At 44.3% G+C, this 115,343-nt stretch carries 102 protein-coding genes and 1 riboswitch (2 of these 103 running past the window's edge); of the genes, 71 read left to right on the top strand and 31 right to left on the bottom strand.

Going from position 1 to position 115,343, the window contains the following annotated elements; genetic code table 11:
- The 12 genes from ABD960_RS00485 to ABD960_RS00540 all read left to right on the top strand — a co-directional run.
- A protein-coding gene (locus ABD960_RS00485; protein ID WP_345328839.1) for an ABC transporter permease crosses the window boundary here: on the top strand, nucleotides 1-232 show its 3' end. 2,126 nt of this gene lie to the left of the window's left edge; only the last 232 of its 2,358 coding nucleotides appear in the window; its start codon lies beyond the left edge, outside the window; the stop codon is at nucleotides 230-232.
- 25 nt (nucleotides 233-257) lie between these two features.
- Complete coding sequence (locus ABD960_RS00490) at nucleotides 258-2,630, top strand: ABC transporter permease (RefSeq protein WP_345328841.1); 2,373 nt, start codon at nucleotides 258-260, stop codon at nucleotides 2,628-2,630.
- 36 nt (nucleotides 2,631-2,666) lie between these two features.
- Nucleotides 2,667-5,057 (top strand): ABC transporter permease, encoded by a 2,391-nt coding sequence (locus tag ABD960_RS00495; RefSeq protein WP_345328843.1) that lies wholly within the window; start codon nucleotides 2,667-2,669, stop codon nucleotides 5,055-5,057.
- A gap of 30 nt (nucleotides 5,058-5,087) precedes the next feature.
- The gene (locus ABD960_RS00500; protein WP_345328845.1) at nucleotides 5,088-7,517 is read left to right on the top strand and encodes an FtsX-like permease family protein; all 2,430 of its coding nucleotides are present in this window, start codon (nucleotides 5,088-5,090) and stop codon (nucleotides 7,515-7,517) included.
- Nucleotides 7,518-7,687: 170 nt separating this feature from the next.
- Nucleotides 7,688-10,105: an ABC transporter permease gene (locus ABD960_RS00505; protein ID WP_345328847.1), complete on the top strand. Its 2,418-nt coding sequence runs from the start codon at nucleotides 7,688-7,690 to the stop codon at nucleotides 10,103-10,105.
- 25 nt (nucleotides 10,106-10,130) lie between these two features.
- The gene (locus ABD960_RS00510) at nucleotides 10,131-12,521 is read left to right on the top strand and encodes an ABC transporter permease (RefSeq protein WP_345328849.1); all 2,391 of its coding nucleotides are present in this window, start codon (nucleotides 10,131-10,133) and stop codon (nucleotides 12,519-12,521) included.
- 214 nt (nucleotides 12,522-12,735) lie between these two features.
- Nucleotides 12,736-13,413 carry an ABC transporter ATP-binding protein gene (locus ABD960_RS00515; RefSeq protein WP_345328851.1) on the top strand — a complete coding sequence of 226 codons (678 nt, stop codon included), beginning with the start codon at nucleotides 12,736-12,738 and terminating at the stop codon, nucleotides 13,411-13,413.
- A 12-nt stretch (nucleotides 13,414-13,425) separates the two neighbouring features.
- Entirely contained in the window at nucleotides 13,426-14,748 is a 1,323-nt protein-coding gene (locus ABD960_RS00520; RefSeq protein WP_345328853.1) for a TolC family protein, read from the top strand.
- A 91-nt stretch (nucleotides 14,749-14,839) separates the two neighbouring features.
- Entirely contained in the window at nucleotides 14,840-15,364 is a 525-nt protein-coding gene (locus ABD960_RS00525; RefSeq protein WP_345328855.1) for a hypothetical protein, read from the top strand.
- 149 nt (nucleotides 15,365-15,513) lie between these two features.
- Nucleotides 15,514-16,197: a hypothetical protein gene (locus ABD960_RS00530; RefSeq protein WP_345328857.1), complete on the top strand. Its 684-nt coding sequence runs from the start codon at nucleotides 15,514-15,516 to the stop codon at nucleotides 16,195-16,197.
- Nucleotides 16,198-16,259: 62 nt separating this feature from the next.
- Nucleotides 16,260-17,915, top strand: coding sequence for a DNA repair protein RecN (gene recN / locus ABD960_RS00535; protein WP_345328859.1), 1,656 nt, complete (start codon nucleotides 16,260-16,262; stop codon nucleotides 17,913-17,915).
- Between the two features lie 145 nt (nucleotides 17,916-18,060).
- On the top strand, nucleotides 18,061-18,873 hold the full coding sequence (locus tag ABD960_RS00540) for an enoyl-ACP reductase FabI (protein WP_345328861.1): 813 nt from the start codon (nucleotides 18,061-18,063) through the stop codon (nucleotides 18,871-18,873).
- A gap of 57 nt (nucleotides 18,874-18,930) precedes the next feature.
- Here the strand turns inward: ABD960_RS00540 and ABD960_RS00545 are convergent, their stop codons facing one another.
- A complete protein-coding gene (locus ABD960_RS00545) occupies nucleotides 18,931-20,244 on the bottom strand; it encodes a Gfo/Idh/MocA family protein (protein WP_345328863.1) in 1,314 nt (437 codons plus the stop codon).
- Between the two features lie 163 nt (nucleotides 20,245-20,407).
- Between ABD960_RS00545 and cdaA the strand changes: the two genes are divergently transcribed.
- Nucleotides 20,408-21,199, top strand: coding sequence for a diadenylate cyclase CdaA (cdaA, locus tag ABD960_RS00550; protein ID WP_345328865.1), 792 nt, complete (start codon nucleotides 20,408-20,410; stop codon nucleotides 21,197-21,199).
- A 3-nt stretch (nucleotides 21,200-21,202) separates the two neighbouring features.
- Here the strand turns inward: cdaA and ABD960_RS00555 are convergent, their stop codons facing one another.
- Nucleotides 21,203-21,556: a hypothetical protein gene (locus ABD960_RS00555; RefSeq protein WP_345328867.1), complete on the bottom strand. Its 354-nt coding sequence runs from the start codon at nucleotides 21,554-21,556 to the stop codon at nucleotides 21,203-21,205.
- 87 nt (nucleotides 21,557-21,643) lie between these two features.
- The gene (locus tag ABD960_RS00560; protein WP_345328869.1) at nucleotides 21,644-24,124 is read right to left on the bottom strand and encodes a M1 family aminopeptidase; all 2,481 of its coding nucleotides are present in this window, start codon (nucleotides 24,122-24,124) and stop codon (nucleotides 21,644-21,646) included.
- Between the two features lie 219 nt (nucleotides 24,125-24,343).
- On the opposite strand from ABD960_RS00560, the gene ABD960_RS00565 reads away from it, so the two are divergent.
- Together ABD960_RS00565 and ABD960_RS00570 are read left to right on the top strand one after the other, a co-directional pair.
- Nucleotides 24,344-25,720: a 3-keto-disaccharide hydrolase gene (locus tag ABD960_RS00565; RefSeq protein ID WP_345328871.1), complete on the top strand. Its 1,377-nt coding sequence runs from the start codon at nucleotides 24,344-24,346 to the stop codon at nucleotides 25,718-25,720.
- A 75-nt stretch (nucleotides 25,721-25,795) separates the two neighbouring features.
- Nucleotides 25,796-27,667, top strand: a complete 1,872-nt coding sequence (locus tag ABD960_RS00570) for an alkaline phosphatase (protein ID WP_345328873.1) — start codon at nucleotides 25,796-25,798, stop codon at nucleotides 27,665-27,667.
- 64 nt (nucleotides 27,668-27,731) lie between these two features.
- On the opposite strand, the gene ABD960_RS00575 is transcribed toward ABD960_RS00570, so the two are convergent.
- From ABD960_RS00575 to ABD960_RS00585, 3 genes are all read right to left on the bottom strand, one after another.
- The gene (locus tag ABD960_RS00575; RefSeq protein WP_345328875.1) at nucleotides 27,732-28,442 is read right to left on the bottom strand and encodes a PKD domain-containing protein; all 711 of its coding nucleotides are present in this window, start codon (nucleotides 28,440-28,442) and stop codon (nucleotides 27,732-27,734) included.
- A 204-nt stretch (nucleotides 28,443-28,646) separates the two neighbouring features.
- Nucleotides 28,647-29,312 (bottom strand): hypothetical protein, encoded by a 666-nt coding sequence (locus tag ABD960_RS00580; protein WP_345328877.1) that lies wholly within the window; start codon nucleotides 29,310-29,312, stop codon nucleotides 28,647-28,649.
- Between the two features lie 349 nt (nucleotides 29,313-29,661).
- On the bottom strand, nucleotides 29,662-30,351 hold the full coding sequence (locus ABD960_RS00585) for a hypothetical protein (protein ID WP_345328879.1): 690 nt from the start codon (nucleotides 30,349-30,351) through the stop codon (nucleotides 29,662-29,664).
- 337 nt (nucleotides 30,352-30,688) lie between these two features.
- Here ABD960_RS00585 and rplM point away from each other — a divergent pair, with 337 nt between their 5' ends.
- The 9 genes from rplM to ABD960_RS00630 all read left to right on the top strand — a co-directional run bounded on the left by rplM (nucleotide 30,689) and on the right by ABD960_RS00630 (nucleotide 38,119).
- Entirely contained in the window at nucleotides 30,689-31,126 is a 438-nt protein-coding gene (gene rplM / locus ABD960_RS00590; RefSeq protein WP_194100815.1) for a 50S ribosomal protein L13, read from the top strand.
- Between the two features lie 27 nt (nucleotides 31,127-31,153).
- Nucleotides 31,154-31,540, top strand: a complete 387-nt coding sequence (gene rpsI / locus ABD960_RS00595; protein WP_345328885.1) for a 30S ribosomal protein S9 — start codon at nucleotides 31,154-31,156, stop codon at nucleotides 31,538-31,540.
- 21 nt (nucleotides 31,541-31,561) lie between these two features.
- Nucleotides 31,562-32,413, top strand: a complete 852-nt coding sequence (rpsB, locus tag ABD960_RS00600) for a 30S ribosomal protein S2 (protein WP_345328886.1) — start codon at nucleotides 31,562-31,564, stop codon at nucleotides 32,411-32,413.
- Nucleotides 32,414-32,504: 91 nt separating this feature from the next.
- Complete coding sequence (gene tsf, locus ABD960_RS00605; RefSeq protein ID WP_232177153.1) at nucleotides 32,505-33,356, top strand: translation elongation factor Ts; 852 nt, start codon at nucleotides 32,505-32,507, stop codon at nucleotides 33,354-33,356.
- Between the two features lie 94 nt (nucleotides 33,357-33,450).
- Nucleotides 33,451-34,575: an N-acetylglucosamine-6-phosphate deacetylase gene (gene nagA, locus ABD960_RS00610; protein ID WP_345328889.1), complete on the top strand. Its 1,125-nt coding sequence runs from the start codon at nucleotides 33,451-33,453 to the stop codon at nucleotides 34,573-34,575.
- A 37-nt stretch (nucleotides 34,576-34,612) separates the two neighbouring features.
- Nucleotides 34,613-35,317: a UMP kinase gene (gene pyrH / locus ABD960_RS00615; protein WP_232177151.1), complete on the top strand. Its 705-nt coding sequence runs from the start codon at nucleotides 34,613-34,615 to the stop codon at nucleotides 35,315-35,317.
- A gap of 14 nt (nucleotides 35,318-35,331) precedes the next feature.
- Nucleotides 35,332-35,664 (top strand): hypothetical protein, encoded by a 333-nt coding sequence (locus tag ABD960_RS00620; protein ID WP_345328891.1) that lies wholly within the window; start codon nucleotides 35,332-35,334, stop codon nucleotides 35,662-35,664.
- Nucleotides 35,665-35,728: 64 nt separating this feature from the next.
- Nucleotides 35,729-36,292, top strand: a complete 564-nt coding sequence (frr, locus tag ABD960_RS00625) for a ribosome recycling factor (protein WP_345328892.1) — start codon at nucleotides 35,729-35,731, stop codon at nucleotides 36,290-36,292.
- 72 nt (nucleotides 36,293-36,364) lie between these two features.
- Complete coding sequence (locus tag ABD960_RS00630; RefSeq protein ID WP_345328893.1) at nucleotides 36,365-38,119, top strand: ABC transporter ATP-binding protein; 1,755 nt, start codon at nucleotides 36,365-36,367, stop codon at nucleotides 38,117-38,119.
- 582 nt (nucleotides 38,120-38,701) lie between these two features.
- Here the strand turns inward: ABD960_RS00630 and ABD960_RS00635 are convergent.
- The gene (locus tag ABD960_RS00635; RefSeq protein WP_345328894.1) at nucleotides 38,702-39,121 is read right to left on the bottom strand and encodes a nucleoside-diphosphate kinase; all 420 of its coding nucleotides are present in this window, start codon (nucleotides 39,119-39,121) and stop codon (nucleotides 38,702-38,704) included.
- Nucleotides 39,122-39,309: 188 nt separating this feature from the next.
- Here ABD960_RS00635 and ABD960_RS00640 point away from each other — a divergent pair, with 188 nt between their 5' ends.
- The 5 genes from ABD960_RS00640 to ABD960_RS00660 are packed head-to-tail and all read left to right on the top strand — an operon-like array spanning nucleotide 39,310 to nucleotide 44,198.
- On the top strand, nucleotides 39,310-40,320 hold the full coding sequence (locus ABD960_RS00640; RefSeq protein ID WP_345328895.1) for a DHH family phosphoesterase: 1,011 nt from the start codon (nucleotides 39,310-39,312) through the stop codon (nucleotides 40,318-40,320).
- 2 nt (nucleotides 40,321-40,322) lie between these two features.
- Nucleotides 40,323-41,279 carry an FKBP-type peptidyl-prolyl cis-trans isomerase gene (locus ABD960_RS00645; protein ID WP_345328896.1) on the top strand — a complete coding sequence of 319 codons (957 nt, stop codon included), beginning with the start codon at nucleotides 40,323-40,325 and terminating at the stop codon, nucleotides 41,277-41,279.
- 60 nt (nucleotides 41,280-41,339) lie between these two features.
- A complete protein-coding gene (locus tag ABD960_RS00650; protein ID WP_345328897.1) occupies nucleotides 41,340-42,329 on the top strand; it encodes an FKBP-type peptidyl-prolyl cis-trans isomerase in 990 nt (329 codons plus the stop codon).
- Nucleotides 42,330-42,376: 47 nt separating this feature from the next.
- Nucleotides 42,377-43,147 carry a TatD family hydrolase gene (locus ABD960_RS00655; RefSeq protein WP_345328898.1) on the top strand — a complete coding sequence of 257 codons (771 nt, stop codon included), beginning with the start codon at nucleotides 42,377-42,379 and terminating at the stop codon, nucleotides 43,145-43,147.
- A gap of 31 nt (nucleotides 43,148-43,178) precedes the next feature.
- The gene (locus tag ABD960_RS00660) at nucleotides 43,179-44,198 is read left to right on the top strand and encodes an asparaginase (RefSeq protein WP_345328900.1); all 1,020 of its coding nucleotides are present in this window, start codon (nucleotides 43,179-43,181) and stop codon (nucleotides 44,196-44,198) included.
- A gap of 4 nt (nucleotides 44,199-44,202) precedes the next feature.
- Here ABD960_RS00660 and ABD960_RS00665 read toward each other — a convergent pair whose 3' ends face one another.
- Nucleotides 44,203-44,928, bottom strand: a complete 726-nt coding sequence (locus ABD960_RS00665) for a glycosyltransferase family 2 protein (RefSeq protein ID WP_345328901.1) — start codon at nucleotides 44,926-44,928, stop codon at nucleotides 44,203-44,205.
- 337 nt (nucleotides 44,929-45,265) lie between these two features.
- Here ABD960_RS00665 and ABD960_RS00670 point away from each other — a divergent pair, with 337 nt between their 5' ends.
- The 3 genes from ABD960_RS00670 (at nucleotide 45,266) to ABD960_RS00680 (ending at nucleotide 49,774) form a co-directional block, all read left to right on the top strand.
- On the top strand, nucleotides 45,266-45,988 hold the full coding sequence (locus ABD960_RS00670; protein WP_345328902.1) for a pyridoxine 5'-phosphate synthase: 723 nt from the start codon (nucleotides 45,266-45,268) through the stop codon (nucleotides 45,986-45,988).
- A 143-nt stretch (nucleotides 45,989-46,131) separates the two neighbouring features.
- The gene (gene gcvP, locus ABD960_RS00675) at nucleotides 46,132-49,023 is read left to right on the top strand and encodes an aminomethyl-transferring glycine dehydrogenase (RefSeq protein ID WP_345328903.1); all 2,892 of its coding nucleotides are present in this window, start codon (nucleotides 46,132-46,134) and stop codon (nucleotides 49,021-49,023) included.
- 334 nt (nucleotides 49,024-49,357) lie between these two features.
- Nucleotides 49,358-49,774: a response regulator gene (locus ABD960_RS00680; protein WP_345328904.1), complete on the top strand. Its 417-nt coding sequence runs from the start codon at nucleotides 49,358-49,360 to the stop codon at nucleotides 49,772-49,774.
- On the opposite strand, the gene ABD960_RS00685 is transcribed toward ABD960_RS00680, so the two are convergent.
- The gene (locus ABD960_RS00685) at nucleotides 49,771-50,538 is read right to left on the bottom strand and encodes an MBL fold metallo-hydrolase (RefSeq protein WP_345328905.1); all 768 of its coding nucleotides are present in this window, start codon (nucleotides 50,536-50,538) and stop codon (nucleotides 49,771-49,773) included. The genes ABD960_RS00680 and ABD960_RS00685 overlap by 4 nt on opposite strands.
- 131 nt (nucleotides 50,539-50,669) lie before the next feature.
- Between ABD960_RS00685 and recJ the strand changes: the two genes are divergently transcribed.
- From recJ to ABD960_RS00705, 4 genes are all read left to right on the top strand, one after another.
- Nucleotides 50,670-52,370 (top strand): single-stranded-DNA-specific exonuclease RecJ, encoded by a 1,701-nt coding sequence (gene recJ, locus ABD960_RS00690; protein WP_345328906.1) that lies wholly within the window; start codon nucleotides 50,670-50,672, stop codon nucleotides 52,368-52,370.
- A gap of 173 nt (nucleotides 52,371-52,543) precedes the next feature.
- Nucleotides 52,544-53,392, top strand: a complete 849-nt coding sequence (gene ypfJ / locus ABD960_RS00695; protein WP_345328907.1) for a KPN_02809 family neutral zinc metallopeptidase — start codon at nucleotides 52,544-52,546, stop codon at nucleotides 53,390-53,392.
- Nucleotides 53,393-53,432: 40 nt separating this feature from the next.
- Nucleotides 53,433-54,206, top strand: a complete 774-nt coding sequence (locus tag ABD960_RS00700) for an HNH endonuclease (protein ID WP_345328908.1) — start codon at nucleotides 53,433-53,435, stop codon at nucleotides 54,204-54,206.
- A 400-nt stretch (nucleotides 54,207-54,606) separates the two neighbouring features.
- Nucleotides 54,607-55,434 carry an N-acetylmuramoyl-L-alanine amidase gene (locus ABD960_RS00705; RefSeq protein ID WP_345328909.1) on the top strand — a complete coding sequence of 276 codons (828 nt, stop codon included), beginning with the start codon at nucleotides 54,607-54,609 and terminating at the stop codon, nucleotides 55,432-55,434.
- A gap of 1 nt (nucleotide 55,435) precedes the next feature.
- On the opposite strand, the gene ABD960_RS00710 is transcribed toward ABD960_RS00705, so the two are convergent.
- Together ABD960_RS00710 and ABD960_RS00715 are read right to left on the bottom strand one after the other, a co-directional pair.
- The gene (locus tag ABD960_RS00710; protein ID WP_345328910.1) at nucleotides 55,436-55,717 is read right to left on the bottom strand and encodes a hypothetical protein; all 282 of its coding nucleotides are present in this window, start codon (nucleotides 55,715-55,717) and stop codon (nucleotides 55,436-55,438) included.
- Between the two features lie 150 nt (nucleotides 55,718-55,867).
- Nucleotides 55,868-57,523 (bottom strand): glutamine--tRNA ligase/YqeY domain fusion protein, encoded by a 1,656-nt coding sequence (locus ABD960_RS00715; protein ID WP_345328911.1) that lies wholly within the window; start codon nucleotides 57,521-57,523, stop codon nucleotides 55,868-55,870.
- A gap of 146 nt (nucleotides 57,524-57,669) precedes the next feature.
- Between ABD960_RS00715 and ABD960_RS00720 the strand changes: the two genes are divergently transcribed.
- The 12 genes from ABD960_RS00720 (at nucleotide 57,670) to ABD960_RS00775 (ending at nucleotide 64,931) form a co-directional block, all read left to right on the top strand.
- The gene (locus ABD960_RS00720) at nucleotides 57,670-58,446 is read left to right on the top strand and encodes an enoyl-CoA hydratase/isomerase family protein (RefSeq protein ID WP_345328912.1); all 777 of its coding nucleotides are present in this window, start codon (nucleotides 57,670-57,672) and stop codon (nucleotides 58,444-58,446) included.
- 123 nt (nucleotides 58,447-58,569) lie between these two features.
- Nucleotides 58,570-60,015, top strand: a complete 1,446-nt coding sequence (locus ABD960_RS00725) for a sigma-54-dependent transcriptional regulator (protein WP_345328913.1) — start codon at nucleotides 58,570-58,572, stop codon at nucleotides 60,013-60,015.
- A 2-nt stretch (nucleotides 60,016-60,017) separates the two neighbouring features.
- Nucleotides 60,018-60,218, top strand: a complete 201-nt coding sequence (locus ABD960_RS00730; RefSeq protein ID WP_345328914.1) for a histidine kinase — start codon at nucleotides 60,018-60,020, stop codon at nucleotides 60,216-60,218.
- Between the two features lie 79 nt (nucleotides 60,219-60,297).
- On the top strand, nucleotides 60,298-61,341 hold the full coding sequence (locus tag ABD960_RS00735) for an AI-2E family transporter (RefSeq protein ID WP_345328915.1): 1,044 nt from the start codon (nucleotides 60,298-60,300) through the stop codon (nucleotides 61,339-61,341).
- 145 nt (nucleotides 61,342-61,486) lie between these two features.
- Entirely contained in the window at nucleotides 61,487-61,753 is a 267-nt protein-coding gene (locus tag ABD960_RS00740; protein ID WP_232177125.1) for a YtxH domain-containing protein, read from the top strand.
- A 60-nt stretch (nucleotides 61,754-61,813) separates the two neighbouring features.
- Complete coding sequence (locus ABD960_RS00745; RefSeq protein WP_345328916.1) at nucleotides 61,814-62,158, top strand: phage holin family protein; 345 nt, start codon at nucleotides 61,814-61,816, stop codon at nucleotides 62,156-62,158.
- A gap of 4 nt (nucleotides 62,159-62,162) precedes the next feature.
- Nucleotides 62,163-62,627: a hypothetical protein gene (locus ABD960_RS00750; protein ID WP_345328917.1), complete on the top strand. Its 465-nt coding sequence runs from the start codon at nucleotides 62,163-62,165 to the stop codon at nucleotides 62,625-62,627.
- Nucleotides 62,628-62,699: 72 nt separating this feature from the next.
- Nucleotides 62,700-63,347: a tRNA (guanosine(46)-N7)-methyltransferase TrmB gene (gene trmB, locus ABD960_RS00755; RefSeq protein WP_345328918.1), complete on the top strand. Its 648-nt coding sequence runs from the start codon at nucleotides 62,700-62,702 to the stop codon at nucleotides 63,345-63,347.
- Between the two features lie 6 nt (nucleotides 63,348-63,353).
- Nucleotides 63,354-63,692: an MGMT family protein gene (locus ABD960_RS00760; protein WP_345328919.1), complete on the top strand. Its 339-nt coding sequence runs from the start codon at nucleotides 63,354-63,356 to the stop codon at nucleotides 63,690-63,692.
- A gap of 65 nt (nucleotides 63,693-63,757) precedes the next feature.
- On the top strand, nucleotides 63,758-63,991 hold the full coding sequence (locus ABD960_RS00765; RefSeq protein WP_345328920.1) for a hypothetical protein: 234 nt from the start codon (nucleotides 63,758-63,760) through the stop codon (nucleotides 63,989-63,991).
- Nucleotides 63,992-63,995: 4 nt separating this feature from the next.
- Nucleotides 63,996-64,271, top strand: a complete 276-nt coding sequence (locus ABD960_RS00770) for a hypothetical protein (RefSeq protein WP_345328921.1) — start codon at nucleotides 63,996-63,998, stop codon at nucleotides 64,269-64,271.
- Nucleotides 64,272-64,457: 186 nt separating this feature from the next.
- Nucleotides 64,458-64,931, top strand: coding sequence for a ribonuclease H-like YkuK family protein (locus ABD960_RS00775; protein WP_345328922.1), 474 nt, complete (start codon nucleotides 64,458-64,460; stop codon nucleotides 64,929-64,931).
- A gap of 9 nt (nucleotides 64,932-64,940) precedes the next feature.
- Here the strand turns inward: ABD960_RS00775 and ABD960_RS00780 are convergent, their stop codons facing one another.
- A complete protein-coding gene (locus ABD960_RS00780; protein ID WP_345328923.1) occupies nucleotides 64,941-67,325 on the bottom strand; it encodes an ABC transporter permease in 2,385 nt (794 codons plus the stop codon).
- A gap of 185 nt (nucleotides 67,326-67,510) precedes the next feature.
- Between ABD960_RS00780 and ABD960_RS00785 the strand changes: the two genes are divergently transcribed.
- Complete coding sequence (locus ABD960_RS00785) at nucleotides 67,511-67,981, top strand: SRPBCC family protein (RefSeq protein ID WP_345328924.1); 471 nt, start codon at nucleotides 67,511-67,513, stop codon at nucleotides 67,979-67,981.
- Between the two features lies 1 nt (nucleotide 67,982).
- Here ABD960_RS00785 and ABD960_RS00790 read toward each other — a convergent pair whose 3' ends face one another.
- Together ABD960_RS00790 and mnmL are read right to left on the bottom strand one after the other, a co-directional pair.
- The gene (locus tag ABD960_RS00790; RefSeq protein WP_345328925.1) at nucleotides 67,983-69,212 is read right to left on the bottom strand and encodes an acyltransferase family protein; all 1,230 of its coding nucleotides are present in this window, start codon (nucleotides 69,210-69,212) and stop codon (nucleotides 67,983-67,985) included.
- Nucleotides 69,213-69,477: 265 nt separating this feature from the next.
- Entirely contained in the window at nucleotides 69,478-70,422 is a 945-nt protein-coding gene (gene mnmL / locus ABD960_RS00795; protein WP_345328926.1) for a tRNA modification radical SAM protein MnmL/YtqA, read from the bottom strand.
- A 119-nt stretch (nucleotides 70,423-70,541) separates the two neighbouring features.
- Here mnmL and ABD960_RS00800 point away from each other — a divergent pair, with 119 nt between their 5' ends.
- The 4 genes from ABD960_RS00800 (at nucleotide 70,542) to ABD960_RS00815 (ending at nucleotide 74,752) form a co-directional block, all read left to right on the top strand.
- The gene (locus tag ABD960_RS00800; RefSeq protein WP_345328927.1) at nucleotides 70,542-71,111 is read left to right on the top strand and encodes a pentapeptide repeat-containing protein; all 570 of its coding nucleotides are present in this window, start codon (nucleotides 70,542-70,544) and stop codon (nucleotides 71,109-71,111) included.
- A gap of 66 nt (nucleotides 71,112-71,177) precedes the next feature.
- The gene (locus ABD960_RS00805; RefSeq protein ID WP_345328928.1) at nucleotides 71,178-71,882 is read left to right on the top strand and encodes a M23 family metallopeptidase; all 705 of its coding nucleotides are present in this window, start codon (nucleotides 71,178-71,180) and stop codon (nucleotides 71,880-71,882) included.
- Nucleotides 71,879-72,637 carry a DUF4846 domain-containing protein gene (locus ABD960_RS00810; protein WP_345328929.1) on the top strand — a complete coding sequence of 253 codons (759 nt, stop codon included), beginning with the start codon at nucleotides 71,879-71,881 and terminating at the stop codon, nucleotides 72,635-72,637. Before ABD960_RS00805 ends, ABD960_RS00810 begins: the two co-directional genes overlap by 4 nt.
- Nucleotides 72,638-72,709: 72 nt before the next feature.
- The gene (locus tag ABD960_RS00815) at nucleotides 72,710-74,752 is read left to right on the top strand and encodes a M13 family metallopeptidase (protein ID WP_345328930.1); all 2,043 of its coding nucleotides are present in this window, start codon (nucleotides 72,710-72,712) and stop codon (nucleotides 74,750-74,752) included.
- Between the two features lie 702 nt (nucleotides 74,753-75,454).
- Here ABD960_RS00815 and ABD960_RS00820 read toward each other — a convergent pair.
- Complete coding sequence (locus ABD960_RS00820; RefSeq protein ID WP_345328931.1) at nucleotides 75,455-77,182, bottom strand: glycoside hydrolase family 3 protein; 1,728 nt, start codon at nucleotides 77,180-77,182, stop codon at nucleotides 75,455-75,457.
- 121 nt (nucleotides 77,183-77,303) lie between these two features.
- On the opposite strand from ABD960_RS00820, the gene ABD960_RS00825 reads away from it, so the two are divergent.
- The 4 genes from ABD960_RS00825 to ABD960_RS00840 all read left to right on the top strand — a co-directional run bounded on the left by ABD960_RS00825 (nucleotide 77,304) and on the right by ABD960_RS00840 (nucleotide 81,116).
- Nucleotides 77,304-77,984, top strand: coding sequence for a porin family protein (locus tag ABD960_RS00825; RefSeq protein ID WP_345328932.1), 681 nt, complete (start codon nucleotides 77,304-77,306; stop codon nucleotides 77,982-77,984).
- 61 nt (nucleotides 77,985-78,045) lie between these two features.
- Complete coding sequence (locus ABD960_RS00830) at nucleotides 78,046-79,218, top strand: glycosyltransferase family 2 protein (RefSeq protein ID WP_345328933.1); 1,173 nt, start codon at nucleotides 78,046-78,048, stop codon at nucleotides 79,216-79,218.
- On the top strand, nucleotides 79,218-79,874 hold the full coding sequence (locus ABD960_RS00835; RefSeq protein WP_345328934.1) for a glycosyltransferase: 657 nt from the start codon (nucleotides 79,218-79,220) through the stop codon (nucleotides 79,872-79,874). Before ABD960_RS00830 ends, ABD960_RS00835 begins: the two co-directional genes overlap by 1 nt.
- A gap of 3 nt (nucleotides 79,875-79,877) precedes the next feature.
- Nucleotides 79,878-81,116 (top strand): glycosyltransferase family 4 protein, encoded by a 1,239-nt coding sequence (locus tag ABD960_RS00840; protein ID WP_345328935.1) that lies wholly within the window; start codon nucleotides 79,878-79,880, stop codon nucleotides 81,114-81,116.
- Here the strand turns inward: ABD960_RS00840 and ABD960_RS00845 are convergent.
- From ABD960_RS00845 to ABD960_RS00865, 5 genes are all read right to left on the bottom strand, one after another.
- Complete coding sequence (locus ABD960_RS00845; protein ID WP_345328936.1) at nucleotides 81,103-82,938, bottom strand: ABC transporter ATP-binding protein; 1,836 nt, start codon at nucleotides 82,936-82,938, stop codon at nucleotides 81,103-81,105. The two genes, ABD960_RS00840 and ABD960_RS00845, sit on opposite strands and share 14 nt — an antisense overlap.
- 70 nt (nucleotides 82,939-83,008) lie before the next feature.
- Complete coding sequence (locus tag ABD960_RS00850) at nucleotides 83,009-84,076, bottom strand: glycosyltransferase family 4 protein (RefSeq protein WP_345328937.1); 1,068 nt, start codon at nucleotides 84,074-84,076, stop codon at nucleotides 83,009-83,011.
- Nucleotides 84,073-85,056: a glycosyltransferase family 9 protein gene (locus ABD960_RS00855; RefSeq protein WP_345328938.1), complete on the bottom strand. Its 984-nt coding sequence runs from the start codon at nucleotides 85,054-85,056 to the stop codon at nucleotides 84,073-84,075. The genes ABD960_RS00850 and ABD960_RS00855 overlap by 4 nt, the downstream gene beginning before the upstream one ends.
- Nucleotides 85,057-85,058: 2 nt before the next feature.
- Nucleotides 85,059-86,030, bottom strand: a complete 972-nt coding sequence (locus ABD960_RS00860; RefSeq protein ID WP_345328939.1) for a glycosyl transferase family 90 — start codon at nucleotides 86,028-86,030, stop codon at nucleotides 85,059-85,061.
- Between the two features lie 31 nt (nucleotides 86,031-86,061).
- Nucleotides 86,062-87,354: an aminopeptidase P N-terminal domain-containing protein gene (locus ABD960_RS00865; protein WP_345328940.1), complete on the bottom strand. Its 1,293-nt coding sequence runs from the start codon at nucleotides 87,352-87,354 to the stop codon at nucleotides 86,062-86,064.
- Nucleotides 87,355-87,504: 150 nt separating this feature from the next.
- Between ABD960_RS00865 and ABD960_RS00870 the strand changes: the two genes are divergently transcribed.
- The 7 genes from ABD960_RS00870 (at nucleotide 87,505) to ABD960_RS00900 (ending at nucleotide 94,487) form a co-directional block, all read left to right on the top strand.
- A complete protein-coding gene (locus tag ABD960_RS00870) occupies nucleotides 87,505-88,848 on the top strand; it encodes an OmpA family protein (protein ID WP_345328941.1) in 1,344 nt (447 codons plus the stop codon).
- Nucleotides 88,849-88,927: 79 nt separating this feature from the next.
- A complete protein-coding gene (locus ABD960_RS00875; RefSeq protein WP_232177098.1) occupies nucleotides 88,928-89,071 on the top strand; it encodes a DUF6728 family protein in 144 nt (47 codons plus the stop codon).
- Nucleotides 89,068-89,448 carry a RidA family protein gene (locus ABD960_RS00880; protein ID WP_345328942.1) on the top strand — a complete coding sequence of 127 codons (381 nt, stop codon included), beginning with the start codon at nucleotides 89,068-89,070 and terminating at the stop codon, nucleotides 89,446-89,448. The genes ABD960_RS00875 and ABD960_RS00880 overlap by 4 nt, the downstream gene beginning before the upstream one ends.
- A gap of 13 nt (nucleotides 89,449-89,461) precedes the next feature.
- A complete protein-coding gene (locus ABD960_RS00885) occupies nucleotides 89,462-90,064 on the top strand; it encodes a hypothetical protein (protein ID WP_345328943.1) in 603 nt (200 codons plus the stop codon).
- Between the two features lie 15 nt (nucleotides 90,065-90,079).
- Complete coding sequence (recG, locus tag ABD960_RS00890; RefSeq protein ID WP_345328944.1) at nucleotides 90,080-92,188, top strand: ATP-dependent DNA helicase RecG; 2,109 nt, start codon at nucleotides 90,080-90,082, stop codon at nucleotides 92,186-92,188.
- 414 nt (nucleotides 92,189-92,602) lie between these two features.
- Nucleotides 92,603-93,457, top strand: a complete 855-nt coding sequence (locus tag ABD960_RS00895; protein WP_345328945.1) for a UDP-2,3-diacylglucosamine diphosphatase — start codon at nucleotides 92,603-92,605, stop codon at nucleotides 93,455-93,457.
- A gap of 43 nt (nucleotides 93,458-93,500) precedes the next feature.
- Nucleotides 93,501-94,487 (top strand): glycosyltransferase family protein, encoded by a 987-nt coding sequence (locus tag ABD960_RS00900; protein ID WP_345328946.1) that lies wholly within the window; start codon nucleotides 93,501-93,503, stop codon nucleotides 94,485-94,487.
- Nucleotides 94,488-94,489: 2 nt separating this feature from the next.
- On the opposite strand, the gene ABD960_RS00905 is transcribed toward ABD960_RS00900, so the two are convergent.
- From ABD960_RS00905 to ABD960_RS00920, 4 genes are all read right to left on the bottom strand, one after another.
- Nucleotides 94,490-94,867, bottom strand: coding sequence for a response regulator (locus ABD960_RS00905; protein WP_345328947.1), 378 nt, complete (start codon nucleotides 94,865-94,867; stop codon nucleotides 94,490-94,492).
- A gap of 77 nt (nucleotides 94,868-94,944) precedes the next feature.
- Nucleotides 94,945-95,661 carry an SGNH/GDSL hydrolase family protein gene (locus ABD960_RS00910; RefSeq protein WP_345328949.1) on the bottom strand — a complete coding sequence of 239 codons (717 nt, stop codon included), beginning with the start codon at nucleotides 95,659-95,661 and terminating at the stop codon, nucleotides 94,945-94,947.
- Nucleotides 95,658-96,380, bottom strand: coding sequence for a lipoyl(octanoyl) transferase LipB (gene lipB, locus ABD960_RS00915; protein WP_345328950.1), 723 nt, complete (start codon nucleotides 96,378-96,380; stop codon nucleotides 95,658-95,660). The genes ABD960_RS00910 and lipB overlap by 4 nt, the downstream gene beginning before the upstream one ends.
- The gene (locus ABD960_RS00920) at nucleotides 96,377-97,024 is read right to left on the bottom strand and encodes a 4'-phosphopantetheinyl transferase family protein (protein ID WP_345328951.1); all 648 of its coding nucleotides are present in this window, start codon (nucleotides 97,022-97,024) and stop codon (nucleotides 96,377-96,379) included. Before ABD960_RS00920 ends, lipB begins: the two co-directional genes overlap by 4 nt.
- A 146-nt stretch (nucleotides 97,025-97,170) precedes the next feature.
- On the opposite strand from ABD960_RS00920, the gene ABD960_RS00925 reads away from it, so the two are divergent.
- The 4 genes from ABD960_RS00925 to ABD960_RS00940 all read left to right on the top strand — a co-directional run bounded on the left by ABD960_RS00925 (nucleotide 97,171) and on the right by ABD960_RS00940 (nucleotide 101,036).
- Entirely contained in the window at nucleotides 97,171-97,323 is a 153-nt protein-coding gene (locus ABD960_RS00925; protein WP_345328952.1) for a hypothetical protein, read from the top strand.
- Nucleotides 97,324-97,384: 61 nt separating this feature from the next.
- On the top strand, nucleotides 97,385-97,921 hold the full coding sequence (gene dcd, locus ABD960_RS00930) for a dCTP deaminase (protein ID WP_345328953.1): 537 nt from the start codon (nucleotides 97,385-97,387) through the stop codon (nucleotides 97,919-97,921).
- Nucleotides 97,922-98,013: 92 nt separating this feature from the next.
- The gene (locus ABD960_RS00935) at nucleotides 98,014-100,713 is read left to right on the top strand and encodes a carboxypeptidase-like regulatory domain-containing protein (RefSeq protein WP_345328954.1); all 2,700 of its coding nucleotides are present in this window, start codon (nucleotides 98,014-98,016) and stop codon (nucleotides 100,711-100,713) included.
- Nucleotides 100,714-100,754: 41 nt separating this feature from the next.
- On the top strand, nucleotides 100,755-101,036 hold the full coding sequence (locus tag ABD960_RS00940) for an ATP-dependent Clp protease adaptor ClpS (RefSeq protein WP_345328955.1): 282 nt from the start codon (nucleotides 100,755-100,757) through the stop codon (nucleotides 101,034-101,036).
- Between the two features lie 69 nt (nucleotides 101,037-101,105).
- Here the strand turns inward: ABD960_RS00940 and ABD960_RS00945 are convergent, their stop codons facing one another.
- Nucleotides 101,106-102,170: a branched-chain amino acid aminotransferase gene (locus tag ABD960_RS00945; RefSeq protein ID WP_345328956.1), complete on the bottom strand. Its 1,065-nt coding sequence runs from the start codon at nucleotides 102,168-102,170 to the stop codon at nucleotides 101,106-101,108.
- 89 nt (nucleotides 102,171-102,259) lie between these two features.
- Nucleotides 102,260-103,213 (bottom strand): tryptophan 2,3-dioxygenase family protein, encoded by a 954-nt coding sequence (locus ABD960_RS00950; protein WP_345328957.1) that lies wholly within the window; start codon nucleotides 103,211-103,213, stop codon nucleotides 102,260-102,262.
- Between the two features lie 72 nt (nucleotides 103,214-103,285).
- A riboswitch (Fluoride riboswitch) is annotated at nucleotides 103,286-103,352 on the top strand.
- 32 nt (nucleotides 103,353-103,384) lie between these two features.
- Between ABD960_RS00950 and ABD960_RS00955 the strand changes: the two genes are divergently transcribed.
- Both ABD960_RS00955 and ABD960_RS00960 read left to right on the top strand, forming a co-directional pair.
- Nucleotides 103,385-104,671, top strand: coding sequence for a voltage-gated chloride channel family protein (locus ABD960_RS00955; protein ID WP_345328958.1), 1,287 nt, complete (start codon nucleotides 103,385-103,387; stop codon nucleotides 104,669-104,671).
- 64 nt (nucleotides 104,672-104,735) lie between these two features.
- Nucleotides 104,736-105,212 (top strand): universal stress protein, encoded by a 477-nt coding sequence (locus ABD960_RS00960; RefSeq protein ID WP_345328959.1) that lies wholly within the window; start codon nucleotides 104,736-104,738, stop codon nucleotides 105,210-105,212.
- Between the two features lie 135 nt (nucleotides 105,213-105,347).
- Here ABD960_RS00960 and ABD960_RS00965 read toward each other — a convergent pair whose 3' ends face one another.
- Nucleotides 105,348-106,637: an HAD-IB family phosphatase gene (locus tag ABD960_RS00965; protein WP_345328960.1), complete on the bottom strand. Its 1,290-nt coding sequence runs from the start codon at nucleotides 106,635-106,637 to the stop codon at nucleotides 105,348-105,350.
- A 161-nt stretch (nucleotides 106,638-106,798) separates the two neighbouring features.
- Entirely contained in the window at nucleotides 106,799-107,485 is a 687-nt protein-coding gene (locus tag ABD960_RS00970) for a peptidase associated/transthyretin-like domain-containing protein (RefSeq protein ID WP_345328961.1), read from the bottom strand.
- Between the two features lie 192 nt (nucleotides 107,486-107,677).
- On the opposite strand from ABD960_RS00970, the gene pruA reads away from it, so the two are divergent.
- A complete protein-coding gene (gene pruA / locus ABD960_RS00975; RefSeq protein ID WP_345328962.1) occupies nucleotides 107,678-109,306 on the top strand; it encodes an L-glutamate gamma-semialdehyde dehydrogenase in 1,629 nt (542 codons plus the stop codon).
- 74 nt (nucleotides 109,307-109,380) lie between these two features.
- Here pruA and ABD960_RS00980 read toward each other — a convergent pair whose 3' ends face one another.
- The 3 genes from ABD960_RS00980 to ABD960_RS00990 form a co-directional block, all read right to left on the bottom strand.
- On the bottom strand, nucleotides 109,381-110,709 hold the full coding sequence (locus ABD960_RS00980; RefSeq protein ID WP_345328963.1) for a vanadium-dependent haloperoxidase: 1,329 nt from the start codon (nucleotides 110,707-110,709) through the stop codon (nucleotides 109,381-109,383).
- Nucleotides 110,710-110,717: 8 nt separating this feature from the next.
- Nucleotides 110,718-114,296 (bottom strand): VCBS repeat-containing protein, encoded by a 3,579-nt coding sequence (locus ABD960_RS00985; RefSeq protein WP_345328964.1) that lies wholly within the window; start codon nucleotides 114,294-114,296, stop codon nucleotides 110,718-110,720.
- Between the two features lie 142 nt (nucleotides 114,297-114,438).
- Nucleotides 114,439-115,343, bottom strand: partial view of a RagB/SusD family nutrient uptake outer membrane protein gene (locus ABD960_RS00990; protein ID WP_345328965.1) — the 3' portion only. Its footprint extends 718 nt past the window's final position; 905 of the gene's 1,623 nt are visible here — the last part of the coding sequence; its start codon lies beyond the right edge, outside the window; the stop codon is at nucleotides 114,439-114,441.

The raw sequence follows: 115,343 nt of genomic DNA on the forward strand, positions 1-115,343 counted from the left end.
ACTGTCTGTAGATTTTTTGAAGTTGGTTCTGATATCATTCCTGGTGGCGGCGCCGTTGGCGTGGTGGGGCATGACAGAATGGTTGAAGAGCTATACCTACCGTATCAATATCAGCATCTGGGTTTTTGTTGGCGCTGGTGTAATGTCAATGTTGATAGCCATCGCCACCATTAGTTATCAGGCCATAAAAGCGGCCATTGCCAATCCGGTTAAAAGTTTACGTAGCGAATAAATACATATATATAAGGGAGATTATCATGCTAAAGAATTTTTTGAAAGTTGCCTGGCGCAACCTGTATAAAAACAAATCGTTTTCATTTATACACATACTGGGGCTAACCATTGGCATTACCGTATGCATGATGATCTTCCTTTACATCACTAACGAGTTTAGTGTTGACAGCTTCCATCAAAAAGGGAAAAATATTTACCGGGTAATGCGCGGGTACGATGCTACTAAAGCACGTGTGCCATACCTATCCGGTCCGTACGCGCCGGCTTTGCTGAACGATTATCCGAATGATATTAAAAAGGCGGTGCGCGTTATGCCAACACAGGGATTGGTTACGCTGGGTAAAAATTCGTTTAGTGAAAAGCATGTTTATGCTGTTGACCCCGACTTTTTCGAGCTGTTTAGTTTCGGGCTGATAAAAGGTAATATTAATGCTGTTTTAAGGGATCCGCATAGCGTTGTACTTACTGAAACAACGGCAAAAAAATATTTCGGCAACGCCGATGCCATAGGTAAGGTGATTCAAATGGACAAGAGCCTGCCGCTTAAGGTTACCGGCATTGTGCGCGATGTGCCCTCAAACTCACACCTGAATTTTGACATGGTGATACCTATCACCAATTATGTTAACGACGAATGGTTTACCAGGTGGCGTAACAACAACGGATTTGTTTATGTAGAACTTAATAACAACGTTAACCCGGCACAACTTGAAAAGCAGTTTCCGGCTTTTATGGATAAGTATATGGGGAAGGAGCTGGCGCAGATGCATGCGCATTTCGACCTTGCGCTAACCCCGTTAAAGGACATTTACTTTGAAGAGTCGTCAAGCTTTGATCAAGTTAAACATGGCGATAAAAAGGTGGTTTATATCTTCCTGTCCATCGCCGTACTTATATTGGTTATCGCCTGCATCAACTTCATGAACCTGGCTACGCTGCGTGCGGTTGAACGGTCGAAAGAAGTAGGTTTGCGCAAAGTGTTAGGCGCCATGCGTAATAGCCTTATCTGGCAGTTTATTGGCGAATCGGTATTACTTACATTGATTGCCTGTGTATTTGCCACGGCTTTGTTGCTGCTGGTAATGCCGTGGTACAATAGTTTGCTGGGTTATTCACTATCAATATCATGGAGTTCGCCTGCCATATACCTTTTCTTATTAAGCGTAATCTTATTTGTAGGGTTTTTGGCCGGGAGCTATCCGGCGTTCTTCCTGTCATCGTTCACACCTATACAGGCGCTTAAAGGCAAGCTGCAACTGGGCAAGGGCGGCGCGTTTTTCAGGCAGGCGCTGGTGGTTGTACAGTTTAGTATTTCGGTGTTCCTGATTATCAGCACCATCGTGATTAAAAAGCAAATGAGCTTTGTGAAGAACAAGGACCTGGGCTATAGTAAGGCGCAAACCATAATAATTCCGATTGATAATGGCGACATTTATAATAACCGCAACAGCTTTAAAAACGAGCTGATGGCGCATAGCAATGTAGAATCAGTATCTATGATGTCGGGCGAGCCGGGCGGTTATTATGACAGGCATAGCTTTGAGGTGGAAGGCCAGCATGAAACATATAATGCCCGTACGGAGTTTGCCGATTTTGAATATGTTAAAACGCTCGGACTTAAAATAATAGCCGGACGCGATTTCTCTTCAAAGTTCGCTACGGACACCATCGGTTCGGCTTTAATTAACGAAACGGCCGCCCGGCAGTTAGGCTTTACCCCGGCGCAGGCTGTAGGTAAATGGATAATCGATAACATGCGCGATAGCAGCCGCAGGCATATCATTGGTGTTGTTAAGGATTTCAATTTCCTGTCGCTTAAAGAGAATATGGATGCGCTGGTTATCACTCCAGCCGAAGATCGCCGCGTAGCAGTAATCAAACTAAAACCGGGTAACCTAACCGCCGGTCTAAACCTGATCAAACAGGCTTACACCAAGGCGGCCCCAGCTTACCCGATGGAATACACCTTCCTCGATCAAAAATTTGATACTACTTACAAAGCCGATCTGCGGCAGCAAACCATACTGAGCGTGTTTTCGGGCCTGGCCATTTTTATTGCCTGCCTGGGCCTGTTCGGCCTGGCATCATTTACCGCCGCTAAGCGTACCAAGGAGATAGGCGTGCGTAAAGTGCTTGGTTCGTCGGTACAAAATATACTGATGCTCCTGTCGGGCGATATGCTGAAACCGGTACTCATCGCCACCGTTATCGCCATCCCGTTAGGTTATTACAGTGCCGATAAATGGCTGCAAAACTTTGCCTACCGCACGCCTATGCACTGGTGGGTTTTTGGGCTGGCGGCTATCATTACTTTCAGTATAGCCATATTCACGGTTAGCTTTCAGTCGTTAAAAGCCGCGCTGGCCAACCCGGTTAAAAGCCTGCGCAGCGAGTAAATAATAAAATATCTGTCGGCCTTAAAAACCATAAAAATGATACGCAACTATTTTAAAACCGCCTGGCGAAATATTAAAGGAAGCAAGTTTTACACGGCAATAAATGTTATCGGGCTGGCTTTGGGTTTAGTGATCAGCCTGTTTATATTATTGTGGGTTCAGGATGAATTGAGCTTTAACCGCTTTAACAGTCAGGCAAAAAATATTTACAAGGTGGGTATTATTGGTGGTACAGGCCCCACAAAGCAAGTGTTCTCGGTAGTGATAGCGCCTGTAGCCACATATGCCAAGGCCGAAGTGCCCGAGGTGGAAGATGCGGTACGCATTATGTCTATCGGCGGCAACACCCCCTTTAAATACAAGGATAAAGTTTTCACGGAAGATAGGGTAGCTTTTACCGACCCTTCATACTTCAACCTGTTCGGGTTTAACCTGATAAGTGGCGACAGGCGTAATCCCTTTAGTGACGATCAGTCGGTAGTAATAAGCAAGGCCATCGCCGAAAAATATTTCGGTAATGAAGATCCCTTGGGTAAGGTTGTGGTTTTAGGCCATGATGAGCAGATGAAGGTTAGCGGCGTTATTGATAACGCTCCGGCCAACTCAACAATAAAATATGATTTGCTGCTGCCTATATCGCGCTTTAACAATTTGGCATATACACAGGGTAACGTAAATTATGATGGCAAAACACGCCTGGCCTCAATGGATGCCGACTGGCATAACTTTGGCTTTGAAACATATCTGCACTTAAAACAAGGTGCAAATATTAACCGGGTAACCAAGAAGCTACAGGCCATACACGAGCGTAACAAACCCGACGACAAACCGGCACCCTACGTGGCGCAATCGCTGTTACTTACACATCTTTATAAAATAGGCGAAAGCGGCGGCGCTATTGAAACGGTGAGGACGTTTAGCATAGTTGCGGTAATGATATTGATAATTGCCTGCATCAATTACGTAAACCTTTCAACAGCCCGCTCCATGCTGCGTGCCCGTGAGGTAAGTATGCGCAAAATAATAGGCGCTGGTAAACTGCAATTGTTTACGCAATTTGTGGTAGAAACTGCATTTATATTTGCCGTAGCTACCGTTGTGGCCATCGGCGCCATGTATCTGCTGTTACCAGCTTATAATGAATTTGCTGGCAAAACGCTCACGCTTAGCTTAACCAATTATCAAATATGGTTTTGTATTGCAGTTACACTGCTGTTTACTTTAGCCGCTACCAGTATTTATCCGGCATTGCTGCTATCATCCTTTGAGCCATTAAAGGCGCTTAAGGGTAAAATTGCGGGCGGCATGGGTAAGGCAACTTTTCGCCGGGTGCTCGTGGTTATACAGTTCTCGGTATCGGTGGTGCTGATTGTAGGTACCTTGATCATAGGCAGACAAATGAATTTTATCCGGAACAAAAATCTGGGTTACGATAAGGAGAACGTGTTTTCATTTGCTATGCGGACGGATATGCAAAAACACTATGAGGCGGTAAAAGCCGAATTATTAAAGCAACCCGGTGTATTATCTGTTACCCGGCTGGGTGCAAATATTATAAACAGCGAGGGGTGGACAGGCGATAATGACTGGGAGGGTAAAGAAGCTACATCTAACCTATTGTTCCGCCCGGTACAGGTTGATGAAACCTCCATGCCTTTCTTCAAGTTTCCGATTGTAACAGGTAAGGGATTTACCGGTGCAGTTGCCGATTCAACGCACTTTATTGTGAATGAAACAGCGTTAAAAGCCATGGGCTTAAAAGATCCGATAGGCAAACGTATGCGACTATGGAAAACAACCGGCACCATTATAGGCGTTGTCAAGGATTTTCATATCACCTCAATGCACAATAAAATAGAGCCGGTGATATTTACTTATAACCCTAATGCTTGCTGGCGATTATATGTTAAAACAACCGGCATACAGGCTAACAAGGCTGTTGAGGCAGCTACGCGGCAGTGGAAACAATATAACGGGCAAATCCCATTCAATTACGCCTTTTTAGATGATGCCTTTAATAGTCTTTATCAAAAGGAGCAGCGAACTTCGGCATTGTTTAGCCTTTTTTCGGCGGTGGCAATTGTACTGTCATGCCTGGGGCTGCTAGGCTTGGCAACTTACACCGCAAAAGTTAAAACCCGCGAAATAGGGATACGCAAGGTGTTGGGCGCTAGTGTAGCCGGCGTAGTGCAATTGCTTACCAAAGAATTTATGTTGCTGGTGGGTATATCATTAGCTATTGCGGTACCCATTGCCTGGTTTGTTATGAACCAATGGCTTGCCGACTTTGCTTACCGCACTACCATAAGCTGGCATATTTTTGCAATGGCTGGTGCGTTTGCCATGATAATTGCTTTTATAACGGTCAGCTTTCAATCAATACGTGCCGCGCTGGCCAACCCGGTTAAAAGCCTGCGTAGCGAGTAGTTTAGTATTCACTGTTTAAATACGGATGTTATGTTCACCCAAAATTTACTGATAACCTGGCGCGGCCTGTGGCGTAACAAAACTTACGCGATTATTAACCTGGTTGGTTTAAGCGTTGGTATTACGGCATGCCTGCTGGTGGCCGCTATTGTGTTGGATGAACTATCATATGATAAGCAGTGGACGAAAGCCGACCGCATATACCGCGCCATATCAGTAAATACGCGTGTAAATGGCAGCGACCGTTTTCCGCAGGTGTTTACAGGTTTAGGCCCATCTTTAAAAAAGGACTTTCCGGAAGTAGAGGATTACTGCCGCATGTCGGTATATGGAGACCGGCTGAAAATCGGCAGCAACAGCGATGGCGTAGCGGTTCAAAATCTTTCAGCCGAAGCCTCTGTATGGAATTTTTTGGATTTACAGATTACTGAAGGTAATCCTCAAAAATTCGTACCGGGATATGCTAACCTAGTGATAACCGAAAAATTCAGGCAACAATATTTTAAAGGTCAAAATCCGGTAGGTAAAATATATTACACCATGCCCCAGTATGGCGATCCACAACCCTGCTTCGTAACCGGAGTAATTAAGGCTTTACCGGTTAATACACATCTAAGGGCCGATGTAATTTCAATTGTAGCCTTTCGCCCTAAAGACGACCTGTTGGCCAAAGAAGAATACGGCACATTCAGCACACAATATTTATTGTTAAAGGCAGGTACCGATGCGGATAAATTCAGTAAAAAAATCAATGCTTGGTACACTAAAGTAACCGCACCTAACAAGCCGGGCTATAGTTTTCAGTTACAACCCTTTCAGGATGTATACCTGCGTTCTGATTTTGCCGACCCGCAACCGGTGCAGGGCAGCATGCGCAACCTGTATATTTTTATTGCAGTGGCTGCTTTGTTGCTGGTAATAGCCTGTTTCAACTTCATGACGCTGACCACCTCACGCGTATTTAGCCGCATGCACGAAACCGGTGCGCGCAAAGTACTGGGCGCAAACAAATGGCAACTCATTTCAAGATATTTAACCGAGTCGCTGGTGTTTTTCAGCATGGCATTTGTGCTGGCCGGGGTGCTTTCGCAGTTGGTTATGCCATATCTGGAAACTTATGTGGGGCATCAGCTGGTATTCAACTCGTATAGCATTGGCTTTATATGGCTGGCTGTTGTTGCCGTGTTAACAATGAGTTTGCTCACCGGCATATACCCGGCCTGGTACCTCTCGCGGCCAGAGCCGATGGTTATATTGCGCAGCCAGGCCACAACCGGTTTTAAACTGAACTGGTTAAAAAAGTCGCTGGTGGTGGGGCAGTTCGTAATATCAATAGGTATAATTATAGCCACGCTGGTGGTACATTACCAGCTGAGCTACGTTGATAAGGTTGATATAGGTTTTGATAAAAATAATCTGATCAAACTGAACTATAATAATTGGGGTAGCAACGCTGAGTCATTCAAGCAACGGCTGAAGCAGTTGCCCGGCGTCGAGAATGTGAGTATCGCTTCGTGGACACCCGGTACCGGTGCCGGCAATATGTCTACAGAGATAAGCGTGCCTGGGCAAAGCGGTAAAATAAGGGCCAATTATATTTTCGGCGACGCCGACTTGCCTGCCGTTTTAAAAGTAAAACTGCGGAGCGGCAGGATATTCGATCCGAACCTGAAAACCGATGTGGTTAACGGCGACTCAATAATGCAGGTGCGCCAGGAACAAATGCAGGGCAAAAGCAACGAAAAAGTTGCTGACATCCGTCCGGTAATCGTTACAGAATACACCGCTAAATTATTGGGTGTAAAATTAAACACAAGTATCCCTACGGTTGAAGGTATGCCGGTTGGTATCATCAGTGATTTTCATAATGAATCCCTGCATTTTGGTATGAAGCCGTGTATCATCCGCGCCGAAAAAGTGAGTGAAGGTTATATACTCATCAGGTTCGCAAAAAATCACCCGGCAAATGCACTTGCAGCCATTAATACGCTGTTTAAGGCCGCCTATCCCGAAAAACCATTTTTATACGAGTGGGTGAGTGATCTGGTAAACGCCCAATACCGTAATGAGGCCAGGCTTAAGCAATTGTTCTTCAGTTTCAGTATGCTCATTGTATTTCTGGCCTGTCTCGGTTTGTTCGGGCTGATCACCTTTACCACGCAGCAGCGTGTTAAGGAGATCGGCATACGCAAGGTACTTGGCGCTTCGGTAGCCAATGTGGCTGCCCTGCTTTCTGCCGATTTTGTTAAGCTGGTGTTGCTGGCTATGCTGATCGCCACACCGCTGGCGGGCTATATTATGTCGCGATGGCTGCAGGATTTTGCCTTCCGCATCAGCTTAAGCTGGTGGATGTTTGGCCTGGCGGGCGCTATAACCATGTTTATCGCGGTAATTACGGTGAGTACCAAGGCCATTAAAGCGGCAACGGTAAACCCGGTAAAAAGCCTGCGCAGCGAATAATGCACTGTATCGTAAGCGAACAGTGTATGTTACGCCTGCGTACAGCAAGCAATTGATGGTCTGTATTAAGTGTCTGAATATTAAATAATTGCTGTTTTGGTACGGGCTTTAATTATAAAGTGTGCGGGCCTAAGTGTTCGTCAACCTTTAAAACTAATCATACTATTGCTATGCTAAAAAATTACATAAAAACCGCCTGGCGTAACCTTTGGAAGGGCAGGGTATTTAACATCATGAACATCATCGGCCTTTCGGTGGCGGTGGCTTGTTGTATCATGATATTCCTGACCGTGTATTATGAATTTTCGTATGATAAATTCCATACCAATCTTGATAAGATTCACCAGTTCTACTTTACAAAAAATGAAGCCGAAAAAGTAGAGAAAGCAACCTCAATGCCAGCGCCGCTTACCCCCGCGGTTAAGGCCGAGTACCAGGATATTAAATACATTACCCGCATGAGCAACGGTGGTACTGTTGTGCGTTATGGTGATAAACAACTTGAAGAAAGCATCCACTTTGTTGATCCTGATTTTTTGAAGATGTTCACCTTCCCGGTTGTTAAGGGTAACACCGATGCCCCGCTGAAGGATCTGAACGATGTGGTGCTTACCGAATTTGCGGCTAAGGCCATATTTGGCAAGGCTGATCCTATCGGTAAAAGTGTTGAGCTGAATTACTCGGGCGAGCCTGAAACTTTTGTGGTGAGTGCCGTGGTTAAAGATTTTCCACCCAACTCAAGTATAGGCTTTGACGTGTTGCTGCGGTTTGAAAATACGCCAACCTACCAGGCGAACATGAAGAGCTGGGATCATCATGATCACAGTGTGTTTATACAACTTAATGATAACATAGAGCCGGCCGCGTTTGAAGCCCGGCTGCAAAATTTTGTTAAAAAAACGTTTAAAACCACCATTGCCGATATGAAGCGCGACGGTGCCCGCCCGGATGCGCAGGGCAATGTGTATACCCTAAATCTTTTACCATTTGCTGATAACCATTTTGATACTGAACTGGTAGGGCTTGAGGGTAACTCGGTAAGTAAAATTTACGTAATGGCCTTACTGGCTATAGGGATATTTATTTTGGTTATCGCCTGTATTAACTTCGTAAACCTGTCAGTAGCCCGTGCATTTACCCGTGCGCGCGAGGTTGGCGTTCGTAAAACCCTGGGTGCCGGTAAGTGGCAACTGCTTACACAGTTTTGGATTGAAACCTTGTTGGTTTGTTTGTTCGCGCTCGTGCTGGGTATCATCATGGCCAATTTTGCCTTGCCCGGCTTTAAAGCAACTTTCCGCAGTCAGGTGTCAATGAATATGTTGCTTCAGCCCGTTCAGTTGGTGGTTATCATTGGCTTATTTATATTGATTACCATAATAGCGGGTTTGTACCCGGCTTTGCTGATGATGCGTTACAAAACGGTGATGGTTTTAAAAGGCACTGTAAATACCGTAAAGCCGGGCAAGGTGCGTAATATATTGCTGGTAACGCAGTTCTCGTTATCAACCCTGCTGATTGTTTGTACGCTGATTACCTGGCAGCAAATAAACTATTTTAAGAACAAGCCTTTGGGTTACAGTAAGGATGAGGTGGTAAGCATCCCGGTAGGTAACTCCGTTAACGGCGCACGCGCGCTCGAGTTGTTCCGCAACCAACTGAATGGCCAGCCGGGCGTGGTAGCTGTATCAGGTGCGTATGATAATATGGGTAACGGTAAAGATGGCTCAACCCGTACGTCAATTGTGGGCTTTACTTATAAAGGCCATGATATACGTACCAATATACAAGGTGTATCGTACGATTATGCCAAAACCATGGGCATACAAATTATTGATGGCCGCGACTTTTCGCGCGAGTATGCTACTGACAGTAATGCCGTTGTAATTAACGAAAAGATGGCCGCGCAGCTTGGCGGTAAAAATGTAGTAGGTACTTATTTGCCAATGGATGATAAGAAACCATCGTTGATTGTGGGTGTGATGAAAAACTTTCACTTCCGGTCGTTACGTAGCGAAATTGAGCCGCTAACCCTGGTGCTGAGCGGGTATGAGATGAATTATATATTTGTAAAGGTAAGGCCGCAAAACCTGTCGCAAACCTTTAATATGATTGAGCGGAAGTGGAAACAAACATTCCCGAATGCGGATTTTCAGGGTTCATGGGTAAATGAAAATACCGAGCGGCAGTATAAGGCCGAGCAGCGCCTGTCAACCATATTTATCAGCGGAGCGGTTATCGCCATCATTATATCCTGTATTGGTTTGCTCGCTATATCATTCATGATCATGGTGCAGCGTACTAAGGAGATCGGCATCCGCAAAGTATTGGGCGCTAACATAGCTGGGTTGGTATTGTTACTGTCGCGCGATTTTCTGAAACTGGTATTGCTGGCGGCCGTAATAGCTTTCCCGGTTGCGTGGTGGCTGATGAACCAGTGGCTGCAAAGCTTTGTTTACCGTATTGATATTCAATGGTGGATATTTGCTTTAGCCGCTTTTATTGCCGTGTTTATAGCTTTTGTAACGGTAAGCTTTCAGTCTATCAAGGCGGCGCTGGCTAACCCGGTACGCAGCCTGCGCAGCGAATAAGTAAACCCTAAAGATTCACATCGTCATGCTGAAAAATTATTTTAAAACCGCCTGGCGCAATATCACGCGCAACAAGCTATTCTCGGCCATCAACATTACCGGCTTAAGCATAGGTTTAGGGTGTGTTATGCTTATCATCCTGTACGTGCAGGATGAGGTAAGCTTTGATCGCTTTAACGAGAATGGCCAGCGCATTTACCAGATAGTGCACCATGGCCGTGGCCCCGAAGGAGATGAGCAGAAGGGCAGCATAACGGGTGCGGTACATGCGCCCATGTTTAAGCAGGAGATACCCGAAATACAGGATATATGCCGTGTTAACAGTTCATCCGGCCTTATAAAAAAAGGCACCGGGGTAATTAGTGAAAGGGGCATGTATGTTGATGACAGCTTTTTTAAAGTGTTTACTTTTCCGCTGGTGGCGGGTAACACGAATACGGCATTAGCTGAACCCAACAATATCGTACTAACCGAATCACTGGCAAAAAAATACTTTGGCAGTAACAATGCAGTAGGCAAAACGCTGCAAATAAATGTCGACGGTAAGTTTGAGCCATTTGTAGTAACCGGCGTAGCCAAACAACCGCCGCTGAACTCCACCATCCGGTTTGATTACGTGATGAACATCACCCGTACCTTCCAAAAACAGGAATGGAAAGCTAACGACTGGTTCAATACCTGGCTAAACTCGTTTATATTGCTACGCCCCGGCGCTGACAGGGCGTTGGTAGAAAAGAAGATGGACCGCGTGTTTAACAGCTATGCCGGTAAGCTGATGGTCGAATTCAGGAAGCAGTACGGTAATAAAATGTATATTAAATATGTGTTACAACCCTATCTTAATATCCACCTTGACAAAGGCAATTACTATGCGGGTAATGGTTTAACACCTAACAGCAAATCAGACTACTCGTATATATTAGGCGGCATCGCGTTGTTTATCCTGATAATTGCCTGCATCAACTTTGTTAATCTTACGCTTTCCCGCTCGTTACGCCGCAGTAAGGAGATCGGCATCCGTAAGGTAAGCGGCAGCTCGCGCGGTATGCTCATTGGTCAGTTTATGGGCGAATCGTTCCTGCTCACCATGCTGGCCTTTATGCTGGCCCTGGTATTGGTAAGTGTTTGTTTGCCGTTTTTTAATGAAGTGGCCGAAAAACAGTTGCAGCTAAGTTATCTGCTCAATTCGCAAACCATATTGTTAGGGCTGATCGTTTTGAATGCAGTCTTATCCGGCTTTTACCCGGCATTGGTTTTATCAGGCTTTAACCCGGTAGAAACACTTTATGGTAAGTTTAAAATTGCAGGCAACAACTACCTGGGCAAGGTATTGGTGGTGGTGCAGCTCAGCATCGCGGTGTTCCTCGCCATAGGTACCATCATTATGCAAAAGCAGTTTAACTTTATGCTGAACAAAGATCTGGGATATAAGCCCGATAATATCGTAAATGTTTATATGCCGTTCAACAATAATCCGGGTACTGATATTTTTAAGTCTGAATTAGGGAAATATCCGTTTATAAAAGGCGTCGCCGCGCAAAACACAGCGTTTAATAATTTTACAGGCAGGCAGTTCAAGGTCAATAACAAGGACTTGTTCAGCACCCAGTTTTTTGATGTCGATAACAATTTTATAAACCTGATGCGGATGAAGCTGGTATCGGGCCGTAACTTCAGCAGCACCTCTGACACGGTGTCTTGCATTGTCAACGAGTCATTTGTAAAAGCTGCCGGATGGAAGGGGAGCCCTATAGGCGAAACCGTTACCTGGAACGATAAACCGCGTGAAGTGATTGGCGTAATTAAAGATTTTCATTCCGCATCGCTGCAAAGCTCCATTGCGCCGCTGTTGCTTGATCAGGGTGTTAAAGATAATTACTACTATGTGTTGGTAGTAAAAATTGACCCCGCAAAAAAAGCCGAGGCCATACAAACCATACAGGCCACCTACAAAAAAATTGTGCCCGATCAGCCCTGTAATTATACTTTCCTGACTGATATGCTTGCCGACCAGTATAAGAGCGAAAAGCGATGGAAGTCGATCATCGGTACCGCGTCGTTTATCTCTATCGTGATATCGTGCATGGGATTATTTGGTTTGGCAACGTTATCCATTGAGCAACGGGTTAAGGAGATTGGTGTACGCAAGGTATTAGGTGCGAGTTCGGCGGCTATTGTAAGGCTGCTATCATTAAGTTACCTTAAGCTGGTTTTGGTCTCGCTTGTTATCGCTTCGCCCGCGGCCTGGTACCTGATGCACCGCTGGCTGCAGGATTTTCCATACAGGATAAACATGAACGGCTGGATAATAGCCCTGGCGGCTGCCGGTTCAATAGTAATTGTGCTGTTTACAGTAGGGTCGCAATCCATACGCGCATCCATGGCCAACCCGGTAAAAAGTTTACGTAACGAATAGTTTTAGTTTAATATCAAGCAAATGCCTCGCCTTTAAAGCGGGGCATTTTGCTTTTACAGACACATAGATAAACTGTATCATAACCGTACGCTCCATGTTACATAAGCGGACAGGATTCGGGGATGTATTTGATTTAAGTTTCTGATATTGAGTTGTTTATTGTTTTGGTATGTTATTCATATATTAATGGCATAATCACAATTAAAAAAATACGATGCTATCACTACAACATATTTCAAAGTATTACCAAACAGGAGGCAACAAAACCTTTGTACTGAATGATCTGAGCCTGAATATTGATCAGGGCGAATTTGTGTCTATCATGGGGCCGTCAGGTTCGGGCAAATCAACCTTGCTGAATATCATCGGGATGCTTGATGAACCAACCAGCGGCTATCATTACTTTATGGAGCAGCCCGTGCATCAATTAAAAGAAAAGCAACGCTCGGCATTATATAAGCAATACATTGGCTTTGTGTTCCAGGCATACCACCTGATTGATGAGCTTACAGTTTTAGAGAATATTGAAACCCCGCTTATTTACCAAAACATTAAAGGCGCCGAGCGTAAAGCCCTGGTAGCCGATATGCTCGACAGGTTTAACATTGTAGGTAAAAAGGACCTGTTCCCGGCACAGCTATCAGGCGGACAGCAGCAACTGGTGGGCATTGCCCGCGCGCTTATTGGCAAACCCAAATTGCTTTTGGCCGATGAGCCTACGGGTAACCTTAACTCAAAACAGGGTGAGGAGATCATGGAGCTGTTTAAGAAGATCAATAAGGAAGACGGCGTAACCATTATCCAGGTAACCCACTCGGAAAAAAATGCCGAATACGGCTCGCGCATCATCAACCTGCTGGATGGGCGCATTGAATCAACAACCACCCTTTGATAGGATTTTTACATGCGATACTTTTTATTTTATATAGTTACTGCACTGCTTTTAATTGCCGGCACAGCACAGGCACAGCAGGCTGATTCTGTTTACAGTTTGCAGCAGTGTCTGGATATAGCTATCCGCAATAACCTCGATGTTAAAAAGAGCGAGCTGGAAATGGAGCGCCAGCGTATTTACTGGAAACAGGCAAGGCTTAATCTGCTGCCAACCATTAATGGCAATGTTGATCATTCTATTAACAATGGCCGTAGCCAAAATGCCGACCTTACCTATGTTAACGCGCAGATTACTAACGCAAATTACAACCTGAACAGTAACCTGGTGCTTTTTGATGGTTTGGCCATGTTCAGCAGTATTAAACAAACAGCGCTTGCTTATCAGGCCGGTCAGATGGATTTTCAGGCAGCAAAAAATAGCATCAGCCTGAATGTTATCACTACCTACCTGGCCATGCTTAATAACGAGGACCAGGTAACACAGGCTGAAACCCAGGTGCAGGTATCACAACAACAGGTTGACAGGCTCACTGTGCTCAATCGGGATGGTAACGTTACGCCGGCGGAATTTTTTAATTTAAAGGGACAATTAGCAAACGATCAGTTATCGCTCATTACCGCTAAAAACAACCTGATCGCCTCCAGGCTTAATTTGCTTGAGCTGATGAACATACCTTATAACAAGAACATAAAATTTGAACGCCTGAGTGCTGGCGAACTGCCCGCGGCTTATAAAACCGCCCAAGAAGATGTGTATAATACCGCGCTTAAGGATTTGGCGCAGGTTAGAGCGACAGAGTTACGCGTGCAAAGTTCAGAAAAAGCAGTTAAAGTAGCTAAGGGGCGTATTTTCCCGACACTAAGTTTGTATTCAGGCGTGTTTACACAGTATTCAAGCGGGTCGGCAGGTAGTTACACAACTCAGTTCCGTAATAACTATAATACATCGTTCGGCTTAAATTTGTCTATCCCTTTTTTAAATGGATTTAAGCGTAGAAACGATATAGCGATGGCCAAAATAAACCTGCAGGAATCACAGTATGTTGATTACACCACTAAGGTAAAGCTCAAACAAAATGTTGAGCAGGCCTATGCTAACATGACCCTGGCTTTGGAGCGCTATAAAATTCAATCAGATCAGGTGGCGGCATATTCCGAGGCTTTTCGAACTACCGAGATCAGGTTCAATGCCGGCGCGGTTACCTCAGTAGAATTTGTTATAGCCAAAGGCAATCTTGACCGCTCGCGCACCAACCTGATAATTGCCCGCTACGATTATTTTATCCGTACTAAAATATTGGATTATTACCAAAACCGGCTTTCATTTAATTGATAGCTTTCGTCGTCACAATAGTTTAACGGGCCAACTTACCAAGATGGCCCGTTTTGTTTTAAAGGTTGTATTTTATCTTTATCATTGAGGTATGAAATATTTAATGTGCTTTCTGAGCTTTGTTTTATTTGCAGCGCCAATTGAATTGGAGAAACGTGAGCTGTTTGATAAAAAAGTTGAAATATTAATACCGAAAGAGTTTAAGATAATGAGCGCGGAAATGTTGAATTTCAAATATCCAAACAGGGTAAACCGCCCTAAACTGGTATTTACTAATGAAGATGGAACAGTCAATGTTGCATTAAATATGTTAGCTAATTCTGCTACGCAGGCAAACGTTACGGCTTATAAAGATGCAATAAAAAATAGCTATAGAAAGGCGTTCCCTACAGCTGCCTGGCAGGGAGATGGTGTAGTGAACATCAATGACAGAAAAGTCGGTTATCTGAAATTGATTACGCAAGCTGTCGATCAAAAGGTTTATAACTATTTGTTTTTAACAGATGTTGACGGCAAAATAATGGTCGGTACGTTTAATTGTACTGAAAAGCTGATGCCGGAGTGGGAGCCTATTGCTCAAAAGATAGTGTCATCCTTAATCGTAAAAGCAAAATAACTACGGTTTCGAAGTCCAGTTACTTCTTTTTTTTGCAAGGGGGCGGTTAACAGCAAATTTAATGGAACTTTTTTCATCCGAAATCAGTTTAAAGGGTTGGTGTAACTTAGTGGGTGTACGCTATTAATAAATTTAACTGACGGCGTTATATGAAAAAACTGATACTCTTCTTTTCGGCATTACTATTATTGGTAACAGCCTGTAAAAAAGATCCGGCAAATTTTACCGGGTACGAAAATGTTATAGCGTCTGTTGATAGCTACCAGCCGCTATTGAAAGGTAGCTATTGGGTTTACGCCGCAACTTCCGGTTCATCAACCGATACCATTGTAAAAACCATTAACGGCAATACGCTCAATATAAATGGTAATACTTATTACGAAGCAAGCGTAGTATCAGCCGCCAATGGTACCTCAAAAGAGTATTATTATTCTGACGGGCATAATTATTACGCCCGCACTATTGATGCCCTGCTGAGCGACGAGCCGGTTAATTTTTATTACCTCGTCGATACCGCTAAAGATAACACAGGCTGGAGCGGCAGGCTAACAAACAACGGCATGGTTGAAGGCAGGGAAGTGATACAGGTTGGCCTCATGAAAAATAACGACACCACCCGCAATGTACTCGGTAAGGATTACAGTAAGGTAGTAAGTACCGCTGTTATCGTATCGGCCAGGGATGACGATGGCAGTTATGCAACGTTATACACTTACAATCATTACATGGTTAAGGGTATAGGTACCATACAAACCGATATACAGCAAGGTAATCAGTTAATTGGCAGCATTAGCCTGGTGCGGTACTTTATTCCTGAATTACCGGCAAACTAAAACAAAAAACCTTACGCCCGAATTTGTAATTTAGTGTCCGCAAAAAACGGATACGCTTAACTATGCTCCAAAAGCTAACCATAAACAATTACGCACTGATTGACAACCTGGAGATCAGTTTTGATAAGGGCCTCAACATACTTACCGGCGAAACGGGCGCGGGTAAATCCATTATTTTGGGTGGCTTGTCGCTTATTTTAGGCCAGCGTGCCGAGAGCCGTTACTTTTTCAATCAACAGAAAAAATGTATCATCGAGGGCTTGTTCCGGGTAGATAACCTCGGTATAAAAGAGTTTTTGGCAGAGAACGATCTGGATTATGATGCTGAAACGGTGCTGCGCCGTGAAATATCAGCCGACGGCAAATCTCGCGCTTTTGTTAACGATACGCCTGTGAACCTGGCTACTCTGAAACAATTGGGCGAAAAGCTTATTGATATACACTCGCAGCACGCCACGCTTGAAATTAACGACCCGGAATTTCAGTTAATGGTGGTTGATGCCGTAGCAGGTAACGCTTCGCAACTGGAAGCTTATCAGGCTAAATTTAAACAATACCGTACCGAAAACACTCGCCTTAAGCAACTGATTGAAGACAGCGAAAAGGCCAAGGCCGATCTGGATTATTACCAATTTCAGTTTGATGAACTGGAAAAGGCCGGTTTGGCAGCTGATGAGCAGGAGCAGCTGGAGCAGGAGCTTTATACCCTCAATAACGCCGAAGAAATTAAACGTAACCTGCTTGGCGCAAACTATTTGTTGCAGGATGGCGAAGCAGCAGTGCTGGCGCAGCTGAAAGAGGCCGGACAGCAATTATTGGCTCTCGAAAAATTTAACCCGGAGATTGAAGACTTGCATACCCGACTTAACAGTACGGTTATCGAGCTGAAAGATATTGCCGCCGAAATTGAAAACCTGGAGCAACGCACGTTTACTAACGAGGCGCGTGCTGGCGAGGTAAACGAAAGGCTGAGCATACTCTATAACCTGCAAAAAAAGCACCGGGTAAACACCAATGCCGAACTGCTGCAACTGCAGGACGAACTATCGGTTAAAATAGAACAAGCCATATCAAGCGATGATGCCATCGAAAAATTGCAAAAAGACATTGCATCTATAAAAAAGGATCTGGAAAAGCAGTCGGCCGAGTTATCTGCCAAACGCGCCAGCGCTATTCCATCAATAGAACAGCAGGTGATATATACCCTGGCTGAAATGGGCATGGGTAATTCCGTCTTAAAAATAGAGCTCAACAAGGCGCCTGATTTTACTAAAACAGGTACCGACGTTGTACGTTTCCTGTTCTCGGCCAATAAAGGCCACGCGCCGGGTGAAATGAGCAAGGTAGCATCAGGCGGTGAGCTTTCGCGGTTGATGCTGAGCATTAAATCGTTAGTAGCACAATACACCGCTTTGCCAAGTATTATTTTTGATGAGATAGATACCGGCGTATCCGGCGAGGTGGCCAACAAGGTAGGGCAGATCATGGAGCGCCTGGCGGCTAACCTGCAGGTAATTACCATTACGCACCTGCCGCAAATAGCCAGCAAGGGGCAACGCCACTTTTTTGTATATAAAGATCAGCAGGGCGATGTTACCTACAGTCGTATAAAAGCACTTGCCGAGCAGGAGCGCGTACTTGAAATTGCCAAAATGCTAAGCGGCGATAAGCCCGGCGAAAGCGCCCTGCAAAACGCGAGGGAACTGCTTTCTTTATAGGTTGGCAGTTGCCGGTTTGCGGTTAGCAGTTGTGTAATTAATAAGATACCTGCCTGCCGCAAACTGATAGCGGCAAACTGCCAACCGAACACCGTCAACTGAAAAAATAATTATAACTTTACCCCGATTATAAAAAACTCATATAATGGCTTTTAATTTATTACAAGGTAAAAAAGGGATAATATTTGGTGCCCTTAACGAGCAATCAATAGCCTGGAAGGTAGCACAGCGCGCCGTACAGGAAGGTGCCGAAATAGTATTAAGCAATGCACCTATTGCCTTGCGCATGGGCGAATTGAACAAATTGGCCGAGGAATGCAACGCGCCGGTTATTGCTGCCGACGTTACCAGCAACCAGGATATTGAAAACCTGCTTACCAAAACACAGGAGCATTTTAACGGCGGTGTCGATTTTATCCTGCACTCTATAGGTATGAGCGTTAACGTGCGTAAAAACATCCCTTATCCTGAAAATAACTACGATTATACCTTTAAAGGTTTTGATATATCGGCGCTGAGCCTGCACCGAATTTTACAGCTTGCCATGAAGCAGGATGTAATAAACGAGTGGGGATCGGTAGTGGCATTGAGCTATATAGCTGCCCAGCGTTACTTCCCGGGCTATAATGATATGGCTGATAATAAAGCCGTATTAGAAAGCATTGCCCGTAACTTTGGTTACGAGTATGGCTTGAAAAAGAAGGTACGTGTAAACACCATCTCACAATCGCCAACACGTACTACTGCCGGTTCGGGCGTTAAAGGCTTTGACGGCTTTATTGAATTTGCCGAGAAAATGAGTCCGCTGGGTAATGCCGATGCCGACCAGTGCGCTGATTACGTAGTAACCCTGTTTTCAGACCTTACCCGCATGGTAACTATGCAAAACCTGTATCACGATGGTGGTTTTTCATACACCGGCGTAACCCAGGCCGTTATTGATCAAATGGGTAAATAACATCTTAAAATATATTTAAATAACAAAGGAGGCATCAACGGCCTCCTTTGTTATTTACTAACTTTCTGTTGGTGGACTGCCCCTGAAAGCATCAAGCTTTTCTATCCGTTCCAGCTTAACCGGCTTGCCTGTTTTGGCCGACTCATAAATAGCTTCCAATACTTTGTGGTCTTGCAAACCCTCTTCGCCGGGCGTATAAGGTGTTTTATTATCCATAACACATTCCGAGAAATGGTCGATTTCCAATGCAAATTGATTTTTTTCTCCTTTTGACGGATTTTGTTTCATTTCGATATCACCCTGCGTTTGCGATACTTCCATTTTTAAACCATGATAGGCGAACGCCGGGTCGAGCCCAAACCAGCCGCCGTTATCGGCGTAACAGCGATAATGTTTGGAGTCGTGCACGCCATAGCTGCACAGATTATTGGCCACCGCCCCGCTCGGGAAAAACATCTGGAACATTACTGTTTCTTCCACCTCTTTAAAACGCGGGTCGTTTGGGGTACTGTACATACTGGCCAATACGGTATGCGGTTCCTCGCCTAATAAAAAGCGGTTGGTATTGCTGCAGTATAAACCAATATCGGGCAATGAGCCACCACCGGCTAACTCTTTATCCAGGCGCCATTGTGGCGGCGCCCCGGAGTTTTGTACGTTAATTGAGTTAATTACCTTAACCTGTCCGAATTTTTTTTCGCGTGTCCATTGCATAGCCAGACGGTTGTGCGGTTCATATTGTATGCGGTAGGCAATCATCAGCTTTTTACCGGCTTTTTTGCAGGCGTCTATCATTTCCTGCGCTTCGGCGGATGAGTTGGCCATGGGTTTTTCGCATAATACATGTTTACCGGCTTTTGCCGCGCGTATGGTATATTCCTTGTGCATGGAGTTGGGTAATACAATATACACCGCGTCAATCTCCGGGTTCTTGCTTATGCTGTCGTAATTTTGATAATTGTAGATATTCTTTTCGGCAATGCCATATTGCTCGGCCACCTTTTTGGCTTTATCCGGACTGCCGCTTACCAGCGCTACTACCTTAGAGTATTTGCATTCGGCAAAGGCGGGCAGCAATTCAGCCAGTGTTAAATTACCTAAACCAACCAGCGCGTAGCCAACCCGTTTTGCAGGGGGTGAAATAGCCGGCCATTTATCTTGCTTTTCGCTTGGCGCGTGGATGGGCGGCAACTCAACCTTTATCGCATCGCTTGTTTTCTTGCTGCCGGTGCCTGCGGGTGTTTGTGCTTCGGCATCATTATTTAATGATGCACCGATAATGCCCGATGCTATGATGGTTTTGCCGGCATTCTCAATAAAACGCCTGCGGTTATAACCCGGTCCATCTTCCGGTATATTTTTATTACTCATAAAGTATCTATATTAATGGTTAATATTTTTTACTAAAAACCAATATCGCACCTATAAGTTTCAGCGGATTTATGATTATATAACTACGCTGAAGTAATTATTGCTTAACTTCTACATAAAACCCATCATATTTGTAATCATAATATTTCCACTACCTTAGTATATGCACTCATTTGATTTCAGCTTTGTAAAGGTTACCGTGTTTGATGTATTGGATGTGCTGCTGGTAGCCTTTATTATTTACCAGCTTTACAACCTGATACGCGGCACCATTGCGGCCAACATATTTATAGGTTTAGCCCTCGTGTGCGCGCTTTATTTTGTAGTGCGGGCATTGGATATGAAGCTGCTTACCGGTATACTGGGCAATTTCATGAATGTGGGTATCATCGCCATAGTGGTGGTATTTCAGCAGGAGATACGGCGGTTTTTGTTGTTAGTGGGTAAAAATGCCTCGCTGCAGCGCAACCGGGCATGGTGGCAGTATTTTTTTGGTAAAAATACGGTTGAAAAGAATAATTATATCCGCATTAAGCCCATTATAGATGCTTGTAAAAGCATGAAGCAATCGCGCACGGGCGCGCTTATCGTGATCGTAAAAATATATGATGAGCAGTTTTACCAAAATAGCTGCGAAATGATGGATGCCCGCATATCCAAGCGTTTGCTGGAGAGCATCTTCCAAAAGCATAGTCCGCTGCATGATGGGGCGGTGATTATCTCCGAAAATAAAATAAAATCAGCCAGTTGCATTTTACCGCTGACAGAAAAAAGCGATCTGCCCGCCCAGTTCGGTCTGCGCCACCGTGCTGGTATTGGTGTAACCGAGGCTAATGAGGCCACGGCCATCATCGTATCTGAAGAAACCGGCGAAATATCATACGCCAAGCAAGGCCGCGTAAAAATGAACATCAGCTTTGCCGAGCTGGAGAAGTTATTGAATAAGGATTTTTAAATTTTAAGGAGTAACCTTCACCTTCCCCGCCGTATCAGTGTTGATAATTTGCACCCTTTTTACCGGCATGTTATAACCGGTAATTTTATTGCCTTTACCGCTAATTGGTGTTTTGCTATTAAAGCCCTGTATCTTTTTTACGGGCATTCGGCTATATACAATAATATCATTATTAGTCACCCCGAATTGCATGGCAACTATTTGATTTGGTTGTGGCTTTACTTTATTCGTATCGATCGGGGTAATTTTTATTTTATCCGGATTATTTGATGTGTTTGGCTGCGGTAATACGATGTGTTGAGCACGTGCAAAGCTAAATGCCGCTGAAAATAAAGCTATAAAAACAAGTTTCTTCATGATGACAATCCGGTTTTGTAATGAAAAAGGGTTGCCTGTATTACTACAAGACAACCCTTTAGACTGAATGTTGCAAGTAAGGTTTAATTACTTGGCATCATTTATTGCTTTAATGGCATCATCAGCGGCTTTTACCGAAGCTTCATCCTTCAATTCGGCACGTTTTGTTTTAACGTTAGTGATGGCGGTGATAACATAAGGCGCAATACCGTATTGTTTATATTTAACGCCAAGGCCTTTTAAAACCTCGATGCCCTGCTGTGCATACTCCGGATTTTTTACGCGGCCAGCCATATCAGCGAATTTAGGTGCGGCGTTAAATTGCGACTGCGGACCTGATTCCTTGAATTTTTCGTACACATAAGGCCACTCTGCATCGCCACCGGCGGTTGAGTAAGCTGTGATAATAGCGGTTGATAACGCGCCTTTGCTGTCTTTCTCTAATGATTTTGCAGCTTTTAAGGCTTCAGCCGGTTCAAGTTGAGCCAGCGCATTAAGTGATGCGCCTTGCACCGCGTATGATTGGCTTTGCAAGCCATCGCGGAAAATTTTGATCATGCCGGAGGCTTTCAGCTTGCCTAATACGGTAATGGCGGCAGCTTTAACATTATTGTTGTTATCGTTACGGGCAATGTCCATCAAAACTGGCTGGGCGGCATTGCGCACCTCGTCATTAGCCATATTAGCCGCATTGATAGCTTTTATACGCAGGCCATAATACTTGTCTTTAAGTGCAGCAATGATGATCTTTTGCGCGTTTTTATCGCCCTGTGCAGGTGCAGCAGCTTCGATAGCTTCAAAGCGGTCGAGGTATAACGGCGCGTTAGCATATTGGAAAGCAAATTCTTCCAGCGTTTTTTTATCGGTTTTTTTAGCAGGTAGCACCTTGTCGCCATCAACATTCACCAGGCTTGGTTTTGAAGCTACCTTAAAGGTTAATGTATCGGCTTTATTGCGTAACCATACTTTGTGGCGTTCTTTTTTACCGCCGGCATAAATATCAACTGCAATAGGCAAAGTAAAGGCATCGCCTGTTTGAGTTTGATTTACGTACACGGTTTGTGTTTTAGTGCCTTCGTCCCATTTGTAAGTAATATCAAGCACCGGGTGGCCGGCGTTGAAATACCACTCGTTAAAAAACCAGTTCAGATCGCGGCCGCTGGCTTCTTCCAGGGCCAGGCGCAGTTGGTGCGCTTCGCCGTTTTTAAGCGCATTTGTTTTCAGGTAGATGCCCAGGCCTTTGTAAAAAGCGTCCTCACCTAAATAATTACGCAGGTAGTTAAGTATGGTGCCACCTTTTTGGTAGGTAACCACGTCAAACATATCCTCTTTATAATGGTAATGAAAGCGCACCAGATTTTTGTTTTTTGCGTCGGCGCTGCGCAGGTAGCTTTGCAGGTCGTCATAAATATGTGCGCCTCCCTCGTCCTTGCCGTACTTGTACTCTGCCCACATGGTCTCGCTAAAATCAGCGAATGACTCATTCACGGTCAGGTTGCTCCAGCTTTCGGCAGTAACATAATCACCAAACCATTGGTGAAACAACTCGTGCACTATGGTGCTGCGGCCGCCATCGTAACCGGCATCCATCAGTTCACGCGGAGTACCTTGAACATATTCGCCATGCAAAGTAGCGGTGGTGTTCTCCATCGCGCCGCTTACATAATCGCGCACTACAATCTGCGCGTATTTGTTCCACGGATAATCAACGCCCAGTTTTTTAGAGTAGAATTCTATGGCTTCAGGCGTAAACCCGAAAATCTCCTTAGCATACGGCGCATACTTTGGTTCCAGATAGTAATTAACCTCTTTATTGCGCCATTTATCTTTATAAATCTTGAAATCGCCTACGGCCATCATAAACAGGTATGGCGAGTGTGGCAGTTCCATTTTCCAGGTGTCGGTACGGGTGCCGTCGGTATTGGTTTTCTGAGCGGCTAAGCGGCCGTTTGACAGCGTTACATACTTGGCAGGTACGGTCATGCTGATCTCCTGGGTGGTTTTTTGGTTAGGCTTATCAATGGTAGGGAACCATGCTGATGAAGCTTCGGTTTCGCCCTGCGTCCATATCTGCGTCGGTTTATCCTTTTCCGTACCGTCAGGATTGATAAAGTACAAACCTTTGGCATCGGTAATAGCCGCGCTGCCTTCTGATTTTAGTTCGTTGGGCTTTGCGGTATAGTCTATGTAAACTATATAATTCTCATTGTTTTGGTAAACCTTATCCAGTTTAATGGCCAGCGACAGGCTATCGTAAGTAAATTTAAGCGGCACATTTTTGCCGTTTTTAACAACCGAAATGTTTTTAATGTCCATCCCCTTAGCGTCCAGCCGCAGGCTGTCGGTAGGGTAAAAGTGCGGTTTCAGGGTAATCCACTCTTTACCATACAGGTAGCGTTTTTTGTAATCAAACCGGACATCGAGCTTGGTGTGCACCAGGTCGTTGATTTTAGGGACGGTTTCACGGTAGATCTTTAATTTAGGATCGTCGGCCGGTTTTTGCTGAGCCACAGCCGGTACAATGCAGGCGGCCATCAGGAGAGCCTCTGCAATCAGCATTTTTTTCATGTTAATGAGGTTGTTAAAACGCAAATTTAAAATATTAATAAAGCCCTGCAATCTTTACACAAATAAAGGCAGACTATAATTACTCCGCTTAAGATGCTGCAAATAGCCAAAATGTTACATGTAAAATTGTCGGTTTGGCTATATTTACGGCTAAGTTTAGCTAACCAGTTAATACACAATGCCGGGTGCATTATATATTCAATTTCTATCAACCAATATATGAAAACAAACCGCAAAATACTATCACTCATTATTGCCGCGACCATGCTGGCCGGAGCTTCATCGGCACAAACAAAAAAAGGCTATACCAGCCTGTTTGATGGCAAAACCCTTAAGGGCTGGAAACGCCTTGCCGGTACTGCCGATTATAAGGTTGTTGATGGCGCTATACAAGGCACAACTGTAACCGGCAGCGGCAACACATTTTTAGTTACCGAAAAGGAATATGGCGATTTTGTACTGGAGCTGGATGCCAAGCTTGAAAATGCCATCAGCAACTCGGGTGTGCAAACCCGCAGCCACTTTGATGCTGCGGCAAACAACGGTAAAGGTAAGGTATACGGCCGCCAGTGCGAATTTGATCCGTCGCCGCGGGCATGGGCCGGCGGTATTTACGATGAAGGCAGGCGCGACTGGCTTTATCCAATGGACCTAAATGCCAAAGCAAAAGGAGCCTTTAAAGTTGGTGAGTACAACCACATCAAAATAGAATGCATAGGCAACCAGATGAAAACATGGATAAACGGCGTGCCTATGGCTTATGTTATCGATACGGTTGATGCCAAAGGTTTTATTGGCCTGCAGGTACATGCGGTTAGTAAGCCCGAAGAGGCCGACAAAAAAATATGGTTCAAAAACATCCAGATAAAAACTACAGGTTTAAAGCCTGAGCCTTTTAATAAAGATATTTATGTGGTTAACCTGACACCGAATAGCTTGTCGGCGTTTGAAAAGCAAAGCGGCTGGCAACTGTTATTTGATGGTAGAACCAGCACCGGTTGGCACAGCGCACGTAGTGATAAATTCCCGGCAAAAGGATGGAATATCAGTAACGGGCTCATCAGCGTTGAGCCGTCTAACGGGGCTGAATCAACCAACGGCGGCGATATTGTAAGCGATGGTCAATACAAAGCTTTTGATCTGTCTTTTGAGTTCAGGTTAACAGAGGGCGCCAACAGCGGGGTGAAGTACTTTGTTACCCTTGGCGAAAAAACGCAAGGCTCGGCTATCGGGCTGGAGTACCAGGTACTTGACGATGTGCGCCATCCGGATGCTAAACTGGGCCGTGACGGCAACCGTACGCTGGCATCACTATATGATCTTATCACTGCTAAAAAGCAGCCACGGTTTACACATGCTATCGGTCAGTGGAACATCGGCAGGGTAGTGGTTTACCCTAACAACCATGTGGAGCATTACCTTAACGGTGTAAAAGTGCTGGAGTACGATCGCGGTTCAAAGGAGTTTAAGGATCTGGTTGCCATAAGTAAATATAAAGTATGGCCAAACTTTGGCGAAGCGCCGGAGGGGCACATCCTGCTGCAAGATCATGGTAATTCGGTAAGTTTCCGCAACATCAAATTGCGCAACCTTTAATAGGCATTAAGTGATTGTTAGTTTATCAAAAGCTAACAATCACTTTACTTTCATAATATAGCTTAGCAAATTGTTATGAAATATTCTACCCTCAAACGTTCGTTGCTTATCTCAGTGGTTGCTTTACTGATGGCCGCAACCGCTTTTGCTCAAAACACGGCTATAAATAAAGCGCACAGCCATAATGATTATAAGCAGAATATCCCTTTTTTGCAGGCTTATTACGCGCAGTCCGGTTCTATCGAAGCCGATGTTTTTTATTTGAACAACAAATTATATGTTGCACACGAGCGTAAGGAAATTGAAGAAGGCCGCACACTTACCGAACTTTATTTAAAGCCGCTTGCCGCGCTGTTCCGCAAAAACGGCCGCCACCCTTATGCCGATTCAACCCTGCACCTGCAACTGGTGGTGGATATAAAGGAAGATAAAGCACATGTTATCCCGCAGCTTATTAAGGAGTTGGAGCCTTATAAAGATATATTTCAACCAGGCAGTAAGCATTCCGTAAAAGTGGTATTGAGTGGCGATATGCCTGCGCCGGCCGAATTCAAGAAATATCCATCCTATATATACTTTGACGGTCGGCCAAACACTATTTATACCGATACGCAGCTAAAGCGTGTGGCCATGATCAGCGATGACTTAGGCAAGTATACCGAATGGAACGGCAAAGGCGTACTCACCAAACCGGATTCGATTAAGCTAACCACACTAATTAATAACGCACACAGCAAAGGCAAACCGTTTCGCTTTTGGGCAACGCAGGATAGCCCAAACACCTGGATCCAGTTACAAAAACTTGGTGCCAACTGGATCAACACCGATCATCCGCAGCAACTGCACGATTTTTTGGCCAATCGCCACAAAGTGGAATTTATTAACCCAAAACCTCACCCGGTTTACACACCAACCTATAAAACAGATGGCCTGAAAAAGCCCGTTAAAAACATCATCCTGCTTATTGGCGATGGCATGGGCCTTGCGCAAATTCAGGCCGGGCTAACGGCAAACCACGGGCAGTTAAACCTGCTGCAATGCCGTTATAACGGTTTCTCGCAAACCCGGGCCGCTAATTCCGACAATACCGACTCGGCAGCCGGGGCTACCGCCATGGCTACCGGCCAAAAAACCAATAACCGTTATATCAGTATCGATGTGGCAGGACGGCAATTAACCCGCATTCCGGATACTTTGGCTGCAAACAAAATAAAGAGCGGCATCATCAGCTGTGCTGATATTACCGATGCCACACCCGCCGCTTTTTACGCGCATAACAACGAGCGCAGTAACTCAACTGCCATAGCGGCCGATTTGCTGACCAGTAATGTGGATATATTGATAGGTTCAAACCAGAAAAGCTTTTTCAATAATCCGGATGCCGGGCTGATGCAGAAAATCAAAGCAAAAGGTTATACAGTCGATACTACGCTTACGGCATTGCAGCAGCAAAAGCAAGGCAAACAACTGGTGCTGTTAAGTGACGCGGCAACCCGCCCTGTAATAAAGGGTCGCGGCGATATGCTGAGCCAATCGTTAAAAGAAACCATCCGCTTATTATCCACCAATGAAAAAGGCTTTTTTATTATGGCCGAGGGCGCGCAGATTGACCATGGCGGGCATGCCAACGATCTGCCTTTCCTGGTTACCGAAATGCTCGACTTTGACCGTGCCGTGGGCGAGGCGCTCAGGTTTGCCGACCAGGATGGTGAAACATTAGTAATTATTACTGCCGACCATGAAACCGGAGGCCTGAGCTTACTTGATGCTTCAACCGCCGAAGGGCGTGTACTGGGCAATTTTAGCACAAACGATCATACCAGTATTAACGTTCCTGTTTTCGCTTACGGACCAAATGCGGGCGAATTTATCGGCACTTATCAAAATACGGAGATATTTAATAAGATAGTAAAGCTGCTTATAGGCTCAGGTAAATTAGATAATTAAATAAAACAACAAAGGGTTTATCAATTATTGATAAACCCTTTGTTGTTTACTTAAGACTAGATTTTTAATTTATCTTAATATTAATTGATCGTGGGGCCGATTTTAAAGAGCCTTTTTTGGCAATCAACGTAATCGTATAAACTCCCGGTGCGCCAAACTTTACTTCGGGATGTTCTGCCGTAGATGACGCGGGTGCTCCGTTACTAAATGTCCACTCCCAGGCATCAGCGTTAGTTGATTGATTTACTAATTGTATGGGTTCATTTACAGTATATGGGTATGGATGATAAGGCAGAGCAAAACGTGCTATTGGGTTATTGTTAGGTGCTACAGTTATAGTATCAGTGAAAGTATTTTCATCCTGTCCTTTTATAGCAGTAAGCTTTACAATATAGTCACCGGCTTGGTTAAAGGTATGCTGCAAGTCGGTTGAGTTGTAGGTATTGCCATTAATCTGCCATTTATAGAAATCAGCGTTTACTGATTCGTTTTTAAAAAGTACAGTAGCCGGAGCATAGTTGCGTTGATCTTTAAACGTGTATGAAAAATATGCAGCTGGCATTTCGTTACCAGCAATAGCTATAGTTTGCTGGTACACCGCTTTATTATCGCCTTTGCCAGCAACCAAAGTTATAGTATAAGCACCTGCCGCAGTAAATTTTACATCATCAGGCGTATGTTTAGCTGATGTTTGTCCGTTGCCAAAATCCCATTTATAAGTATCTGCATTTTTTGAGGCGTTGGTGAATTTAATATTGCTGTTAACACGTTGCACGCCCGACCAATTAAAATAAGCAATTATTGCACTACCATTATTGTCAGGTTGTTCATTAATTCTTTGTTTACTTTTTTTGCAAGAACTTATCAGCGTTAGCACAGCTAAAACTAAACTTAGCCTGATTAATAGTTTCATAGAATATAGGGAGAGGTAGGGTTGAGAGATGTATAAAGGGGAGATAATCACTCCCCTTATAAAAGTTTATTTTATATTGTAGCTCATTAGCTCCGTTTTAGCTACTTGTTTGTTTTGTACAGTGCCATAAGTAGCGATCATGCCTACACCTTTGGCGATGTAAAAATCCATTTGCGATACTGTTACCCAGTTATTGTTAACCTTAAAGCCGGTTTCAACCACGGTATGTATTACGTTGCTATAACTTTTACCAAGGATAGTTTTTGAAATGCCTTTTTCCTTGATAGTGGTTTTCAGGCGTGCCTGTATGTCACCGTCTTCATCTTCAATAGTAAACAGGGTTTCCCAGCTATCGTTAACCGCCTTTGAAGCATTTAGGTATGCAAACTCAAGGTCCTCGTCGGCAACTTCATCATGAATAATAGTGCTGTAAATGTTATTGTTTAAGCCCAGATAAGTTTCCTCGTTTTCTTCGCCCCCTACTGTTTTGGCCACGTAAAACTTTTTGTTGTTGATGGTTTTGGTTTGTGTAGTCATGGTATTAACGCTGGTATCAACCAACGGGCCTCCTTCGCCCAGGTCAATTTCGGTGCGGTATTTCCACTCTGACCCGGCGGTAAATGGCTGGTAGGTGTTTGAGCCGCCACCCGGATTGTTGTCGTTATCGTCTTTTTTGCATGATGCTAAAAATAAAGCGCTTATTGCTAAAAGGGTATAGATTGTTTTTTTCATTGTGATTGAATTTAAATTGTGCCCGTATAGAGCCGTTCTTATTTTGATAAATGTTTGGTTTGCCACACTCGCTACAGGGTACCGCTGTTGCATTGTGGCCGTTTTGAAAGACATTGACGGACATTTATTTCGGAACGTTACAGCTGTGTAACAAAAAAATTATACAATAATTTGCTTAGTGTAAAGTGTTACGCCAACGTGTGTTATGCGTACGGTACATTAATGTGATATGTAAAATCACCGCAAAAAACTGCAGACTTAGTGTGTTGACTTTCGTTTAAAAAAAAAATCCCAAAAAAAAGCGGAACGATGTGGGTGTCGTTCCGCTTTTTTAATGGGGCGTTTTAAATTACTTGCCCGGCGTATAGCTTACCAGTTCCATTTTATCAATTTCCATATCAAAGGCAGATGTTGTGGTGTAAATAATGCCTATGCCTTTGGCGAGGTAAACATCGTTTGCACTGTATGATACCCAATTATTATCAAACCCTACTTCAGTCTTTATGCGGGTATGCACAACATCGTTATAAACTTTGCCACGCACGGTTTTACTGATGCCTTTTTCGAGTAACTCAACATTAAAGCGCGCGTTAACGGTTTGGCCTTCGCTTACATAGCTGAATGTTTGCAGATAGCTTTCACCAATGTTTTTACTATCGTTATAAAGAGGTTGTAATGTGTTCAGCCCCATTTCAGCATTGTCAATCGTGCGGGTGTAAATACCGTTGTTGTAGCCTACATACCCGCTAACAATGCCGGCGGCACTGGTGGTTGTACCCTCGTAAAAAACCTGTCCGTCTATTTTCTTTGATTTGCCGTTTAATACGGTGGTACGGGTATCTTCCGTAACAAAATCGCCAACGCCGGCGGTAGCGTGATACACCCATTTGGCGCCTGCACTAAAAGGCTGATACGGCGCGTTTGCAGTTCCGCCGGGTATGATTCCGGTATTTGGCGTATCCGGAAAATCATCAACGCCCTTTTTACAGGCAGTAAAGGTTATTGCTAAAGCGATAAGGCACAGGTAAGCTTTTTTCATCTTTTTTGAAAGTTTGCGCTAACTTACAAAAAACAACGCGAAGTGCCCGCCGCTGTAGTTTCATCTTTGGTGTTACACGATAATCGCTTCTTATTCATAGGACCTTTTTTCTCCCCAAAAAAAAAAGACATGCGTTTGCAAATGATGCCGGTACAAACAATAATATAATCTATTAGCTATATTGATTTTACGGCCGGCAAAGGCAGGCCGCCAATGTATGCTAACAGCCTGAAACAAAATAGTTAAAAAGCATTTGACAGAGTTCAAATAAAACGTATCTTTGCAGTCCCGAATTTTACGGGTAGAATAAACGTTTAATTAATTTAATTTTAAGCAAGTGAATACGTTAAGTTACAAAACTGTCTCAGCCAACAAAAAAACCGTTAACAAGGAGTGGGTTGTTGTTGACGCGGAAGGCGAGATTTTGGGGCGCTTGTCTTCTAAGATCGCCATGATCATCAGAGGAAAAAACAAGCCAAGCTTTACCCCAAACGTAGACTGCGGTGATAACGTTATTGTTATTAATGCAGACAAGGTAAAACTGACCGGAAACAAGTTTGCCGATAAGCAATATGTTTCTTACACTGGTTACCCAGGTGGTCAGCGTTTCATTTCTCCTAAGGAGTTAATGGCAAAGCATCCTGAACGCGTAATTGAAAAAGCCGTTCGTGGTATGTTACCTAAGAATCGTTTGGGCAAGGCCTTATTTGGTAACCTGCATGTTTATGCTGGTGCCGAACATCCGCACGCCGCTCAAAACCCTAAAACCATTTAACTTTTTAATTTCTAAAGGAGAAAAGAAATGCCAACAACTAACACTTCAGGCAGAAGAAAAACCGCCGTTGCCCGCATTTATTTAAGCGAAGGTAGTGGCAACATTACCGTTAACGGTAAAGATTACAAAGAGTACTTCCCAACATTGCCGCTACAATACATCGTTAACCAATCAGCAGAGGTTGCGGGTGTAGCTGGCCAGTACGATGTTAAGGTAAACGTAGCAGGTGGTGGTGTTAAAGGACAGGCCGAGGCCGTTCGTTTAGCTATCGCTAAAGCTATTGTTGAGCTTGACGCTGAAAAGAAACCAGCATTACGCGCTAAAGGTTTAATGACACGTGATGACCGTATGGTTGAGCGTAAAAAACCAGGACGCCGTAAAGCGAGAAGAAGATTTCAATTCAGTAAACGTTAATATTTTAAGGAGGACTCAACAATGGCAAGAACAACATATCAGGATTTACTGGATGCAGGTGTACACTTTGGTCACCTTACCCGTAAATGGGATCCGAAAATGGCTCAGTACATTTTCATGGAGCGCAACGGTATCCACATTATCGATTTAAATAAAACTTTGGCAAAAGTTGAAGAAGCAGCTTCAGCCATCAAACAAATAGTAAAATCAGGACGTAAAGTTTTATTTGTTGCTACCAAGAAACAAGCTAAAGACATCGTTGCTGAACAAGCTAAAACTGTAAACATGCCTTACGTAACCGAGCGTTGGTTAGGTGGTATGTTAACTAACTTCGCTACCGTACGCAAGTCAATCAAAAAAATGTCGAACATCGACAAACTGACTAAAGATGGTACTTACAGCATCCTTTCTAAAAAAGAGCGTTTGATGATTCAGCGTGAGCGTATCAAACTTGAAACTTTATTAGGTGGTATTGCTGACCTTAACCGCTTACCGGCTGCGTTGTTCCTGATCGACGTTAAGAAAGAGCACATCGCTGTTTCTGAAGCGTTGAAACTGAACATCCCAACCTTCGCGATGGTTGATACTAACTCTGATCCTTCAAACATCGATTTCCCGATCCCGGCGAATGATGATGCTACAAAATCAATCTCTTTGATCACTTCAATCATCATCAAAGCTATTGAAGAAGGTTTAGACGAGCGCAAACGCGAGAAAGAAGACGAAGCTGAAAAAGAAGCAGCTGCTGCTAAAGCAAAAGCTGATAGCCCTGAGGCTGCTGCCGAAGGTGGCAAAAGAGCACGTAAAGTAACAGCTGAGGCTGAAACTGAAACCGAAGCTCCATCTGCCGAAGCTTCTTCAACTGAAGAATAATATTGAGTAAACAAAATGGTAATGAACAACAGGCATAGTCCCGTTGTTCATTATTCGTTACTCACCAAGCAAACAAAAAACTTAAAAAAATATGTCTACAGTACAAATATCTGCCGCCGACGTAAACAGACTGCGCCAGCAAACCGGTGCCGGTATGATGGATTGCAAAAAAGCTTTAACTGAAACCAATGGTGACTTTGAAGCAGCAATTGACTATTTAAGAAAAAAAGGTGCTAAAGTAGCAGCAAGCCGTCAGGACCGCGAGTCAAACGAAGGTGTTGTTATTGCACGTGCCTCTGCCGATGGCAAAAAAGGTGTTGTAATTGAGCTTAACTGCGAAACTGATTTCGTAGCTAAAAACGCTGAGTTCATCGCTTTTGCTAACGCTATCGCTAACGCCGCTGTTGAAAAAACTCCGGCTTCAATTGATGAGTTGTACAAACTTGAAATTGATACCGAAACTTCACGTATCTCTATCGGCGAAGCCATTACCGACAAAACCGGTAAAATTGGCGAGAAGATAGGTGTATCAAAATACGAGATTGTTGAAGGTGAGAAAGTAATTGGTTACATCCACGGTAACTTCCGTTTAGGTGTATTGGTTGCTTTAAGCGCTAACGCCGAAGGTGCTGAAGAAGCAGGTAAAGACGTAGCGATGCAAATTGCTGCCATGAACCCGGTTGCTATTGATAAAGATGGTGTTGACGCTACAACTATTGAGCGTGAACTGGCTATCGCTAAAGAGCAAATTCGTGCCGAAGGTAAACCGGAAGAAATGGTTGAAAAAATTGCAGCCGGTAAACTTAACAAGTTTTATAAGGACTCAACCCTGTTAAACCAGGAGTTTGTTAAGGACCCATCAAAAAATATTTCACAGTTCCTGGCAACTGTTGAAAAAGGCCTTACCGTAACCGCCTTTAAGCGAGTTGCTTTAGGAGCTTAATTTTATTATCCCCCTCGTTTTAACGAGGGGGATTTTTTTTGCTTTTACTTTTTTAACTACCTTGTGCCGAACGCGTTTCGGCAATTAATGTTTAATGATTACTGCCTTACATAACACGCACTTAATAACCGGCGGAACTATTGTTTCCGGCAAGGCTATTTTAATTGAGGGTAAGTACATCAAAGCGATTATCGATGCCGGGCAAATTCCGGATGATGTAAATCGCATCGACCTGAACGGCGCTTATACGGCGCCCGGCCTTATCGACCTGCAAATCTACGGTGCCGGTACCAAGCTGTTCGGCGGACTGCCATCCGTTGAGGCCCTCGCCGAAATGGAAGCGGTTTTGCTCAAACAAGGTACAACTGGCTTTTTCGCTACCATTGCTACTAATAGCGATGAGGTGGTATTGCAGGGCATTGATGCCGCAAAACAATATTTACCACAAGCTAAAGGCAATTTTTTAGGCCTGCATCTGGAAGGGCCGTATCTTAATCCCAAACGCAAAGGAGCCCACCCCGAAAACTTTATAAAAAAAGCTGTACTAAGCGAACTTAAAAGTTGGGTGGAAAGGGGTGAAGGCGTAATCAAGATGATGACCATAGCGCCTGAATTGCAGGATGATGCGGTTATGGATTATCTTTCATCGCAAAATATAATCATTTCTGCAGGACATACGGATGCTACTTACGAGCAGGCCTCGAAATTTTTTAACGACTCTGTTGCAGCGGCAACGCACTTATTCAACGCCATGCCGCAAATGCACCATCGCGAACCGGGCATTATTCCTGCTATTTTTGAGAAAAAGCCATTTACCAGCATTGTAGCTGATGGTATTCATGTGAGTTTTCCGATGATCGCTTTAGCTAAACGTGAACTGGGTGATAAACTGTTTTTTATTACGGATGCAGTTACGGTAGCCACCGAGGGCGCTTATCAGCATCAGCTAAAAGGCGACCGTTATGTAATGCCTGATGGTACACTTTCGGGCTCGGCATTAACCATGCTTAAAGCAGTCGAAAATGGAGTAACCAAAGCCGGTATTGGTCTTGCTGAAGCTATAAATATGGCATCGCTTTACCCGGCGCAATTGGCATCGCTCACAAAAAAAGGTAAAATTGAAGCGGGCTGTTTTGCCGATTTGCTAATTTTTAATGATAGTTTTACCGTTGCAACTACCGTATTGCAGGGCGAGATCGTGTACAACACAAACCAATAATATTGAAACTAACTGACAACACTATAACACATATCTGATGAAATACAAAAGGATCTTACTTAAACTCAGCGGTGAATCGCTGATGGGCGAAAGGCAATATGGTATTGATAATAACCGCGTGCAGCAATACGCGCAGGATATTAAAACTGTATTTGATGCCGGTATTGAGGTTGCCATTGTTATTGGCGGCGGCAATATTTTCAGGGGATTAAGCGCCGAAAAATCAGGTATGGAACGTGCCCAGGCCGATTACATGGGTATGCTGGCCACGGTAATTAACTGTATGGCGATGCAAAGCGCGCTTGAAGATCTGGGTATTGAAACCCGCCTGCAATCGGCCATAAAAATGGAACAAATATGCGAGCCTTACATCCGTCGCCGTGCCATGACGCATTTACATACCGGTAAGATCGTGATTTTTGGTGCCGGTACAGGTAACCCTTATTTTACTACCGATACAGCTGCCTCATTACGTGCTATCGAGATCAAGGCTGACGTAGTGATGAAAGGTACCCGTGTAGATGGCATTTATACTGCCGACCCGGAGAAAGATCCATCAGCCACCCGTTACGACGAGATCAGCTTTCAGGAAGTGTATGACAAGGGGCTTAACGTAATGGACATGACTGCAATTACGCTATGTAAAGAGAACAAGTTGCCCATTGTAGTGTTTGATATGAACAAAGAAGGTAACTTTATGAAGCTGGCCCAGGGCGAACACGTGGGTACTATAGTAAAGTAATATCAGTATAGAATATGGGGTACAAAAAAGTATGCTTAAATTGTAGAGTTGCTTTTAATTTAAGTCAAGTAACTAATAAGGTTATTACTTTATGCCCAAGCTGTGGTGTTCAGTACAAGATTTACAATCATAAGTTTCGCCCGCCCAAAAAGACAGATGCAAAGCAATGGAGGGTCGTTCAGTATCTTTATTTACAAGGATTTAATTACCAGCATGTTTCTGACGATCTTCCATCAAAAGAGTGGTATGCATCGAATGGTTATTACATGAGGTATCCCAAAACAATGAAAGATGCTGTAAAATTTGTTGCGTTATTTAAAGGGCAAAGTATTAAGCAATTGCCATAACATTTGAGTTTTATAGAAGACTCAATGTAATTGATTTTATTATTTTTGTTGAAAATTTATAAAAATGAGCGAACTCATTAAAAAGCAGGTTAACGATGCAAAGGCTTTAATGGAAAAAGCCGTTGACCATACAGATAGCGAACTTTTAAAGATCCGTGCTGGCAAGGCAAACCCGGCCATGCTGGATGATATTACCGTTGATTACTATGGCACGCCAACACCGCTGAGCCAGGTAGGTAACGTAAACACGCCTGACGCGCGAACCATTGTGGTACAACCATGGGAGAAATCATTACTAAACGCTATTGAAAAAGCGATTAAGGATGCCAACCTGGGTGTAAACCCGACTAATGATGGTGTAATTATCCGTATCAACGTACCGCCGCTTACTGAAGAGCGCCGTCGTGACCTGGTGAAGAAAGCTAAAGGCGAAGTGGAAAGCGGCAAGATCGCTATCCGTAACATCCGTAAAGATGCTAATGAGAAGATCAAAAAGCTTAAATCTGAAGGTGTATCAGAAGATGAGATCAAAACCGGTGAAGCTGAGATCCAAAAGCTGACCGACAGCTACATAGCTAAATGCGATGTGTTATCAGAAGCTAAAGAAAAAGATATAATGACGGTTTAATAACCAACCTAATGTCAAATTAAAGGGAGTGAGCGTTTTACGCCATTCCCTTTTTTTATTTTTGCGCCTTGTATGAAATTGCTTTTATCTTATTTAACAAAACATAAATGGGTGGTAGCGCTTGCCCTGGCAATGGCTGCTATCAATATCGGCTTCTCCCTGCTCGACCCTTATATTACCGGTCGTATTGTTGACGAGGTGATTGAAAAACGTGATCATCTGGAGTACAGCCAGTACCTCAATAACGTGATACGCTTAATTTGCTATGCCATTGGCGTAGCCATGGTATCGCGTATAGCTAAAAACTTTCAGGATTATTTTACCAGCATTATTGTGCAAAAAACCGGCGCGCAAATGTATGCCGATGGCTTAAAACATTCGCTGCAGTTGCCTTACCAGGTGTTTGAGGACCAGCGCAGCGGCGAAACACTTGGCATATTGCAAAAAGTACGTACCGATAGCGAGAAATTCATCACCTCGTTCATCAGTATTTTGTTTGTAAGCATAGTTGGTATGGTGTTCGTTATTGTATATTCGGCGGCGGTAAACTACCGGGTAACGCTGGTGTATTTTGCCGCAATACCGGTTATCGCGTTGGTTAGTACGCTGATGAGCCGCCGTATAAAAAAGGTGCAAAAGGATATTGTTACGGAAACCACCGCGCTGGCCGGCTCAACAACTGAATCATTACGTAACATCGAACTGGTAAAAAGTCTTGGCCTGGCTAATCAGGAGATTGAGCGCTTAAATAAAACCACTTACAAAATACTCGACCTGGAACTGAAAAAAGTAAAGTTTGTGCGCAGCATGAGCTTTGTGCAGGGCACTACCGTTAACCTGGTGCGCAGCGCTATGGTGGTGGTTTTACTGATGCTGATATTCAGGCATACCATATCGCCGGGGCAGTATTTCAGCTTTTTGTTCTACTCATTCTTCCTGTTCAACCCTTTGCAGGAATTGGGTAATGTTATCCTGTCATGGCGCGAGGCACAGGTATCCCTGGGTAATTTTAGCCGGATACTGTCAACTCCCATTGATGTTAAGCCCGATAAACCGGTACTGCTTGAAAAGGTTAAGACGCTCTCGTTTGAAGATGTTAGCTTTAAGCATCTAACGGCTAATCGCAATGCGCTGAACCATATAAGTTTTGAAACAAATACCGGCGAAACCATTGCTTTTGTTGGTCCGTCCGGATCAGGTAAAACCACACTGGTTAAATTGCTGGTAGGTTTATATCCGCCTATTGAAGGAGATATTTTATATAATGGCGTACCAAGCAAGGCCATTGATCTGGATCAGCTGCGCGAACGTATAGGTTTTGTTACGCAGGACACGCAATTGTTTTCCGGCACTATTCGTGAGAATTTGCAATTCGTTCGTCCGGGCGCTACTGATGCCGAGTGTATGAATGTACTGCATCGTGCAGCCTGCCAGGGCTTACTGGCCCGTGCCGACAAAGGTTTGGATACGGTAATAGGTGAGGGTGGGGTAAAGGTATCTGGTGGTGAAAAACAACGCCTTTCTATAGCCCGTGCCTTATTGCGTAACCCCGATATCCTGGTATTTGACGAGGCAACCTCGGCTTTAGATTCGCTGACCGAGGAAGAGATCACCGAAACCATTCGCGACGTGTCTGTCAAGAATGATCACATCACCATACTGATCGCCCACCGCCTGTCAACCATTATGCATGCCGATAGGATTTATGTATTGGAGAAAGGTAATATCGTGGAATCAGGCAAGCACCTCGATCTGTTGCTACAAAAAGGCTTGTACTATGCTATGTGGAGGCAGCAGATAGGTGAGAAGGATGTAATTGACGCTTAATGTATTTTTTGTCTTACCGAAACCAGAAAAAAAGCGCGTCGGCCTGCCGGAAAACCGGGCCGGGGAGTATGGCCTGCGGGTGGAAGGTTTTTTCCGGCTTGACGTTATTCACATTATTATTTGTTTTTTAAGGTGTTCATGAGATCGCTACGCTAAGTTTGGTTACTTTGTGTCTAAGATAAAGTAACTGGGCCCTGCGCCCAAGAGCAGGCTGACGACATTTAATGCACAATCGCTTAATAAAAGCATTGATACCGCTAATGAGCATAAGGATGTACTTTATTAACTTTAGTGGATGTCACTTTCTTTTGTGCAGACAAAAGAAAGTAACCAAAGAAAAACTGCCGGCTGCGTCCTGCCCGGTGAAAGTTTGTGCTTTGGCAGGGCTTGTGCTACTCCGGGCATTCCTGATGCCGGAAGGATAGGGTATTTATAGGTTGTGCTTTTGATTTTATTGGTTATTATAAATCCTGTCATTTCGAGCGATAGCGAGAAATGAAAAGTAATATTATTAAAACCTCAAAAAAACAAAGGGCTTGCGGATTACCGTAAGCCCTTTGTTTTTTTGCTTTAAGCCGATGCTTAAAATTTCTCGAAAGCAGAGAAAAAGAAGCTGCCTTCAATCTGTGCGTTCTCGTCAGAGTCTGAACCGTGAACCGCGTTGGCCTCAATTGATTTGGCGAATAACTGGCGGATAGTACCTTCTTCAGCTTTTGACGGATCAGTAGCGCCAATCAGTTTACGAAAGTCTTCAACCGCATTATCTTTTTCCAGTATAGCCGCTACTATCGGACCTGATGACATGAATTCAACCAGGGCGCTGTAAAAAGGACGCTCTTTGTGAATCGCGTAAAATTCACCAGCTTTAGCAGCAGATAGAGCGGTATATTTAAGCGCTACAATTTTAAATCCGCTTTTAGTGATCTTATCCAATATTGCACCAATATGCCCGTTTGCAACAGCGTCAGGCTTAATCATGGTAAATGTTTTGTTAGTTTCCATCTTAAGTGTTTAAAGTTGCCGCAAAAATAGACTTTTGCCGCGTCATTTTTAAAAGTTTTTGGCATAAGGGCAAAGGCAGCAGCGTTTTATCTTTCATCAGCATAAAAATTGTGTAATTAAAAATGTTACAGCTAAATATCAATGCGTTGGAAATTTATCTTAGCTTTGCAATCCTTTAAAAAAGTTTGATGTTAGATATAGCCTCGGTTGCCCGGCTGTTAGAGCAGCCACGAAAAATAGTAATTACCACGCATCATAAGCCCGATGGCGATGCGCTGGGCTCATCATTAGGCTTGTATAACTATCTGATACAGCAGGGGCATCATGCCAAAGTTGTAGTACCGTCAGACTATCCCGACTTTTTAAGCTGGATGCCGGGCAACGAAGAAGTGATCATTTACACAGAAAATGTTGCTATATCCGATACGCTGATAGCCGAGGCTGAAATGATCTTTTGCCTTGACTTTAATGCACTGTCACGTATCAATGCGATGACAGACAGCGTACGTGCCAGCCAGGCCGTTAAGCTGATGATCGACCATCACCTGGAGCCTGAGGATTTTGATGATTTCCGTTACTGGGATATCAACGCCTGTGCTACCGCGCAACTGGTATACACCTTTATTGCTGACGCACTTAATAATAAGGCTTTGATCAATAAAGATGTGGCTACCTGTTTGTATACGGGTATCATGACGGACTCAGCATCTTTCCGCTTGCCAAAAACTACCGCCGAGGTACACCTGATAGCGGCAGAACTTATTAATGCAGGGGCGGTTAACTGGCGTATTCATGAGTTGGTTTACAATAGCTCTACCGAAAACCGCCTGCGCTTTTTAGGCCATTGCCTGAGCAGCAAACTGGAAGTGCTTTATGAATATAATACGGCCATCGTATCAGTAACCAAAGCAGAGCTGGAGCAATACGATGTGCAAACCGGCGATACCGAAGGAATAGTAAATTTTGCGCTTTCAATTGTCAATATTAAACTTGCAGCATTTATTGTTGAGCGTACTGACGGTATTAAACTGTCGCTGCGCTCAAAAGGCGAGTTTCCGGCTAACGAGATATGTAAAAAGTATTTTAGCGGCGGGGGGCACCGCAACGCGGCCGGCGGAAGATCGGACAAAGCGCTTGACGAGGTTGTACAAGAATTAAAAGATATATTACCCAACTACAAAAAGTTATTAATACAATAAAAATGAAAAAAGGCTTCATGTTTTTTACGCTTGCCGCATTAGCCTTGGCAAGCTGTAACGGTGGATTTAAGCAAGGTCCGGGTGGTTTGCTTTATAATATACATACCGATAAAGAAGGTACTACCATTAAAGAAGGCGACTTTTTAGCCGTTAACGTTATCGCTAAAAACGATGCGGATTCGGTATTGTCATCAACTTACGATGCTGGTAACTCTACACCGGTTTTGATGCAAAAACCACAATCAAAAGGCGACATCTACGCGGCAATGCAATTGTTAAGCGAGGGTGACAGCGCTACAATTAAAATGAATATCGATTCGGTATTCCCAAAAGGTCAGCGTCCGCCGCAGTTAAAAGGTAAATACCTGGTTTACGAAATGAAGGTTGAAAAAGTAATACCAAAAGGTAAACTGAGCGACCAGGTTTTCCAGGGCCGTATTTCTGAGTACTTCAAAAAACAAGGAGAAGAATTTAAAAAACGTGAGCCTGCATTAATCTCTAAATACATTGCCGAGAAAGATCTGAAAGTAACTAAAACCCCTTCAGGCCTTAGCTATGTAATTACTAAACAAGGTAGCGGCCCGCAAATTGTTGAAGGTGATACCGCGGTAGTTAACTACACAGGTCGTTTACTTTCAGGTAAAGTGTTTGATACCAGCGTTAAGGACATCGCCGAGAAAGAAAAAATCGCTAACCCGATGCGTAAATATGAGCCTATCCGTGTTCCGGTTGGTTCGGCAGGCATTATTAAAGGTTGGGCTGATGCATTGGTATTGCTTAACAAAGGCGCCAAAGGTACATTCATCATCCCTTCAAGTTCAGCTTACGGCGAGCAGGGTTCACCAAACGTTATCCCGCCGTACTCACCATTGGCGTTTGATATTGAGGTGGTTGATATTGTGAAACCAAAAGCAGGTGTTGCACCGCAAGCTCCGGCTGCTGCCCCGGCAAAAAAATAATTTGAAATTTTAAAAATACCGGCCTTTCTGATACCCATCAGGAAGGCCTTTTTATTACTTATGAAAAAAGCTTGTTTATCATTTGTGCTGGCCGCCCTGGCGTTGCCGGTATTGGCACAAACGCAGCGTACGGCTAAAGGCGCCGAGTATACCATCGTTACAAAAAACAATGCACCCCGCATTAAAGAGGGCGATATCATCACTTTCCAGGTTGAGCAGTTAACTGATAAGGATTCAGTATTGTTCAGCACTTACAAAGCCGGTCGTCCGGTACAAACGCAGGTGCGCGCTTCGCAAAGCATGATGGATTTGATGGATGTATTTACCCTGTTAGGTGCTAAGGACAGCGCGATTGTAAAACTTCCGGTCGACTCGATATTTAAAGGCCATGAGGATGCTATGCCGCCGTTCCTGAAAAAGGGTACAAACATTATTACACGGTTAAAGATCGAAAAAGTACAATCAATGGCTGAAGCGATGGCCGAAAAAGAAGCCGAAATGGCCAAGCTTAAGGATGCGGAAACTTCCGCGGCAAATAAGTATATCGCCGATAATAAACTGGCAGTTACTACTACACCGTCGGGCTTAAAATATATTATTAAAACACCCTCAGCCAAGTTAAAACCTAAAGCGGGCGATACCATGCTGGTAAACTATGTTGGCCGCACGCTTGATGGCCAAGTATTTGACTCAAGCATTGAAGCCGAGGCAAAGAAAGCTAACCTGCAGCAACCCGGCCGTACTTACGAGCCGATAGAGGTAGTACAAGGCGAAGGCCGTGTAATCAAAGGCTGGGAGGAAGGCCTGGCGCTATTGGGCGAAGGCTCAAAAGCTACGCTGATCATCCCATCGGCCTTAGGTTATGGCGAGCGTGGTTCGCCGCCGGTAATTATGCCGTACAGCACCCTGCTGTTTGATGTGGAATTGGTAAAGGTGAAGCCCGGCAAAAAAGTAATACCACCGCCGGTTAAAAAAGCGCCTGCTAAAAAAGCGCCGGTACGTAAAAAGACCACCGCTAAAAAGGCAGCCACAAGTAAAAAAGCTAATTAATTTGAAGCCTTCTGATATTAATCAGAGGGCTTTTTTATTTTTGCCGCATGGTATTAACTGACACGCATACCCATCTATACTACGAAACCGACCTGGAGAAGCGCCGCGGATTGATAGACCGCTGCATTCAAAACGATGTAAAGCGGTTGTTTTTGCCCAATGTTGATGCTGATTCGGTAGCTAAAGTTTATGCCCTTACTGATGCTTACCCCGAAATGTGTTTCCCGATGCTTGGCCTGCACCCATGCGATGTAAAACCAGGTTGGGAAGAACATCTGGAAAGGATCAAAGCCTGCCATCAGCCCGAACATAAGATATATGCTATCGGCGAAATCGGTATCGACCTGTATTGGGATAAAACTTATCTTGAAGGGCAGATAGCCGCCTTTAAGGCCCAGATTAATTGGGCTAAACAACTCCATCTGCCAATCGTGATTCATTGCCGCGATGCTTTTGACGAAGTTTACGAGGTGCTGGCCAGCGAAGCTGATGATAAACTTCGCGGCATATTCCATTGCTTTACAGGTACGGCCGAGTATGGTAAAAAGGTGATCGACCTGGGGTTTTACCTGGGTATTGGCGGTGTGGTTACGTATAAAAACAGCGGGCTGGATAAAGTGGTTGAGCAAATCGACTTAGAGCATATCGTTTTAGAAACGGATTCTCCGTATCTTACCCCCACTCCGTACCGTGGTAAACCTAACGAAAGTTCGTACCTGATATACATCGCGCAAAAGCTTGCCGATATATACAATACAGATGTTGAAACGGTGGCAGATGTAACTACCCTTAATTCAAAAAAGATATTCGGGGTATAATAATTTATTAAACAACACACGACAAATATTAATGAACCAGATACTGATCATCTATACCGGGGGGACAATAGGTATGATGAGCGACCCTGTTACCAAAGCGCTTGTACCCATTAACTTTGAACAGATAATGGACAATGTGCCCGAACTGGAGCGCCTTAATTGCAAAATAAAAGTACACTCGTTTGATACCGTTATTGATTCATCCAACATGAATCCGGAAATATGGAACGAGCTGGCGCGGCTTATTAAAAAGAATTATGATTCGGTTGATGGGTTTGTGGTGCTGCATGGTTCAGACACCATGGCGTTCAGTGCATCGGCACTGAGCTTTATGCTCGAGAACCTGGATAAACCGGTAATATTTACCGGCTCGCAGCTACCCATAAGCGCGGTACGTACCGATGCCAAGGAAAACTTAATGACGGCCATTGAGCTGGCAAAAGCCAAAAAGAATGATCGTGCGCGTGTGCCCGAAGTTTGTATCTATTTTGATTACAAGCTCTTTCGTGGTAACCGCGCGTTTAAATACAATTCATCCAAGTTTGAGGCCTTCCGTTCGCCCAATTATCCGATACTGGCTGAGTCAGGGGTGCATCTTCGCTTTAGCGTGAATGATATCCGTCAGCCCGGAACAGAGCCTATTATTGTACACAACATGGCTGCTAATGATGTTGCGGTGCTGAAGCTATACCCGGGTATTAGTCCGAAGGTGGTTGAAAGCATATTGGCCTCAGAGGTTCGGGGGGTTATAATGGAAACCTACGGTTCGGGAAATACAACTACTGATGATTGGTTTATTGATCTGCTTAAAAAGGCTATTGACAGCGGTAAGGTGATACTGGATATATCGCAATGTAAAGTGGGTACCGTTGAACTTGGCCGGTACGAAACCAGCAAGCAGCTGAAGGATATTGGTGTAACCAATGGTTACGACATGACCTTTGAGGCTGCCGTAACCAAAATGATGTATCTGCTGGGCCAGTCGAACGATCCGCTGCAGGTAAAAGCGTGGCTTGAAACCGATCTGCGCGGCGAGCTGACTATCTCCTGACCGGTTACTTAACGCCGAGCATACCGTATTTCAGAATGCAATAGATAGCGCGGAAGCCATCTTTCCAACCTATCTTTTTGCCTTCTTCGTAAGTGCGGCCATAGTAGGATATTCCTACTTCATAAATGCGGATTTTTGGTACGCGTGATATTTTAGCGGTCACCTCCGGCTCAAAACCGAAGCGCTTTTCGCGCAGGGTAAGCGCCTGTATCATTTTGGTATCAAACAGCTTATAACACGTCTCCATATCCGTAAGGTTAAGGTTGGTAAACATGTTTGATAAGGTGGTTAAAAACTTATTACCTATAGTGTGCCAAAAGAACAAAATACGGTGTGCGTTACCGCCCATAAACCTTGAACCGAAAACCACATCGGCAAAGCCCTCAACAACAGGTTTAAGTAAGTCGTTAAACTCTTCTGGGTCATATTCCAAGTCGGCATCCTGAATTACCAGGTACTCGCCGGTGGCTTTGCTGATACCAGTATGCAACGCGGCGCCTTTGCCTTTATTAAGCTCATGCGCGTAATACTTAATATCCATATCGGTATTGGCATCCATGTAGCTTTTTATGGCTTCTTCTGTATTATCAGTCGAGCGGTCGTTAACTATAATTATCTCCTTAGAAATGTTATTGCGCAGGCTTACGCTTTTTACTTTGTTAAGGATGAAGTGAATGGTACGGCCTTCATTATAAGCAGGTATAACAATAGAAAGTTTAGTAATCGGCATGATCGATAGTTTGCGGTTAAATTAAGTAACAACCTCTGAGTGCTATAATTATGCCTACAACACCGCGTTGTAGGGGTATATCACGGAAAAGGCGAATATCCACTTTAAAAGTGTATGAAATACACCTTTATGGAATGCTTTTTAATTCCTTTATGATTAAAAAGTTGAAAAGCCAAAAAATATAAGTGAAGCTAATGCAACAATGTGGGGAATTAAATGCGCAATGCGGGATGGGTGCGTTTCGTTGATTTAGTTTAATGGAAGCAATCTAAAAATACATTTTATTGTTTAAGCCTTAATTAATGATATTTGCCCACGCATAAATAGAAATAAGCTTATGGTACGTTTGTCAGTAAACATCAATAAAATAGCAACGCTGCGCAACTCACGCGGGGGCAACAACCCAGATGTGATAAAGGCGGCTATGAATTGCGAACGTTTTGGCGCGGAGGGGATCACCGTACACCCGCGGCCCGATGAACGACATATACGCTATGATGATGTGCGTGCGTTAAAGAATGTTATAACCAGCGAGTTCAACATTGAAGGCAACAGTCGCGAACAAAAGTTTGTTGACCTTGTGCTGGAAACCAAACCGGCGCAGGTTACCCTGGTACCTGATGAACTGGGACAGATAACCTCAAACCACGGCTGGGATACTATTGCCAACCAAGAGTATTTGAAGGATACCATTGCTATGTTTCAACAGGCGGGCATCCGGGTATCTATTTTTGTTGACCCGGTACCCCAGATGGTTGAGGCTGCCGCTACTACGGGTACTGATAGAATAGAACTTTATACTGAAGGTTATGCAAACCACTTTTCGCATGGGCGGGAGCTGGCCATCGCACCTTATATTGCCGCGGCAAAGGTAGCCAATGAGGCAGGTTTAGGCATCAATGCCGGGCATGATCTTGACCTGCAAAATCTTAAATTTTTTACGGATAATATTCCGGGTTTACTGGAAGTAAGTATTGGCCACGCGCTTATTTGTGATGCTTTATATATGGGATTGGAAAGTACCATAAAGCAATATTTGCAGCAATTAAAGGCTGATTGATATAACGTTTTATCAATTTTGTCTTAGTATGTGTTCGTAGCCGTTCAATATGGTGTAAACACAATGTCAATAAGATGTTAGGTGGTTGATAATCGGCGTAATAATTGTACCTTTGCGGCATATATTAACAGGGCCACATTTTCATGCAATTGAACACTGATTACCAGGAGAAATTCCAGTCGCGCCACATCGCACCCAACGAAGCCGACACCGCCGAAATGTTAAAAACAGTAGGCGCAAATTCATTAGATGAGCTTATTGAACAAACCGTTCCGACGCAGATACGCCTGAAGAACCCGTTAAATTTGCCGCCTGCCAAAAGCGAATTTGATTACCTGAACACGCTTAAGCAAACCGCGTCAAAAAACAAGGTATTTAAAAGCTACATCGGCCAGGGCTATTATGATGTTATCGTTCCGGGCGTAATACAGCGTAACATCCTCGAAAATCCGGGATGGTATACACAGTACACCCCTTACCAGGCTGAGATAGCGCAGGGCCGTTTACAAGCATTGCTTAACTTTCAAACCATGGTGATTGATTTGACCGGGATGGAAATAGCCAATGCATCACTGCTTGACGAAGGCACCGCCGCTGCCGAGGCGATGTTTATGCAGTACAGCCTGCGTAAAAATCAAAAGGCCAATAAATTTTTTGTTTCTGAGGAGCTTTTCGCTCAAACCATTGATATTTTAAAAACCCGCTCTGAGCCTTATGGCATCGAGTTGGTAATGGGCAGCCATGAGTCGGTTGAGTTGACTGACGATATGTTTGGCGCCATTGTACAGTACCCTGCCAAAAATGGTGAGGTGTATAACTACAGCGATTTTGCTGCTAAAGCACACGAAAAAGGCATTAAACTAACCGTTGTTGCCGACCTGATGAGCCTGGTACTGCTAACGCCTCCGGGCGAGTGGGGCGCCGATATTGTAGTAGGCAGCAGCCAGCGCTTCGGTATCCCGATGGGCTTTGGCGGGCCGCACGCGGCGTTCTTCGCAACCAAAGAAGAATACAAGCGTTCCATGCCGGGCCGTATCATTGGTGTAACTATTGATAGCGCCAACAACTACGCCCTGCGTATGGCATTGCAAACCCGCGAGCAGCATATCCGCAGAGATAAAGCAACATCAAATATTTGTACCGCACAGGCGTTGCTGGCTATTATGGCAGGTATGTATGCCGCGTATCATGGTCCGCAAGGCTTAAAGCTGATTGCCGAGCGTATACATGGTTTAAGCGTATTGCTTTCAAACTCGTTAGAGGAGTTGGGCTACAAACAATTGAACAAAGCTTACTTTGATACCCTGCAGTTTAATCTGGGTGACCTCGTTGGCCCGCTGCACGGCGAGGCTTTGAATAACGAAATAAACCTGAACTACAACGGTTCAATAGTTACCATCACGCTCGACGAAACTACTTCTGTAGAAGATGTAAAAACCATTGTTCGCTTTTTTACCAAGGTAAAAGGCAAAACCCTTAATGATGTAAATATTGAGGAGCTGAAAGGCAATCTGCAAACTACAATACCGGCTGAGTTGCAGCGTACATCAGCTTACCTTACCCACCCGGTATTTAATTCGCACCACTCAGAGCATGAGATGCTGCGTTACATTAAATCACTGGAAAATAAGGATCTTTCGCTTTGCCACTCCATGATCGCTTTGGGCTCATGTACCATGAAGCTGAATGCTACTACGGAGATGGTGCCTGTTACCTGGGCAGAGTTTAGCAAGATGCACCCGTTCGCCCCGGTTGACCAAACCGGCGGTTACATGCAGCTGTTTGATGAGCTGGATAAATGGCTGAGCGAGATCACCGGCTTTGCGGCCATGAGCTTGCAGCCCAACGCCGGCGCTCAGGGCGAGTATGCGGGCCTGATGGTTATCCGCGCTTATCACCTGGATAGGGGCGATACGCAGCGTAACATCGCGCTGATCCCGTCATCCGCGCACGGCACCAACCCGGCATCAGCAGCGATGGCCGGCATGAAGATCATCGTAGTAAAATGCGATGAGAACGGTAACATTGACGTTGCCGACCTGAAAGCCAAAGCTGAGCAATATAAAAATGAACTTTCGTGCCTGATGGTAACTTACCCATCAACACACGGTGTGTTTGAGGAAAGCATTATCGAGGTATGTAATATCATTCATGAAAACGGCGGCCAGGTGTATATGGATGGCGCCAATATGAACGCGCAGGTTGGTTTAACCAGCCCGGCCAACATAGGTGCCGACGTTTGCCACCTTAACCTGCACAAAACTTTTTGTATTCCGCACGGCGGTGGTGGTCCCGGTATGGGTCCGATAGGCGTAGCTAAACACCTGGTACCGTACCTGCCGGGCCATGCGGTAGTTGATATTGATAAGGGTAAATCTATCCCGGCTGTTTCGGCAGCGCCATGGGGTTCTGCTTCTATCCTGATCATTTCACACGCTTACATAGCCATGATGGGCGGCGAGGGTTTAACCAACGCTACTAAATACGCCATACTGAATGCCAACTACATCAAAACAAGGTTAAAAGAACATTACCCTGTATTGTATACCGGCAGCAAAGGCCGTTGCGCGCATGAGATGATATTGGATTGCCGCTCGTTTAAAGCGCAAGGAATTGAGGTTACCGATATCGCCAAACGTTTAATGGACTATGGTTTCCATGCGCCGACGGTATCGTTCCCGGTTGCGGGTACGGTAATGATCGAGCCGACGGAATCAGAGCCTAAACATGAGCTTGACCGTTTCTGCGATGCGATGATCGCTATCCGTAATGAAATTAAGGATGTGGAGAACGGTATTTTGGATAAAATTGATAATCCATTAAAGAACGCGCCGCATACTGCTGCCGTAGTTACCGGTAACCAATGGGAGCATCCGTATACCCGTCAAAAAGCAGCATTTCCGCTGCCTTATGTTGCGGCCTACAAATTCTGGCCATCAGTAGGCAGGGTGAACGATACGTATGGCGACCGTACGCTGATTTGCTCTTGTCCTCCGCTCGAAGATTATGCTTTTGAGGAAAGTATAATTGAATAATTAAGCACAAAATTTAACGCATAAACAATATGGCTCATAGTCATGTTGTTTATGCGTTTTTTTATTAAAAAAAACGTCATTTTATTGCCTATTTAAGTAACAACTGAATAACAATTTGCGTATTTGCCTGTATAATATTTTTGATAACACAAAACCGATAATATTATATATAATTTTGAGCAGTGTTTTGTAAAGGCGCATTTCGCAACGGCTAACGCGATAAAAAATTACATGGAGATTTTTAAGAGAAGATAATTGTGAGACGTATTTTTTATAGCTTTACAACCTTTGCGAATAGAACCTTTTATTTGAACACACGTATAATACCCCTGATATGAGCATTCTTAGCAAAACAATAAATGTTTTACTTGTTGACGATGATGAGATAAACAATTTTATATCCATCAAGCTGATTAAAAAAGCGCTGCTGAACACAAGTATAACTGCATGCCTTAACGGAAAGTTTGCTATAGATCAGCTTGTAGAGTTGCAGCAAAAAGACCCTGAAAGTTTACCCGATTACATACTGCTTGATATCAACATGCCGATAATGAACGGCTGGGATTTTTTAGACGAATATAACAGGCTGGGTATTGATCCGCTTAAAAAGACCAAGATCTACATCATCTCTTCATCAGTTTTCAGCAACGATATCAGCAAAGCCAAATCGTACCCGCTGGTGAACGATTTTATTTCGAAACCGCTGAACGTTGATCGTATCAAAGAAATTTTTGGCGTAAACGAAAATTAAATCGATTGTATAGCGAAGTGCTCGCCATCAAAAGTAACCGTGCCAACCGTTGTGCCTTTTGAGTGATAGAACAAACAACGCCATCCATCAGCGGCGGCTTGTTTACCATATTCCTCACGCAGTTCCATCGCTTTTCGGCCATCGTAGTCATACTTAGCAATAAAGCGGCGCAGCAACTGCTCGGGTTCCGGTAGTTCATCACCACCGAAAAACACCTTTTGGCCATCCTCCTCAATTAAAAACACCTGATGGTATTGGCAATGCCCGCCCGATAGCTGATAGGTGATGCCTGGTTTTAATGTGCCGTCGCCCTCGGTAAGGGTAAGCTTTACGCTATGCTGCAAGGTTTCAAATATCTCGATGTGGTATGATGATGATTTACCGGCCAGGGCATATTCCCATTCGCCGCGCTGCACCACATGTTCCGCTTGCGGAAAGCTGGGTTGCAGGCCGCCGCGCTCAACTACCAGGCCGCCCGAATGATCGTAATGCAGGTGCGACATCAATACCAATGTAACATCATCAGGCTCAAAACCTGCGTTGCGTATGTGCTGGTGCAGGTATAGCTCGTCGCGTGTGTCTTTATAACCCAGGCCGCTGTCCAATAAAATAAGGTCGGTAGCCGTTTTGATCAAAAAAGGGTTTACATGAATAAATAAAGAACCAGGGCGGCTTTTACGGTCGTCAGTTTCGGGGTTAAAAGGAATGAACTTTTTTGTCGCGTCTACTGAATAAGAGCCTTCGCCAAGTGTAAATATTTCCATGATCTGTATATCTGCTGATGTTTGAGCAAATCAAAATATCAGCCTGGTGTTATTTTGTTAACAATAATTTAATTGGCTTTTATGTTTATAAGCCAATGTTATATATTTAGGGTTTTATCCCCTGCAAAGATATGAATAAACGGTGGGCCATCAGGCAAAAAGCGGATCATGATGAAGTAAAAAGGCTTTCAGAAGCGTTGAACATCAATCCTGTTTTGAGCCATTTGCTGATCAGTAGGGGCATTAATGATTACGAAGAAGCCCGATATTTTTTTCGCCCTGATATACGACATCTGCATGATCCTTTCCTGATGGCGGGTATGGAACAAGCTGTTGAACGCATTGAACAGGCCATTGCCCGTAACGAGAAAGTGTTGATTTACGGTGATTACGATGTGGATGGCACCACGGCTGTATCATTAGTATACGGCTTTTTTAAGGAGCGTTATGATAACCTGGAGTATTACATTCCCGACCGTTACACCGAAGGCTACGGTATATCTACCCAAGGTATTGATTATGCCGCAGCCAATGGTTTCTCATTAATTATAGCGCTCGATTGCGGTATCAAATCCATTGATAAGGTTGATTATGCCAACACGCTGAATATTGATTTTATTATTTGCGATCACCACACCTGCGGCGATACCATACCCGCGGCCGTTGCCGTGCTTGATCCTAAGCGCCCGGATTGCCAATACCCATATAAGGAACTTTCCGGCTGTGGGGTAGGTTTTAAGCTGGTACAGGCTTATGCCGAAAAAAATGGTATTCCGTTTGAAGATTTATTCCGGTTTGTTGATTTGGTTGCCATAAGTATAGCCTGCGATATTGTACAAATTACCGGCGAAAACCGTGTGCTGGCTTACTTTGGTCTGCAAAAACTAAATAATGAGCCTTGTACTGGTATCAAAATATTGATGGAAGTTGCAGGCCGTACCGCTAATTATTCTATTGCAGATATTGTGTTTCTGTTGGGGCCGCGTATTAATGCCGCCGGGCGTATTGATGATGCCAAGCACGCTGTTCGACTCTTAATCTCATGCGATGAAGTAGATGCTCGCGAAAAAGGTGCACTCATCAACGTTAAAAATACCGAACGCAAAGGCCACGACCTGCAAATAACCGACGAAGCGTTAAGCATGATCGGCGCAAGCGAGGTAATGGTTAACCGCAAATCAACCGTGGTGTTTAACGAGAACTGGCATAAGGGCGTTATCGGTATCGTGGCCTCGCGCCTTACCGAAAAATATTACCGCCCAACGGTAGTGCTTACCCGCTCAAACGGGCATGTGGCCGGTTCGGCACGCTCTGTTTTGGGGTATGATTTGTATGAGGCTCTGTGCGGCTGCAGTGACTTGCTATTGCAATTTGGCGGGCACAAATATGCCGCAGGCCTTACTATGAAGCCCGAGAATGTAGACGCCTTTGTTGAGAAGTTTGAAGAAGTAGTAAGCGCCTCCATTACCGCCGAACAATTGATCCAGCAAATAGAAATTGACGCTGAACTCGACCTGAAGGATATTGATGGCAAATTCTTTCGGGTGCTGAACCAGTTTGCGCCGTTTGGGCCGGGCAATATGTCGCCGGTATTTTTGTCGAAAAACGTTTATGTGAACGGTACGCCGGGACTGGTGGGCAGTAATCACATCAAGATGAGCATTAGTCAGCCCGGCTCGGCCTGGTTTGATTGTATCGCCTTTAACCACGGCGAATGCCTGCACCAGATACGCCCGGGTGTGCCGTTTGATGTATGCTACAGTATTGAAGAAAATGTATGGCGCGACAAGCGCTCGATGCAATTAAATATAAAGGGGATAAGGTGTTATTAGCTTGACTCATCTTGTCATCGCTATTGCTCGACTTCCCTCTCTGCTTAGCGTAGAAAGGGATTCTTATTTTACGGGTTGATTGAGTGATTCACCTCTCTCTGTTACGGCGGGGGTGAGTAAAACAAACCGCCGCTTGTTCATGTTAACGCTTAAACCTTTTAAATCAGCATAACATGAAATGGCTTGGCAGGCGCGAAAGTAGTAATACCGAACAGGGCAGCGGCGGTGGTCGTGGTTTGGCATTGGGTGGGGGCGTGGTTGGCATTATTGCCGCCGCTATCTACTTCTTTACCGGGATTGACCCATCAGCACTGCTTGGCGGAATGCAGCAACAACAAGGCGAGCAGACTAATACCCAGCCGGGCATCGATCCGAACAACCAGCAACAAAAGTTTGTAAGTGTGGTGCTTGCCGATACCGAAGACATATGGGGGCAACTGTTTAAGCAAATGGGCAAAACCTACGAAGAGCCAACCCTGCATTTTTTTGAAGATGGTGTACAAACCGAAGGTTGCGGCTTTGCCCAATCTGCAACCGGCCCTTTTTATTGTCCCGGCGACCGTAAGGTATATATTGATGTTACCTTTTTTGACGAACTGGAGCAACGCTTTGCCGCCGCCGGTGATTTTGCCCGCGCTTATGTAGTAGCGCACGAGGTTGGCCACCATGTACAGCAACTGCTGGGTACCAGCGCCAAACTGGAGCGTGCCCGTGGTAATGTGAGCGAAGCAGAATACAACAAGCTATCGGTAGCGTTGGAGTTGCAGGCCGATTTTTACGCGGGTGTGTTTGCCCACTATGAAGAAAGTACCAAGAACGTATTAGAACCCGGCGATATTGACGAAGCCCTGAACGCCGCCAACCAAATAGGCGACGACCGCCTGCAAAAAGAAAGCACCGGCCGCGTAGAACCAGACAGCTTTACCCACGGCACCAGCGCCCAACGCCAATACTGGTTCAAAAAGGGCTACGAAACAGGTGATGTTAAGCAGGGTGATACTTTTGCGGAGATGGGGTTGTAGGGGGGAAGTAAATTTGGCTACTTTTATATAAATTACATTTATGAAAGCTGGTCAATCTTTATGGACCAAAGATGAGTCTATTTTAGCTGTTAACCTTTATTGTAAAATACCATTCGGTCAGATGCATTCTGGAAATGCATCTGTTATTGAGTTAGCTAAAATTATCGGGCGTACTCCAAGTGCAGTAGCAAGAAAGTTAGGGAATTTTGCAAGCTTTGATCCTAAACTGCAAGCGCGTGGTGTGAAGGGATTAGAAAATGCCAGCAAATTAGATAAGGAAGTTTGGCAAGAGTACATGAATAATTGGGATGAATTGTTCATGGAAAGTGAAAGGTTATTAGCGGTAAAAAAGGGCACAACAATCGAAAAGCTAAATAATATTGATTTGGATAATTTAAAAGCAGTTGACGGGTTAGAAAAACAACGACTAATAAATACACGTGTCAATCAAAGCCTTTTCAGACGAATTGTACTGACTAACTTTAATAATAAATGCTGTATAACAGGTATTAACGTTCCTCAGTTATTAGTAGCCAGCCATATTTTACCATGGAGCAAGGATAAGGAGAATAGACTTAATCCTAAAAACGGATTAGCTTTTAACGCACTTCATGACAAAGCTTTTGATACAGGATTGATCACTATTACAGAAGATTTAAAAATTAAAGTATCATCCAATTTTCTAAAGCACAAAGAGATATACAGTATTAAGCAGAATTTTATTGATTATGATGGTAAATCCATGCTTACTCCTCAAAAGTTTCTTCCAGATGCCGATTTTTTAAAAAAGCACAACGACTTTTTTAAAATCTAACTTCACTTATAGTCGAACAGTAATTTAAATGACTATCCCTTAATTTGAGGATGCCAAACATCCAATTCTTATATTTATATCGAGATAACAGTAATTATAAAAATTATGGTTTTGTAGTGTTTAATAACAGAAGCAGCATTGCATTAATTGATATTGAGTCTGCGATTAGAAATGCATGATAGATGAAACATGGTTTTATCCAATAAAGTGGAAGCTACCTTGTTTATACTTTGATGAGTGGAAGGATGAGACAGATAATTTATTTCATGAATTTAGTGGTGTTTTGTTTACCCATGAGGCTCCGACAGAGAATGCCGATATATTCGAATTTATAAATCGAGTAAAAACATCATGAACTTTGCATGGTTAGGTATTAACTTCGGCACTCTGAATATATGATATGAAACACTCCCACCTCTACATAATCCTCGCTATATTTCTCCTCACCACCGCCTGCTCACCTAAAAAAGGACCATACGCGGTAACCAATAAGGTGTACAGCGAGCAGGCTGACGCGTTCGCGCAAACGTTGCTGCAAACTGAGCCGGTTGTGTTGACGGATAGCCTGGGGCGTAAGCTGGCCAGCGAGTGGGTGGGTACGGTAAATTTTAATCTGCGCAAGCCTAATTACGTGGTGATCCATTATACCGCGCAGGATTCGGCGGCGCAAACGCTTAAAACGTTTACCATTGCCAAAACGCAGGTTAGCGCCCACTATGTTATTGGTGGTGATGGGCGCATTTACCACATGCTGAACGATTACCTGCGCGCCTGGCATGGTGGGTCGGGCAAGTGGGGTAACGGCACGGATGTTAACAGTTCTTCAATCGGTATCGAGCTGGACAACAATGGCCGGTCGCCGTTCAGTGACGCGCAGATCAACAGCTTGATAATTCTGCTGGCGCATCTTAAAAAAACATACAATATCCCAACCGCCAACTTCATCGGGCACCAAGATCTGGCGCCTACCCGCAAGGTTGATCCCGGCAAATACTTCCCCTGGAAAAAGCTAGCCGAAAAAGGTTTTGGCTACTGGAGTAATGATGTGCTCGAACTCGCGCCAGAAGGCTTTGATGTAGCTACCGCCCTGCGATTGATCGGTTATGACACCAGCAACCTTAACGCCGCTATATCAGCATTCAAAAACCATTTTATTCAGGCCGATAGCTCACCCGTGCTGTCACAGCTCGATTTGAATGTGCTGTATAATGTTTACCAAAAATACTGACCTATAAGGGCGTCGGTACCGGGGCTTTTGCGCCACGCGGATAAAATCCTTCATCCATCAGTATGAGTTTACCTTCGGTGAAGTAGTAAAATTTAGTAGTGGTATCTTTCATATTAAATGGCTTGTCTTTATAAACAGTACGATAAGCTGACATTTCAACAACCAGGCTTTGAGGGTGCTCGTTAACAAATTGCTTTTCGGGCATGCCAACGGTAACCGGTTTTAATACGGTGCAGCCTACGATAAATAATATCAAGGCGGCTATTGTAAGTACTTTCTTCATTTGTGATATGTTTTGCAGGTATGATGAAAGATGCAGACATAGGTTTAACAGGCTAACAATAACAATATTGATACCCTGCTGACAACCAGCCACAAAAAAAAAGCGGACTATTACAAAATAGCCCGCTTAGTATCTGATAAAACAGAATAATTATTTCTTTACCCAGCCATCCTTCAAGGTAACGGTGCGGTTAAACACCAGCTTGTCGGCGGTTGAGTATTTATCAAGCGTAAAGTAACCCTTGCGGATGAATTGGTAACCCTTGCCAGGTACGGCGTTGGTCAAATCCTGCTCAATAAAGCCCGTGATAACTTTGAGGCTGTCCGGGTTAATGTATTCTTTAAAGTCACCGTCTTCGTTCGACGGATCTTCCACGCGGAAAAGACGGTCGTACAACCTTATCTCAGCAGTTTGCGCATGCGGAACGCTTACCCAGTGTATTGTACCCTTTACGTTGATACCACTGGTATCGCTGCCCGATTTTGATTCGGGGATGTAAGTGCAATGTATTTCGATAATATTGCCGTCGGCATCCTTAACCACGCTTTCGCCGGTTATGATGTAGGCATTCTTCAGCCTTACGCTTAGTCCGACACCCAGGCGGAAGAATTTCTTAGGCGGAACTTCCATAAAGTCCTCGCGCTCTATCCACAGCTCACGGCTAAATGGTATATCGCGGCCACCTTCACCGCCTTCAACCTCAGGGTTGTTTTCGCCGTGCAGGGTTTCGGTTTGCCCTTCCGGATAGTTGGTGATCACCAGTTTTACCGGATCAAGCACGGCCATACGGCGCCATGCGGTTTTATTTAAGTCCTCGCGGATGCAGAATTCCAGCAAGCTAACATCAATCATGTTCTCACGTTTGGCCACGCCAATGCGCTCACAAAACTCCCGAACACTGGCCGGGGTGTAGCCACGGCGACGTAAGCCGCTGATGGTAGGCATACGTGGGTCGTCCCATCCCTCAACAAACCCTTCGTTAACCAGTTGCAGCAGTTTGCGCTTGCTCATAACGGTATAGTTCAGGTTAAGGCGTGCAAACTCGTACTGGCGCGATGGAAACAGCTCCAGCTTATCAATAAACCACTCATATAATGGGCGGTGCGGTACAAATTCAAGCGTACAAATGGAGTGGGTGATCTCCTCAATAGCATCCGACTGGCCATGGGCGAAATCATACATCGGGTAAATGCACCATTTGTCGCCCGTACGGTGATGCTTAGCATGTTTAATTCGGTACATGATCGGGTCGCGCATGTGCATGTTTGGTGAAGCCAGGTCAACCTTGGCACGCAAAACTTTAGCGCCGTCCGGGTATTTACCGGCCTTCATGTCCTCAAACAACTGTACGTTTTCCTCAATGCTGCGGCGACGGTATTGGTTAGGTGTGCCCGGTTCAGTTGGTGTACCTTTTTGGGTGGCTATCTCCTCGGGTGTGCTGTCGTCAACATAAGCCAGGCCCTGGCGCACCAGGTTAAGGGCAAAAGCGTACAGCAGGTCAAAGTAGTCGGATGCATAAAGCTCGTTGGCCCATTCAAAGCCCAGCCAGCGTACATCTTCCTTAATGCTTTCTACGTATTCGGTGTCTTCGGTTACGGGGTTGGTGTCATCAAAACGCAGGTTGGTTTTGCCGCCGTATTTTTTGGCGAGGCCAAAATTTAAGCAAATTGATTTTGCGTGGCCGATGTGCAGGTAGCCGTTTGGCTCGGGCGGAAAACGGGTGTGTACCCTGCCGCCGTGCTTGCCGGCAGTTATATCATCCTCAACTATTTCCTCTATAAAATTTAACGATCTTTCTTCGCTCATGGTCAAGTATTAACAAAGCGCAAAGGTAGGTAAAAAAACGCGGGCATGCTTGGCTAAAACCGGGTTTGTTTAACACCACCTAACGGGAATAGTTTTTATTGGCTATGTTATTGCTTTATTAACTATATAACTGTTAAATTAGCATCATGTCCTTTCAAAACCTGAATATTCAGCATCAAAAAGGTATTTGTCATATCACCATTAACCGGGAGAGCAAGCTCAACGCGCTTAATCAGCTCACCCTCACTGAAATTGGCACTGCCGTAAAAGCGGCTTTGGCTAATAGCGAGGTAAGCGGCATTATAATAACCGGTGCAGGCGCAAAAGCTTTTGCGGCGGGTGCTGATATTGCTGAGTTTGCTCAGCTTGATGCCGAAGGTGGCAGGTTGATGGCGCAAAACGCGCAGCACAACGTTTTTAATGCGATAGAGCAGGCAAATAAGCCTATTATTGCAGCTATAAACGGTTTTGCACTGGGCGGGGGGCTTGAACTGGCGCTGGCCTGCCATATACGTATAGCATCAGCCAATGCCAGGCTGGGTTTACCAGAGGTTACCCTGGGGCTGATACCGGGCTACGGTGGTACTCAACGGCTAACCCGACTTATTGGCCGCGGGCGGGCGCTGGAGATGATCTTAACGGCGGATATGATAACTGCCGCACAGGCGCTCGAATTGGGGCTAGTTAACCATGTAACAGCGCCTGACGTACTGTTGACGAAGGCGGAAGAAATACTGGAGAAGATAATGAGCCGTGCGCCGCTTGCAGTTGCGGCCGCAATAAGGGCTGTAAACGCCGCGGGTACGGGCAATGGTTTTGATACCGAGATCAGCGAGTTTGCGGCATGTTTTAACACTGCAGATACACGCGAAGGTATAAGCGCATTTATAGATAAAAGAAACCCCGATTTTAAGGGCGAATAACCGCAATTACCCTGTGGTTAATATTTTTTTGTAACCTAAATTAAATATTTGAAGTATAAAAATAAAACTTGCGAATTGCAGAAGCGGCTTGCATTTTTTATCGTTTAAACACTATTTTGCTGTATGAAAAGAATTCTCATCATTGATGATGAAGTGAATGTTGCCTTGTTGTTGTCAAAATTTCTAACACGAAATGGCTTTGATGTGGTTACCGCTTCAAACGGGGCCAACGGCCTCGAGAGTTTAAAGAACGGAGAATTTAACCTCGTACTGTGCGATTACAGGTTAGACGATACCGACGGCCGCGAAATGCTCCGTCATATTAAAACCAACTACCCTAAAACCGGTGTAATTATAATAACCGGTTATTCTGATATAAAAATGGCTGTTGAGCTCATAAAAATGGGCGCTTACGATTATATCACCAAGCCATTGTACCCTGATGAGATATTAAACACCATCAACAAGGCTATTGAAACGCAGTATGCGCTTGCTGAGGCTGAAGAGGAACAACTACCGGTTGCTGCGCCCGAAAAATCTGCAGCGCAAAAAAACGGTAAAAAACATTTAATGGGTGGCGAGTTTGTGGTGGGCACCAGCCGCGCTTCAAAAGAGCTTGCCCGGCAGATTGACCTGGTTGCCCCAACCGGTTACAGCGTTATTATATTGGGCGAAAGCGGTACCGGTAAAGAAGCCGTTGCCAAAAGCATACACGCGGCCAGCCCGAGGGCTAACAAACCGTTTATTGCCATGGATTGCGGCTCGCTTACTAAGGAGTTGGCCGCAAGTGAATTCTTCGGTCACGAAAAAGGATCATTTACCGGGGCTTTGTATACCAAGATAGGTCACTTCGAGATGGCCAATGGCGGTACGCTGTTTTTGGATGAAGTGGGTAACCTCTCTTATGATATACAGGCTGCCTTATTACGTACGGTGCAGGAACGTAAGGTAAAACGTATTGGCAGCACCAAAGAAATTGACCTGGATGTACGTATTATAGTAGCTACCAACGAAAACCTGCAGGAAGGCATTAACAAAGGCCGTTTCCGTGAGGATTTATACCATCGCTTTAACGAGTTTGCCATCTACATGCCGCCGCTGCGCGATCGCGGGCAGGATATTATAGCCCTCGCTGAGCATTTTTTGCATATGGCTAATGATGAGTTAGGGCGCAACGTTACCGCTTTCTCTGAGGAAGTGGTGGAATGTTTTATGAATTACCGCTGGCCCGGCAATATCCGCGAGCTGAAAAATATTGTACGCCGTGCTACCCTGCTTACCGAAGGTGGTGAGGTGCCGCTGAAGGCGCTGCCGCTGGAATTGTCCAATTATAAAATGCCTGTGCTCGATACCGTGCCTCTTGCAAACGGAGCAACACAGCAAACCCCTGCACCGGAAGTTAAAGAGGTTAAACATAACCTGAAAAATGCCGCACTTGAAGCGGAATACGAAACCATTTTGCGTGTACTGCGCGAAGTGAACTTTAATAAAACCCGCGCGGCCGAGATACTTAAGATTGACAGGAAGACGCTTTACAACAAAATGAAGGCGATTAACGCCGGTAAATAACAATGGCCGAAGGTACAGAACAGCCTGATGAAGCCCTGAGCTTGCTTAGGCACGATGTAAACAATCAACTCTCAAACATAAATCTCTGCCTTGAGCAATTGAAGTACGAGGTAACTGACCCTACCGAAGACTATCGTTTTTACCTTGAAGCGATAGCCATAAGCTGCAAAAAAATACAGGAGTTGATGGCCGTAAAGCAGTAATCAATAAACTTAGAGAATTTGTAAAACATTTTGCCCTTTTTGCTTATTAGGATAGCGTTCGCTTTCACCTTTTTTTCGCATGTCCGTTTTTAGTTATAAGCAGCGTAACAATATCATATTGGTCAGCATTATTGTGCTTGGCTGCTTTTTGTTATATGCTTTAAGCGGATTGTTCAGCTCCATACTGGGCGCGGTGGTACTTTATACCATATTTAGATCGACATACATTTACCTGGTTGAAAAACGCGGACTCAACGGCCCTATTGTGGCGGTGGGCGTTATCGTGGTATCGCTTATTGTAATCGTTATACCTTTCCTGCTGCTCAGTTTTATGGTGATCAATAAAATTGCTGAGCTTAGTTCTGATACACTGTTGCTGCAACGGTGGTTCAGGAAGATAGATGCTTTCACCGATGCCAATTTAAACAAGCCGAATTTCGCTGAAGAAGCGGTACAAAAATTAAGTAATTACGCCACTGAGCTGTTTCCGTCGCTTATAATCGTCCCTGCAAACATCATCATAACACTGCTGTTCATGTACTTCATTTTATATTTTATGTTTGTACAGATGCGAAGCTTTGAGGCTGGCCTTTTGCGATACGCGCCCGTGCGCGAGCAGCACGCTTTAAAATTCGCGCAGGAGCTGCGCAACTCCACTTATTCCAACGTTTTGGGGCAGGGCATTATATCAATAGTGCAAGGTGTATTGCTGGCAAATGGTTTTTGGATATTTGGTATACCCGACCCGATTTTCTGGGGCGTTATAGGTACTTTTATCTCGTTTTTACCTGTTGTAGGTGCGCCGACCCTCACCATACCTGCCGGACTTTTATTAATGGCCGACGGGCATGCCATAAAGGGTGTGGTGCTGATTGCGTACGGCGTGCTGTTTATCGGCAATGTTGATAACGTTTTGCGTATGGCCATCAACAAACGCATTGCCAATACGCATCCGCTGATATCGTTAGTAGGTGTGTTCATCGGTCTGCCCCTATTTGGTATTCTGGGTTTGGTATTTGGCCCTTTGCTGTTATCGTATTTTCTGCTGCTGGTTGAAATTTACCAAACCAACCGTATGGCTGCCGAGCGCCTGGAGCGCATACGCACCGGGCCGGATCTTTAAATTATTTTCAAGTGCTGTAAACTATATAGGGCAAAAAACGGTTAAATAATTACATATTTAGTCGTCAAAAATGATGTATTGCCTTATTGGCAAAGTATTTAATTAATTTTTAAAACAAAATAGTCAACTTGAAAATTTATAGGATATGAACGACAACACAAAAACAGTAGTTGCCTTGCTGGCAGGATTAGCGGCAGGCGCGGCATTAGGGTTATTATTTGCCCCTGATAAAGGCTCTGAAACCCGTGACAAACTCAGCGATTCATTAAAAAACCTTGGCGATTCAATTAAAGACACAGCTGCTGCCGAAATTGATAACCTGGTAGGTTTTAAAGACAGGGTTGTTCAAAATATCAAAACAAAAATTAAAGGTGCTGAAGAAGAGTACCAGGACGACCTGGAGCACGCATAAATACAAGTTTACCGGCCCCGTTTAGCGGGGCCTTTAAATACTACCTACTACCGCTAACCTATGGAAGAAAAAAAAGATACTGCGACAGCCCAGCCGATTATTGATCAGCTGAAGGAATATGCCGAAACCCGCTTTACCCTGGCCAAGTACAAGGCTATTGAAAAGGGAACGTCAATCATTGCCAGCATTATAATTGATCTGATTGTTGTTGTAATCGCAGCAGTAACCTTCTTATTCGCGAGTTTTACACTGGCATTATTCCTGGCGGACGTATTTGCTTCCTACTGGAAAGGCTTTGGTGCCGTGGCGGGTTTCTATCTGATTATAGTCATCATCATTCTGGCAGCAAAGGGTAGCTTTGAAAAGCCGATAATTAATGGTTTCATCAAAAAAATCTTCAAATAAAGCAATGGCTGGCATTCCAATTAAAAATATCGACGACTTGAGAAGTGAAATTGCAAGGCTTACAATTGCTGAAGATGTTCAATCATCGGCATTAAAACTGCGCTTTAGCAGCCCTTCTGCTTTATTTGCTACCGCGCTGTCCATCTTCCCGAAATCAGCAACGCTTGACGGTGTTAAGGGGGCGGGTTTTTTTAAGCAGGATTTTTTAGGCCTTATCTCACGTTTCCTGTTACCGTTAACGCTTAACAAAACCCTGTTTAAAAGCTCAAACTTTTTGGTTAAGGCACTGGTAAGCGTTATCTCGCAAAAGGCATCAACCTATATCAGCGAAGATTCTGTTACAGGTGTTTGGGGTAAAGTGAAAGGCTTGTTCAATAACATCGTTAAAAAGAAGCAGCCTGGAGTTGTTGCCGAAACGGTTGTTGTACCGCCAAACCCTACAGCCCCGCCATATACCGAAACTTACTAATCAGTATTATAGCATGAGCCACATTTGCTAATGGCAACAGCGAAAGTTATTTTTGTACCTTAATATTTTTAAGTGGGTAAAGATAAATTACGCAGGTTTGCCGAGGTGGCAACCTTTAGCAATGTTTTGCAATTAGACGAAGGTAAGGTAATGCAAGGCCAATGGACTGCAGCCTTTTTCAAGAACGAAAACCCGGTGGTGCTTGAACTGGCCTGTGGCAAAGGAGAGTACACCGTGAACCTGGCCACCATGTTTCCGGATAAGAATTTTATCGGCATTGATTATAAGGGTAACCGCATTTGGCGTGGCGCTAAAACAGCCATTGAAGAGGGCGTGGCCAACGTAGGTTTTCTGCGCATACAAATTGAAACCATTTTGGATTATTTTGCACCCGGCGAGGTTGACGAGATCTGGATCACTTTCCCGGATCCGCAACCACAGCTAAGCCGCGAAAAAAAGCGTTTAACCTCACCTCGTTTTCTCGAGAAATATAAGCAGATACTTAAGCCGGGCGGATTCATCAACCTAAAAACGGATAATGACGATTTACACGCTTACACTGTCGAAAAGATTGCAGAACTGAGTTTAAAGCTGCACGTTCGTACCGAGGACTTATATAAGTCGGAATATGCCGATGAAGTGCTTTCTATCAAAACCTATTACGAGCGTAAGTACTTGCAGGACAACAAAAACATCAATTACCTGAAATTCTCCTTTTAACAATACATGGCCGAAGAGAACTTTTTTGACCGGGTGTATGAGGTAGTGCGGCAAATACCGGCCGGGCGGGTAACCTCATACGGCGCTATCGCCAATTACTTAGGTACAAAACGTTCGGCCAGGGTAGTAGGTTATGCCATGGGTGCCTCGGGCGCGGCTTATTCGCCGGTTCCCGCGCACCGGGTAGTAAATAGTCAGGGCCTGCTTACGGGTAAATTCCATTTCGCTTCTTTCGACCTGATGGAGCAAATGCTGGCCAGTGAAGGCATCATGGTTGAAGACAACAAGATCCTGAATTTTAAAGAAGTTTTCTGGGATCCAACTGTCGAGCTCGGGTTTGACTAATTTATATAATTAGAAATTATTTAAACTATTGGTAAATAGTTGTGTTTTTAAATAAACATCTATTTATGAAAAAGTTGATAACAATAGTTTGCATAGGCGTTGCTTTATCCGCAGCCTCATGCGGGGGTACCAATACTAATGAGGCGGGTGGTGATACATCTGTTTCAGATACCTTACAAAATGATTCCGTAATACGTGGCGGTATGGATACAAGCAGTACCGGCATTGATAACTCAGGCAACGGCGGCGTTGACCACTTACCAAGTACTAATGCCGATTCGGCTACAACACAACAATAAGTTTATGAAAAAATATATTTTGATTGCCGGGTTTGCTATGAGCATAGCATTCTCGGCCTGCGGTGGCGGCGAACAGAAAGAAGAGGTTGCAACAGATACTACGGCGGTAAGCGAAGCTGATTCAACCGGAATACCTGATGACACATTAACAGACAAGGGAGCAGGAACTGACCCGGAAGTAGGCCGAAGTAGCCCGGATGCTGTGAAACCGGACGGAGGCGAGCCCGGCGGTAACGGCGATGGCGAGAAAACCGGGACTGACGGTGGCGACAAGCAATAAGAATTAAAAAGCCCTTTGCAGCATGCAAGGGGCCTTTTACATTGATTTATTGAACTGTATCTTGTTGATAATCATGTTAATGTTAACAAATAAATAACCGCTTATTCATATAAATATGAAATGTTATGGCTTATTTTTATTGACCTAACAAAGGGTCACTATAAATTATACCTAAAAACATTTTATATGACCTGGAGAAAATTTAGCGGCGAAGTGATCCAAACGCCCATCCTCGAAGAAGTTGAACACGCCATTGAACGTGAAACTGAATTAGGCAACAAACTTAAAGTATGCATTGGTACCGATTCGCAGGTAAAAGGCGCGGTTACTGATTTTGCTACCGTAATCGTTTTCATCCGTGAGCAACGCGGCGGGTTTATGTTCATTCACCAGGAACGTACATCACAAAAAATGAGTATTAAAGAGCGTATGCTTACCGAGGTGCAAAAATCAATTGATACAGCGTACCGGCTTTGCGACTTGCTCGACCTGTACGATGTTGAACTTGAAGTGCATGCCGACATTAATACTAACCCGATGTTTAAAAGTAACCAGGCGCTGCACGAGGCTATGGGCTACATTTTAAGCATGGGCTTTGTATTTAAGGCAAAACCGGAGGCTTTCGCGAGTTCGTATTGTGCAAATAAAATGGTGCAATAATTCAGCCGTTTATACCTTAAGCTTTGAAGCCGGGTTAAACCGGATTGCCCGGGCAATTTGAAGGCAAACGGTTATGGCCACAATCGCTATCGAAATAAACAACGCCATGGCAAACGGTGTGAAGGAAACATGAATGCGATAAGCAAATGTTTCCAGCCAGCGGTTAGTTATAAGCAATGATACCGGCCAGGCAATGAGGTTAGCTGTTATCACTACATAAACAAAAGGCTTGCTTAGTGTAAAAAGCAACTGGGCGCTGTTTGCACCCAGCACTTTGCGGATAGTGATCTCCTTCATCCGTAAACGGATAGCCTGCGCTGCCGAAGCAAAGAAACCCAATGATGCTATAAATACAGCCAGCGCCGAAAAATAAATGAGCACAGAACGTAACTGTTCCTGTTTGGTAAACAGTTTGCCGTATGTTTCATCCAGGAAATGATAATTGAAGTTGTCGCCATCCAGTTTGTTAATGTCGCTCCATTGCCGGTTTAGCGTAGCCAGCATGGCCGGTATAGCTTTGCTTTCCGCGCTGATCATGATTTGCGTTTTCAGCAAATTGCAACCGGCGTTCATCAGGTATATGGTGGGCTGTATGCCGCTTTCAAACCCATTGGCTTTAACATCCTTTACTACGCCTATAACTTTGTAATTACCCCCGCATCCTTCTACTATAGCGCCAAGCGGGTTGTTAAGTGCCATAGCTTTTGCTGCTGTTTCATTGATTACCGCGTTGGCAGAGTCGGCCTTAAAAGTCGACGAGAAGAACTGCCCCGCTTTTAACCCGATATTTAAGGTTTCAAAATAGTTATATCCTACACCAATGGTTTGCAGGGAGTACGCTTTGTTTTTTACATTGTATTCATATGATGCGGGCACGTAACCTCCCGGCACATTTGAAGCTACGCTCACGTTTTTTACACCCGTTATCGCTTTAATGCGGTTACTCACAGATGTAAACTTATCCGGATGATTATAGATGCCGAGGTTTTCGATATATACCACCTGTTTAGCGGTAAAGCCCGTGTCTTCAGTTTTCATATAATTTACCTGCTGATTGATAACGATCAGCGTGATCACGAAACCTATAGCAAAGGTAAACTGCAAGGCGGTAATGCCATTTCTCACCCACAAAAAGGCATCTTTACCAACAAATTGGTTTCCTCTTAACACTTCTATCGGTTTAAAACCAGCCATTATGATTGCGGGGTAAACGCCTGCCAACAGTGTGAGTCCCAATAGAGCCGCTACCAGTTGGATGATGACATTCAGGCTGATATTAGTAATAAGCAGATTTATACTCAATACCTGATTAAAGTCAGGCAGGCCCACCGCAACAATCACAAAAGCAAGGGTTAAAGCCGACAGGCACTGCAAAAATATCTCCGTTAAAAACTGTACGATAATTTGATGCTTTACTATGCCGTTCACCTTTTTTATGCCAACTTCTTTTGAGCGCTTATTGGCTTGCGAAACATATAGATTAGTGAAGTTAACGCCCGTTACAATCAGTATTATAAGCGCCAATATTACCAGGCTTTTCACAATCTGTGCATTAACCTGTGAGCCATAATGTGGCTTTAGGTGCAGGTTTTTTAAAGGATCTAAATAGATTGCCGGTTTGGTTGATGACAAGGTGATTGATTGTTTTGCCACCTGGCTGGTATCGGCTTGTACAGCCTCTTTATACACCTTGTCGATTTTTTCGGAAAGCTGTTCAACGTTTGCACCTGGCCGTACCAGAATATAAGTTTGATATATCTGGTTGGCGTAGCTTTGATCTTTACCTTGGGTAATATCCTTATCAAAGCCGATACAGTCGAAGTTGAGATTAGTATTTCCTGGTGCTTCTTCTGCCACGCCCGCTACGATCATCGGCATGCCATTTTTCGACATCATGTTTACCGTTTTGTTCTGCACCAAACTATCATGCGGAAAAAGCGTTGCAGCCGTTTGTTCAGAAAGTAAAACCGTAGTGGTCGGACTCGCTGAATTCAGGTTAAAACCTTTGGGTTTTATACCTAATATTTTAGCGATGGAGTAATCGGCGCCTATCCATTTTCTGATCATAAAGCGCCCGTTAGGTGTGTGGAAAGGCAGTTGATATAAAGCTGTGTTCATTCGCCCGGTTTCCTCTACTTCGGGGCATTGAGCTTTTATTTCTGCCGCCAGTTTGCCGGGCGTATAGGCCGATGGGCCGTTGGGCATTTCACGCTCTACCAAAAATATGCGGTCAATGTTTTTGTTCCAGGTATCGTAGCTGGTTTCGTTATCAACATACAGGGTAACGGCGATAAAGGCTGCCAGCCCTAACGCAAGTCCGGCAATATTTAAAAGGTTATACCATTTGCCTTTTAAAAAAGTGCGCAGTGCTATTTTAATGTCGATACCGGTCATGCGGAAAAATAAAGGTTAGTTAATGCTTAATCGGCACATAATTTAAGCCAATATATAATTTATTATTAATCAGCAAGATTTAGTTGAGTTAAGTGTTCGATAACGAACGGTGCGTTCGCTTTTGTGGTACAGGTTGTTTTATTTGCCGGGCGCAACCATTCTTAAATTTGCTTGTTATTAGCATTGTGAAAACATATACCTTAATATGGGAGCAAGCCATCCCGATTTCGCATGCTGAGGCATGGGACTTTTTTTCTTCGCCACTTAATTTAGCTAAAATCGCCCCGCCGGGCATGGGCTTCGTCATCACGTCCGACTTTACGGAGCGTACCAAAATGTACGAGGGTATGCTGATTTCTTATAACATATCGCCTTTATTCGGCATAAAAATGCGCTGGACGACAGAGATCACCCACATCGCCCATGATAAAAGCTATTTTATTGATGAACAACGTTTCGGGCCGTACGCCATGTGGCACCATGAGCACCATTTCAGGGAGATTGATGGCGGCATCCACATGACCGACAGGCTCACCTATGCTATACCTTACGGCGCGGCAGGTACCATAGCCAACAAAGTATTGGTACGCAAAAAGGTGAACGATATTTTCAGCTATCGCGAAAAGGCCATCGAAAAACTATTCGGTAAACTCTGACCTATTGAATGAGCACCGACTTGTTCTCAGGGTTCTTCTTCGGGTTTTTGATCAGGAAGTCTGACTTGCGGATGTAATGGTTCAGCGGCTCCTCAACCAGTTTGTACAGGATGATGGAGATGATGTTTAATATCACAAAAGCGTACAGCAGGTTGATCGGATCGTTCTCAAAGGGCGAGTACCAATCCTTACCCCATTTGTCATACAGTTCAAAGGCATAATCATTGGCATGGTTAAACCAGCCGTGCAGCAGGTTATACATCCAGCCCAGGTGTACAAGGTAAAATATGTACGAGCTTTTGCCCAATAGCTCAACAAATTTATTGGCTAATATTTTTTTGAGAATGGTGGTTTCAGTAAGTAAGCCGTAAAAAAACAAGGCTATGCAAACAGGCAGCAGGTAGTTGTTAGTAAAAATACCTACCGGGCTTTGCAAGCCGGTAGGCCAGCCCTTTGCCGGCGTTTGCAGGGCCATTAAATAAACACAGGCAAACATTAACAAGAAGCCCAGGTAAGAGTATTTTACTTTGTTAGTGCGCACAAAACCTTTACCTAAAACATAAAGGGCCAATTGCATACCTACAAAAAATTCAAAGCATCGCCCTAAAAAGGTGAACAGCATCATAAAGGTGAAGTTGCCAAAAAAGCCATACCAATCTACCCGGCTGAATACTACCACCAGCAGCACCCCCAAGCCGGTTATAATGGCCGGTTGCAGCCAGAACTTACGGTAACGCTGCATAATAAAAAACGCGAAAGGGGCCGAAAAGTAAAAGCACTCCTCAACCGTGAGCGACCAGCCCTGGGCTATGCCTGTATCCCAAAAGTTATAAAAAAAGCCGCGTATAAAGGTGATGTTCATGGCCAGCATGGCGTATGGGTTGTAGCCCTTTGTAATGCTTTGATCGCCTGTGGCAAAAAAATATACAAACGCGCCGATAGTAAGTAAGGCATACATGGGGTATATGCGCGCCACACGATTTTTAAGGTATTGCTTAAACCAATCCTTAGTTAAATGAAAATTATTATAGTACCGGTAAGTGATCAAAAAACCTGATAAAACAAAAAATATGGTTACCCCGATGTGGAATTCCCCAAAGAAGCGTTGCCCAATTTGGGAAAAATTTTCACCAAAAACGTAGAAATAATGGGATACAAACACGAGGTAGGCAGCAAGCGCGCGTACGCCGGTTAACGCCGGAAAATAGTTTTGCAAGCGGTTTTGTGACAAAGCAGTACTTTATTTAGGGTTACGTCAATAGTTTAAACAACTATTGCTGCAAACGGAATACCATAGATAACCCGGCATGGCGCTTATGACTCACACTGTCATTGCTGCGCTGGACTTCCCTCTCTACTCAACGTAGAGAGGGAGTTTAAAGACCATCATAATAAAACAAATAAATAGCCCCTCTCTGTTTGCAGAGAGGGGGCAGGGGGAGAGTGAATCTTTTCGCAGCAGACAGGGATGTCCAGCGCAGGCAGGGGTGAGTCACTTACAAGGCCGAACCCTGTATTATACCTCTATCCAAAATCTTTTTATCAATATAATACTGTATTTCTGATTTTTTGAGTTGCCAGTTAGGGGCTATCAGTAGTTCACGGTCACTTAGGCCAAACAGGCGCTGCACTACCACATCCGGGCGAACGATTGGTAACAGCTCGCATAAAAACTCGGCATAATCATCAAGGGTAAACAGCTTGAACGGGTCGCGTTTATATTTAACACCCATTACCGAGCCTTCAACTATATGCAGATGATGGAACTTGACGAACTTAATTTGCGGGTGACGGTTTATCTCGTCGGCATAGCGCAGCATCATCTCGCGTGTTTCCCAGGGGAAGCCGAAAATGGTGTGCACACAAATATCCAGCTTGCTGTTTTCCACCAGTTTCAGGGCATTCAGCAGGTCCTCATGTGTACAACCACGATTGATCTGGTTCAGGGTATCATTGTAAATAGATTCCATACCCATTTCCAGGTCAACATCAAATCGGTCGGTATAGCTTTCAAGTAAGGCTATCTTTTCAGCGTCAATACAATCGGGCCGGGTACCAACTGAGAGGCCAACAATATTTTCGGTGTTGATGCTTAGCGCCTCATCATACATCATTTTTAAATAATGCGTAGGGGCGTAGGTATTGGTGTTGGGCTGAAAGTAAATAATAAACTTATCGGCCTTATTACCCTTGATGGCGCGTTCCATACCTTGCTCAACCTGCTCGCGTAAATTAGGCGTACTGCGTGATACTGATGGCGTAAACGAATCAACATTGCAATAGGTGCAGCCGCCGTAGCCTTTTGAGCCATCGCGGTTGGGGCAGGTAAAACCACCGTCAACAATTACCTTGAACACGCGCTGCCCGGCATATTTTTCGCGCAACCATGCACCATAGTTGTTGTAACCCTTAAATCCCTGTTTTACTTCTGCTGTTTCCACTTATCTATTATTGCAACGTAAACTAATGTGAACAACAAAGATACGAATAATGCATTGATGATGCAGCCGGGTAAAATAATGGCAATGTCTGTAAAAGAAAAAATAATTAATTTTCCACCATGCTTAACCACATCGAAGAGGATAAAACTTTTACTGCCCTGGCAAGCCTTGCCGGCACGGTGCAAACGTTTGATAACTGTATGTTTATTGATTGCGAACTGCCCGGTGCCGATCTGTCAAGCATTACTTTTATCAACTGCCGGTTTGAGCGGTGCAACCTTGAAAGGGCGGTCATTTTTAAAACCGGCTTTCAGGATGCCTTTTTTAAGGATTGTAATGTTAATGGTGTGGATTTTAGCAAGGCGCTCGATTTTTTATTCGGAGCGGGTTTTGAGGGATGCACCCTTAATAACGCTATTTTCTACAAAAAGAAAAATAAGGGCGCGCGGTTTACCGATTGCTCCTTAAAGGAAGCTGACCTTACCGAGTGCGACCTTACTGATGCCCTATTTGCCAACTGCGATCTGCACCGTGCTGTATTTAGTTATACTATCCTTAAAAATGCTGATCTGCGTACCTCCTATAATTACATTATCGATCCGGATGAGAACACGCTGAAAAAGACCCGCTTTACGGTGCATGGTTTGCCGGGTTTATTAGCTAAATATGATCTTAGGATTGAGGGATAATTTTTTTCTCTATCCCTGCACAACTAACCCATTAGTTTGAGCGTTAATGTGGCATATATAAACCTTATGCTTAAAACGCTGCTACTTGTATTGGCCCTTACCCTTGGTTTTCCACAAACAGATAGGCAAAGTGTCTGCAACAAAATAAACGCGCTTAATACCAGGGTGCTTAACGGTACAATTGATCGTAAGGCAGCGGTAGCCCAATTTGGTGTATGGATAAAACAACTGAATGCTGTTACTGCAGCCGGTAAACATGCGCAATGGGTGTTTCCGCTAAAGGGCTATCGCGCTAATGCCATAGGAGGGGTAAATGGCAACGGTTACATTTTTAAAGGGTATAGTTACCTGGATGGTAATAAACATAAGGCACATCCGGCGCATGATGTTTTTATAACAGATCGTGATCAGAATGATCTGGACGACCGCACTAATAAGCCTGTTGATGTGCTGAGCGTTGATGATGGCGTAGTAATAGCTTGTAGCAATATTTGGGATGCGGGCAGCACCCTGCGTGGCGGAAAGTACATTTGGGTATATCATCCGCAATATAACTATGTTACCTACTATGCGCACAACAGGGAGTTGTTTGTAAAGCCGGGCGACGAAGTAAAGCAAGGCCAAAAAATAGCCGAGGTCGGTCGTACCGGTTTCAGCGCTTATAGAAAGCGTTCGCCTACGCATTTGCATTTTTCGGCATTCTCATTAGCTGATAATGTTCCGGTACCATTTAATCCATATAGTAAACTGGTAAACGCTGCACGTTTATGAAACACCTTATCACTACTGCACTGATCGTTACTTCAGCATTTGCATTTAATGCCGGAATTACGGAACGCTTTAAACCGAACGATGGCTTTAAACGGGTGCAACCAGCCGCCGGTACGTTTGGTGCCTGGTTGCAAAAACTACCGTTAAAGCCAGCGGGTACACATGCAATAACCTATCAGGGCAATATAGCCCGAACTGATGCATACACCGCCGCTGTGGTTGATATGAGCATTGGCAAGCAGGATCTGCAACAATGCGCCGATGCGGTTATGCGATTGCGCGGCGAGTACCTGCATCAACAGAAAAAGTATAATGATATCAGCTTTAACTTTACCAGCGGTTTTAAGTGCGATTATATTCACTTTGCCAATGGTTATCGGTATAGCGATGGTAAGTGGGTGAAGAAGGCTGCTAAGGATTACAGCTACGCCGGGTTTATAAAGTACATGAACCTGGTGTTCTCGTATGCGGGTACGCTGTCGTTAGACAAGGAGTTAAAACCTGTAACCAAAGCTGCCGATATTAAAGCGGGTGATGTGTTTATAAAGGGTGGTTCGCCGGGGCATTGTTTTATAGTGATGGATGTAGCTGCCGGCGCATCCGGCAAAAAGCAGTTTATGCTGGCACAGAGCTTTATGCCTGCCCAAAGCATACAGATACTGCGGGATGCTGACGGGCCCTGGTTTAGTTTAGACCAGGCTGCCGCCATCCCATACGGTGAACTGATCAACAGAATATATTTGAAACGATTTTAATGCGCGCATGGTAACATATTGCAAAATATTGCGTCAATTAGTAATATATTAAATAACTGAACCTATTTTATTATGAAGTTAACCCATTGGGCAATGCTTGCCTCGGTTGCTGTTTCGGCGGCGGCCTGTAACTCAAACAAAAAAGACGCTACCAGCGAACCACCCGCGCGTACCGTTTTTTTTGACAAAACCGCCATGGATACCACCGTTAAACCAGGCGACGACTTTTTCTCGTACGCCAGCGGTAGCTGGATGAAGAAAACCAAAATTCCACCATCTGAAACTGGTTGGGGTTCATTTTACACCCTGTATGATGATAACCAGAAAAACCTGCACCAGATATTGGAAGCCATTGCCAAACAAGGTAATGAGCAAGGTAGCACCGAGCAAAAGGTGGGCGATTTGTACACCAGCGGTATGGATACCGTAGCGATGGAAAAACTGGGTTACGATCCGATAAAACCGTTGCTTGCCAAAGTAAAGGCAGTTAAAGATCATAAAGAACTTATAGCCCTGGCTGCTGATGGTTACAAGGATGGCGACGGCTTTTTGTTAGGTTTTTATGTATCACCAGATGATAAAGAAAGCAGCAAAAACGTAGCGCATTTTGACCAGGCCGGTTTAAACCTGCCCAACCGCGATTATTATTTTGATAAGGATAAGGAAGCTATACGCAAGGCTTATGTAAAATACATAGCCAAATTGTTTGAATACACCGGCGAAACCCCGGCCAATGCCGCTAAAAAAGCTGAAGGCATATTGGCACTTGAAACGGCCATAGCTAAATCTCACCGCACCCCGGTTCAGCTGCGCGATCCTAATGCCAATTACAACAAGCTTGCCGTAGCTGATCTGCAAAAATCAGTACCTGATATTGATCTGAAAGATGTGTTTACCCGTATGCAGCTGAGTACAGATACAGTATTGGTTGGTCAGCCCGATTATTATAAGGCGCTGAACGGTTTACTTAAATCGCAGCCAATTGATGTATGGAAAGACAAGCTTGCCTTTAACGTGCTTAACGGAGCCGCTGGCGATCTGAGCAAGAAGTTCAGGGATGCAAGGTTTGATTTTTTCGGACGCACGTTATATGGCCAAAAGGAACAAAAAGAGCGTTGGAAAAATATGGCATCGCAGGTTGATGGCGGGCTGGGCGAGCTACTGGGCCAACTTTATGTAGAAAAATATTTTACACCCGAAGCCAAAGAGCGTATGCTTAAGCTGGTAAACAACCTGCAAGCTGTTTACAAAGATCGTATTGAAAAACTGGACTGGATGAGTCCGGAAACCAAGAAAAAGGCACTCGAAAAACTTAATTCGTTTGTAAAAAAGATTGGTTATCCCGACAAATGGAAGAACTACGATGATGTAGAGATCAGCAAGGATGCTTATTACAAAAACCTGCAGTCGATAGCTAAGCACGATTATAAGGAAATGATTGCCAAAGTGAACAAACCAGTTGATAAAACTGAGTGGGGCATGACACCGCCAACCGTAAATGCTTATTACAATCCGTCTTTCAACGAGATCGTTTTCCCGGCAGGTATCCTGCAGTTCCCTTTCTTTGATAAGAATGCTGATGATGCCATTAACTACGGCGCTATCGGCGCGGTTATCGGCCATGAAATGACCCATGGTTTTGATGATCAAGGTCGCCAGTATGATGCACAGGGTAACCTGAAGGATTGGTGGACTGCTGCCGACGCTGCCAAATTTAAAACCAAGGCGCAGGTGATGATCGATCAGTATAATAGCTTTACCGTGCTTGATGGCTTACATGTAAACGGTAGCCTTACGCAAGGCGAAAACCTGGCCGATATAGGCGGTGTAGCCATTGCTTACCAGGCATTTAAAAATACAGAGCAAGGTAAGGGAGATAAAAAGATTGACGGCTTTACGCCCGATCAGCGTTTCTTCCTGTCATATGCCCAGGTATGGCGCATAAAAAGCAGCGATGAAACCATGCGCGTGCGCATCAGTTCTGACCCGCACTCGCCTGAAATGTTCCGTGTAAACGGTGTGCTGGCAAATACTCCGGCATTTTACAAAGCCTTTAACGTGAAACCCGGCGACAAAATGTATCGCGCCGAAAAGGATCAGGTTAAAGTTTGGTAATGTGTTGATTGATAGTATTAACCAACTAAAAATGCCGCTTATTTAAGCGGCATTTTTAGTTTAGTAGGGAAATCATAAAAGCTTGTCATGTCGAACGAGGTACGAGGGGAAATCTGTTGCTCCACTATGGACGCAGACCGATTTCTCGCTGGCGCATCGAAACGACAAAGATGATAACCAAACATATTAAAGTACAAACTGTAAATAACCAATTCTACCGGCATCAGGAATGCCCGGAGTAGCGCAAACTCTGCCAAGGCACAAACTTTCACCGGGCAGGACGCAGCCGGCAGTTTATTCGCTATTGTATGTTTTTAGTTGTGCTCATGAGATCGCTAACGCTAAGTTTTCTTTGGTTACTTTCTTTTTTCTGCAAAAAAGAAAGTGACATCCACTAACGATTAGTAAAGCACATCCCAATAATCATTAGCAATGACAGTGCGTTAATCAAATATTTGTACTTAGTTCAAATATCTGTATTTTAATTATCGTCAGTCTGCTCTCGGCCGCAGAGGCCAGTTACTTTGTCTTAGCCACAAAGTAACCAAAAGTCAAGCCGGAAAAAACCTTCAGCCGCACGGGCCATACTCCCTGACCCGGTTTTCCGGCAGGCTTGCGCTCGTTTTTCTTTTACTTATTTATTGAAAGTCCTCCGTTGGGGAGGATTTAGGAGGGGTTTTCTAATAAAAACTACTCCAATTATTACGGTAGCAACACTCCCGTTCCCGTTGGGAAAAAGCTATTAACACTTACTGGCAATTTACCCACAGGTTTGGTTTGCCCGGTAATAATTTTAACGGCAGAGCGTTGTAGCTCCTCGGTATTTTGATAGCAAACCATTAAGGCTCCGCTGCGCTCAATACCTGGTAAACCGGCAAGGGTGTAGGCGTTGGCAAAAACGGTGGTTACCACGCGTGGCTGTGCTGCCAGTTGCGCTATCAGGAATTTAATATCGCTGTTATAATCCAGTTTGCTTTGCGGTCGGCTACGTGTATCATATATCGATATAATTATCTGATCGTATTTTTTGAGGTTGACCAGCATGGCATTTAAATCGCGTACGGCAGTAGTTTTTCCAACTACAAATAACATGCTGTTTGGGTACCAGCGTGATAATTCCTGCTGAAAGGTGGTCATACGATCGATACCGATATTTACAATCGCTGTTTTGGCCAGCGGATTTAATCGTAAAGATGAATTATTGCCCTTCAACAAGGTAACTGCTGCATCGCTAAGTTGTTGAATAAGTGCTTTTGATTCAGCACGGTTAATATAAGGCACAACATCACGTGTAGGCACAGCTTTATAATTGCTTAAACCGGCCCAATATTTTGCGGCTAACACCTTTTTTACTTTAGTTTCAAACTCTTCTTCACTAATTAGCTTTTTACGAAGCGCTTTTTTGATCAGCTTGATGGCGCGGTCAGAATTTTCAGATAACTCAAGGATATCGTTTCCAGCCAAAAATGCTTGTACATCAGCATCACCGTTCGGAAAAAACTTGGTAACACCCTTCATTTCCATTGCGTCCGATACTATCAGGCCTTTAAATTTCAGTGAGTCCTTGAGCACACCGGTTATGATAGGGCGGGAGAGGGTTGACGGACGATTTTTTGCCGAGTCGAGTGCAGGAATATTCATGTGGGCAACCATCACGCCTGACAGGCCTGCATTTATCGCTTCTCGGAAAGGATACATCTCCAGTGAATCCAACCGCTGGCGGGTAAATGGCAGCACCGGCAAATCGGCATGAGAGTCTACATTGGTATCACCATGACCCGGAAAGTGTTTGGCCGTAGTTAAAATGCCTTCGTTTTGCATACCCTGAAAATAGGCTATACCTTTGCGGGCCACATTAAAGCGGTTATCGCCAAATGAGCGATAGTTGATTACCGGATTGTTCGGGTTATTGTTAATATCCATCACCGGTGCAAAATTCATTTGCAGGCCAAGTCGCTTAAAATCGCGACCTATCATTTGCCCCATTTTGTATATCAGCGTATTGTCCTGTATGGCGCCAAGTGTCATCTGGTAAGGGTAATTGATCACAGAGTCCAGCCGCATACCCACGCCCCACTCGCCATCCATTGATACCAGCAATGGGACTTCAGATGCGCGCTGATACCTGTTAGTTAACGCAGCCTGCCTGCCGGGCCCGCCCTGGAAAAATACCAGGCCGCCTACTTTTTGTTCCTTGATCAGGTTTTCAACCGAATCCTCATAAGCACGGCCCTTATTGGTGTGGGCGCGCACAAAAAATAGTTGCGCTATGCGTTCTTTAGTGCTCAAGTCGTCATAAACCGAATCAACCCAGCGGTTTTGCTGCGCTAATGACTGTACAAAGCCTGTTTTTTGAGCAAACGTAAAATGATATATAAAAAATGATAATGTTAGCAGTAAGTATTTTATCCGCGGATTATATCCTTTCATAGTTCAAATGTAATTAATCTGCTAATGCTATCAATTGTTTTGCCAGCCTTCATTTTTTAGTTACGAATAAACCTTCGCGCCCGGTTTCAATCTATGGTAATAAAACCAACAAGTTTTAAAGATGAAAAAAATTCTATTTATTGCCATATGCCTGCTGGTAGCAGGTGATGTTAGCGCCCAATATTACCGTCGTAAGCCGGTTCGCCGTCCGCCACCGGGATATTATCATAACAATAACCAACGCCGCCATAACGATTTTTACCAGGTAACCGCGGGTTTTAAGGGAGGGATTAATATTGCCAATACCGTTGATTCGTACAACTCCGACTGGACAACCAATACCATTGCGGGGGCCAACCTGGGTTTGACACTTGATGTGCCGATTGCTTACCCGCTATCATTCGCGCCCGAGGTGCTGTGGTCGCAAAAGGGGTTCAGCGCGCAAACTATTGACGGCGACTTTAAACAGCGCAATAATTTTATTGATGTACCCTTGCTGGCCAAGCTGAAGCTTACGCCCGGGCTTAATTTTGTAATCGGTCCGCAACTTTCTTTTTTGGTATCATCAAAAAATATTTACCGTAATGATTTTGCTACCGTTGTTGAAGAGCGCTATGATTACGAGGGTAACAAAACGCTTGTAGGCGGGGTAGTAGGTTTAAGCATTGACCTTAACCGTACGGTTGACCTGCATGCCCGTTACACTATTGACCTGCAGGACAGCAATACCGAACGATATTCAAACATCCCTGACTACCGTAACCAGGTTTGGCAGATTGGCCTAGGCTTTAAGTTTAGGTAAAAAGGTGTACTTTTGATTTATAAGCATGGCGGTATAACCCCTGCTTATAAATCCTTTTTGCATGGAAAATAACATTTCGCTGCTTGTCGGTTTAAAAAATAATCTTGATTACAGTAAGAATTTTTATCACACAACACGAGCCATTTATCCTGAAGTTGAAATCGTTTTTGTAAGTTATGGAAGTACTGATGGTACGCATGAGTGGCTTGATAGTTTAAACGATCCTTATCTAATTTATTATTATTCAGGAGAGCAGAAAACATTTTCAGACACATTTAATAAGTGTGCTGAATTAGCAACTAAGGACTATGTTGCTTATGCCCATAATGATATGATTCTGGCTCCAGGGTTTGTTGAAAGTCTTGAGCAATTAATTGCAGAAGATACAGTCATAACATATACTACAATTGAGCCACCTATTTTTGCCGGGCATGAGCGTCCTGGAAAAATAATTAAAGATTTTGGCGACGATATTGAAAGCCAGGATATTCCAGGTTTGTACAGCTTTGCTAATGAACTACAACAAACAAACAAATTAAATGGAGAATCATCTGATTTGACATTTTTTTTATGTGCATTCCGCAAAGTGCTGTTAGAAATCGGCGGACTGGATCCTCTATACAACCCGATGTTTTGTGAGGATGACGATCTTATATTAAGACTAAAATTGCGTGGTCTAAAAACGATAGTGTCACACAATGCAGTTTGCTACCATTTTGTAAGTAAAACATCCAGATCATCTGAAGAATATAAGGATCGTACGAAGCTTATCGAGGAAAACTCTAATAGAAATTTCACAAGGAAATGGAGTTTTTTAAACTCATCATCTGTTAAAAAGAAATATGATTTTGGGTTCATATTAAAAAATGGAACTGACGATTTGCTGCGTAAGATAGAGCCCTTTTGCACAAATGTTTATACCGATCATGATGCTGTTAATTATATACTAGGTGAGCAGCCTAATACGGCGTTCGACCTGAAAACCCGTATCAGGCCTTCACATGCTGAAAAAAGCAACGACATATTGATATATGTTGACGGCAACCGCTTTACAGACGATGCGTATAATGCGTTTCGTTATTTAAATGAAATTATTACACGACGTGCCAACAAAAAGCTTAGCTTTTTCGAAAAACTTATCGGAAAAAGTAATTTTAAATTTAAACGGGCTAATTTAACAATCGAAATAAAACAACTCCGAAGTTTAGAACATACGCTTATAAACCGCCTCTAATGCTATTCAATATCCATAAACTTTTGGTAAGCGTCAGTTACGGCATAACTGTGCATAACGAGTACCAAGAGCTCGAAAAACTGCTTGAGTTTTTGCTGTCAAACATTGATAATAATGACGAGATAATGGTATTGCAGGATGTGAGTCAAAAAGATGAGGCCACTACAAAGGTTATAAATCGATACAAAGATCGTATAAAGCATATCGAGGCTAAATTAAATAACGATTTTGGCACTTTTAAAAACTACTTGATACAAAATGCAAGCTGCAAATACCTGTTTCAGATAGATGCAGACGAGTTGCCGCAGCAACACTTGGTTAAATCAATAAAAAAAATAATTTTCAAAAAACGTAAGTACGATTGCTATCTGGTACCCAGGATAAATGTAGTGAACGGTTTAACACCCGAACATACAAAAAAGTGGGGCTGGAATGTAAATGAAAAGGGTTTTATCAATTTTCCAGATTATCAATTAAGGATATTAAAGTTGAATGGCCAAATACGATGGAAAAATAAGGTTCATGAAGAACTTCATGGCTTTAAAAAACCATATTATTTACCAGATAGTGAGTTGAACTGTTTGTTGCATGTTAAAGAAATTGAGCGGCAAGAATTACAGAACGCATTGTATGATAAAATACAAACAACTGATTAAGCAGTGAAGAAGCGTATAGCATTTATTGTACAGCGCTATGGCGAGGAGGTTAATGGCGGAGCTGAATACCATTGCCGTATTTTGGCTGAAAAGTTAACTGATGATTTTGATGTGCAGGTGCTCACATCATGTGCTAAAGATTATATGAGCTGGGCTAACGAGTATCCGGCTGGAGAAAGTTATTTAAACAACGTTAAAATAATACGTTTTCCGGTTAAGCAAATGCGGGATTTTGTAAGGTTTGGCTTGTTAAATAAAAAGCTTAATAAACGGAATAAGCGAAAAAAATGGCTTTCAGCAATCAAGATGCTGCCTGCTTATGATAGGTTTTTTCATTCTTTTTATGAGCGCAAATGGATTGATGAGCAGGGGCCATTTATGCCTGAACTGTTAGGATATTTAAAAAGTAGGTATGATAACTTTGACGCTTTTATTTTTTTTACTTATCTGTATTACCCTACAGCCAAAGGGCTTGAACTTGTGAAAGATAAGGCTATATTTATCCCCACCGCGCATGATGAACCGCCGATTTACATGCATTTATTCAGGCGCTTATTTAAACAACCCAAAGCCATTCTATATAATACGCCAAGTGAGCAAAAGTTTGTTAATAATTTATTTAAAAACACCGATATATACGCTGATATTGTTGGTGTCGGTATTACTGAAAAACAGGTGCCATTCGTAGCAAACGAACATCATCATCTCGTTAACAGCGGTTACCTTATTTATATTGGGCGGATTGAAACCTCAAAGCAATGTGATGTACTTGCTCAACACTTTGTAAATTATAAAATTCAAAATCAGAATAATTTAAAACTGGTATTTGTTGGCCGTGCCTTTATGGAGCTTGTTCAACATCCGGACATCATTTACACCGGGTTCGTAAGTGAGGAGTTAAAGCTGAGCCTGCTATGCAATGCCCGAGCGCTTATCATACCATCAATTTACGAAAGTCTCTCGCTGGTAACGCTTGAGAGTATGGCGCAGGGGATTCCTGTAATAGCTAATGAGCGTAGTGAAGTGTTAAAGGACCATATAAACAATAGCCAGGCCGGATTTTTATACCACGATCAGCAAAGCTTTAACAAAGCTCTTGATGTGGCAATTAATCCGGCTTTAGATAGAAAACAACTCTCGTTAAATGCAAAACAATACGTTGCTGAAAATTATACATGGCCTGTTGTGATCAACAAGTTTATTAAGGCTGTTGATTATGTAGTAAAATCTAATCGGCATTAAACGTTTGCATATCAATTAGTTTGCGATAAAGCCCGTTATGCTCCATAAGCTCGGTATGGCTGCCTTGTTCAACTATGCGGCCTTCTTCAAGCACTACTATTATATCTGCATTTTGTATGGTGCTTAAGCGGTGAGCAATAATGAGTGATGTGCGGTTTTTCATCAGGTTGTTCAAGGCATCCTGCACCAGTTTTTCTGATTCGGTATCCAATGCTGAGGTAGCTTCGTCAAGCAGCATGATCGGCGGATTGTTGAGTACCGCGCGGGCAATGCTAATACGCTGCCTTTGCCCACCTGAAAGCTTTACACCCCTGTCGCCAATATTGGTTTGATAACCATTCTCGGTATCCATAATAAAGTTGTGCGCATTGGCAATACGTGCTGCTGCTTCAACCTCGGCCTGTGTTACACCAGTTTTGCCAAAGGCGATATTATTAAATATAGTATCATTAAACAATATCGACTCCTGGTTTACTATCCCCATCAACGCGCGAAGCGAGGTTGCAGTAATATCTTTAATATTTTTGTCGTCAACCAAAATCTCACCTTCCTTTGGCTCAATAAACCTTGGCAGCAAATCCATCATGGTTGATTTACCCCCGCCTGAAGGGCCAACCAGCGCCACCGTTTTTCCTTTAGGCACCGTAAGGTTGATGTTTTTTAATACTACACGCTCATTATAGGCAAAGCTAACGTTGTTAAGATGGATGCCTTCGTTAAACTCGGTTACCGCAACCGCATTGGGGGCATCGGTTATTTGAGATTTCTCATCAATAAGTTCCAGTACACGTTCGCCGGCTACTAACCCTGTATGTATATTACTAAACGCATCACCCAATGCTTTCGCCGGTCGCATCAGTTGCGAAAAAAGCGCTATGTAAGCAATAAACTGTCCGGGGGTTAGTTCCGAGTCGTTGTTAAACAGCAAATAACCGCCGTACAAAACGATAAATGAGATCATGATGATAGACAAAGCCTCTGAAACCGGCGAAGCCAGCTGTTGCCTGCGCGACATGGCCTTGCCTATTTTTGAGTAACGCACATTCTCATCATCAAAGCGTTTAATAATAAAATCCGTAGCGTTAAATGCTTTTATGATTTTAATACCCGATAAGGCCTCGTCAAGGTAACTAACCATATTTGCATAAGAGTTTTGCGCCTCAACCGCTTGTGAGCGTAGTTTTTTTACGATGCGCGAAATAATGAGGCCCGCAACAGGTATTACCAGTAACGATATCAACGTTAGTTTTACCGATGTTGAAAAGAGTACGACCAGATAGGCGATAAGCAGCAAAGGTTCTTTAAAAATAACCTGCAAGGTGCCGGTTACTGTAAATTGTACGGTTTGTACTTCTGATGCTATTTTGGATATGATGTCGCCTTTGCGCTCATTGCTGAAGTAGCCCAGATGCAAATTCATCACGTTATCAAACACGGCTTTACGTATTCGCAACAGTGTGTGGATGCGCATATTTTCCATAGTGCGCTGCGAGAGGTAACGAAATAAGTTGCCCAATATAACAGCAAACATAATTACCGCACATACGTAGATCAAAGCGCCAAACTGGCCATGCTTTAAAATAAAATCATTAAGGTAATATTTAAACCAGCCGGATATATCAAATGTGGAAATTTGGTTACTTACCTTGGCAGGTTTTTCAGGGCCGCAATCATTAACGTTAAATAATGTATTTAACAGGGGCCCAAGCAGTGCCAGTACCGAGGTGCTGAATATTACATATAATAGTGTATAAAATATATATGGAATAGCAAACTTCTCGATAGGTTTGGCAAACGATAGCAGCCTGAAATATGTTTTCATTAAAAAATATAAGGGTGCAAAATTAACAGTATTTAATTAATACTGTCAGCTTAATAAACTAAGCCCGGTATTATTTATTGTTAAGGCAGTTATGATATAGTTGAAGATACTGCTGGGCGGTATCATCCCAGTTATAACGGGCGGCATGTTGCATGGCTTTTTGCGCCATGTTATATTGGGTAAAGTGTTGCATTCCGCTCTCGAAGGTTCGCAGCATATCTTCAGCATCAAAAGTATTAAAATAGTAGGCGGCGTCGCCGGCAACCTCGGGTAACGATGTGCTGGTTGAAACAAATACAGGTTTACCAAAATGCATGGCCTCGATAACCGGCAAGCCAAAACCCTCGGCTATTGAGGGGAATACAAAGGCCTCGCAATGCTGGTAATACCAGGAACGGTCATCATCATTTATTGTACCGATGATTTTAACACGGTCAGCGCAGCCAAATTTTTTGGCCTGCTCCATTACCGTATCCTTGTAAGGGGTTTCAATGCCGGCAATAACAAGCTCCATTTCATTATTTTGCAGCAGGGCTGGTAGTACGTGGGCGTTTTTTTTGGCCGAAACAATACCTATGGTGAACAAAAAAGGCTTTTGCGGTTGATAGGCCGGCTGATGTCCGGGTTTAACCTGCAGCTTGTCGGCTCCGTTATATATAACACTAAGCTTATCTTTTACGTGAGGGTAGAACCTCAATACATCGTTAGCGGCAAATTGCGATATGGTAACTATCCGGTCGCATGAGTCAATACGCTCGCCCAGTTTGCTAATATATAGCTTTAGTTTTTCGGGGCTCATGTCTTTTTCATGTACCTGATTAATATCATGTATAGTTAATATCTTTTTACGGGTTACCCGTTTAGGCTTTACCCGCGAAAACTGATCGGTAAAATGAAAGAGATCAATATTGCGATAGTTGAAAAATATAGCTTTATGATACTTTCTGAGATACATGGTGTTCACGTCCGCATCAGTATTATTAAAAACCGTGGTGTTGCGGTCAACAAAATAGGTTAATTTAAACTGATTGTTATTTTGCCTGAGTAATGCTTCGCCCAGGCTTTTACCAAAATAGTATAAACCTGTATTAGGGTATCGCATGGAATCAAGCGTTACTAAAATTTTTGATGTGCTCATTTTTGCCAGTTAATAATAATGCTTGCCACAGCCTGCGGGCTAATGCTGTCAAGTTTTTCCGAATCGCTTTCCAGATAACTTGCCCTTTTACCCAAAGGTGCCCATCGTCCAGGATGTATAGGCCTAACGCAAGGGAATAGCCCTAAGGTATTGATGCCTGATGCAGCCGCAATATGCAGCGGCCCTGTGCCCGAAGCTATCAGCCCATCAACATTACGTATAAAACTTGCAAACTGATACAGGTTCATTTTCCCGGTAATATTATTTACTGATTTTGGCAGTTTTTTTATCCATTCGGCAAGTACAGCCTGCTCTTTTTCGGAGCCGCTGATGAAGACGTTAAATTTATCCGCGGGGAGCAGGTTTATCAATTGCTCAAATTTGTCCAGCGGCCACTCTACGCCGCTGCCGTGTGATTTGGGGTGTAATATCAGGTTAAACTTGTCGGCAGATAATAAGGCCAGTACATCATCAGGCACGCATTGTTTTGGTTCAAACGCATAGTAATCCTGTATTTTATCCAGCGGCGGTACGCTTAGGCCGATTGGCTTTAACAGTACCGTATTCAATTGTGCCTCGTGCAAATCGGATTTTTTGCGGCTCAGTTTAACCAACTTGTTGCAGGTAAACCAGTGATATATGCGGTTAGTGGTGCCAATGCGCGCCGCAATGCCGGCAGCTTTAAAAAGTTTTGCTACTTGTTTGTTAGGAAAAACATGAACAGCGCAGTCAATATTGTAGCCTTTAAGCTTTTTAACCTGATCCTCAAAAGGTAGTTTTGATAGCTCATCATAATTAATAAAATGATCAACTGCTTTGCAGGCGTCAATAACAGGTTGCGTATAGGTACGCCCGAGAAAAGATATTTTAACGTTGGGATAGGCTAAGCGTATATAACCGCACATGGGCAGCGTAAGCACAACATCGCCAATGGCATCGGTGCGGCTTATCAGTATATGTTTGTACGCGTTATTATTCAATACTATTTATTAAAGTGTTCAGCCGGACTAATTTGACCCGTGCATTCAAAATACTTCTGCAAAACTAATAACGAAATCATATCTTCTTTCGCTTTATCAAAAAACTGTTTTACATAGTTATTTGCGTTAAGGGCAATTTCCCGGGCTTCTGCAGGATGAGTAATATAATATTGCAAACGCTCTTCAAGATCACTAAAATCATCCTTAATGTGGATATAATGAACATTAGGAATCAGCCGCCCTTCCATAAACCATGTTTCATATCTGGGCCCGGGCATCACCGCTACTGAATTTGATGACATGATCCACTTGAGGTTGGTTGCCACATCGTTACCTTCAAGGCTTAATACGAATTTATACTGCAGATGCTCGTCAATGCCGATTTTGGGTTTAAGCCAGGCAATATTGCCGCCATTACTATTAACCTGGCCTAAATTGCATAACGCACTGTCGAAATACATCTCCATAAATTTTATGCGATGCGGTTGGGTTACAACGCCGCGGCCTATCAGGATGTCTTTTTTTTGCTCAAACGGCACCTTATCATCAACAAAAACAAAATGCCGGTATTTATCAAGCTTAAGCAATACCGCATTGGCATTGTCACTTGCAATCGGCCTGCTTTTTTGTATGGTGGGCGTATCAGGCGTATGTATTACATCGCCAAACAAAAATGTCGCTTTGAGTTCCGGATCAAAATAACGCGTGTATTCAAAAGTATCAAAGTTGTAAGCCTTCGGGCTTTTAAATATTGCCATGTTCTGAAGCTGTATGGCATCTGCACCTAAAGCTACGTTCGCCTGTAATTTATTATAGTAGTTTACACGGTCGGTTATTTCAACCTTATTATAGTGTTTTAGCTTCGAGAGTTTTGTTTCCAGGCGTTGCCGGTATATAAAGCCGGGCAACGCCTGTCGTAAAATATTTCTTAAGTAATAAAAAAGTTTCGGCTTTTTAACCGGACGGGCTTTCATAGTAGTATAGTTGAATATGCAGGCATCCGATTTACTTACTATTCATAATCTCCTCAATATGTTCCGCCTCAACCGGAATATCAGCCATCAGGTCAACATTACCGTCAGCGGTTATCAGTATATCGTTCTCTATACGGATGCCTAAGCCTTCTTCAGGTATGTAGATGCCGGGCTCACAGGTCAGGATATTGCCTGCTTCAAATGGTTTGTAACGGCTGGCGTAGTCGTGCACATCAATACCCAGGTGGTGCGATGTGCCGTGCATAAAGTACTTTTTATATAAAGGCATTTTAGGGTCTTGTTTTTCTACTTCATGTTTCCGCAACAATCCAAGGCCTATAAGTTCGCCGGTCATGATCCTGCCAACTTCCTCATGGTATTCAGGCGAAACAGTGTCGGCAACAATTAGCTTGGTTGCCTCGCGCATTACGCGCAGTACGGCATTGTAAACATCACGCTGGCGGGTTGTAAAACGCCCGTTAACCGGTATCGAGCGGCTGAGGTCGGCGTTGTAATTTGCATACTCGGCGCCAAAATCAAAAAGGATTACATCGCCGTCATTACATACCTGGTTATTATCATTATAATGCAGTACTATGGCGTTTTTACCTGAGGCGATAATAGGGTTATAGCCGTGCCCGGTAGCGCGCTGGCGTAAAAACTCGTGGGTAACCTCAGCTTCAATCTCGTATTCTGTAACGCCGGGTTTTACAAATTTTAGTACGCGTACAAACGCATCGCGGGTAATTTCACAGGCCTTTTTGGTGAGTTGCACCTCCACATCTGATTTCACCGGGCGCAGGTCGCGCAGGATAGGGGCCGAACGCTGATACTGGTGCAAGGGGTACTTCGCTTTAAGCTCGTTGATCATACGCAGATCGCGGTAGGGTACCGTGTGCAGGTAGCGGTCGTTCTCGTTTGTATTAAGGTATATATCGTCGGCATAGTTTATAATGCTATGCAATATGCTGTCATAATCATGCAGCCAGTAGATGTTTTGTATACCTGATGCAGCGCGTGCCTCTTCAATAGTATACTTATGCCCCTCCCATATCGAGATGAGCTCACTGGTTTGTCTTAAAAAAAGTACTTCTCTGTATAGGATATTAGGACAGTCGGGAAACAGAATCAATATACTTTGCTCCTGATCAATGCCTGATAAGTAAAAAAAATCAGGATTTTGCTTAAAAATGAACGTTTGATCACCATTTCGCGGATATTCGTCATTGGAGTGAAAAATAGCTATCGATGAAGGTTTTAATCGCGAAACGAAATTTTTTCTATTATTTATAAATAGTTCATTATCAATGGGTAGATATTTCATAAAGGGATTGATAAAATTTAAAAATCCAAAAACAATTACAGTGCGGGCAATGTTATAGCTTTAATTTTTGGAACAAAATTTGGTATTGATTTCAAACATAATTAGTATTTTTGAAAAAAATCACAATTAAAATCGTTTAATCTTAAAACTATGAATTATTCTACATTGAAGAAAACAGTCGCGTTATCGTTCGCTTCTTTGATGGCTGTGAGTGTGGCTTTCGCACAAACAGATTCAACCTCAACAGCAACAACTTCTACGTCGACAGAACCTACTACTGCCAAGGTATTTGGTGGCTTAGGTCAGTACAGAACTTTTAGCATCGGTATCAACGGTGGTGTAACTTCACCATTCAGCGCTTTAGGCGGTACCAACGACTATCTGAACGCAGACATTAACTTAGGTTACGGTCTGTCATTCCGTCAGCAACTTTCACACAGCTTCGGTTTAATTTTAGACTTGCATGGTGGTAAAGTTGGCGGTAACAATAACGACGTTGAAAACGTTGATCCGGCATCTTACACCGAGAAAGAATTCGAAACCCGTTTCTGGTCTGCTACTTTAGGTGGTCAGTGGAACTTCGGTAGCATTGATTTCTTACACCGCAAAAATTCAGTTAACTTCTTCCTGAATGCTGGTGCAGGTTTAGCAATGTACAAACCAAAAACTACTCAAACTGCTGGTGGCGAATTGCAACCATACACTTCTGACGATAGCTACATCAAAGAATTAGTTATCCCGGTAGGTGCAGGTGTTAAATTCCGTTTAAGCGATGGTGTTGCCCTGAACTTAGGTTACACTGTAAACTTTGTTGATGGTGATAACTTTGACGGTTACAAAAGAGGATTCCCAACTCGCGACAAATGGTCTTACGGTTATGCAGGTTTAGAGTTTACCCTGGGTTCAAGCTCAAAACCAAACCTGGATTGGGTAAACCCTGTAGCTATGATGTATGATGAGCTTTATGACGAAACTTTACGTCAGGAAGTTGAAGCCCTTAAAGGCCGTGTATCATCAGTTGAAACTGCAGTTAGCGACCTGAAAAAAGATTCAGACGGTGACGGTGTATCTGATCAGTTCGACAAATGCCCTAACACTCCTGCTGGTACAGTGGTTGACGGTGCTGGTTGCGCTATCGTATTCCCTACTGCTGCTGCTGATTCAGCTGGTACTGCTTACTCAAACATCCAGTTTGAATTTGATAGCTCAGTGTTAAGAACCTCTGCTTACCCAGCTCTTGATGCTACTTCAGCCGATCTGCGTTCATCAGGTGCAACTGTAACTGTTAAAGGTTACGCTTCATCAGAAGGTACTGCTGCACACAACATGCAACTTTCTAAAGACCGCGCTAACTCAGTAAAAACTTACTTAGTTAACTCAGGTGTTGAAGCTAAGAAAGTTAAAGTAAAAGGTTACGGTGAAACTAACCCTGTTGCTGACAACTCAACTGAAGAAGGACGTGTATTAAACCGTCGTGTTGAATTCAGCAAATAATTTTGATCGATTCTTTTTAAAGATCATATCGAAGGCTCCGGATAACCCGGAGCCTTCTTTTTTTTATTAAATTTGTACTATGTACTTTTTCCGGAAGAAAGACCCGAACAGGCCGACAAATTTTAATTTAAAGGTGATGCATACCATCAATGCCATAGCCATAATTATGTTTTTGGCAGGGATCATCTGGAAGCTTATCGACTTGTTTATTCTAAAAAAATGAAAACTATTATAAATACAACCAATGCCCCGGCGCCGATCGGTCCATACAGTCAGGCCGTAAAAGCTAACGGCTTTTTATTTGTTTCAGGCCAGATAGCGCTTAACCCCGCCAACGGCGAGTTAGTGCTGGACGATGTTAAAACCGAAACAACACAGGTAATGGAAAACCTGAAAGCGATATTAACCGAAGCGGGTGCTGATTTTAGCAGTGTAATAAAAACAGGTATCTTTTTAAAGGATATGAACGATTTTGCCGCGGTTAACGAAGTTTATGGTTCTTACTTCTCCGACAACTTTCCGGCCCGTGAAACGGTACAAGTAGCCGCCTTGCCGAGAAATGTGAACGTAGAAATTTCGGTAGTTGCATTGGTTGATTAATTGCATAAATAGTATGAAATACCTTACAAAATTTTGCTGCCTGGTTTTGCTGGGGCTTATTCTAAGTTTTAATTGTCATGCTCAGGTTGAGCAAAATATTAGTAAGGATTTTTTGGCTTATAATAATTTAATAGCAAACAAGGATTTTACCTCATCAGCAGAATATATACCCGAGGAATTGTTTGCTGTTATCTCCAAAGAGCAGATGATAACTGCTATGAAAACGGCAATGAATAACCCTGCTATTGAGTATGAGATCAATGGAACAAATATTTCAAGCATCGGCCTTGTAAAAAAGATCAACAACAAACACTACAGCATAATAAAGTATGTTAGCAATTTGCGCATGCGTTTTAAGGATATATCGGCTACGGCTGATACAGCCGATGCCAGTGCAAAACTTGGTTTAGTTATGCTGTCGTTAAAAAATAATTTCGGTGCTGATAATGTAAAGCTTGATGATGCAACCGGTTGGTTTGATATTGCCGCGAATAAAAAAGTTTGTGCTATATCCGCAAATGGGCAAAGTAATTGGAAATTTATAGTACTTGAGCCGAAACAACGTTTGTTAATTGATAAGGTACTGCCAAAAGAGATAACAGCAACTCTTAATTAAACACAGCAGAATAAATTGAGCGCATCTCCTTTTGAAACGCCTATTGAATATTTAAAGGGTGTAGGCCCGGCTCGTGCCGAAGTGCTAAAAAAGGAGCTCGCTATTTTTACTTATGCCGACCTGCTTCGGCATTTCCCGTATAAGTATATTGACCGTACCCGTTTTTATAAGGTAAAGGATATTCATCCCGAGATGCCTTATGTGCAGGTGATCGTACGGCTCACCCGTAAGGAGATCATCGGCGAAAAGCGCACCAAGCGCCTGGTAGTACAGGCGCAGGATGATACCGGACAGATTGAGCTGGTATGGTTTCAGGGCGTTACTTGGGTTGATAAAAGCCTGCGAGTAGGCAAGGCGTACATTATTTTTGGTAAGCCCGGCGTGTTCAACGGGCGGCCCCAAATGTCGCACCCGGAGATGGAGCAGTACTCGCCGCAGGCCATCAAACGCCAAGGCAATCTGACGCTGCAGCCTGCTTATAATTCCACCGAAAAGCTTAAACAGTTTAGCTTGGATAGTAAAGGCATCCAAAAGCTCACCACCGTTTTGATTGAGGAGTATGCCCGCTATCTCCAGGAAAATTTGCCCTTGTACGTCTTAAATAAATACCGCCTGATGGAAAGGCGCGAGGCCTATCGGCAAATACATTTTCCGGATGATGCCAATAAGCTGAATGAAGCACAACATAGGCTGAAGTTTGAGGAGCTGTTTTTTCTGCAATACAAACTGTTAAAAAACAAATTGCACCGTACACAGAAGTTCAAGGGGAATATATTTGATAAGGTAGGCGAATACTTTAACGGTTTTTACAATAACCACTTGCCCTTTGCGCTCACCAGTGCCCAAAAGCGGGTATTGAAAGAGATCAGAACCGATACCCAGCGCGGCGTGCAAATGAACCGCCTGCTACAGGGCGATGTAGGCAGCGGTAAAACCGTAGTGGCGTTAATGAGCATGCTCATCGCTATTGATAACGGTTTTCAGGCTTGTATGATGGCCCCGACTGAAATACTGGCCAATCAGCATTATCAAACCATACAAGGCTTGGTAGGCAATGATTATGTTGAAGTTGCATTGCTTACCGGCTCGACGCCCAAAAAGCAACGCAGGGTTTTGCGTGAGCGCCTTTTGAACGGTGAACTTAAAATATTGATAGGCACACATGCTTTAATAGAGGATGCGGTACAATACCAAAACCTGGGCTTTGTGGTAATTGATGAGCAGCACCGTTTTGGGGTAGAGCAACGCTCAAAACTATGGCGTAAAAACGTAGTTCCGCCGCATGTGCTGGTGATGACGGCAACACCCATACCACGTACCCTGGCCATGACCATGTATGGCGATCTGGATGTATCGGTAATTGATGAACTGCCCGCCGGGCGTAAGCCTATTGAAACGGTACATTTTTACGAGAGCCAGCGACTGCGCATGTTCGGCATGATGCGTGAAGAGATAGCCAAGGGCAGGCAGGTTTATGTAGTATATCCGCTGATAAAGGAAAGCGAAAAGCTCGATTTAAAAAACCTCGAGGAAGGTATTGAAACCATGCGCCGCGAGTTCCCGCTGCCCAAATACCAGATCAGTATTGTACACGGCAAGATTCCGGCGGCGGTAAAAGAAGAAGAAATGCAGCGCTTTATCAACGCTCAAACGCAGATAATGGTAGCCACTACGGTGATAGAAGTGGGCGTCAACGTACCTAACGCCTCAGTGATGATCATCGAAAATGCCGAGCGTTTCGGCTTGTCGCAACTGCACCAGTTGCGGGGCAGGGTAGGGCGCGGTGCCGAGCAATCATACTGTATACTGATGAGCAGCAATAAGCTGAGCAATGATGGCCGTATCCGCCTGGATACCATGGTGAAGACCAATAACGGCTTTGAAATATCAGAGATTGATCTGCAACTACGCGGCCCCGGTAATATTGAAGGTACCCAGCAAAGCGGTGTGCTCGATTTAAAGGTAGCTAACCTGGCCACCGACCAGGAGTTGCTGATGCAGGTACGCAAATGTGTTGAAGAAATTTTTGAAAAGGACCCGCAACTCATCCATCCCGAAAACCAGATACTGCACCAGGTGAGCCAGTCAAAAAACGCGGGTTTATCATGGAATAAAATATCGTAAGGTCCATCCCGAATTTTTTATAAGAATGTGTAGCTAACGAGATTGGCATTATCACCAAGATAAAAAAGCTGCGAAGTGCCTAACCAGGCCGGTATCAACTCAAATTGTTAACAACCTTGCAATGTGGAGAAAATAAATCAAAAGCAGGGTTTAACTTTTTTGCTTTAATGCAGTCTTAATAATCAGATAACATTGATTTGCTGATATTTGTAAAAATTTATACACCATGAATTTTGAATTTGCTTACCTGATTGTGATAGCGTTACTAGGGCTTACCGGTATTTATTATCTCAGTCCGTATGAGTTAAATGTTACTGAAGAAGAGGATAACGAATAGTAAATCCTCAAAATATTTTACTGCCCGGGCAAGGTGTTTACCCGGTATAACACTGTTTTCTCTGCTGAGTTTAATTAATGGCAAAACGCGAAGTTGATATAGCTGTAATATCTGATGTGCATTTGGGCACCTATGGCTGCCACGCCAAAGAACTTTTGAAGTACCTTAAAAGTATAAAACCCAAAGCGCTGGTGCTTAACGGCGATATTATTGATATATGGCAGTTCAGTAAATCATACTGGCCCGAGGCGCACATGAAGGTGGTGCGCCGTATACTAAAGTTTGTTACTGAAGGCGTACCGGTTTATTACCTTACCGGTAACCACGACGAAATGCTGCGCAAGTTTGCCGATTTTAACCTGGGCGCTTTCCAGCTACTTAATAAAATGGTGTTGGATGTTGACGGCAAAAAAGCCTGGATATTTCACGGTGATGTTTTTGATGTTACCATGCAGCACTCCAAATGGCTGGCCAAGCTGGGTGCGATAGGATATGATTCGCTTATACTGCTCAATAGTTTTACCAACTGGTGCCTTAAGCTTATGGGGCGGCCTAAAATGAGCTTCTCGCAAAAGGTAAAGGCTAAGTTTAAGGATGCAGTAAAATTCATCAATCATTTTGAGCAGACCGCGGCCGATCTGGCGGTAGATAAACAATACGATTACGTAATTTGCGGGCACATTCACCATGCTGAGATCAGGCGTGTAAATTCAACTGAAGGCACAGGCTCCGTGTTGTACCTTAACTCGGGCGATTGGGTGGAAAGCCTTACCGCGCTGGAGTATCATAACGGCGAATGGAAAATATTCAGGTATAAAGCCGAAGATTTTACAGAAGAGCCGACAGCTGATGATGACACTGATAACGAGGATCTTTCAGAGAGGTTGAACGTCAATGTACTGTTAGAAAAATTCAGGCAGGAGCAACACTAATTGCTAAGCACCAATTTGTTTGTTACCTTAACCCCGCATTACTATGAAAATACTTTATGCAATACAGGGAACAGGTAACGGGCATATCAGCCGGGCGCGCGAAATTGTTCCGCTTTTGCAGCAACACGGTGAGGTTGACCTGCTGGTAAGTGGCACCGAGGCCGAAGTAAGCTTGTCGCAGCCGTTAAAGTATCGTTATCACGGCTTTAGCTTCATATTCGGCAAAAAAGGCGGGGTTGATAAATGGGCTACCTTTAAAACCATGAACCTGAAACAGCTGTGGAAAGATATCCATCAGCTGCCGCTTAATGATTACAACCTGATTGTAAATGATTTTGAGCCGGTGAGCGCCTGGGCCTGTAAGGTGCAAAAACTGCCGTCGGTATCACTGAGCCATCAATGCTCTTTCCTGTCAAAAAATACGCCACGGCCACCAAAGTGGAACTATGCCGAGTGGCTATTCAAATATTACTCGCCAACTACACATCATATCGGTTTTCATTTTGAGCGGTACGCCGATTTTATTCACACCCCTGTAATTCGTAGCGAGATAAGGGCTTTGCAAACCAGCAACCTCGGGCATTACGCTGTGTATTTACCCGCTTATCAGGATAAAACGCTTGTAAAATACCTAAGCCAGGTAAAAGAGGTGGAGTGGCAGGTGTTTTCTAAACGCCAAAAAACGCCTGTACGCGAAGGTAACGTGCAGATATTCCCGGTAAATAACGAAACGTTTAATACGAGTTTGGCCTCGTGCGAGGGATTGCTTACGGGTGGTGGTTTTGAAGGTCCTGCTGAGGCTTTGTTTTTGCAAAAAAAGGTAATGATGATACCCATGCGCGGGCAGTTTGAGCAACAGTGCAATGCCCTGGCAGCTTCCAAAATGGGGGTGCCGGTGGTAAATGCAATTGGTCCGCAATTTAGCGGCGCGCTTAGTGAATGGGTTAACCACGGTAAAGTAGTACCGGTTAATTTCCCCGACGAAACGGCGCAGATTGTAGCCGATATGGTTAAGCAGTACGGCCGTTAATTTTAGGCAGATATATGCGTAACATTACCTAATAGGCTACCAACAATAAATGTTACTTGGTCAATATCAAATGGTTTTTTGATATAAGCATCGGCCCCACAGCTTTGCGCGATGCTTTCGATGTTGGTTGCGGCGGACATCAGCACAACGGGAATATGTCTCAATGCGATGGTTGATTTCAGGGTTGTGCAGCAATAGCTGCCTTTATCAGCGCCCAGCCATTCGTCAATCAATATGATGTTCGGATCAAGCTGATCAATATAAGCCAAAACCGAACTGTCATTAGCTGTTATAACTTCGTAACCCGCCTCTTCTAAAACATATTTCAATATGTCCAGAATGTCTTTGTCATCTTCGATGACCACTACTTTTGCTACCATAATTAGGGACTGCAAAAGTAGTGTTATTTATCTATAATTAAAAATATATTTTATAAAGAAATAAAATAAACAATTTATTATTTTAAGCCATTAACAATGGCCGGAGCAAGTAGGCCTACCCACTCACCATACATTTTGGCAGAAGGATGCAGCCCATCATTAGCGATAAGTTCAGCATCATTGGCGGCTTTGCGCGATATAGGTGTGATTTCGATATATTTTACACCCGATTTTTCGGCTTCCTGCTTATTGATAACATTATAAGCGTCAATTTCCCGGGCTATTTTTTCCTCGTCTGAATTTTGTGCATAAGGGGTAACGCCGTAATCAGGTATCGAGAGTACAAATACGTGCGCTTTGTTATTGTTGGCGTAGCTTATGGCTGTATTTAACAGCGCTTTAAATTCGGTACGGTAAGTATCAATATAATAACCACGGTATTGATTATTGACGCCGATAAGCAGGGTAACAATGTCAAACTTTCCGGCAGGAGCTTGTTGTTTAATAGCGCTGATCAACTCATCGGTCGTCCAGCCGGTACGGGCAATAATCTGCGGTTCTTTCAGCGTTATACCATAATTTTTTAGCGAGGTTACCAGTTGGTGCGGAAAGTTTTTATCCGCGTCAACCGCTTCGCCTATGGTGTACGAGTCGCCAAGGGCCAGGTAGCTCAGGGTTTTACCTGAGGTATCAGTCGGTATGTTCTTCACAGGATTGGTCACTTCTTTATCAGGCTGGCTCTTGCCACATGCGGCAATGCTTAGCAGTGTTAAAATAATTGCAAATATCTTCATATTATCTCCATACCAAAAAGTACGGAAATATGCTTTTGAAGGATTTGTTTCACCTGATTTAAATCAACTTGTTCGCCCAGTTCCTGCTGCATACTGGTGACGGCCTTGTCATCAATACCGCAGGGTACAATGTTTTTAAAGTAATCAAGTTGCGCGTTAACGTTAAAGGCCAGGCCATGCATGGTTACCCAGCGGCTGCAACGCACGCCCATAGCGCATATCTTGCGGGCTTTATCATTGTCGGCATCAAGCCAAACACCGGTGTAGCCGGGGTAGCGATCTCCCTTAAGGCCAAACTCGGCCATGGTGAGTATAACCGCTTCCTCAAGGGTGCGCAGGTAAAGGTGTATGTCGGTAAAAAAGTTATCCAGGTCAAGTATCGGGTAACATACTATCTGGCCGGGGCCATGGTAGGTAATATCTCCGCCACGGTTGATGGGGTAGTATGATGCCTGTTTTTCTTTAAGCTGTTGTTCGTTCAACAACAAATGCTCCGGCTTGCCGCTTTTACCCAGCGTGTAAACATGTGGATGTTCGCAAAAAACAAGGTAGTTGTTGGTTAATTTTTCTTCCTGATAGCCATCGCCTGCCGCCGCCATACGGTTGCGTAGTTCCATTTTAAGGTTTACGGTTTCGGCAAAAAGTGTTTCCTGTCTGTCCCAGGCTTTCTTGTAATCAATCAAGCCCCAATCCTGTAAAATAACTTTTTTATTCTTCATTGCCTGTCCTGTATAACATAACCTACCATGTAATCCTCATATTGCTGATAGCCTACCTGGTAATCAATATTTACGTCGCCTTTGTTTAGTTGCGCGTTAACCACGCCGTGCCCCTCAAAACTGAACGGCTCCAACAAAATATTATCTAAAAACGAAACGGTTTTTTGTCCGTAACATTTATATACGGCCTCTTTAGCGCACCAGCAAACATACAACTCCTCAATTTTGCGGGCTTCGCTGATAAAATCCAGTTCTTCGGGCCGCATAAACTTGTGGGCAATACGCTCAACCTTTTGCTTTACCTGTTCAATATCAATACCCACCTGGTATTTGCGGCTTATCATTACGGCGGCATAATCAAACGAGTGGCTGAACGATATGTAGTAAGGGTGATTTACCAGGTAAGGTTTTCCGTGCACATCAACCTTACAGTCTATATACTCATCAGTACTGAGCATGGTGCGCAGCAGTACACGCGTACCCAGCCAGTGCAGGTGCCGCTTACTGTTGCCAAGGCTATCAAAAACTGCCTTTTCATCATCTTTTAATTGCAGCTTAACGTACAGTTCATCTGCCGCTTCCTCTATTTTCCAGAGGGCGAATTCAGTGTCATCATCAATACGTTGCCGGTAAGCTATGGCCATAAATGTAAAGGTGCAATTTGCAAGGCAAAATTATATCAAATAATTATCATTTAACAGCCTAAAAACTTTCGCAAAAAATGGCTATAGGTGTAACATTCTCGTTCAGGATTCCGTCATAGCTTACAAACACTATCACAATTTATACAATGAAAAAGTTATACACAGCCGTATCGTGCCTGCTGTTACTTGCCGCAACCGAGGCCTGCTGCAAACAACAATTGGGCGATAAGGTAGCTATCGGTAAAAAAGCAATACACCAATCGCCACGTGCGAACGCGCACATCAGCAAACCGCGATAATTTTTTGATATTATGCCGTTTGGCTAATTAATTTTATTTTAGCCGGGTAACACACCCTGTCATGATATTATCAGATAAACGCATTCTCGAAGAAATTGATAATGGTAACATTATTATTGAACCCTTTAAACGCGAATGCCTGGGTACCAACTCGTACGATGTACATCTGGGTAAGCATTTAGCTACTTATAAGGACAGGGTACTTGATGCGAAAGTGCATAACGAAATTGTGCATTTTGAAATCCCAAAAGAAGGCTTTGTGCTGCAGCCCAACACGCTCTACCTGGGCGTAACAATGGAGTATACCGAAACGCATCGCCATGTGCCTTTCCTCGAAGGTAAATCAAGCACCGGCCGTTTGGGTATTGATATACATGCCACTGCCGGTAAGGGTGATGTAGGTTTTTGCAACACCTGGACGCTTGAGATATCTTGCGCGCAGCCGGTGCGTATATACGCCGGAATGCCGATAGGCCAGTTGATCTATTTTGTGGTTGAAGGTGAAATTGAAACCCTATACAACTCAAAAGGCAATGCCAAATATAACAACCCAACTACCCGCCCGGTTGAAAGCATGATGTGGAAGAATAAGTTCTAAATTCATCTGCGCAAACACCTCTGCTGCAACATTTTTAATGTAACTGGTACTTCATATTGTTTTTGTGTATTTTAACCGCACAATTTAAACCTATGAAAATTAAACCGGTTATCCTTTCACTCCTTGTTACGTGTTCACTTTGTTTTGGATTTGCTCTGGATGATGATCCGATTGCGAAAATTATACAAAACTTGGAAGAGTGGCTGGAAAAACGTCCGCAGGAAAAAGTATATCTCCATTTAGATAAACCTTATTATGCCGTAGGCGATACCTTGTGGTACAAAGCCTATGTAACGGTTGGAGAGGAGCACCGTTTATCGGCACTTAGCGGCATACTAAATGTGGAGCTCATCAACGATAAGGACAGTGTGCGCCGCCGCGAAAGAATATCATTGAATAGTGGCCTGGGCTGGGGCGAATTTGTATTGTCAGACAGTTTGCTGGAAAGCGGCAGCTACCGTATACGCGCCTATACCAACTGGATGCGTAATGCCGGCGAATCGTATTTCTTTGATAAAACGATAACCATTGGCAACGCTATGTCAAATAAGGTTTTCACCAATACAACCTATTCATATAGCACAACCAGCGGGCAGCAGCGCGTAAATGCTGTTATCAACTATAGGGAATTTGATGGCAGTCCTTTTGCCAACCGCGAAGTGGCTTACCGCGCAGAAGCGGGCGGGCGCGTACTGGCCAAAGGCAAAGGTACTACTGATGGCGAGGGTAACTTAAAAATAAGTTTTGAACCCAAACTTACCGGTCCTTTAAAAGCGGGTAACCTCGTGACTACTATTACTATCGATAATAAGGAAAAGATCACGAAAAGTATCCCGCTCAAAGCTGTTTCTGATGCGGTTGACGTGCAGTTTTTTCCGGAAAGCGGTTACCTGGTTAGCAGCCTTACTTCGAAGGTTGCTTTCAAAGCTACCGGAGCCGATGGATTGGGCAAGGATGTTAAAGGCGTTGTTAAGGATGCACAAGGAAACACCGTAGCTAACTTTGCAGCGGAGCGTTTGGGCATGGGCGCCTTTACATTTACACCCGCTGCCGGCAAAACGTATAAAGCAACGATTACCTTTGCTGATGGATCAACCAAAGATGTACCGCTGCCTGATGCGCGACCATCGGGTTATGTACTGAGCATTAACAATAGTAACCCGGCGGTGCTGGTGTTCAAAATAACATCGGCGCGCGTTACGGAACAAAACCTGATATTTATTGTACAATCGGGCGGTAAGGTGCGTTATGCTGCCAAGCCTAAAGGTGCTGATACCGCCTTTACAGCGGTGATACCCAAAACCCGCCTTACATCAGGCATTACGCAATTTACACTGTTTTCAGGAACCGGGGAGCCGCTTAACGAGCGTTTGGCATTTATCCAAAAGGCAGATGATCTCAAAATAAAAGTCACCTCGTCAAAAGAGGCTTACGCTACCCGCGAGAAAATAACTTTAAATATCGACGGGCGCTTTTCAGCAGACAGCGCCGGGGTGAGCAACCTGTCTATGTCTGTGATCGATGAATCAAAGGTGAAAGTTGACGAGGATGAAGAGAACTCCATTTTTGCCAATATGTTACTTACAAGCGATTTAAAAGGTTATGTAGAAAAGCCTAATTACTATTTTCATGACGTGAGCGATAAAACCCGTGCAGACCTTGACCTGCTGATGCTTACCCAGGGATACAGCCGCTTTGAGTGGAAGCAGATTTTAGCGGGTAACTATGGGCCGATGATTTACAAGCCCGAGCAAACCATAGATGTTGCCGGAACGGTTACGCAAAGTAAAAAGCCGGTTGCAGGCGCAAAGGTAATGTTGTTCAATAACACCGGCGGGCGCTTATTTATGATAGATACCGTGGCGGATGCTAACGGCCGGTTTATGTTTAAAGGATTGGTGTTCACCGATAGCCTGAAATTTATGGTGCAGGCCCGTACACCTAAAGGCAAAAAGTATGTTGACGTAGCGCTGGATGAAAATGCTACCCGCCAGGGCGTTACTATCAATAAAAATAAGGGTGATGTTTCCATAAATAACGATGGCGATATGATGGGTTACCTGCGCCAAAGTACAGCGTATTTTAATGAGAAAGTAAAGTATGGTATGGCAACGCGTAACAACATGCTTGCCGAAGTAAAGATCACCTCACGCAAGGAGCCGGTGGTTAAGCATTCATCAAACCTTAACGGAGCCGGCAATGCCGACCAGGTGCTAACCGCTAAGGATCTGCAGGCCTGCTCAACGCTTGAGCAGTGTTTGCAAGGTAGGCTGGTTGGCGTAATGTTCAGGAATGGTATACCGTATAGTACCCGTGGCGATGGCCAGATGACGGTGCTGGTTGACGGCATGGAGCAGGGAGAGGATGCATTGCGCAATGTTACACCTTTTGATGTGGAGACCATTGAAGTGCTGCGGTCTGGCAGTAAAACGGCAATTTATGGCTTCAGGGGCGGTAATGGCCTTATATTGATCACAACTAAGCGCGGCGATGGTGGAATAAAATCATCGTACGTTGGCAACCCGCCGGGTGTGATTATGTATACGCCGCTGGGTTATTATGTAGCGCGTACCTTTTATTCGCCAAGGTATGATGTGCCGTCGAAAAACAGCAGTATGGCCGATATGCGCAGCACCGTTTATTGGAACCCCAACATTTATTGCGATGGTAAAAAAACTACCGAGGTGAGTTATTTTAATGCCGATGGTAAAGGAACGTACCGTGTAATGGTTGAAGGTATTGATGATGCGGGCCATATAGGCAGACAGGTTTATCTCTATAAAGTGCAATAACATACAGCGTTTGCCATTTTTTGAGTAAATTTGCGTCCATTATGCCAACAGAAGTACAGGAACAAACGTTCACACTCGAGGAGTTACTGGCCGGAATTAAAGAGGTGCACCGCCTTATTTTGTGGAACGATGACGTGAATACCTTTGACCACGTGATCTATTGCATGATGAAGTATCTCGACTACTCAGAGTCACAGGCCGAAAAAATTGCCTGGAAAGTACATAACGAAGGTAAGTGCGCCGTTTTAGAAGGCTCGTTTACCGAGATGGAGATCTACCGGAAAATATTGCAGCAGGAAGGCCTAACGGTTACTGTTGAATAAATAAATATGATAAAAAGCGAAAGCCCCGAACATTGTTCAGGGCTTTCGCTTTTATAAGTAGCTGTAGGGTTATACAACATAGTTCCACCCGTAAGTATCTTCAGCACGGCCGTAACGGATATCATCCAGCGTTTTTAGTACTTTTTGGGAGAATTCGCGGGTTAACGGATCGCTCAGGGTAAATTCCTCGCCATTGTAGTTGATTGAACCAACCGGGGCAATGGTAGCGGCGGTACCGGCGCCAAAGGCATCAGTAAGGGTGCCGTTTTTAGCGGCATCAATAATCTCGGCAACTGCCACTTTACGCTCCTCAACCGGTATGCCCCAGGCTTGCGCCAGTTTAATAACCGTATCGCGCGTAACACCTTTTAATATGGTATCTCCGGTGCTTGGCGTTACCAGTTTGCCATCCAAAATGAACATGGCATTGGCCGCGCCCATTTCTTCGATGTATTCGTGGTTACTGCCGTCAGTCCAGATGATCTGGTCAAAACCTTCCTCAACGGCCTTTTTAGCTGGCATCATGGAGCTGGCATAATTGCCGGCAGCCTTGGCAAAGCCCATACCGCCTTGCGCGGCACGTGTATAGTGCGACTCGATCTTAACCCTTAACGGTTTTGAAAAGTACGGACCAACCGGGCCGGTAAGCACCATGTATTTATATGTTGTTGATGCCTGCACGCCCAGGTAAGGGTCGGTAGCGAACATAAACGGGCGAATGTAAAGCGCGTGGTTGGCTTTGGTAGGTATCCAGCCGCGATCAATATCAACCAGGGCGGCAATGCTTTGTACAAAAATATCCTCGGGGATGGTTGGCATACAAAGGCGTTCGGCTGAGCGGTTAAAGCGCTCCGCATTTTTTTCGGGGCGGAAGATAACTACTTTGCCATCCTCGTGTTTGTACGCCTTAATACCTTCAAAAAAAGCCTGGCCGTAGTGTAAAGCGGAAATTGCCGGACTCAATGAAATGTCACCATAAGGAAGTATCTGAAAGTTCTTCCACTCCCCATCGGCATAATCGACCATCAACATGTGGTCAGAGAATGTTTTTCCGAAGGGCAGGTTGTCAAAATCAGTTTCCTGCAAACGCGGCTGCGTTGTTTTGGTGATCTGTATATCCAAAGTCTCAGTCATGGCTGTAAAAAATTTATTCCGGTATGCAAGTTATGAATTTTATTCTTTTTTAAGCGGAAGCAATGGTCAAATCATTGTCAGGGTAATAATCACTCGCCCCGCAGCGCATGCTCAACCCAGGCTTTTCCCCAGTTGTCCATTTCCTCATCCGTCCACATTGTTGGAAAGAAAATGCGTTTTTGAAAACGCGGCGGCAGGTATTTTTGCCAGTTGGTGCCGCCTGTAGCGCTGATTTCCTCGGGCTCGCGGTGCAGGTAACGCACGGCAGATTTATAGTGCGATAACGGCCAGTTAATGTTCACATTCACATCAAATCGGCGTAGTTCGTGCTTTAGCGCGTCGGTTAATTGACCTTGTTGCTGTAGTTGCAGCGCAAGGGTATAAAAGTTGGATGTAGCCGTATTTTGTGCCAGTTCGATAAAGGTTTTGGCATATTTCTTCTCAAACTGTTTCAGCGTGAGCGTTTTTTTGCCAGTGGCCAGTTCAGTAGCGCCAAACCGCCAGTAAATGTGCTCAAATAGCTCCTCAAACGGCGCGTGGGCCAGTTCGTCGCGCTTGTCCTTAGCTACCAGGTTAATGAAATTGGTGGCGTAGATCTCGATCATGCGGTACTGGCCCGACTGGAAACCACTGGCCGGCAGCAGCGACATCCTGAATTTCAGGAATTGCTCCTTCTCCATACCATCAACCATAATAGTGAATGAGTGGGTAAGCGCCTCAAAGTAATTGTTGATACGTCTTAGCCTCGCGGTAAAAAACTCGGCAGTTAGTTCAGCTCCCTTTTCGCTGATCTGCCGGCACTCATGTAACGACAGCTTAAAATACAGTTCCGTGATCTGGTGATACATGATAAATATCTCCTCATCCGGAAAAGGAGTTTTAGGGCTTTGCAGGCTAAGCAGCGTATCCAGGTGAATGTAATCCCAATAGGTTAAAAAGTCGGCATACAGCAGGCCGTCAAGGTAGGAGGTCATGTCCTGGCCCATGGCTTCATATTTTTCCTGAAGCAGGGTAAGCCGCTTTTCTATTTCGGGAGAGATCATGCCTCAAAATTATAAAAACTTACCAACGGAAAGTGGTGTTTGCGAATACAAGTTTTTATAGCATGTTTGTATATACAACAAGGCAATGGTGTTCTGCCTATTTAAACCGCTTTAAAAAGCTAATGACGCCTACCAACAAATAAGTTTTATTCATTTATTTGCAAGTAGGTTATGTTTAAAAATCTTTTCTCCGGGCACCTTTCAACACTTAAATATATTTTGCGCTGGTCGCTGATCACCATACCCGTTTCGGTAGCGATAGGCTCCATGGTCGCTTTGTTTTTGTGGCTGTTAAACTGGGCCATACATTACCGCTTTGCGCACACCTGGCTGCTGTACCTGCTGCCGGTTGCCGGTGTGGGCATCCATTTTTTGTATAAACTTTACGGCGCATCTGCCGAGCGCGGCAACAACCTGGTGATTGATGAGATACATGAGCCGGGTGCCGGAATGCCTAAGCGTATGGCACCGCTTATTTTGCTTACCACGGTAATTACCCACTTGTTTGGCGGCTCTGCCGGGCGCGAGGGTACTGCCGTGCAAATTGGCGGCAGCATAGCCAATTTGTTTGCAGGTTGGTTTAAGCTGGAAAGTGCAGACAGGCAAGTAATATTAACCACCGGTATTGCAGCCGGGTTTGGGGCGGTATTTGGTACACCGTTAACAGGTGCGGTTTTTGCACTGGAGGTTTTAACCATCGGCCGCATCAGGTACAACGCTTTGTTGCCCTGCTTAATAGCCGGTATGTTTGGCGATCTTACCGTATCCGCCTGGGGGCTGCATCATACACAATATCACATTGATGTAGTTGCTGCCGGTCAGCAATTTTACGGGCATCACATCCACCTAAATTTGCTGCTGTTGCTCAAGGTAGTGGTGGCGGCGGTTTGTTTTGGTTTGGTAGCTTATTTGTTTTCATTTACCGTACACCAGGTTAAAATCATCGCAATAAAAGGCATAAAGAAAAGCTGGCTGATACCGGCCTGCGGCGGCGCTATTATCATAGCGCTTACGCTGCTCTTAGGTAAGCCCGATTACCTGGGTTTAGGTGTTGATGCTGAATACCCCGGCGCGGTAACCATTGTATCAGCCTTCCACCAGGGCGGTGCTGATGCGTTAAGTTGGTTTTGGAAACTGATCTATACCTGCATCGCCTTAGGTACAGGTTTTAAGGGCGGCGAGGTTACACCTTTGTTTTACATAGGCGCTACATTGGGTAACACCCTGGCCTTTCTGCTTGACGCGCCGGTTAGCTTGTTTGCCGCGCTTGGCTTTATAGCCGTTTTTGCCGGAGCTACCAATACTCCGCTTGCCTGTACCATAATGGGTATTGAGTTGTTTGGCAGCGAACATGCCCTGCTGTTTGCTGTGGCTTGCTTTGTGGCCTATTATTTCAGCGGCCCGTCGGGTATCTATGCATCGCAAAAACAGGCCGGCACAAAAACAGACAGCCAATAATTATAGCGGCACAAAACACTTTTGCATTTGTTGGTTGTTATTAAGATAACTAACCCGAAAAGCTATGCAGATCAAAAAAATCATCATCGGAATTGACGACAGCAAATATGCCGTGCACGCGGCCAAATATGGTTTTGATATGGCTCGTAAGTTTGATGCTGCCGTTGGCGTGGTAAATATTATTGAACCTGTTGTTACGCCGATGGACACAACGGATAATTTATTGGGTGTGCCGCTGGCCAATGTGGGCGGTCCGGAAGAGATAGACCTCATCAGATCGCAGGCGGATAGTTCTGAAAATTTGATTCGCCGCACCGTTGATGCCATGGCAGATGAGGTGCAGGTAACCTACTTTAGCGAATACGGCTCAACTACAGACGGCATACTGCAATGCGCCAAAGAATTTAATGCCGACCTGATTGTTGTTGGTACCCACAAACGCTCCGGCCTCGACAGGTTGTTAATGGGCGATGTAACCGAAGGCATCGTACGCCGTGCTACCGTACCCGTGCTCGTAGTACCGTTTGAGGAGGTAAATTAAGTTCATAGTTGATGGTTCATAGTTCATAGCAGAAGAACGTACGGCTCACTATGAGCAGTTTAGTTCGGAGCCAAATTCTTACTATGAACTATCAACTATGAACTATGAACCATCAACTATGATCTATGAACCTCTCTAATAAAGCAACCTGAATTTTATTGTCTGCTCAATCGCTTTCAGTTCATTTAACACCTGCGGATCGTAGCCGGTATTCACATCGGTAATAACATAACCTATTTGTGCATTGGTTACCAGAAACTCGCCTACTATGTTGATGTTGTGGCGGGCGAATACATCGTTTATTTTGGCCAATATGCCCGGTACGTTCTTGTGAATGTGTATCAGCCTGTGGGCGTTGTTAACACGCGGCGGCTGCAAATCCGGAAAGTTGCAACTGGTATGCGTTTTACCTTCGTTCATAAAAGCGATCACCCGTTTTGGGATAAAATCATCGTTGCGCGGGTTATGCTTGGGGTCGTCAAATATGATGATACCGTTATCGCAGGCGACTTCGGCCAATTTGCGGCTTTGTACCTTGCCAAAAATGCCGATCACTTTCAGTCTGCCTGCATTTTGCAACTGCTCCGGCGTGGGCTGGGTATCCTCACTGCAAAGCAGCACGCCGGCCTCGTGCAGGTAATCGTCCTCAATAGTATCCTTATGACGAATGTTGTAGCCTTCTTTTTTTAATTGAGCTAATGCCTCTTCATCAACGTTGCCTACAACCAAACATTTTATCCTGTTTTTAGGGTACGATATTGCGCGCGGCAGTTTGTTGATGTATAAAAACTCATCAAAGCTCGGGGTAATATGGTCGGCCTTTTCAGCTACCGATTTACGTTCGATGTTCTCGGTAAAGGCAAAGAACTTTTTGATCAGGCCTGATTCCTTTAGCTGGAAGTCAGAATAACCATCGCCGATGCCGTAAATATCGCCGGGCAGGTTAAGCTGTTTAAGCAATATCACTTTGCCACCTTCTTTAGATAGGGGATTTTCCCTGTCGTACCCAATGATGTTACCCTCTTCATCAAACACAAAGGTATTGGCGTAAATATTTTCCTTTTTGATGTGATACTCGGTAACTACCGGCGTAATAAATTCCTTAAAGCCGCCCGACACGATCAGCACACCATCCGAATGGTTTTTAAAGAACACGGTATTGCGCGAAAAAGAACGGGAAACCTTCTTTTTAAGATGGCTTACCAATAGTTTAAGATGATCGCGGTTGGCTTGCAGCAATTGTACACGGCGTTGCAGGCTCTCGCTGAAGGATAGCTTGCCTTCCATGGCCAGGTTGGTCAATCCCTCAATCTGCTCGTAGATGCTTTCCCTGTCCGGATGCGATTTCAGCGATATGCGGGCAAGTTCGTCAAGGGCTTCCACCTGGGTAAAGGTGCTGTCAAAATCTATGATGAAGTAGTCCATTTGTTACTTTAAGGAAAGCGCAAATGTGCAATTTTTACGAGTTACTTCATAGTGTTAATGCTACAATAAGCATATTTAAATGCTTAAGTATGATATTGAAATTCAGGTAAAACGTTATACCAATACCAGCATTTTATTATCTTCGCAAGGTATAAAAGCTGCTATTCGTTCAGGCGTTGCGGACGACGCTTTTCGGGTGGAAGCGTCTGATATTTTTTGTACGAATCGTTGATATAGATCGTCAGTGATTGCTGGTCGTTGTTTTTAATGTCATCGTATTTCGGGCGGTACAACGTCATGAAGTTCTCCAGGTCCTCACCCTTTAACGGAACTACCGAGCTTACAAACTTGGGGTTGAAAGCACGGTCAATCTCCCGTTCCTGCACCTCGCGCTTAAAGTATTTTTTTAAGCGGCGCGCATTGCGTCCCTCGCGGCTAAACCAGCTTGAAGGCGACAGTGGGTATACCTTGCTTTTTTCATACACTTCAGGATATTCGGCCTCCGGGTCAAAAGCCTTGCGGGTGCCTGATATGTTTACCGTGTTCAGGCGTATTCCCTGCGGTGTTAAGCGTATTTTTTTAGGCGAAAGGTCGGTAATGTAAACGGTGTCCGCCGTATAGGTAGGCGCGCTGAAAACCACCAGGTGGCCCGATGCCGCCGTTATTTCAAAGTTACCGTTCTTGTCGGTAAGGGTCATTTGCTTGTTGGTCAGGTCGTGAACAAAAACCTCAGGTAAGCGTGTGTTGCCGCTGCCTTCGTAAACGGTGCCTTTCAGTTTATTTTGGGCGTTCACTGTGATAGTAGCAAGAATAAGTATCAGCGTAGCGGCAATAGGTTGCAGTTTCATAGTTATAGTAGTTACCTTGTAAATATAACCTGTTTACCGCTTATTGGTTTGTTATTTAACGTTTTTAACAGTTAGGTGATGTAGTCGGAAATTACATCAGCCACAATTTTACATTACACCTACCGGCTAATTACCACATCTGCACATTTACCCTTATCTTTGCATCCATATTAATTTGACTTACATAAAATTATGCTTAAAGGATTTTTCAACGTCCCTAAGCCGCAGAACGAGCCTGTATTAAATTACGCTCCTGGCAGTGCTGAGCGTGCTTCGTTAGAAGCCGCGCTTAATGAGGCACGCGCTGTTGTGGCCGACATACCCATGTACATTGGTGCCCAGGAAGTACGCACCGGCAAAACTCTTGAACTGCGCCCGCCGCATGATCATCAACACCTGCTGGCCAGGTTTCACGAAGGTGACGCGAGCCATGTAACCGCAGCCATTGATGCCGCCCTGGCCGCCAAAGCCGATTGGGAAGACCTGGCCTGGGAGCAACGTGCCGCCATATTTCTGAAAGCTGCTGACCTGATATCCGGTCCGTACCGTGCTAAAATAAACGCGGCTACCATGCTGGGTCAGTCAAAAAATGCTTACCAGGCGGAGATTGACGCTGCCTGCGAATTTGCCGACTTTTTGCGCTTCAACGTAGAGTACATGACGGAAATCTATAGCCAGCAGCCCCCGGTATCGCCTAAAGGTATCTGGAACAGGGTAGAACAACGCCCGCTGGAAGGTTTCGTGTTCGCCTTAACGCCGTTTAACTTTACCGCCATTGCCGGTAACCTGCCTGCCAGTGCCGCCATGATGGGTAACGTAGTGGTTTGGAAACCTGCTTATCCGCAAATTTTCGCGGCCAACGTTATTATGCAGATATTTATTGAAGCTGGCCTGCCTGCCGGTGTTGTTAACCTGATTTATGTTGATGGCCCCGTTGCAGGTGAGGTGATCTTTAATCACCCTGATTTCGCGGGTATACACTTTACCGGTTCAACCGGCGTGTTCCAAAACATCTGGCAAACTATTGGTGCCAACATCCACAAATACAAAACTTACCCGCGCATAGTTGGCGAAACCGGCGGTAAGGATTTTGTGCTTGCCCACCCAAGCGCTAATGCCGAGGTAGTAAGCACCGCCTTAGTACGTGGCGCGTTTGAGTACCAGGGGCAAAAATGTTCAGCTGCTTCACGCGCTTACATTCCTGCCTCATTATGGCCTGCGGTAAAAGAGAATGTGCAGCGCGACCTGGCCTCTATTAAAGTTGGCCCGGTTGAAGATTTCAGCAACTTTGTGAACGCGGTTATTACCGAGGTATCATTTGATAAACTGGCCAAATACATTGATGCCGCCAAGGCTGACGAAAATGTTGAGCTGATTGCAGGTGGCGGTCATGATAAATCAAACGGCTGGTTTATTGAGCCAACCGTAATCCGTGTTAACGATCCGCATTATGTAACTATGTGCGAGGAATTATTTGGTCCGGTACTTACCGTTTATGTGTACGAGGATGATAAGTTTGAAGAAACTATGGATATCCTTGATAAAACATCTATTTACGCGCTTACAGGTTCCATCATAGCACAGGACAGGTATGCCATTGCACGGGCAACACAGCGCCTGCGTAACGCTGCCGGTAACTTTTATATTAACGATAAACCGACCGGCGCCGTAGTTGGCCAGCAGCCATTTGGTGGTGCCCGTGGTTCAGGTACTAATGATAAGGCCGGTTCAATGATCAACCTGCTGCGCTGGGTATCTCCACGCACTATCAAGGAAACTTTTGATTCGCCAAAGGATTACCGTTATCCGTTCTTAGGATAATCGGCTTCGTGATAAATAAAAAAACTCCCTTGCCATGCGGTAAGGGAGTTTTTTTATGCCTGGATGCAGTCGGCTTATTTTTTCAGCTTTAGTTTCGAGATAATATATTCGCTCACCTTTTTACCCTGAATAGCGCCCTGGTCGACACTGTTTCTGTAGTGTATCCCACCATAAAAACGACTGATCGAAGCCTCATCTGCCGCCTGTACAAATGATTTAAAATCGCGTTTCATGCCGATGTAGCGCAAATCGCTGGTATCCTGAAAGGCAAAGTTATCCCCAAACAAATGTGTAAGCATAACCGCTGCCGCACGTGTAATGGTGCTGTGTCCGCTCGGATATTCCGGGAAGGGCGGGGTTTGCAGGCACGGAGTCCATTCGGCATCTATCTTATCATTAATTACCGTAACGGGACGTACATAATTAGTTTCATACTTGGTATTCCAGCAGCAAATAAAGGCATCATACATGCCTATCGAAGTCAGGGCGTATGCTTGCGCTGTTTTTACAGCGTTGGCTTTGTTTTTTTTGCAGGCAATGGCGGTTATGCCTATCCAGTGGCCGCCGGGTGTTATCTTTTTGTTGGCAAAGGTCATGTGTCCGGCATGTTCCAACACAAACGGATTATCATCCCAATAACGGGCAATATCCTTTTGCTCATCGGTCAGCTTCTTACTTGTCTCGTATACCTCTACATTCTGTTTAAAATAAGCGCTGTTCTTATCCTCACTATATGGTGGCGGCGGAGGGATGCTTACACGGTCAGATGAATCAAGCACAAAAGTTTTCATCGTTCCCCAGCAATATTCTACACCGTCCAGGTAATCGGGTGCGGTAGGGCGCCATTTACCCGGAGCCTGGCTGCCCAAAAATTTAGGTTTGCCACGGGTTTGCAAGTAATTGTCCTTCACCAAACGTTTAATAATCACCTTAGCCACGGTATCGCCAAAGGCGATGGAACGCGCATAGGTCGAGTCGTCCATTGTGCTTTTAAAGCGATTATGTAAGCCTTCTTCGTACGCCTTTAACGAGTCGACAGAAAAAGTAACCTTACGCGCCACACTAAAAAAAGCCCGCGTGGCAGCCAGGGTAAAGTTGTAAGTTTTGCCCTTGTCCGGTTCAGGCATTTTACCAAACCCTTGTAGTTGTTCGGTTAATGACAGGTAATCAGGCTGTTCAAAACGTATAGCCTCATACGACGCCAGCGAGGCATAAGCATAGATACGACTGGCTACCGGTGGTGTGAATACATCATAAATAATCAGTTGCGTTAATTTATCCTCATTTTGATGCACAATGTCGGCATCGTCAATTTTTTTGGAAGATGCCTTTTTATCCTGCCGGCAGGCATAAAGGAAAGTAGCGGCAAATAATAAGATGGTAAGGGTTTTACTGATCTTCATAGTATATATTATTTCAAGGCGATGCTTCGGCTTTGACCTTTGTTATTGGTTACGGTAACGGCTGATACATTTTTGCCCAGGGTTAAAAACCTGCCCGATTGCGAAAGGAACGATGAGCCATAATAAAACTCTTGCTTTTGCTGTTTGCCATCCTGGTAGCTGATCTTAGCGCTCCTGTCATCCGGTTTAATAGCTATGTTGCGTACAGGTTTGTTCAATTGCAATACCTGCAATTTGCCGCGGTGCTGGGTGGAAGCAATTAAATAACCGCCTTTGCTGTTTTGTAGTTTGGCAAGCGCCTTACCATTCCCCGGCAGATAAATACCGCTTTGCATAATGGAGAGAGGGGTAAAGTTGCCTTTGCCATCGCCTTTTAAAAGGAGTCCGTTAAGCGCGTCGTAACGCCCGGTTGAAACCTCGGTGCCATAATTATTGCCATTGATAACCACATCGAGGTTGCCATCGCCGTCAAAATCATCAGCCACCATGCCGTTAAGCACTGATATTTGTGCCATTTGCGGCAACGGAATAATGGTGAATTTGCCATTGCCATCATTGCGCAAATAGCACGATTGCATGGTGTTGGCGCTTAATTTAATGGCACTTTCGCGCTGTTCGGGCGTAAGTAACTCGTCCATAGTCGCGGTGGCGAAAGAGCGGTAATTGGTATATCTTTTTTTAAAGCTGATATTTTGCTTGAGCAGGTCATCACGGCCTACAGCAGGGTATTCCCGTTTTACACCGTTCGAGTCTGGGAAATAAATAGATGGTATTACCCCGAAACTGCCGTTCTTATCAAAATCCTTCGCGATAACAGATACCGGGTATTTTTCGCTGGCCTGGTAAATGGTATTGGTACCGCCGTTGCCCACAATGTAGTCCATACGGCCGGTGTGCCTGAAATCGCCGGCTACAATGGTATTCCACCAGCCGGTTCTATTTTCAATGCCCGATGATGCGGTTACATTTTCAAACTTGCCGCCTTTGTTAGCCAAAAAAGTTACCGGCATAAATTCACCGGCCAATATCAGGTCGGGTTTGTTGTCGTTATTAAAATCGCTGAACAGCGCATCGCAAACCATGCCGATGTTGAGCAGGGCAGGGGCTACTTCTTTGGTAACATCTGTAAATTTAACCTGCCCGTTCTGGCTGTCGTTCCTCAATATAAAGCTCGATACCGGTTTAGGATAATTCCACGGCGATACCCGGCCGGAAACAAACAGGTCGGGCTTGCCATCCTGGTTATAGTCGCAAGCACGAACACATAGCTTGCTGGTAGTATTCGCAGGCAGGGCATTGTTAGCAAGTGTAAAATTGCTTTTGCCATCGTTTACATAAAATCTATCCTGGTAAGCGACGCTTTCGGGCCCTTCATGGTAGCCGCCGCTGCTGGCGTAAAGGTCAAGGTCGCCATCGCCGTCGGCATCAAACAACAACAAGCCTTCGTCCTTATAGTTGCTTTTCATATCAGCGGTTTGCTTGCTGAAGGCCTGCTGTATAAATTTTCCGTTGGCTTGTTGTAAAAGTATCTGAGCAGGGTTGTACAGACTGCCACCGATAATCATATCCTCAATGCCGTTTCCGTCAACATCACCCACCGCCAGCGCCGGACTATACTCCGAAAACTTATGCGGCAATAATTTCTGGATATTAAAGTCGATAAAATCCATATCCTGATTTACATACTTTATGCCGAGCGAATCTGTAACTTCATTAAACAGCGGCTGCACGGTTTGTTTGTAACCCCAGGTGAAGGGTTGTTTCGCATTAGATTGTTTTACAGTTAATTTAGCATCGGCCTTAACACTAACCAGTTTTTGGCATTTGTTGATGCCCGGCCATTTAATAATAACCGAATCTACTTTAGCTACTTTCCCTAAGCCAAAGTGCGCGGTACCTTCAAGGCTTGATACATAACCACGGTAAGGCGTATTTTCATAAACCTGCGTTTTGCCATGATCGTAATAGATTTCTGCCGTGGCACCCAGGCCGTTTACATTAAACTTATCGCCCACAAAGCTGATCTTTAGGTAATGCTGATTGGCCAGCTTTTCCTTATCATCCCTTGAGGTATTACGGTATACCGATGCTTCGTCATTAATATTGTTTATCACCACATCCAGGTCGCCATCGTTATCCAGATCAGCATAAACGCCGCCGCTCGAAAAGTTTTTTACCTCAAATCCCCAGTCCTTGCTTACATCCTGAAAGGTTAGATCGCCGTTGTTCAGGTAAGCGTAATTGTGCAGTTTGATCTGCGGTATCTGGGCCAATATTTCCTTTTTAGATGCTACAGAATAGGCACGCTGGCGGTAGGCCATGAAATCATGGTCGGATACATCCTTGGGGAAACCGTTGGTGATAATCACATCGCGGTAGCCGTCATTATTATAATCGGCTACAAGCGGTGTCCAGCTCCAGTCTGTTTGTGCAATGCCGCTTAAAAAACCGATCTCGGCAAATGCAGGAGCCCCGGGCTTTCCGTTCACTATCCGCGGCCCCTGGTTCAATTGCAGGGTGTTGCGCACGTACTGGTATTGCGTAGTATAATTATCAAAGTTTTGATAGGTTTGATACATGTTGGGCCCGAGCATCATCTTTTTACGATAGTTATCCTCTGGGTTCATGTCCAGTTCTATTACATCGGGCAGTCCATCATTATTAATGTCGATCACATCCTGACCCATGGCGTTATAAGCGGTATGCTTAAAATATTCCATCGAACGGTCGGTAAATGTGCCGTCGTGATTGTTGATGAACAGGATATTGCTGGATATAAAGTCATTAGATACATAAATGTCCTTCCAGCCATCGTTGTTAATATCAACGGTTGATGCGCCATGCCCGTAGCCGTCGCGCGTAACACCTGCTTGTACCGTTATATCAGTATATACCGGGTGTTTAAACTTATCGTTCCAATCGTTTCGGTATAAGCGGCCTGATTTACGGTCGGGCTGGTAAAAATCCTTGCCGAATATGCTGGGGTTATAGGTAGCGGTAGCATTATTTACGGTGAGGTACATATCCAGGTCGCCATCGTTATCGTAATCAAAAAAGCTGGCCATGGCTGACTGCTCGCTCATATTTAAACCGTATTCAGCCGCCATCTCCTTAAAGCGCGGAACACCATCGGTAGTTTTGCCCTGATTAACGTATAGTAAATTGGTGCGTAACTTAGGGTTGGCCAAAATAGCGCTGCAAACATACAGGTCGAGCCATCCGTCGTTATTGATATCGATAACGGCCACGCCGCGCCCCCAGTGGCCAGCACCATCAACGTTAGCGGTTTTGGTAACGTCTTCAAACTTAAGATCGCCGCGGTTGAGGTACAGTTTATTGGCTACCATGTTGCCGGTAAAATAAATATCGGGCAGCCCATCATTATTAAAATCGCCGATACCTACGCCACCGCCGTTATATACGTTTACCACATCCATCGGGTTAATGGAGTCAGTCTCGATAATATCGTTACGAAAATGTATGCCGGTATGGTCGGATGACATATCCTCAAAAAGCGTATCAGGCTTTTGGCAGGCACAAAACAGCAGCAGCAATACCGCTAAAAGCGAGTTGTAAAGTTTAATCATGCACGTTTATAATTAGGACAGGCGGCCTGGCGGCTACCTCTTCAAAATTAAAAGGTATTTTTAAATAAGCAAGTGGTTATTAAGCCAAAAGAGGCCCCTCTTTTATGGAGAGCGGCCTCTTTTGTATTAAGGTTTTCGGCTATTAATAACCTGGGTTTTGCGTTAGATTTTGGTTTAAACCTATTTCATACTGCGGTATAGGATATAACTCACGGCCTGTTGGGATAGTAACATTATAAACTTCCTGTATGAAAGCGGTTGCAACACCAGCCCTGCGCAAATTATAAAAGGTTGAGTATTCGCCCGAAAGCTCATGGCGATATTCATGGTAAACCATTTGCAATGGGTCTGTAATAGTTTTGCCTTCGCTAATGAAGGTAGCAGGCGCGCTGCCGCCAAATGCCCTGTCACGCACACGTTTTAACGTGGTAAGGCCTCCTGCTGCATCGCCGGTACGTATCTGGCACTCTGCCTTGCTCAATAATACTTCGGCATAACGTAATAATATCTGGTTTTGAGCGCCAAAGATTGTACCATCGCCTGAGTTACCGTTAAGTGTTGGGTCGCGCCACATCTTTTCGTTATAATAACCGCTACGCAGCTGTGTATTATCAGAACCCACCCACGGGCGGGCTATTGTACCGCAGGTGTTAATAATTTTGCCGTCAGTGCCGGTATATTTTAGTTTTGTTGCTGCATCGGTGCTGTTAAAGCCTGCAATAACCAGCGGGTATGATTTTATACCGCCGCGTGCTTTAATGCCAGGACTTGGGTTTTCGTCACCTGGGCCAATCACCGTGGCTACTTTACGCAGGTCACCAGCCTGGAAACCATCATATAAGCCTTTGTTAGCATAATCATAACCAAAGTTTGATACCTCTTCAGGCATACCAAATGAACCTATCCAAGCAACCTCGTTACTTCCGCCCCAGCTTTGGGTACCTGCTACTATAAACTGAACCTCGAAAAGCGATTCGGCGTTGTTTTCCTTATCATATTCATGCACGTCAATAAAGTTTGGCAGCAGTGAATATTTTCCTTCAATCT

The sequence above is a fragment of the Mucilaginibacter defluvii genome, from assembly GCF_039543225.1.
GTDB lineage: Bacteria > Bacteroidota > Bacteroidia > Sphingobacteriales > Sphingobacteriaceae > Mucilaginibacter > Mucilaginibacter defluvii.

What these genes read in the sequence shown, in the direction of transcription:
- ABD960_RS00980 (WP_345328963.1), bottom strand. Translation starts at nt 110,709, where the DNA reads ATGAAGATCAGTAAAACCCTTACCATCTTATTATTTGCCGCTACTTTC.
- ABD960_RS00825 (WP_345328932.1), top strand. Translation starts at nt 77,304, where the DNA reads ATGAAAAAAATTCTATTTATTGCCATATGCCTGCTGGTAGCAGGTGAT.
- ABD960_RS00670 (WP_345328902.1), top strand. Translation starts at nt 45,266, where the DNA reads ATGGTACGTTTGTCAGTAAACATCAATAAAATAGCAACGCTGCGCAAC.
- ABD960_RS00950 (WP_345328957.1), bottom strand. Translation starts at nt 103,213, where the DNA reads ATGATCTCTCCCGAAATAGAAAAGCGGCTTACCCTGCTTCAGGAAAAA.
- ABD960_RS00850 (WP_345328937.1), bottom strand. Translation starts at nt 84,076, where the DNA reads ATGAGCACATCAAAAATTTTAGTAACGCTTGATTCCATGCGATACCCT.
- rpsI (WP_345328885.1), top strand. Translation starts at nt 31,154, where the DNA reads ATGCCAACAACTAACACTTCAGGCAGAAGAAAAACCGCCGTTGCCCGC.
- ABD960_RS00895 (WP_345328945.1), top strand. Translation starts at nt 92,603, where the DNA reads ATGGCAAAACGCGAAGTTGATATAGCTGTAATATCTGATGTGCATTTG.
- ABD960_RS00820 (WP_345328931.1), bottom strand. Translation starts at nt 77,182, where the DNA reads ATGAAAGGATATAATCCGCGGATAAAATACTTACTGCTAACATTATCA.
- frr (WP_345328892.1), top strand. Translation starts at nt 35,729, where the DNA reads ATGAGCGAACTCATTAAAAAGCAGGTTAACGATGCAAAGGCTTTAATG.
- ABD960_RS00750 (WP_345328917.1), top strand. Translation starts at nt 62,163, where the DNA reads ATGGCTGGCATTCCAATTAAAAATATCGACGACTTGAGAAGTGAAATT.
- ABD960_RS00720 (WP_345328912.1), top strand. Translation starts at nt 57,670, where the DNA reads ATGTCCTTTCAAAACCTGAATATTCAGCATCAAAAAGGTATTTGTCAT.
- ABD960_RS00685 (WP_345328905.1), bottom strand. Translation starts at nt 50,538, where the DNA reads ATGGAAATATTTACACTTGGCGAAGGCTCTTATTCAGTAGACGCGACA.
- ABD960_RS00715 (WP_345328911.1), bottom strand. Translation starts at nt 57,523, where the DNA reads ATGAGCGAAGAAAGATCGTTAAATTTTATAGAGGAAATAGTTGAGGAT.
- ABD960_RS00725 (WP_345328913.1), top strand. Translation starts at nt 58,570, where the DNA reads ATGAAAAGAATTCTCATCATTGATGATGAAGTGAATGTTGCCTTGTTG.
- ABD960_RS00730 (WP_345328914.1), top strand. Translation starts at nt 60,018, where the DNA reads ATGGCCGAAGGTACAGAACAGCCTGATGAAGCCCTGAGCTTGCTTAGG.
- ABD960_RS00920 (WP_345328951.1), bottom strand. Translation starts at nt 97,024, where the DNA reads ATGGCCATAGCTTACCGGCAACGTATTGATGATGACACTGAATTCGCC.
- ABD960_RS00870 (WP_345328941.1), top strand. Translation starts at nt 87,505, where the DNA reads ATGAATTATTCTACATTGAAGAAAACAGTCGCGTTATCGTTCGCTTCT.
- lipB (WP_345328950.1), bottom strand. Translation starts at nt 96,380, where the DNA reads ATGAAGAATAAAAAAGTTATTTTACAGGATTGGGGCTTGATTGATTAC.
- ABD960_RS00585 (WP_345328879.1), bottom strand. Translation starts at nt 30,351, where the DNA reads ATGAAAAAAGCTTACCTGTGCCTTATCGCTTTAGCAATAACCTTTACT.
- ABD960_RS00580 (WP_345328877.1), bottom strand. Translation starts at nt 29,312, where the DNA reads ATGAAAAAAACAATCTATACCCTTTTAGCAATAAGCGCTTTATTTTTA.
- ABD960_RS00860 (WP_345328939.1), bottom strand. Translation starts at nt 86,030, where the DNA reads ATGAAAGCCCGTCCGGTTAAAAAGCCGAAACTTTTTTATTACTTAAGA.
- ABD960_RS00900 (WP_345328946.1), top strand. Translation starts at nt 93,501, where the DNA reads ATGAAAATACTTTATGCAATACAGGGAACAGGTAACGGGCATATCAGC.
- ABD960_RS00835 (WP_345328934.1), top strand. Translation starts at nt 79,218, where the DNA reads ATGCTATTCAATATCCATAAACTTTTGGTAAGCGTCAGTTACGGCATA.
- ABD960_RS00560 (WP_345328869.1), bottom strand. Translation starts at nt 24,124, where the DNA reads ATGAAAAAAATGCTGATTGCAGAGGCTCTCCTGATGGCCGCCTGCATT.
- gcvP (WP_345328903.1), top strand. Translation starts at nt 46,132, where the DNA reads ATGCAATTGAACACTGATTACCAGGAGAAATTCCAGTCGCGCCACATC.
- ABD960_RS00745 (WP_345328916.1), top strand. Translation starts at nt 61,814, where the DNA reads ATGGAAGAAAAAAAAGATACTGCGACAGCCCAGCCGATTATTGATCAG.
- ABD960_RS00800 (WP_345328927.1), top strand. Translation starts at nt 70,542, where the DNA reads ATGCTTAACCACATCGAAGAGGATAAAACTTTTACTGCCCTGGCAAGC.
- ABD960_RS00500 (WP_345328845.1), top strand. Translation starts at nt 5,088, where the DNA reads ATGTTCACCCAAAATTTACTGATAACCTGGCGCGGCCTGTGGCGTAAC.
- ABD960_RS00640 (WP_345328895.1), top strand. Translation starts at nt 39,310, where the DNA reads ATGTTAGATATAGCCTCGGTTGCCCGGCTGTTAGAGCAGCCACGAAAA.
- ABD960_RS00775 (WP_345328922.1), top strand. Translation starts at nt 64,458, where the DNA reads ATGACCTGGAGAAAATTTAGCGGCGAAGTGATCCAAACGCCCATCCTC.
- ABD960_RS00525 (WP_345328855.1), top strand. Translation starts at nt 14,840, where the DNA reads ATGAAATATTTAATGTGCTTTCTGAGCTTTGTTTTATTTGCAGCGCCA.
- ABD960_RS00655 (WP_345328898.1), top strand. Translation starts at nt 42,377, where the DNA reads ATGGTATTAACTGACACGCATACCCATCTATACTACGAAACCGACCTG.
- ABD960_RS00805 (WP_345328928.1), top strand. Translation starts at nt 71,178, where the DNA reads ATGCTTAAAACGCTGCTACTTGTATTGGCCCTTACCCTTGGTTTTCCA.
- ABD960_RS00495 (WP_345328843.1), top strand. Translation starts at nt 2,667, where the DNA reads ATGATACGCAACTATTTTAAAACCGCCTGGCGAAATATTAAAGGAAGC.
- ABD960_RS00760 (WP_345328919.1), top strand. Translation starts at nt 63,354, where the DNA reads ATGGCCGAAGAGAACTTTTTTGACCGGGTGTATGAGGTAGTGCGGCAA.
- ABD960_RS00925 (WP_345328952.1), top strand. Translation starts at nt 97,171, where the DNA reads ATGAAAAAGTTATACACAGCCGTATCGTGCCTGCTGTTACTTGCCGCA.
- ABD960_RS00650 (WP_345328897.1), top strand. Translation starts at nt 41,340, where the DNA reads ATGAAAAAAGCTTGTTTATCATTTGTGCTGGCCGCCCTGGCGTTGCCG.
- ABD960_RS00620 (WP_345328891.1), top strand. Translation starts at nt 35,332, where the DNA reads ATGGGGTACAAAAAAGTATGCTTAAATTGTAGAGTTGCTTTTAATTTA.
- ABD960_RS00985 (WP_345328964.1), bottom strand. Translation starts at nt 114,296, where the DNA reads ATGATTAAACTTTACAACTCGCTTTTAGCGGTATTGCTGCTGCTGTTT.
- recJ (WP_345328906.1), top strand. Translation starts at nt 50,670, where the DNA reads ATGAATAAACGGTGGGCCATCAGGCAAAAAGCGGATCATGATGAAGTA.
- ABD960_RS00510 (WP_345328849.1), top strand. Translation starts at nt 10,131, where the DNA reads ATGCTGAAAAATTATTTTAAAACCGCCTGGCGCAATATCACGCGCAAC.
- tsf (WP_232177153.1), top strand. Translation starts at nt 32,505, where the DNA reads ATGTCTACAGTACAAATATCTGCCGCCGACGTAAACAGACTGCGCCAG.
- ABD960_RS00865 (WP_345328940.1), bottom strand. Translation starts at nt 87,354, where the DNA reads ATGAAATATCTACCCATTGATAATGAACTATTTATAAATAATAGAAAA.
- rpsB (WP_345328886.1), top strand. Translation starts at nt 31,562, where the DNA reads ATGGCAAGAACAACATATCAGGATTTACTGGATGCAGGTGTACACTTT.
- ABD960_RS00880 (WP_345328942.1), top strand. Translation starts at nt 89,068, where the DNA reads ATGAAAACTATTATAAATACAACCAATGCCCCGGCGCCGATCGGTCCA.
- ABD960_RS00545 (WP_345328863.1), bottom strand. Translation starts at nt 20,244, where the DNA reads ATGAGTAATAAAAATATACCGGAAGATGGACCGGGTTATAACCGCAGG.
- ABD960_RS00885 (WP_345328943.1), top strand. Translation starts at nt 89,462, where the DNA reads ATGAAATACCTTACAAAATTTTGCTGCCTGGTTTTGCTGGGGCTTATT.
- ABD960_RS00740 (WP_232177125.1), top strand. Translation starts at nt 61,487, where the DNA reads ATGAACGACAACACAAAAACAGTAGTTGCCTTGCTGGCAGGATTAGCG.
- ABD960_RS00680 (WP_345328904.1), top strand. Translation starts at nt 49,358, where the DNA reads ATGAGCATTCTTAGCAAAACAATAAATGTTTTACTTGTTGACGATGAT.
- ABD960_RS00570 (WP_345328873.1), top strand. Translation starts at nt 25,796, where the DNA reads ATGAAATATTCTACCCTCAAACGTTCGTTGCTTATCTCAGTGGTTGCT.
- ABD960_RS00955 (WP_345328958.1), top strand. Translation starts at nt 103,385, where the DNA reads ATGTTTAAAAATCTTTTCTCCGGGCACCTTTCAACACTTAAATATATT.
- ABD960_RS00765 (WP_345328920.1), top strand. Translation starts at nt 63,758, where the DNA reads ATGAAAAAGTTGATAACAATAGTTTGCATAGGCGTTGCTTTATCCGCA.
- ABD960_RS00830 (WP_345328933.1), top strand. Translation starts at nt 78,046, where the DNA reads ATGGAAAATAACATTTCGCTGCTTGTCGGTTTAAAAAATAATCTTGAT.
- ABD960_RS00700 (WP_345328908.1), top strand. Translation starts at nt 53,433, where the DNA reads ATGAAAGCTGGTCAATCTTTATGGACCAAAGATGAGTCTATTTTAGCT.
- ABD960_RS00540 (WP_345328861.1), top strand. Translation starts at nt 18,061, where the DNA reads ATGGCTTTTAATTTATTACAAGGTAAAAAAGGGATAATATTTGGTGCC.
- recN (WP_345328859.1), top strand. Translation starts at nt 16,260, where the DNA reads ATGCTCCAAAAGCTAACCATAAACAATTACGCACTGATTGACAACCTG.
- ABD960_RS00960 (WP_345328959.1), top strand. Translation starts at nt 104,736, where the DNA reads ATGCAGATCAAAAAAATCATCATCGGAATTGACGACAGCAAATATGCC.
- ABD960_RS00770 (WP_345328921.1), top strand. Translation starts at nt 63,996, where the DNA reads ATGAAAAAATATATTTTGATTGCCGGGTTTGCTATGAGCATAGCATTC.
- ABD960_RS00710 (WP_345328910.1), bottom strand. Translation starts at nt 55,717, where the DNA reads ATGAAGAAAGTACTTACAATAGCCGCCTTGATATTATTTATCGTAGGC.
- ABD960_RS00910 (WP_345328949.1), bottom strand. Translation starts at nt 95,661, where the DNA reads ATGAAGATATTTGCAATTATTTTAACACTGCTAAGCATTGCCGCATGT.
- ABD960_RS00705 (WP_345328909.1), top strand. Translation starts at nt 54,607, where the DNA reads ATGAAACACTCCCACCTCTACATAATCCTCGCTATATTTCTCCTCACC.
- ABD960_RS00505 (WP_345328847.1), top strand. Translation starts at nt 7,688, where the DNA reads ATGCTAAAAAATTACATAAAAACCGCCTGGCGTAACCTTTGGAAGGGC.
- ABD960_RS00970 (WP_345328961.1), bottom strand. Translation starts at nt 107,485, where the DNA reads ATGAAACTGCAACCTATTGCCGCTACGCTGATACTTATTCTTGCTACT.
- ABD960_RS00735 (WP_345328915.1), top strand. Translation starts at nt 60,298, where the DNA reads ATGTCCGTTTTTAGTTATAAGCAGCGTAACAATATCATATTGGTCAGC.
- ABD960_RS00660 (WP_345328900.1), top strand. Translation starts at nt 43,179, where the DNA reads ATGAACCAGATACTGATCATCTATACCGGGGGGACAATAGGTATGATG.
- ABD960_RS00935 (WP_345328954.1), top strand. Translation starts at nt 98,014, where the DNA reads ATGAAAATTAAACCGGTTATCCTTTCACTCCTTGTTACGTGTTCACTT.
- cdaA (WP_345328865.1), top strand. Translation starts at nt 20,408, where the DNA reads ATGCACTCATTTGATTTCAGCTTTGTAAAGGTTACCGTGTTTGATGTA.
- ABD960_RS00875 (WP_232177098.1), top strand. Translation starts at nt 88,928, where the DNA reads ATGTACTTTTTCCGGAAGAAAGACCCGAACAGGCCGACAAATTTTAAT.
- dcd (WP_345328953.1), top strand. Translation starts at nt 97,385, where the DNA reads ATGATATTATCAGATAAACGCATTCTCGAAGAAATTGATAATGGTAAC.
- ABD960_RS00635 (WP_345328894.1), bottom strand. Translation starts at nt 39,121, where the DNA reads ATGGAAACTAACAAAACATTTACCATGATTAAGCCTGACGCTGTTGCA.
- pruA (WP_345328962.1), top strand. Translation starts at nt 107,678, where the DNA reads ATGCTTAAAGGATTTTTCAACGTCCCTAAGCCGCAGAACGAGCCTGTA.
- ABD960_RS00520 (WP_345328853.1), top strand. Translation starts at nt 13,426, where the DNA reads ATGCGATACTTTTTATTTTATATAGTTACTGCACTGCTTTTAATTGCC.
- ABD960_RS00665 (WP_345328901.1), bottom strand. Translation starts at nt 44,928, where the DNA reads ATGCCGATTACTAAACTTTCTATTGTTATACCTGCTTATAATGAAGGC.
- ABD960_RS00945 (WP_345328956.1), bottom strand. Translation starts at nt 102,170, where the DNA reads ATGACTGAGACTTTGGATATACAGATCACCAAAACAACGCAGCCGCGT.
- ABD960_RS00515 (WP_345328851.1), top strand. Translation starts at nt 12,736, where the DNA reads ATGCTATCACTACAACATATTTCAAAGTATTACCAAACAGGAGGCAAC.
- ABD960_RS00965 (WP_345328960.1), bottom strand. Translation starts at nt 106,637, where the DNA reads ATGGACTACTTCATCATAGATTTTGACAGCACCTTTACCCAGGTGGAA.
- ABD960_RS00630 (WP_345328893.1), top strand. Translation starts at nt 36,365, where the DNA reads ATGAAATTGCTTTTATCTTATTTAACAAAACATAAATGGGTGGTAGCG.
- ABD960_RS00555 (WP_345328867.1), bottom strand. Translation starts at nt 21,556, where the DNA reads ATGAAGAAACTTGTTTTTATAGCTTTATTTTCAGCGGCATTTAGCTTT.
- pyrH (WP_232177151.1), top strand. Translation starts at nt 34,613, where the DNA reads ATGAAATACAAAAGGATCTTACTTAAACTCAGCGGTGAATCGCTGATG.
- ABD960_RS00810 (WP_345328929.1), top strand. Translation starts at nt 71,879, where the DNA reads ATGAAACACCTTATCACTACTGCACTGATCGTTACTTCAGCATTTGCA.
- ABD960_RS00530 (WP_345328857.1), top strand. Translation starts at nt 15,514, where the DNA reads ATGAAAAAACTGATACTCTTCTTTTCGGCATTACTATTATTGGTAACA.
- nagA (WP_345328889.1), top strand. Translation starts at nt 33,451, where the DNA reads ATGATTACTGCCTTACATAACACGCACTTAATAACCGGCGGAACTATT.
- ABD960_RS00490 (WP_345328841.1), top strand. Translation starts at nt 258, where the DNA reads ATGCTAAAGAATTTTTTGAAAGTTGCCTGGCGCAACCTGTATAAAAAC.
- ABD960_RS00940 (WP_345328955.1), top strand. Translation starts at nt 100,755, where the DNA reads ATGCCAACAGAAGTACAGGAACAAACGTTCACACTCGAGGAGTTACTG.
- ypfJ (WP_345328907.1), top strand. Translation starts at nt 52,544, where the DNA reads ATGAAATGGCTTGGCAGGCGCGAAAGTAGTAATACCGAACAGGGCAGC.
- ABD960_RS00780 (WP_345328923.1), bottom strand. Translation starts at nt 67,325, where the DNA reads ATGACCGGTATCGACATTAAAATAGCACTGCGCACTTTTTTAAAAGGC.
- ABD960_RS00905 (WP_345328947.1), bottom strand. Translation starts at nt 94,867, where the DNA reads ATGGTAGCAAAAGTAGTGGTCATCGAAGATGACAAAGACATTCTGGAC.
- ABD960_RS00845 (WP_345328936.1), bottom strand. Translation starts at nt 82,938, where the DNA reads ATGAAAACATATTTCAGGCTGCTATCGTTTGCCAAACCTATCGAGAAG.
- ABD960_RS00645 (WP_345328896.1), top strand. Translation starts at nt 40,323, where the DNA reads ATGAAAAAAGGCTTCATGTTTTTTACGCTTGCCGCATTAGCCTTGGCA.
- ABD960_RS00565 (WP_345328871.1), top strand. Translation starts at nt 24,344, where the DNA reads ATGAAAACAAACCGCAAAATACTATCACTCATTATTGCCGCGACCATG.
- ABD960_RS00815 (WP_345328930.1), top strand. Translation starts at nt 72,710, where the DNA reads ATGAAGTTAACCCATTGGGCAATGCTTGCCTCGGTTGCTGTTTCGGCG.